This window comes from Rhodococcus sp. Leaf233, from assembly GCF_001426165.1.
Classification (GTDB): Bacteria; Actinomycetota; Actinomycetes; order Mycobacteriales; family Mycobacteriaceae; genus Rhodococcoides; species Rhodococcoides fascians.
The window spans coordinates 1-113,670 of record NZ_LMRO01000010.1; the positions used below are offsets into that span (position 1 = coordinate 1).

Consider the following 113,670-nt stretch of genomic DNA (forward strand, 5'->3'; position numbering starts at 1 on the left):
GGGACCAGCTGTTTGCTCACTCCCATCGTGATCGGATGAAGCCGTGAGCCCGTGCCGCCCGCCAGAATGATTCCCCGCATGAGCCCGAAGTCTTCCAGACCCTCCGATCACCCGCTCGGTCGTGCACCTTCGTTTCCGGCGCGCGAGGTGGCAACTGCCCATAGACTCCGGCCAGCCCTGCCCCGTTCCGACGGAACCGCCCGTCGACCGAACAAAGGACAAGTCACGTGACGACGAGTAGCCAGATCGCCACCGGTGCCACTCAGATCACCGAATTGATGGCCGGAATGACCGACGCCGAACGCGCGTCGGCCACGCCCTGCACGGAGTGGACAGTCGCTGACCTGACGGACCACCTGGTGCACACCGCGGCCAACCTGGTGACGATGGCGCGAGGTGGGGAGATCGACTGGTCGGCCGCACCCGAGCCCTTCTCGGATCCGGTTCCGCTGTGGACCGCCCGGACCCGCGAACTGCTGACCGAGCTCGACGCAGGTTCACCGCTGCCGGCCGGCATGGTCGCTGCTGAACTTTCGGTGCACGCGTGGGACCTTGCGACCGCGCTCGGGCGCGGTACCGACGACTTCGACCAGACCGTGGCGGAGGAGGGGATGGTGTTCATGTCGGCCAATATGACCGATGAGCGCAGGGGTGGTGCCTTCGATCCCGAGCAGCCTGCACCCGACGGAGCAAACGCGTACGAGCGCATCGCGGCTTTTGCCGGGCGCACTGTTCGACGGTCCTGACACGTCCAGCGGCACTCACTCCCACGGGATTCGATAGGGCTGAGACAGGGCGTCGGTCGTCGATGTCGGCCATTCCGACGGCCACACGATCAGCGGATCGGCTGTGAGCTCGTCCACCTCCGGAGGCAGCGGATTCGCGTCCACCTGGATTCGTTCCCAACAGCATTCACCCGACGCGACGCGGCGTGCGTAGTGGATCAGGTCGGCCGACGCTCGCGGTGAGGACGCCACGCGGGCCAGTAGTTCCGTTGTGACGGTCCGGGTTTTCAGGTCTGCGTTCGAAGCGCGTGTACGCGTGGCTTCGAGCTCTCCGCAGGATGCCATCAGTCGGTCGTAGGCAGCGCGGGCGTGCGGAGGCAGGGACTCGATCATGCGTCTTGCCATGGTTCGTCGCCGGTGCCGACGGAGAAGTCCTCGTCCGGTGTGTCGAGTACCGGTCGGATATCCGCGGTCTTGCCCGCTTCGACGGCTTGCTTGCCGTAGTCGAGGAGGTCGTTCAGCGGTCGCAGTCTGTCGTCGATCTTCTGGCCCACCTGGCCTTCGGGGTCGCCGAGCGCATCGAGGAACCCGCCGAAGTCGTCGACCACCTGCTCGATCTTCACAATGAGATCCTTGGTCAGATCCATTGCCGTCAAGCATATTTCGACGATGCTCTCCACCTGCCATGCAGTGCCGACCACCGGCACTTTCTTGAGCACGACCTTCAGCGCACCGCGGGCGTTGTCGACGGCCACTTCGGACTCGAGCAATTCGACGATCTTGCGGACCACTGCCAGCGCTGCGCCACGAAGTTGCTCGGCAATGGCTGTACAGATTGCGGCGATCGTTCGGCCGGCATGCCCTTCCCATCGCATTGCGGCGAGTTGTCGGTCGGCATAGTCGGTGAATGCCTGTGCGGCTGCACCGTTCCAGTGACCGTCGACGCGGCGTACTCCTGCAGCCAACGACTCTGCTGCGGCTTCCATGGCGTCGCCCGCAATCTGGTACGCCTGACCGATTCGACGGATTTCGTTCCAGTTGCCGGTGACAGGAATGGTCGCTTCGCGTAGCGGACTCCACCCGGAGAGTTCGAAGATCGTTCGGTCGATCTCGCCGAGCCACTCGGAGGCATCGGCGAGCACGTCGCGGATGTCGTCGATGACGGGATTGGTTGGAGGATAATCGATTCCGTGAGGCTGACCGTAGTCAGCGGCACCGTCGAATTCGTCTATATGCCCGGCCGCGGCGTGATCCGAACTCCCGAGGTCGCTGCCGGGTAGCGGTGGCACAGATGTGTGGGCGTTGAGCAGGTCGTAATTCTTTCGATCTTGATCGGCATACAACCAGGCAGCTTTGTTCAGCTCGGCCCCCATCTCGCCGCAGTTGGCCGACAGGTGAACGTGTCGGGTGCGGGTCATCTCTTGGAAGCGCGCGATATACGGACGGAGCTTCTTCAGAATTTCTCCGACCACGTTCTCGCCGAGGCCCGCATTTTCGAGCAAGTAGTGGTGACTGGCCAGGGTATCGGCACCGATGCGATCGAAAAGATTACCGAGGCCGGCGATGTTTGTTGCGTCCGCCGAAAGGAGTTCTTTGGTCATCGCGTCACACCGTCAAGATCGCTACGGCGGAGTGTGGAAATGATGTCTTCGACGACCGAATGATCCACTGCCCCGTCGACAGCGAGGTCCCGCTTCACGAAGAACACGGCGACCGTCGCCGTCGCGAACCCGGGCACGGCAACGACATCGAACGTCCCCTCCGTGGGGTCACAGTCGGCTCGCTTGTGCACGCTCGATGCCGTGACGGTGTATCGCACAGCAGGCCCGCCTGCGACCTCGATGTCGCTCGGCTGCGAGTACTCGATTCGAGGCGGTGCGGCGGAGTCGTCGCCGAAGATGATCTCCGCGCCTCGTGCTGCGTCGAGCGCTGCGGTGTGCAGATCCATCCCGCGGCGTCCGGTCATGCCGGACATGGCAAGCGTCGACCCGTCGGATTCCGGGCAGTAATTGCTCCCGAAATCTCCGATCGAGCCGTAGACGACCGATCGACCGGCATTCGACCAACCCGCGATTCCGGTCGAAAAGTTTCGCCACTCTGCTGGTATCTCGTAAGTCCAGCCGAATTTGGTGGCGATGGGCTGCGGCTGCCCGTCGGGCACCTCGATTTGCGGTGGCGGGCGTTCCATCGACGGAAAACCCGGCGGCAGGGGCGGCGGCACTGTCGTCGAGCCCGTGGGTTTCGGCGACACCGGTGGCAGAGTGCGTACACCCTCGTACGGTTCCGGCACTTGCGGAGCCAGCTGCGGAATTGCCCACATGAGCCCGAACAGCAGCGTTATCAGTGCCGCGAGACGGACAAGAATTTTTCCCAGACCCATTGACGTACTCCCCCCGAAGTCGAACAGAAGCTAGCACGCGCGCCCGACAAGAACGGCCCGCACAACCCTCCACCGGTAAAGTGCCTGTTCATGAGAATTCTCGTCACGGGTGGGGCCGGGTTCATCGGCGCGAACTTCGTACATCAGACCCTCGCGCAGCGCCCCGACTCCCAGGTCACCGTGCTCGACAAGCTCACCTACGCCGGCAACAAGGCCTCTCTGGACCCCGTCGCCGATCGCATCGACTTCGTGCACGGCGACATCGCCGACGCCGATCTCGTCGACCGCCTCGTCCGCGAGACCGATCTCGTCGTCCACTTCGCCGCCGAATCCCACAACGACAACTCGTTGACCGACCCGTGGCCGTTCGTCCACACCAACGTCATCGGNCTCGTCCGCGAGACCGATCTCGTCGTCCACTTCGCCGCCGAATCCCACAACGACAACTCGTTGACCGACCCGTGGCCGTTCGTCCACACCAACGTCATCGGMACCACCACSYTGCTCAACGCGGTCCGCGARCACGACGTCCGCTACCACCACATCTCCACCGACGAGGTCTACGGCGACCTCGAACTCGACGATCCGGCGAGATTCACCGAATCGACCCCGTACAACCCGTCGAGCCCGTACTCCTCGACCAANTCTCCACCGACGAGGTCTACGGCGACCTCGAACTCGACGATCCGGCGAGATTCACCGAATCGACCCCGTACAACCCGTCGAGCCCGTACTCCTCGACCAAGGCGTCGAGCGATCTGCTGGTGCGCGCCTGGACCCGATCGTTCGGGGTCCGCTCCACCATCTCGAACTGCTCCAACAACTACGGCCCGTATCAGCACGTGGAGAAGTTCATCCCGCGTCAGATCACCAACATCCTCAGCGGCTCACGCCCCAAGCTCTACGGCGCCGGGCAGAACGTGCGCGACTGGATCCACGTCGACGACCACAACAGCGCCGTCTGGGCCATCATCGACGGCGGCCGCATCGGCGAGACCTACCTCATCGGAGCCGACGGCGAAGCCAACAACCGCACCGTCCTCGAAGCGATCCTCGAAGAAACCGGCNGGCCGAGCGCTTCGGCAGATCACCAACATCCTCAGCGGATCACGCCCCAAGCTCTACGGTGCCGGSCAGAACGTGCGCGACTGGATCCACGTCGACGACCACAACAGCGCCGTCTGGGCCATCATCGACGGCGGCCGCATCGGCGAGACCTACCTCATCGGAGCCGACGGCGAAGCCAACAACCGCACCGTCCTCGAAGCGATCCTCGAAGAAACCGGCCACGAGCCCGACGCATTCGACTTCGTCACCGACCGCCCCGGCCACGACCTGCGCTACGCCATCGACTCGACCAAGCTGCGCACCGAATTAGGTTGGACACCAACGTATGTCGACTTCCGCGCCGGGTTGAAGGCAACCGTCGATTGGTACCGCGACAATGAGCAGTGGTGGCGACCGCAGAAAGACGCCACCGAAGCGGTCTATGCGGCGAAGGAGTCCGTACTGCCTTAGCTGCTGCGCGACATCCTATGTCGCAGCAGCAGGTACACGGCTCGCCGCATGAACGAGGTCATGAGTGCCTTGGCGTTGCCGATGCGAACGTCACTGTCGGACAACAACGTCGGGTCGCTCGCCTGGAGGGAGCGGTGGAAGTCGGCGGCCTGACGGGCCTGCTGGGTGGCGAGCTCGACGCTCCACTGTCCCGAGTTGATGCGAAACGACGCCAGCGGCTGGGGAATGGCAACGATGTCGCCGCGCAGCGCTACGGCGATGAAGGTGGCCTGGTCGATCAGGTACGGATGACTGTTGTCCCACAGTCCGACTGCGCGCAGTTCCGAGAGCTTCATCATGACGCCGCCGGGTTCACCGAAGATGTTGGCTCCGGCCCGAACTGCTGTTCTCGCGGCCACTCGACCCGACGTCTTTCCCTGTAGTCCGCCGAGTCCGCGCGCGGCGATGACGGTTTTGCTGTTGGCGTCGATCAACGTGCGCTGCGCGGCGACGAGTACCGCGGTCGGATGGGCGTCGAAGGCCTGTACCTGGGCGGCGAGAGCGGTGCGGTGGATGGTGTCGTCACCGCACACGAGTTTGATCAGCTCGCCCGATGCTTCCTCGGTGACGCGATTCCAGTTGGCCTGTGCCCCGCCGCCCGCGGGTGTGGTGAGGAGGCGAATGCGTGGATCGTCGTACTTCTCGGCAACGGCCAGGGTGCCGTCGGTCGACGAGTGATCGGCAATGACCAGCTCGAAGTCCGTGAACGTCTGGGCGAGAATCGAATCGATGGTCTCGGCCAGGTATTCGGCGTTGTTGTACGCCGGGACGACGACGGAAACTCGGGGTGTCATGGTGTGGGGTCCTGGCTCTTTCTGCGAAACGAGAAGTCGCGGTAGCCGAAGAAGCTGACGACTGCCATCACTGCTGTGACGACCAATTGGGAAGGGATGGGCGGGAAGTGGAACACCGAGACGGCGAGGGTCATCAGTGAGATGTTGGCGAGGAACGCTCCGAAGTTGACCACGAAGAACCGGAGCAGATCTCTGAAGAAGTGCCCGCGAACGCGAAACACGAGGTAGCGATACATCGCGAACGCGCACAGTACGTTGCAGAGATACCCGAGCACGATGGCGGCGTGGTAGCCGTATCGCTCGCCGATCAGCAACTGCCACACGATGAACCATGCGGTGCCCAGTGCGGTGTTGACGCCGCCGACGAGCAGAAATGCGATTTTCTGATTCTTGACGATGCGCATCAGTGGTCCCGGTGCACCGTTCATGCCGGCCGGAGGCGCGGGAGTCTGCGGTTCGGTCATCGGCCCACCGCCAGTGCCTGACGCGTCGCGAACAGGGTCGAGGCGATACCCGCAGGCAGTGTGCGGTGGGTGCGTCGATCGATCTGCGGCCAGACCGTCGACCGCAGGCGTAGGTCGCGTCCTTGGAACGCCGCGAGGGGAGAGGCCGCCAGCACTACGTTGGGCCGTCGACGAAAGACCGTTCGGCAGGCACCGAGAATGGAACCGATGGTGACGGCCTCACCCGAGGCGAAGATCTTGACGGTCGGAGCGATACGTCGTTCGGCGGAGACGGCGAGGGCGTCGGCCACCATTTCGGCGGCGTCGCTGACGTAGAGGTAATCGCGCAGGGTGTCCATGGGGACGTAGATCGACACCGGTGAGGCCATCAGGTATCCGCGGCACAGGTGTGAGATCAACCCCTGAGGTTTCGCGAGATTCTGTCCCGGGCCGTAGAGGTTGGCGAATCGGCCGACGACAACGTTGACCCCGGTGCGGACGCCGAATTCGGTCGCGACCGACTCGGACTGCAGTTTCGCGAAACCGTAGTCACCCAACGGGATCGGCGGTGTTTCTTCGTCGTGTGGGGCTCCCGGTGCGCCGGCGTAGACGCCTCCGGCAGACGACGCGAGAAACACCGTTCCGGTGTCCGTGCGGTCCGCAGCGACGGACTCGACCCGGGCCAGTACGGTCCGGATCAGATCGTTCTCTTCGGCGAATTGTGCTGCGCTGGTGCCGTTCACGCCGGCTCCGGCGGCCCAGACGACGTTCCACGCGCCGGTCCGGAAGGAGTCGAAGAAAGCCGAACAGCGTTGCAGCAGGGTTTCTTCGGCCAGTGACCTGTCGGACCACGGGATTGCACTGGTGTGCACGTGATGTCCGCGTCGTCGAGCTTCCCGCGTCACCGATGCGCCGAGCAGTCCGCCGCTGCCGACGACCCAGGTGTGCGTCGCGCTCACGCCGGCGGTGCGGGATCGGTCGACGGTCCGGTGCGTCCGAGGGGCCCGTTTCCAGGGTCGGTCACGATCAGGTAGGGCGGCTTGCCCATGGCGGTCTTGACGTTGACGCCGACGTACTCGGCCACCACTCCGAGCGAGAACAGGGTGGCTCCGAAGCCGAACAGCAGGATCACCATCGTCGATGCCCAGCCTCGCACTTCGGCACCGGAATCGAAGACGAAGTACGACACCAGCACGTAGGCGACGAGAACGAGGCCGAGTAGCGCGAACGCGATGCCGATGAAGGACACCAGTCGCAGACCTTTGGTGCCGCTGGAGAGCACCATTCGCCAGAAGTGCGACAGAAGCGTCCGCAGTCGGTATCCCGATCGACGGTCCACTTCTTCTCGCAGGGCCACCGGGCTCGTCGTGACGTCGCCTGCAATCCACCCGAGTGCGATGTCGAGGTATGCCTCGGAGCCGGCGTAGGCGGCAACGGATCGACCGACTTCGCCGAGGACCAAGCGGTAGCTCTGGTAGTCGACGGTGTTGTCCCCGGCCAGAGCCTTGGCGATGAGCCACTTCGCTCCGCGTGAGGCGGCGTTGCGCCAGAGTCCGTGCGGTGCGACGTTCGTCGGCTTGGCATAGACGACGGTGGATTGCCGATCGAGGGCGGTGTCGAGCATGCCGCCGATCGCGGCCGGGTCGTGTTGGCCGTCCTCGTCCATCGTGACGATCCACTCGCCGCCGCTCGAAGCCATGCCGGCGAGGGTGGCGGGGTGTTGGCCGAAATTGCGACTGAGCCACACGCCACGAACGAACGAATGCGCCTCGGTCAGCTGCCGGATCACGGCTGCGGAGTTGTCGGGTCCGTGATCGAACACGAGGAGAACTTCTTCGACGATCATCGGCCGCCCGAGGGGCGTGTGGGTGACCTGCGTCAACGGGATGATCTCGTCCATCAGCGCGCTGAGCGTCCGTTCGCCCTGGTAGACCGGAACCACGATGGAGATGCGGTGCGGAGCAGCAGCGTCGGACGTCACGAGGTCTGACCCTATCTGCTGGACGTCGTACTGCCGAACTCCGGCGCGGAGGGGCGTCGACGTCGTCGAACATCGAGTACGACCAGGCCGATCAGCACCATCACCCCACCGGCCATGGCAGCGAGTCCGAGTCGTTCACCGGGCGGCCGGAAGGTGAGTTCGAGGTCCGCTGCGTCGGTGCCGGGCGGCAGGTCGACGTACAGGAAGATATCGGCCAGGCCTTTCGTTTGCAGCGGCTCACCGTTCAGAGTGGCGGTGTAGCCGGGCCAGGCCAACCGCGAGAAGACGACGCTGCCGCCGGCGGGGGCGGAGACGGTGACGTGCTCGGAGTCCGCGTCGGACGAGATCGGGTCGGCGGAGGCGTTCACCGTCGCTACGACGCGTCCCGACGCGTCAGGAATCAATCCATCGACGCGTTCGAGGACGTAGACCTGCCGAGCGGAGTCGGGGGTGGGCGCGGTGACCCACTGCCAGCCTGCGGGCGCGGCCTCCCTCTCGGCCAGCGGATACTGCAGTTTCTGCAGTACGACGCGGTCGAGCTGCATCAGATCGGCATAGGTCTTGCCGGTGTACGGCTCGATCTCGAAGAGCCGATCGAAGGCGTCGGTGCAGGTCGAACCCTCGTGCTCGAAGCACAGCAGGTTTGCGAAATCGAGGTAGCCGACGGGGGTGTAGGCGTTGACGTAATCCAGGCCCATCACCTTGGCGGAGTTGCCGTAGACCTGCGAGTGCCACGGCAGTTGCGGGTCGTCGGGCCCGTCGGCTTCGGTCTCGGTCAGCGCACGACTGCCGAGCTGCAGCGTCGAGCCCTGCCACTGCGGGAACTGCGCCTTGGCCTCGGACTGCGAGGTGGGGAGCCACCATTTGGCGAACGGTGGTTGATATCCGGCCACCTGGTACATCGCGATCGGCGCGATCGTGACCAGGATCAGCGCGGCGGTGGCCCGGGTGGAGAAGCGGTGAGCGAGCAGCAGGGCGAGTGCGCCGACCAGCAGGATCGCGAGCGCAGCAACGATGTGGCGGCCGAAGAACTCCGGACCCGACGAGCCTGCACGCAGCAGCAACACCAGCGTGAGCAGGCCGGCGGCGAGCAGTCGGGGCCGCAGCTTGTCCAGAGTTCCGTATCGGCTGATCAGGGTGACGACGAGGATCAACGCGACGATGGCGACGAAGGGGAGGATGCGCGCGGGCCAGCGGATGGGGCCGATGTCGCTGGGGCCCGCGGTGAAGACCAGCGCGAACGCCAACAGAATCAGTGGTGCGGCCAGCTCACGCAAGGCCGCGGGCACCCGACGCCACGCGATGAACGCGAGCGCAGGGACGAGGAACCAGGCGATGTAGGTGACCGGGGATTCGGTGGTCTCGCCTGCCCACGATTCGATGCTGGTCACGGCCGTAGGGATGCTGGCGGTCAACGATTCCGACCACGGTGCCGTCAGGAAGTTGTCGTTGAACGTTCCCTCGTCACCGCTGCGCCAGGTGACCGCGGAGGTCAGTACTCCCGGCAGGAAGGTGACGGCCCCGCAGGCGGCCGCGGCGATGCCGACGCTGCACACCTTCAGCGCCGGACGCCACAGGCGCTGGAACAACCGTTCACCGATGGCGACCGAGCCGATCATGACGCCGGCCATGACCGCGGCGTGGACGTATCCCACGCTGATGGCCAGGTAGAGGAACACGAACGGCACGACGGGGCCGCTGTGGCCGCGGGCGTACTTCACCGAGCTCGCCCATGCGTTGGTGATGTACGCGGTGCCGATGAGGGCCGTCACCCACGAGGTGTTCTCGAAGAACAGGGTGAATCCGACGAACGGCGCGCTCGCGCCTGCGACAGCGGCCCAGTTGGCGCGTGCCCCGTAGACGAGCGCGACGCGGTACACACCCCAGGCCAGCAGGATCGAGAAGCCGAGTTTGACGACCGTCGCGAGCAGGACCAGGTTGTCGATCGAGGGCGAGACGTAGTTGATCGCCATCTGCACCGGGTTCCACAGTCCACCCTGGCCTTCGACGGGATAGTTGCCCGCCATCCACTGATCGAGCACGAGGGACGGGAAGTGACCGTCGCGCATGATGCGCCCGAGTTGAAGCCAGTTGGGGATGGCACCGGATTCGGTGTCGTCGATGTAGAAGAAGCGAGGGTCGACGCTGAGCACCAAGAGATAGCCCAACACGACGACGGCCGCAATCGCCGCTCCCCATACGAGGCGCTCTCGTCTGCTGTCGGGCAGGGAGCTGCTCGCGATCTGGGTATCCGTGGTGGGCAAGGGTCAACTCCGTGAGTTCGGGCAAAGACACCCGACTGTAGCTGTCGTCTTGCTCCCGAGCCGAAACGCCGACGCATGCATCACGCAGATGTCCGCAGGAAAGCGGCTATTGCGAGTGACCACTCTCTAAGTTACTGTTTCGTCATTCTATGACGGAGGTCACATGAACCCGAACATTCCTTTCGATGTCGTAATCGCCGGCGGAACCGTGTACGACGGATCCGGCGGCCCGGGAGTTCGGGCGGATGTGGGCATCGTCGACGGCGTCGTGCGGGCCGTGTCGTCCACTCCCCTCGAGGCGGGCGCGACGACCGAGGTCGTCGACGCCACCGGCAAGTGGGTCACGCCGGGCTTCGTGGACGTACACACCCATTACGACGCAGAGGTGTTGGTCGGGCCGGGTCTCGAAGAATCCGTCCGGCACGGGGTCACGACGGTTCTCCTGGGCAACTGTTCGTTGTCGACGCTCTATTCCACTCCGGTCGACATCGCGGACCTGTTCAGTCGGGTCGAGGCACTGCCGCGAGATCATGTCCTCAAAGCCGTCGATGCGCACAAAAATTGGAACAGTCCCGACGAGTACATCGCAGCCCTCGAGCGCCTGCCTCTCGGGCCCAATATTGCTGCGTTGGTGGGTCATTCGGATCTCCGTGCGCACGTCATGGGTCTCGACCGCTCGACCGATCGCAGTCAGAAGCCCACCCGCGAGGAATGGCGTGCCATGTCCGACGCGCTCGAGAAGGCGCTCGACGCCGGGCTGCTCGGAATGTCGACCATGACGAACCCGTGGGACAAGTTGGACGGCGATCGATACCGGTCTCGTTCGTTACCGTCCTCGTATGCGCGGTGGAGCGAATTCCGTTCTCTGCACAAGATTCTGCGTCGACGCGGTCGGTTGTTGCAGAGCATTCCGAACCTGAACACCAAGTACGACATGTTGTTCTTCCTCGCCTCGGCCACCGGGGTCGGCCGCACTCCGCTCAAGATCTCGTTGCTGGCGGCGGCCGATGCCAAGGCGTCGCCGTGGATCCATCGCGTCTTCGGCCCGCTCGCCCGGATGGTCAACGGCCCGGGCAAGGGCCAGTTCCGCTGGCAGCACCTCCCCACCACGTTCGACGTGTATTCCGACGGCATCGATCTCGTGGTGTTCGAGGAGTTCGGCTCCGGCCGCGCCGCACTGCATCTGCGAGAAGAGTTGGGACGCAACGAGTTGCTGTCCGACGAGGCCTACCGCCGCTGGTTCCGTGCCGACTTCGAGAAGAAGTTCAGCTCGCGCGTCTGGCATCGTGACTTCGCCGACGCCGAGATCACCGAATGCCCCGACGCCTCGGTCGTCGGAAAGAACATCGCGGAGGTCGCGGCCGAACGTGGTGTGCACGTGGTGGACGCGTTCCTCGATCTGGTGGTCGAGCACGGCCGAAAGTTGCGCTGGCACACGACGGTTGCCAATCACCGCAAGCGGCAGATGGACAAGCTGATCAATCAGCCCGGGGTGACCGTGGGTTTCTCCGATGCCGGTGCTCATCTGCGCAACATGGCGTTCTACAACTTCGGCATTCGGTTGCTGCACCGCGTGCACGACGCGCGAAACGATCGCCGGCCGTTCATGACCGTGGAGAAGGCAGTGCACAAGCTCAGCGGTGAACTGGCCGACTTCTACGGTGTCGACGCCGGGCACCTGCGGGTGGGGGACCGTGCCGATATCGTCGTGATCGACCCGAAGGGCCTGAACGAGGATGTCCTGGCCTATCGCGAGGAGACCATGCCGGAATTCGGTGGCCTGAGCCGCATGGTCAATCGCAACGACCGAGCAGTCACCGCCACTCTGGTCGCGGGCCGAGTCGTGTTTTCCGGCGGCACCTTTGCGCCCTGGTTCGGTGTGTCGGAGCGGGCCGGTAGCTTCCTGCGGGCAGGCACTCCCACGGCCCCTCGACGCCGGGAGCGTGTGTGAGTGGCGAGTCAACACCAGCGCCGAACCGAGACCATCGGAAAACTGCTCGACGCGACTATCGCGTCGTTGTGCGAGAAGGGCTACGCCGCAACCAGTGTCAGTGGAATAGTCAGCCGTGCCGGGGTGTCGTCCGGGGCCATGTTTCGGCATTTCGACACCAGGCTCGACCTGATCGTCGCTGCAGCCGACGAGGTTCGTCGACGTCAGTTCGAGGAGTTTCGCCGCGGCCTGTCCGGTTTCGGCAGTGCGTCCATCGAGCACTGTCTCGAACTGCTCAGAGCAGCGTGCCGCGCCCCGATCAACGGGGCCTGGTACGAGTTGTTGACCGCCGCCCGCAGCGACGACGAGCTGCGAGAGAGACTGCAGCCGTTCACCGTTCGATATCACGAGCAGATCGCCGAACTTGCTCGTGCGCTTCCCGTTGCCGGCGTGATCGATCCGCAGCATCTGGAAACGGTGGTCTTCAGTGTCGTCCACCTGCTCGACGGCGAGGCGTTGGCAGCCGTGGTTCATCCGCAGCCCGAGCAGGAAGCCATGCGGCTGAGGATGATTGCCCACCTGTTGCGCGGCGGCGCACTGCATGCCCTGACCGACGCGGGATGACTCACTGGACGGTACGCATCGCCGGTGCCGAGCTTCCCGTTTTCGAGTACGGGATCCCGACAGCCCGCTCGACGGTGTTGCTGGTGCACGGCTATCCCGATAACCATCACGTGTTCGATCCGCTGATCACCGCGCTCGGTGACACGGTCCGGGTGATCGCCTACGACACACGAGGCAGCGGAGCGTCCGTGCTGGAGCCTGCGGCGGACGTTGCCATCGAGCAGCTGGCGCGGGATGCCTTCGCGGTGGTCGAGTCGATTCCGGGCCTCACCGGCAAGGTCCATGTGTTCGCCCACGACTGGGGGTCGGTCCAGATGTGGGAGGCGATGGCCTCGCCTCGGGCGAGCACCGCATTCGCGTCGTACACGTCGGTGTCCGGGCCCAGTCTGGATCATCTGCGGCAGGTGGCGCGGGCGCGGTCGGTCCGGCCGCATCGGTGGCCGTCACTGGTGGGACAGTTGGCCAGGTCCTGGTACGTCTTCGGGTTTCACGTGCCCGTCCTGCGATCGCGAGTACCGGCTCTGCTGGCCCGACTGCAGGCGGCGGGCGAGCCGACCCCGACGGCGGCCGACCAACAGCGCGGCATCGCGCTGTACCGGGCCAACGTGCTGCGGCGTGTGCTCCGTGGGCCCGATCCGCGATGCGTCGTCCCGACCACCGTGGTGGTCCCGACACACGACCCGATGCTGTCGACGAACCTCACCGACGGTCTCGGTCGGTGGATCCCCGACCTGCGCGTCGTTCACGTCGAGGCGGGCCACTGGTGGCCGTACACGCACCCGGCCGATGCCGCTCGCGTGCTGATGGAAAGGGTTCGCGAAGGGGAGTAGGTGGCGGGCAGTGCGGCGAGCGTCGGACGGATCGGCCGTGGGCTGTGCAACCATGGTCAGTGGTCTTCTTCTCGGTACGGCCACACCTGTGATCGCTCGAACTGTCACTACTCGAACTGGATGGGGTATTTCTCGGTATGGACGGCACTGCTCTCGATCGTCTCGGTTCCTCGGACGTGCCGGCTGCCGCCGGCGGTGACGACACGGCCGAACTGACAGTTCAGAGGCTCCTGTTCGACGGCCCGTCGCCCCTGGTCAGCGCAGACATGTACAGCGAGGTCCGCAAGGGCAACGCCGAGCGCACCCGCACCGGTGTCCGGATCGCCAAGCGCAGCGTCGTACATACCAACAGCTACTTCGGACGGTTCCCGGCCAGCTACTGGCAGCGGTGGACCACCGTCACCGAGGTGGTGTTCCAGGCCACCGTCGCAGGTGCCGGCCGCGTGGATCTGGTGGCCACCGACTACAAGGGCCACCAGCGCACGATGGCCAGCACCACCGTCGATTCCGCGAACGCGTCGACACGATTGTCCGTCCCCGTCGCAACGACGCAGTTCCTCGACGGCGGCGCACTGTTCGTTCGCTTCACCACGACGTCCAGCGAGCTGTCTGTGCAGGACGCGGAATGGACCGTCGCCGCTCCCGAGAAGCTGCGTCCCACCTCGGTGGTGATCTGCACGTTCAACCGTGCCGACGACTGCGCCAACACCGTCGCAGCAATGGCCGACGACCCGATCGCTTTGCTCGGTGTCGACAACGTCTACGTCGTCGATCAGGGCACCGATCAGGTGCAGACGCGGGAGAAGTTCCAGCGTGTGGCGGCCGAGCTTGGCGACAAGCTCGTCTACATCACCCAGCCCAATCTCGGCGGCGCGGGCGGATTCACCCGTGGCCTGTACGAGGTGCAGGGCAAGGGCGGCGATCCGGCCAACGTGATCTTCATGGACGACGACGTGCTGTGCGAGCCCGAGGCGATCGTGCGCATGAACTCGTTCGCCAACATGACCGTCGAGCCGGCGATCATCGGCGCGCAGATGCTGTACCTGCTGCACCCCGACCGCGTGCACGTCGGTGCCGAGGTGGCCAACCTGCAGAAGCTCGAGGCCGGAGTCCACGTCAAGAACGCGGTATCGGACAAGAGCGCATTCAAGCGCAAGCGTCAGCAGGACGTCCGCGTCGATGCCGGATACAACGGCTGGTGGTCGTGCCTCATCCCGTCGGAGATCGTCGGGCAGGTCGGCTACCCGTTGCCGCTGTTCTTCCAGTGGGACGATATCGAGTACGGATACCGTTCGCGCGCAAACGGATTCGCCACCGTCACGCTGCCGGGCGCAGCGGTGTGGCATGCCGACTTCGCGTGGAAGGACTGGGACGAGTGGCACCGCTACTTCAACCTGCGCAACGGCATGATCACCGCCGCCCTGCATATCGAACTCGACGGTAAGGCGCTCGCGAAGCAGCTCTTCACCGATCTGCTCCGCTACCTGGTGTCGATGCAGTACGGCATGGCGTACACGCTGATCAAGTCCGTCGAGGACTTCCTGGCCGGTCCGGAACATCTGCTCGACGGCGGTATGGACGCGGCCGGTTCCATCCGGCGTGAGCGCGCAGCGTACGGAGAAACCAAGCGGCACAACGCCAACGACGTTCCGGGTGTGCGTCCGGCCGATATGTTCATCACCCCGGCCGGCCCACACCCGAAGAAGAGCATGGAATTCGCCGTGCTCGCCAAACGCGTCCTCAACCAGTGGCGCGGCACGGTCGATCCAGGCCCCGTTTCCATCTCGGCCGACGACGCGCACTGGTGGCACGTCTCGCTGTTCTCCCACGCGATCGTCACCGACCGTTCGCAGGAGGGCGTCCGAGTTCGCAAGCGCAACAAGGCACATGCCGTCGAGCTGCTCAAGCGCGGGGTGACGGCACTCAAGCGTCTGCGCACAGAGACACCCGCCGTGGCAGCGTCGTACCGCGCCGCCGTCCCGCAGCTGACGAGTCGCGAGAACTGGGCTCGCCTCTACGGACAGTAACTAGTTCGACCGGACCTTGGGTGCCGTGCGAATTCGTACGACGACCTGTTCGTTGTCGGCGGTGTACCCGAGGTAGTCGAATTCGGTGCCGGTGCGTGCGACGAATTCCGTCCACGCCCGGTACTCGTGGTTGCGCCAGCCGGGGAAGTTGAAGTACTCGTCGAACACGATGACGGTGCCCACTGCGAGTCGATCGGCCACGAGGTCCAGCACGGTGACCGTCGACGAGTACAGGTCTGCGTCGAGGTGCAGGAAGGCCAACTTCTCGTGGTGGCCCTTCAGGAAGCCCGGCAGCGAATCTTCGAACAATCCAGGGACGATCTGTGCGCCCGGCACTTCGGGGATGGTGTCCTGCTCGAACAGTCCCTTCGGGAAGCCCGTACGCCAGGTCTCGGGTAGGCCGGAGAACACGTCGAATCCGGCGACGACGGTGATGTCCTTACGCGACGCCAATTCCTCGGCGATGATCTCGAGAGTCGTCCCGCTGGCCACTCCGAACTCGAGCGCCATGCCGCGAATGGAGACCTCACCGAGTGCGAATCGCAGGGTTGCGTGCGGCCGCAGGAAGGTCGGTGCCTCCGGCATCATCTCTTCGGCGAACTCTGCGCTCTGGGCGGCGGCTTCGACGTCGGAAGCGTACGGAATGTCGCGACGCATCCGCATCTCGAGACCGCGAATGAAGGCGTGGAGGTCGTCGATCTCACGTCGCTGACGTTCGAGGACGTCGAGCAATGTCGCTTGCTGATCGCTCGTCTGCTCGGCCAGCTGCGCGGTCTGCTGCGCCAGAACCTCACCGATTGCTCGTTGAAGTTTTTCTCGAGCCGACGACTTGATGCGATCCGCGAGCTTCCGAGGTTCCGTCATGGGCACACGGTAGCCGGTGAGGGCGCGTTCGCAAACACGTCAGGGCTTACGAAAGTGCTCTCGACGGCCGAGTCCGCGCAGCCGGAACCACTCGGCCAGACCGCGAGGATTCCTGGTGGTGATCAGGAAGAACCAGGTGAAGCGAATCCACTCCTGCGGCAACAGCTTTCGCATACCAGGCTGCGACATCAAGTAACCGCGGTTGCGGTAGGTGAAGTACCGCTTGGTCGCATCCTCCGGGTACTGCGTGTGCATCCGGCCACCGAGGATCGGCTTGAACTCCTCGGCCCCGTTCGGGTGCACGTACGCGGCCGTGAGGCACGTTCCGAACTTCAGGCCCGAGCGCTGCAATCGGCGGTGTACTTCCACCTCGTCGCCGCGCACGAACAGCCGCAGATCGGGCACGCCCACCGCATCGATCGTCGAGGCCTTGAACAGGGCACCGTTGAACAACGATGCGATGCCTTCGAGCAGATCGTCGTCAGGATTCTCGGGGTCGATCAACTCCGAGCGAAGACGACGCCACTCGACGCCGCGTCGCAGCGGGAACGCCAGCCGGTCCGGATCCTCGATGTCGCAGACGACGGGGGAGACCTCGTCCAGTCCGTGCGCGAGCGCACAGTCGTAGAGGGTCTCGAGCACCTTCGGGCCCTCGGGGCGGCCGTCGTCGTCGGCGAGAAACACCCAATCCGCACCGAGCGAGAGGGCGTACAGAATGCCGAGGGCAAACCCGCCCGCGCCACCCAGATTGTGCTGCGAGCCGAGGTACGTCGTCGGCAGGGCCGTCGACTCCACCAACTCACGCACAGCCGGCTCGTTCGCATTGTCGACGACGACCAGATGATCGAGCGGACGCGTCTGGGCACCGATGACGTCCAACGACAGAGCCAACAACTCCCGCCGCTTGTGCGTGACGATGACTCCGACAATCTTGTCAGGCACCGGTTTGCCCATCAGGTCCGTCTTCCCGCTCGATCTCTTTCAGGATCTGCGCGACGTGGTCTCCGGCGTCGTCGCCGTCGTATGCCCGCACCACGTCCTCGATGCCGCCCTGCTGGCGAATCTGGCCGTGATCGATCCACATCGCGGTGTCGCACAGCTGAGCCAGGAATTCGTTGGAGTGGCTGGCGAACACCAGGATTCCCGAGCGCTTCACCAACTGCTGCAGTCGGTGCCGGGCCTTCTTCATGAACTCCGCGTCGACGGCACCGATGCCCTCGTCGAGCAGCAGGATCTCCGGGTCGATGCTGGTGACGACGCCCATCGCGACGCGCACCCGCATACCTGTGGAGTAGGTGCGCAGCGGCATGTCGAGGTAGTCGCCGAGTTCGGTGAAGTCGGCGATCTCGTCCATCTTCGCGAGCATCTGCTTGCGCGTCTGGCCGAGGAACAGGCCGCGGATGATGATGTTCTCGTAACCGGAGATCTCCGGGTCCATACCGACGCCCAGATCGAACACCGGCGCGACGCGGCCGCGGATGGTGGCGCTGCCTCGCGTCGGCTCGTAGATGCCCGAGAGCAGCCGCAGCAGCGTCGACTTTCCGGCACCGTTGTGACCCACCAGTCCGACGCGATCGCCGTCCTTCAGGTTCATCGTGATGTTCTTGAGGGCTTCGACGACGACGACGTCGGAGGAGTTCCGGTCGATGGCACCACCGGCTTTGCCGAGAAATGCCTTCTTCAAGGACCGCGTCTTGGCGTCGAAGATCGGGAAGTCGACGCACGCGTCATGGGTATCGATGCTGATGGACAACTGCTGACCCCTAAACCCAGTAGGGCACGCGGGCCCGGTACTTCTTGAGAGCGAGAATGGCCAGCGCCCATCCGACGACGGTGAAGCCGAGCACGATGTACCAGTGGTACGCCTGCTGGTCTTCGCCGATCAGAGGTGCGCGGATGATGTCCAGGTAGTGGAAGAGCGGGTTGATCTCGACGAGCTTGGCGCGATTCGCGGCCTCGCCGCCCATCTGCACGAGTCCCGATGTGGTCCACACGATCGGCGTCATGAAGAACATCAGCGTGACGAAGCTGCCGAGGATCGGGGCGATGTCGCGGTAGCGGGTGGCGATGATGCCGAAGAGGATCGACACCCACACTGCGTTGAGCAGAATCAGGACCAGCGCCGGAATCGCGAAGATCACCGTCCAGTGCAGTCCGCCGGGCGGCCAGAAGATCGCGATGATGATCACGTAGATCAGTAGGTTGTGGCCCAGGAGTAGCAGCTGGCGCCACACCAGGCGATACACGTGCACGCTGAGCGCGCTGGGCAGCTGCTTGATGAGACCCTCGTTGGCGACGAAGACGTCTCCGCCCTCGAGAATCGCGGCACTGATGAGGTTCCAGATGATCAGGCCGACCGTGACATGCGGCAGGAACGAGCGCAGATCGATGTCGAGAAGCACCGAATACAGCAGGCCCATGGCGATGGCCTGAACGCCGGTGGCGATGGTGATCCAGAACGGGCCGATCACCGACCGCCGATAGCGCTGCTTGATGTCCTGCCAGCCGAGATGCAGCCACAATTCACGCTGGTTGAAACCGGTCCGCAGATCGCCGAACGCGCGCCGATAAGTCTGTGAGTCCGAAACCGGAGCAGGCATCTGTTCTCCTGCCTCGCTCTCGGGATCCTTCGCTGGTGCCGACACGACGGTCGACACTACCCGTCTTCGACCGAGGGACTCATGTCGAGCTTGCTACAGATACTGGCCGGTACCGCTCCCGCCGTGGCCGCCGCTCGGTGTGGGCATGACACCGGGAGGCAATGCGCCCTGACGCATTTGCTCGAGCTGGGCCCGTGCGGCCATCTGCTGAGCGAACAGTGCCGTCTGGATGCCGTGGAACAGTCCTTCGAGCCATCCGACGAGCTGAGCCTGGGCGATCCGCAATTCGGCATCGGTGGGGACGACGTCGTCGCCGAACGGCAGCACCAGACGCTCGAGCTCGTCGCGTAGCTCCGGGGCCAAGCCCTGCTCCAGCTCCTGGATGGACGATTTGTGGATTTCCTTGAGCCGATTGCGGCTGGCGTCGTCGAGAGGTGCCGCGCGCACTTCTTCGAGCAGTTGCTTGATCATCGTGCCGATGCGCATCACCTTGGCGGGCTGTTCCACCATCTCCGAGAGGTCCGATCCGTCGGACGACTCCTCGTTGGCCGCCGAGCCGGAAGCGCGGGCTGCAGCAGCGGTGGCTTCTTCGCGGCTCAGTGCGAGTGGCTCTCCGTTGGGGCCGATCACGACGACGTGATCGCCGGGTGCATTGTTCGACTCGGATTGCGTCATGCATCCATCTTTACGCGTCGCCTGCCGTTGCGCGATCGACAGGGGCGATTATCCTGGTTCGGTCGTTCGCAACCGGGGTGTCAGGAGGATCGAAGCGTGCGTTGTCGGCTGCCGTTTCCTGGGGAAACGGGACGTGAAACACACCTCCGGCGGGTCGGCGCTTAGAGTGTCCGGCATGGGGTACGACGTCGCACGGGTCAGAGGGTCCATTCCCTCCCTCGGCGACGGGTGGATTCATTTGGACCCTCAGCTGGGAATGCTGATTCCGGATCGCGTGTCGACGGCCGTGTCCACGGCGTTCCGGCACAGTGCGTCCAATCATTCGGCCGGCAACATCGCCGCCAAGCGGAGTGCTGCTCTGCTCGAATCCGCCCGCGTCGCAATCGCAGATCTGGTCGGTGCCTATCCGTCAGGCGTGGTCATCGGACCGGATCGGGCGACGCTGCTGTCGTGGCTCGCCGATTCTCTGAGCTCTCGGCTCGGGCTGGGAACCGGCTTGGTGCTCACTCGTCTGGACGAGGAAGCCAACGTCGCACCGTGGCTGCGGGTCGCCAGCCGAACCGGCGCACACGTGCGCTGGGCCGAGGTCGAGATCGATACGTGCGAGCTGCCCACGTGGCAGTTCGAGGAACTCATCACCTCCACCACCCGGCTCGTCGCGGTCACGGCGGCGTCGCCGATCGTGGGTAGCGCTCCCGACGTTCGCGTCGCAGCCGATCTGGTCCACGAGGTCGGTGGACTCATCGTCGTCGATGCCGCCGGAGCAGCCCCCTACGCACACGTCGACATCAAGGAACTCGGAGCCGACGTCGTCGCGATCGATGCGGCTGCGTGGGGTGGGCCGTCGGTGGGTGCGCTGATCTTCCGGGATCCGACACTGCTCGACCAGTTGCCGTCGATGTCGCTGAACCCGTCGGCGAAGGGACCCGAGCGGCTCGAGGTCAGTGGTCATCAGTACGCGCTGCTGGCCGGTGTCGTGTCGTCCATCGACTACCTGGCCAACCTCGACGACGCAGCAACGGGCACCCGACGTGAGCGGCTGGAGCTGTCCATCGGGTCGCTGCAGCACTATCAGGATCGGCTCTTCGAGCATCTGATGGCTGCGCTCGCCACCCTCGATCACGTCATGGTGCTCGGCACTGCGCCCACGCGTATCCCGACCGTCAGCTTCACCGTCGACGGTATGCCCGCGGTGAAGGTGTCCGAGCAACTCGCGCAGGCTCGAATCGGCAGCGTCAGCGGGGTCCACGGTGGCAGTCGTCTGCTCGACGCCCTGGGCGTCAACGACGAAGGTGGTGCCGTCACCATCGGACTCGCTCCCTACACCACCCGGTACGAGATCGATCAGCTCGTTAAAGCTCTCGCTGCGCTCGCTCTATGAGAGCGGCTGCGCCGCACGTGCGCGAGGTGCCTCCGGGTCGTTCCGCAGGCTCCACTCCGGCCTCGTAGCCCACTACGAAGTTCCACTCACGACCCTTGGACGCACATCACTGCACGCGCAGGATGACTTTCCCGATCGTCTCGGCGTCGTCGAGCATTCGATGTCCTTGTGCTGCTTCGGTTATCGGGATTTCGGCATGGACGACGGCGGTGACCCGGCCCTCGGAGATCATCGGCCACAGGTGTGCGGTCATGTCGGCGACGATGTCGGCTTTGCTCGACGGTCCGGTCTCGGGGCGTCCCCGCAATCCGGCCGCGTGTACCGAGCCACGCTTGGCGATGAGCTTGCCAAAGTTCAGCTCCCCCTTTACTCCTCCCTGCATTCCGATGGTGACGACCGTGCCGTCCACGGCGAGGGCATCGAGGTTCCGGTCGAGGTACTTCGCGCCCATGTTGTCCAGGATCAGGTCGGCACCGTGATCGTTTGTCTGTGAACGGATTTCGGTGACAAAGTCTTGGTTCTTGTAGTCGATGAGGATGTCGGCACCGAGGTCCGCGCACATGTCCAGCTTGTACTTGGATCCGGCGGTCACGGCGACGGTGACGCCCATCTGTTTCGCGACCTGGATTGCGTGCGTGCCGATTCCGCTACCGCCGCCGTGAATCAGCAGCACCTGCCCCGAACGCATGTGCGCATCCATCACCAAGTTGGACCACACCGTGGACGCAACCTCCGGAAGTGCTGCTGCCACATGGAGATCGAGGCCCGCAGGGATCGGGAACAGCTGGGTGGCAGGCACGGCGACCTGCTCGGCGTACCCGCCACCGGCCAGAAGCGCGCAGACCCTGTCGCCGACGTTCCAGCCGCTGACGCCGTCACCGAGCTCGGAAATGATTCCCGAGCACTCGAGACCGAGGATCTCGCTGGCACCCGGGGGCGGCGGGTAGTTGCCTTGACGCTGCATCAGATCGGCACGGTTGACGGCGGTAGCCGAAACGTCGACGATCACCTGTCCGCGGGCCGGTCGTGGATCGGGAACCTCGGTCCACTCCATGACGTCGGGTTCGCCGAATTCTTTCAGTGTGATTGCACGCATGTATCCATGATGCGCCACCACTGTCGCAGGCGCTTTACAGGTCCCAGAGGTTGATGCCGAAGTCGCCGGCGTGACTGTCGATCTGTTCGAGTTCGGCGTCGGAGAAGTCCAGATTGTCCAGCGCCGCGACGTTGTTCTCGAGCTGCTCGACGCTCGATGCGCCGATCAGTACCGACGTCACTCGCCGGTCGCGCAGCGCCCAACTCAGCGCGAGCTGAGCCAGTGACTGACCGCGGGCCGACGCGATGTCATTCAGCGCGCGAAGGTGCCCGATATGGTCGTCGGTGAGCCAGTCCGGGTTCAGCGACTTGCCCTGTGCTGCGCGCGAATCCGTGGGAATGCCGTCGAGGTACTTGTCGGTGAGCATGCCTTGGGCGAGGGGAGAGAATGCGATGACGCCTGCACCGATCGCGTCGAGTGTGCCCAACAATTCGGGTTCGATCCACCGGTTGACCATCGAGTAGCTGGGCTGATGGATCAGCAACGGAACACCGGCGTCGGCGAGCAGATCCGCCATCTTCTGCGTGCCCTCGGGCTTGTACGAGCTGATACCCGCGTACAGGGCCTTCCCCTGCTGGACAGCGCTGATCAGCGCGCCGGCTGTCTCTTCGATGGGGGTGTCGTGGTCGGGGCGGTGGCTGTAAAAGATGTCGACGTGGTCGAGTCTCATGCGCGTCAACGATTGGTCGAGTGAGGACAAAAGGTACTTGCGGGAGCCGCCGAAGCCGTACGGGCCGGGCCACATGTCCCATCCCGCTTTGCTGGAGATGATCAGTTCGTCGCGGTACCCGGCGAAGTCCTCGGAGAAGATGCGGCCGAAGTTCTTCTCGGCGCTTCCGTACGGCGGACCGTAGTTGTTCGCCAAGTCGAAGTGGTTGATTCCCAGATCGAAGGCGCGACGGAGAATCGCGCGCTGCTTCATCAGTGGAACGTCGTCGCCGAAGTTGTGCCACAGGCCCAGCGACACAGCCGGCAGTACCGGCCCACGCGATCCCACTCGGCGATACGACATGGATTCGTAGCGATCGGCGGCGGCAACGTACGGAGGGTCGATGTAGGGATCTGTCATAACTCGACCCTAGGTCTCATCGGCGAATCGGACCCCGAACCACGGCAAGCTACTCGTGAGTAGATTTCCTGCCTAAGATGACTCGCGTGACGGCCGAATTAGCCATTGGTCCCGGGGGGGACCCGCAGTGGCTCGACACTGCGGAAATGAGAGCTTGGCGTGCCTATGTCGACGGCGGTCAACGATTGATGGAGGTATTGAACAGGGATCTACAGGACAGACACGACCTGTCGATGGCGGAGTACCGCATCCTGGTGATGCTGTCCGAGGCGGACGACGGCTCCATCCGCATGAGCGAGTTGGCCGACGGGGTTCTGTCCTCCCGAAGTCGCCTCACTCACCAGATCAGGCGAATGGAAGTCCAGGACATGGTGCGCCGCAGTACCTGCGCGCACGACGGCCGTGGCGTCCTCGCCGTCATCACCGAGGAAGGTCGACGACGACTGACGGAGGCAGCACCCACGCACGTCCGCAGCGTCCGGCAACATCTGGTCGATCTCCTCACCCCGACCGAACTCGAGGTCCTGGGCGACATCTTCCAGAAGGTGGACGCCGCAATGGACGCATCGGCAACCCGACCTCGACGCTGACAGACCGGCAACGAGGGGCGATTGGGCCGGTGCCGCCCTGGCCGTTAAGATCGCACACGGAAGCGTGGCAGAGCGGCCCAATGCACTCGCCTTGAAAGCGAGAGGCGTGTAAAAGCGTCCGGGGGTTCAAATCCCTCCGCTTCCGCCACATGTTCGTTGTTCGAACCCGGTCCACCCCGAGGGTGGACCGGGTTTGTTCGTTTCCGAAGCAGCGAATTCTCGGCGTGGCATCAATACCGGTTCAGTGGGTACTACCTGCCAATGAGCGAAGAAGCGCGGCGCAACGACGGCGACAACGAGGGGCCTCTGGAAGAGGAGCTCGAGGAGAGTTTCGACGCTGTCGTCACCGAAGGTGGCGAGCGATTGCACCGCACCGTACGCACCGTGCTGATCACCGGACTCTTCGGCGGACTCGAGGTCGCTCTGGGGGTGATGGCGTACCTGGCGGTGCTGGACGAGACCGGCAGTCACCTGCTGGCAGGCCTGGCGTTCGGAATCGGCCTCGTGGCCATCTATCTCGCGCACGGTGAGCTGTTCACCGAGGATTTCCTGATGCCGATCGCAGCGATTGTGGCACGCAACGGCACGCCTGCGCAGCTCGCGAAGTTGTGGGTCGGGACGCTGCTCGCGAATCTGCTCGGCGGTTGGTTCGTGATGTGGTTGATCGCGCACGCGTTTCCGCAGTGGCTCGAAGTGTTGTCCGAGTCGGCGCATCATTTCGTCTACGCACCCTTGGATCTTCAGTCGATCTGCCTCGCTGTTCTCGGTGGCAGCACGATGACACTGCTGACACGCATGCAGCAGGGAACCGAATCCGACGTGGCGCGGATCATCGCTGCCATGGCGGCGGGTTTTCTGTTGGCCGGATTGCAGTTGTTCCACTCGGTCCTCGATTCCCTGCTGATCTTCGGGGCCATCCACGCAGGAGCGGACGTGAGCTACCGCGAGTGGATCGAATGGTTCGGATACACAGTGCTGTTCAACATCATCGGCGGCGTCGTGTTGGTCACGGCGCTGCGCTTGGTGCGCACGAAGGAACTCGTGAAGTCCGAGCGTGACCAGAATTCTGAATAGCCAGCGGAGCCCGGGGTCACGGACCTCTGTTCTACACCCAACGCTCCAGGCTTCGCTGAGTCTCGAAGCGTCGTACAGCTTTCGAGATCGGGTCGATGAATTCGATTGCACTGGCCAGTAATTGGAGTGGAGCCGTGAAATCGTCGACGGCTCGCCCGGATGCCGTCGGGTACAGATCGTCACCCAGGATGGGAATGCCCAACGAGTTCATGTGCAGACGTAGCTGGTGGGTTCGTCCCGTCGACGGTGTCAGTCGGTACCGTCCGATACCCTCGCGGTGTTCCAGAAGTTCGACGACGGTGTGCGCGTTGGGTTCTCCGGCCACCTCGCATGCAGTGAACTGGCCCTTGTCCGAGACGATTCGACTGCGTACCTCGGTAGGCAGAGCGAGGGACGGTTCGTAAGCCGCGATGGCCTCGTACTCCTTGCGGACCTTTCGATCCTGAAACAACGTCTGATACGCCCCGCGGAGGGCAGGGTCGACGACGAACAGCACCAGGCCAGCGGTGACGCGGTCGAGTCGATGAGCGGGCACCAGTTGCGGCAGATCGAGTTCGAGGCGCAGTCGCACCAGCGCGGTCTGCAGAATGTGGCCGCCGCGCGGGATCGTCGGCAGAAAGTGCGGTTTGTCGATCACCAGTACGGCGTCGTCCCGGTGCACGATCGAGATGTCGAAGGGCACAACGGTTTCCGTCGGCAGGTCGCGGTGGAACCAGACAGCGTCGCCGGGGACGTACGGCGCATCAGCGGATACAGGCCCGCCCATGTCGACGACCTCACCCGCAGCGAGCATCTCGTCGATGCGTTCCGGCGAGATCCGTTGCTCGGTCGCCGTCAAGAACTCGCGGACGGTGGGCCATGAGCCGTCCTCGGGCATTCGGACGCGTGCGGGGTCGAGGCCGTAGCGCTTCGCCAGGGGCGGTTGCTGGCGTCGTCTCACCGACCGAGCGTATCCGTCCGCCGAGATCGCACTTGTGCAGACAATCGACAGCGATTCACCTACACAAGTGCGAACTCGCTACTCGCAGCCGATGCCGTCGTTGTCGCGGTCGAGGTGGGGGCCGTAGCCGTACTCGTCGCGATAGACCGGTGCAGCTCCGGCGTCGCGGGCGGCGTCGCAGTTCTGGTACTGGAACCCACCGTTGGGCCGAGGTGCGGGAGCGGGCGCACCCTGAGGTGCGGGCGGGGGAGCGAAAGCAGGCGGCGGCGGAAGGATGCAGAACTGAGCCGAGCCGGCACCGCACAGGAAATCGGTGATCGGATCCGCCGAAGCGAGGGCGGGGGTGGTGACCATGGCTGCCGCAGCGATCGCGCTTCCGATGCCGATTCTGACCAGCAGGTTCTTCGTCTTCATGTTGCTCCAATTCGAGGGGGTGCGATGGAGCTTCCTCGCCGGATCCTTGAACTGTCAACGAAGTCATTCGCGCGACCGACAGCCGTGCTGAGCAGGGCGGCGCCGTAATGCGCAGGGTCGACGCGTTTGGAAACCGTCACGAGGGCGTATTTACGAACGTATGAGCGAAAACGAGCAGGTCAACCAGAACCCCGAGAAGGATCCCGACGACTGGGTCACCGGCGACGAGCCGATGACCGGTCCGCAGAAGAGCTACCTGAGCACCCTCGCGCAGGAAGCAGGGGAGGAAGTTCCCGACGACCTGAACAAGGCGCAGGCGTCGGAAATGATCGACAAGTTGCAGGGCGAAACCGGCCGCGGTTGAGCGCGCTCCGTCAGAAGTCCACTCGATGTGACATCGACCCCCGAAAAGTCCACCGAATGTCACATTGAGTGCCTTCTGAAGGACCTCCCGACGGCAGCATCCGACCAGGTAGACCGTTATTTCTTCGGTACATGTAACAAAGGATTACGCAGACTTTTGTACCCGGGATTTCGCGGCTACTGTGAGCGGACCCACAGCCCTCGGCGTGTCTGCGTTGCGGTGGGTACGTTGTGGAACGGATGTTGTTTGTGTTGCGCCCGCGAGGGTGCGCCTGGGGAGGATGGCAGATCAGATGCACCGTCGTGTGTTGGCAGTAGCGGGGGCTGCGCTGGCTGTGTCCTTGCTGTCGTCGGGTATCGCCGGAGCGCAGCCGCTTCCGGGTACCGGCAGCGCCGATGGGGGCGGGGCGGCACCCGGCATACAGGCGCAGTCGTCGCCGACGGCAGCGGCTCGTATCGACCGCGTCGACATGTTGACTCCGCGTCGTGCGGCCGTGTGGGTCGATTCGCCGGCCATGGGTCGGGCGATCCAGGTGCAGGTTCTTCTTCCGGCCGCGCAGGCCGTGTCCCGTCCGACGCTCTACATGCTCGACGGCGTCAGTGCCGGCAAGGAATCCGATTACAAGGAAAGCACCTGGACGCAGAAGACCGACATCGTCGATTTCTTCGCGGACAAGCCGGTCAATGTGGTGTTGCCGGTCGGTGGATCGAGTAGCTACTACACCGACTGGAATGTTCCCGACCCCGTCCTGGGCGTCAACAACTGGGAGACGTTCCTGACGGCGGAGTTGCCACCGCTGATCGACGCGCGGTTCTCCGGTAACGGCACCAATGCCATCGGCGGTGTGTCGATGGGTGCCCAGGCCGCGATGGATCTCATCACGCGCCACCCCGATCTCTACACCGGAGTAGCCGGTTTGAGCGGGTGCTACGACAACTCGCAGAACAACCTCAAGGACGCCGTGCGCGCCACGGTCGCCACCAACGGCGGCAATGCCACCAACATGTGGGGCGAGAACGCCGACGCGAAATGGATCGAACACGATCCGTCACGCAACGCAGAAGCATTGCGCGGCAAGGACGTCTACGTGTCCGTCGGGACCGGCCTACCCGGCCCGCACGAGCTGGGCCCCGGCGGCGGTGGAGTGCAGGAGGCTGCGATGGGCGGACCGCTCGAAGCTGCAGCGCTGTACTGCACCACGCTCTTCGACACACGCCTGCGCTCGCTCCACATACCGGCCACCTTCACCTACCGCCCGTACGGCATTCATCAGTGGCCGTACTGGCAGGACGATCTTCGTGAATCCTGGCCGACGCTCGAGCGCGCGCTAGGACTGTAGAGCGAACTTCAGAAACGCGTCGTTCTCGTGCGGGTCGCCGATGGTGACCCGCACTCCGTCGTTTCCGTAGGAACGCAACAGCACGCCCTGTTCGGCTGCGCCCGAGGCGAATTCACCCGAACGCTCGCCCAGCGGCAGCCAGATGAAGTTGGACTGGGATACGCCCACGTCGTAGCCACCCGAGACCAGGGCGTCGCGCACTCGATCACGTTCGGCGATCAGCGCATCGGTCCGGGCCAGTAATTCGGCCGAGGCTTCGAGCGACGCCAGAGCCGCCTGCTGAGCAATGGTGCTGACGGCGAACGCAATTCGAACCTTCGACAGTGCCGTGATCACCTCGGGATCGGCCACCGCGTAGCCCACTCGCAGACCCGCGAGGCCGTACGCCTTCGAGAACGTCCGCAGCACGATCACGTTGCGCCGACCGCGAGCGATCTCCACCCCATCGGTGTGATTGCCTGCCGCGTCGGGCCGGGTGTACTCGAAGTAGGCCTCGTCGAGGACGACGAGGACATTGGGCGGCACCGCGTCGAGAAAGGCCACGAGCTTGTCGCGCTGAACGACGGTTCCGCTCGGGTTGTTCGGGTTGCAGACGAAGATGAGTCGGGTGCGCTCGGTGATGGCGTCGAGCATCGCGTCGAGATCGTGCACGTGGTCCGAGGTCAGCGGCACCTGAACGGGCGTCGCTCCCGTCACCCGGACGATGATCGGATAGGCCTCGAACGAGCGCCACGCGAAGATCACCTCGTCACCGGGGCCACAGGTGATCTGGACGACCTCCTGGCACAACGCGACCGAGCCGTTTCCGGCGGCCACGTTCTCCGGGGCAACTCCGTGCTTCTTCGCCAACGACTCGACGAGCGCCGTCGCGCGGATGTCGGGGTAGCGATTGACGCCGCCGGCCGCTTCCGCGATGGCCTCACGGACACTCGGCAGAGGGCCCTGTGTCGTTTCGTTACTCGCCAGCTTGATCGCACCGGGAAAGCTGCGGCCGGGTACGTAAGCGGGGATGGCGTCGAGGTCGGGGCGGATGTGCACGGTCACGTCAGTCATTATGCGCCGACCCTGTCGGTAAGCGACTTCTGCCTGTCCGCGTCAAAGCTGTGCAGGACGGCCGGAATCGTCCTATCTTCGTACAGTATGTCGGGAATTTTCAGCGACTTCGCAGTCCTTCGGTCCGCCCCCGCGCCCACAGTCGGCGCGGACGACGAGGTGGATACGGCCGCATCGAAACCCGTCTCGCAGGAGAAAGTGCCGCTGACGGCCGTCGAGCCCGATGGGTCGCCGCGCGGCGGGATCGTCGTGTTGCACGAGGCCAGGGAGATTCCCGAGTCGCTGAAAGATCTCCTGCGCGCCCTCGCGTTGGAAGGGTGGCTGGCGGTAGCGCCGGACCTGTTCCATCGAGGGCACGGCGACGACAAGGAAGTGTTCGGCGACGACCTCTTCGCCGATTTCGACGCCACCTCCGACTGGCTCGTCCAGCGCGGGGTGTACTCCGATTGCATCGGCGTCATCGGATTCGACGATGCCGGAACGGCCGCGTTGATCGTGGCTACCAGCCGTCCGGTCGGAGCGGCGGTCAGTGTCGCCGCAGCAGGGATCGTGGAGCCGCTCAATTCGGACGCCATCGCATTGGTCGACGCCGCGCCCAAGCTGCAGGCGCCGTGGCTCGGCCTCTACGGCGAGAACGACCCCCACACCCCACCCGAACACATCGAAGCCCTTCGCGATGCCGCCACGCGCGCCTCAGTGGCCACGAACGTCGTCAGCTACTCCGGTGTGGAGCATCGCGCCGATCATCCTCGGGAACAGCCGGGCAGCAGCGACGACACCGACCCCGCCGAGGCCGCTCTCGTCGATGCGCAGACGCGCATCTTCGACTGGTTCGACAGCTTCATGCGTTGACGAGCAACAAGCATCTTTTACGCGAACGCCGCGCGAACCTGGGGCGTCGACCAGCCGTTTTGCCTTCTGGCCTCAGCCGTGTGTAATCTCTTTCCTCGGCGGTCCGAGAGGGCCGGCAGCCTAGGAGGCGTGCCAGAGCGGCCGAATGGGAGTCACTGCTAATGACTTGACCCTTCACCGGGTCCGGAGGTTCAAATCCTCTCGCCTCCGCCACGCTGATCCGCAAGGATCGGCACGTCGGTTCTTCGGAACCGACACAACTGAACATGCGCCCGTAGCTCAACGGATAGAGCACTTGACTACGGATCAAGAGGTTAGGGGTTCGAATCCCTTCGGGCGCACAGGAAAAAAGCCCCTGATCTGCGAACATTCGCAGGTCAGGGGCTTTTTGTATGTGCTGGATGTGCCTGCAACTCAACACGAACGACCTGCACTGCGTCGAAAGTATCGAGTGATGTGGACTCGTGTGAACGTTGGTGGCCGATCGATGGATTGCTCCGTGTGGGTGCGCTTTGCCTCGGCACGAGATTTTAAAGCCCAGAGGCGTTCATACGTTCCCGGCGAACTCTGAGCGGACACATGACATCGGAACAAAAGTTTTGACGACGAAGTACTGCTCGACCGGCAGCGTCGAAGCGCGATCGAAAACTTGGTCCAGATGTTGCTGCCATAAGTTGCTTTCAGCGTCGCAGCCCGATTGACCGATGGTCGACCACGATTGCTGTGCCTGCCGTGATGAGACACGTCGCCGCGGCGTACCACGCGAAGACTGTGTAGTTCGATGAGAACGTCTCGCGCAGGCTCGGTGCCGTCCCACCGATCAATGCAACGGCAATGGCATAGGGCAGGCCGTTGCCCACCCCGCGCGCCGATCGCGGAAATAGCGCGCTGATAACCGCGGGCAATGCCGCACACAGTCCCGCCAAGGCCACCGTCGCCAGCGACGTGCCTACCAAGTACGTCGCCAGTGTCGCCGACGGCCGGGTCAGATACAGCACGGGCAGAGCGAACACGGCATTAATGACCGCGGAGGCGGCGTACAGCTCGGTGCGGGGTCGGTGCCGCATCAGCACTCCGGCGCAAATAACCAGTCCAGCGAAACCAACCGTCTGCCCGAGAGATATTGCGACCATGGTCGATTCGCGAACGCCCAGATGCGTGACCGCATAGGGAACGGTGCCGGCGACCCAAATGTTGTAAGACAGCGTGGTTCCCACGGTGAGCGCACAGACTGCCGCCATCCGAGCCAGTATCGCCGAACCCCGGAGGTTCGGCGCAGTGCTCACCTCTTCAGATCGTGATCGAGCGGCGTCTGTGCCATGGGTTGCGGCTATTGCCAGCAGCGCACCTGCCACCGCCCCGGCCACATAGGGAATTCGCCAGCCCCACACGGACATCTGCTCATGACCGAGCAAGGCAATCGTCAGCAGGGTGACCGTCAGCGACACCACTTTTCCACACGCGGCCATCGTGTAGATCAACGCCGACGGGTCCAGTCTCCCTCCGACAGAATGCATCTCGTACATGTGTGCATTGACCACCGCGGCCTGTCCGCCGTGTGCGGCACCCAGAATCACACGGAAGATCAACAACAACACCGGAGCTGCCCAGGCCACTCCGTCTATCGCGGGCGTGAAGGCCATTCCGGTAGTCGCGCCGACCCCGATCCACAAAGAGGCTACGAATGCCGTTGTGCGGCTACGCCGGTCGGCGATACTCCCGACAATGTAAGCCCCCATGGGACGAGAGACGAACCCGGCGGCAAAGATTGCGAGGCCTACAGTCATCCCGGTTTCGTCGTCACCGAACAGCTCGCGGGTCATATAGGGGAGCAGCGTAAGGAACGTCACCCAGTCGTAGCCCTCCACGGCCATCCCCGCCGCGACAACGGCAACCGGTCGTCGGTTCGGAGTCATCGGACCACTATGCGGGCCGAGTATGGAATCGACACGCCAGCAACACATGATGTGCGCCACTGCGAAGGCGTGTGCAACAAGTCACTCGTCAACAAGTGGTGTGACTTCACGCGCACTCGGTTCTCGGGCGCGACGGAACTCGTTGCGCGCGCTAAACTACTGCCAGTCCGAACAGAGTCGCTTGAGAGCCCCTTGCTTACAAGCCCGAGACCTGCCGGATCGCTTGAGACAAATCGCAGACGTGATCGGTGCCCGTGCGGTGCCCAGCAATACCTCGCGTCTGTGTTTCCGTCCGAACCTTCAGCAAGGGGCTCACCGTGACATCTACTCTTTACCCCCCACTTTCACATTCGACTCTGGTCCCGCGCGAACACGTGCACCGCGACGCATTGTCGGAGGTCTATCTCACCGACATCATCTGCGATCGGTACCCCAACTTTCGCGTCGGTATTCATCTTCCGAAGTCGCACAGCTACTACAGCGATCACGTAGGGCCCGCCGCCGGCCGATTCGACCCGTTGCTCGTCCTGGAGTGCTTTCGGCAGGCGTCGATCTTGATCGCCCATCGCCACGTGGGAGTCGAGTTCGACCAGTCCTTCATTTTCAATGCCGGTTCCTTCACCGTTGTTTCGGATGATGCGATGACGGTGACGCCCGCCCCTGGCAACGGTGAGCTGAGTGCGGTGATCGTCGGCGAGAAGGTCCGCGACACCACGATCATCGGCATCACACTCGACATGACGGTCACACTTGCCGGGACGACCGCGGTCACCATGACCATGTCGATTCAGTGGATGCCGAAATCTGTCTGGTCTCGGGTCCGAGCATCGGGACGGGCAAAGCTGGGACTGGCCGAATATCGCAGCGGCATAAGCCCTTTGCCCGGGCGTCACCCCCACCCGCTGGTCGGTGCGCATGAGCCGGAAGCCCTCGGCCGTAGCTTGGGTCGCAATGTTGTCGTCGGTGCTGCACGCCACGTATCGGGCGGCGTCGACATCGATGTACTCGTCGACCAGCATCACCCGAGTCTGTTCGACCACCCGCTCGATCACATCCCCGGAGCGGTCCTCTTCGAAGCGGTACGCCAGGCTGGGATCATCGGTGCCGACGAGTACTTCGGACTCAGTGCACGACGGCTCCGAATACGTTCTCTGTCAGCGACATTCATCCGATTCGGCGAGCTCGACCTCCCGACCGATGCGCTTGTCCGGCCGCAGACCGACACCTGCGACCAGAGTGTCGGTTTCGACATCGACATCACGCAGGAAGGCGTAGTCATCGCCTCCTGTGAAGTGCTCTTCGATCGGTCGCACGCATCCAGCCATGTGGCGGTCGCACGATGACCGCCTCAGCGCACGTCGGGACCGTCCCGCCGGTATCCGCCGCGTCGCGATACACGACGGTTTTCCTGGACTTCGGTGGCGTGCTCTCGCCCCCCATCGAAGACCTGTTCGTCGATTACGAACGCAAGACAGGTATCAGCCCAGCCGATCTCAAAGCAGCGATGGCGGGCGTCGCCGACGGTCTCGGCGTCGAGGTGCTCGCCCCCGTCGAACTCGGCCTGCTGACCGAGGCCGAGTGGGTGAGTCGCATGCACCGATGGCTCACATCCCGAGGGATCGACGTCTCGCGGGCGGAGAACGACTTCGGTCGACAGTGGTTCGCAGGCCACCAGGTCAACACGACGATGCGCGACCTGGTCTACGAGCTGAAGGCGCAGGGCTACCGAGTCGGGATTCTCACCAACAACGTCCGCGAGTGGGAGGCCCACTGGCGCCCGATGGTCGGACTCGACGACGACGTCGACGCGATCGTCGACTCCTACGACGTCGGGTGTCGCAAACCGGAGCCGGAGATCTTCGCGATCTCCGAGGCCCGGATCGGGGCAGCCCCTGGAACCGCCATTCTCATCGACGATCTCGAATCGAACTGTGCCTCCGCACGCAGATCCGGTTGGGGAGCAGTCCGCTTCGTCGACAACGACCAAACCCTCGCCGACCTCGCTGCGCTCCTACGCGAAGACCTCGGTGATATCGAAGACAAGGAGACCAGCGCATGATCGCACCCGCATCGTCCTCGACAGTCACATCGTCGGCCAAACCCAACCTTCTCCTGGCGGCCATCCTGCTCGGCGTCGTCGTCGTACCCACCGGTGTGTCCGGAACCGGTGTGGCGTTACCGCACATCGCGGCCGATCTCGGCTCCGATCCGGCACTGCTGCAGTGGGTCGTCAACGGTTTCAATCTCACTTTCGCAGTGTTCAGCTTGGTCGCTGGATCCATCGCCGATCATCTCGGCCGCCGCCGCGGCCTGGTCCTGGGCGGCGCGCTGTTCGCCGGTGCGGCGGTCCTCAGCGCTGTTGCACCGTCGTTACTGCTGCTCGATGTCGGTCGAGCGCTCGCCGGCATCGGGGCCGCGATCATCTTTGCCTGCTCAGGAGCACTGTTGGCCATCACCTTCGACGGTGCTGCTGCGGCGCGCGCGTTCGCGCTGTTCGGCACCGCCGCAGGAGTGGGACTCGGTCTCGGGCCGACGATCTCCTCGACCGCCATCGCCGTGGTGGGGTGGTCAGGCATTTTTTGGTTCAACGCCGTCGTCATCGCTGTATCGACAGCCTTGGTCATCGCGTCGAAGGTGCACGACACGCCTGCCCAGTCCACCGGCAGGCTGGACTACCCCGGCGCGGTCGCCTTCGCCGCGTCACTCACGTTGGTGATTGCAGCTGTGGTGCAGTCGGATTCGTGGGGATGGCACTCGCCTGCGACACTCGGCACCTTGATCGCCGGGGTGGCACTGTTCGCGGCGTTCATCCGGATCGAACTCACCACCGCTCACCCGTTGCTCGACCTGACGCTGCTGCGATCATCCCGGCTCGTCGGTCTGCTCGCCGTCCCCGTCGCCGGCGCAGTCGGCTTCGTCACGCTGCTCACCTATTACCCGACGTTCCTGTCCACGGTATGGCAGCTGGGCACTGGGGCCGTAGGTCTGGTGATGCTGATCATGACCGTGCCGGTCATCGTCGGCCCGCTCATCGCCGGTGCCATGCACACCCGTGGCATACCGGTGTGGATCATCCTCGGCGGCAGCGTCTTGTTGTTCGTCGCAGGTGCGGCCGTACTCACTCTGGTCGGTACCGAGCAGAACATCGGCACCATCATCGTCCCGTTCCTGTTGCTCGGCCTGGGGTTCGGGTTGGGCGTCGGGCTGGTGGACGGTCAGGCGATCGGATCGGTGCCTGCCGACAAGTCGGGCATGGTGTCAGGTCTGGTGTCCACGGTGCGGCTGGGTAGTGAGGCCGTCGTCGTGGCGGTGTTTGCAAGCGCGCTGACTGCGGGCGTCGGTGGTCAGGTCCGCGACCGCCTGCCGGCCGCCCTGGGATCCGGCGAGCGGGAGAGCATCGTCGACAAGGTCGTCACCGGGGAGATCGGAGGTATCGACAGCTCCGTGGACACCGGTCTGCTGCGAGCCGCGTTCGCCGACGGGTTCACTCCGTTGCTCTGGGTGCTCGCCGCCTTGTCTCTTGTCCTCGCCGTGACCGTCACACTCCTGCTGCGCCGCCCCGTCGATGCTCCGACGACACCTACCGCGGCAGATCCGGTCCTCGATGCCGATACCGCTCTCGATCGCGAGGAGATCCAGCAATGACCCAGACCATCCATCGCCCCGACGGCACATCGACAAACCCTCTGGTGACCGACATTCCGAATCTCGACACCCCGCCGCCGTACGTCCGGGAACTCGCCAGTGACGATGGGCACCAGAGAATAGAGCTACCCAGTGGACACAGTGCGATCTGCCTGACGTCCTACGAGGACGTCAGGACGTTGATGCTCGACCGGACCGCCAGCCGCACGCTCTGCAACGTCGATGGCGGTCCGTCGTTCATGCCCACCAACTGGGCACCCGAGGTTCTCATCAATCTCGACGCCCCGGTGCACGGTGTGGTGAGGGAGTTCGTGTCTCACGAGTTCAGTGCCCGCGCCATCGCGGGACTCGAACCCACCATCCTCGCCCTCACCGATGCTGCGTTGGACACGCTCGACGCGATGGCCGATCCCGACGTCATAGCTCAGGTCTTCCGTGTCGTGCCGGCGCAGATGGTGTGCACTCTGCTCGGCATCTCGCTCGACCATGCGCCGTGGATGAACGAGCTCGGTCGACGAATTCAGCTCGCTCGTCGCGACGAGATACCTCTCATCGTCGACTCGTGGGTCGAGCTGTACGGCTGGGTCCAGAAACTCGTTGCCGACGACACCGAACACGACGACACCGGACTGCTCGCCACCTACAAGCGGCGGGCCCGGCAACCGGAATTCGCCGCCATCGACGACACCCTCATCAGCGGGACCGTGATGGGAATCGTCCTCGGAGGGGACAACAACGTCGCGACGATGCTCGCGAAAACGCTGTATGCCGCACTGGCGCATCGGGATCTGTATTCACAAGTTGTCGACGATCCTTCCCTCGTATCTGACTTGGTGGAAGAGATCATGCGGCTCATGCCGCTCGGAACGCCGGGGTCGTTCCCGCGTGAATTGACCCGTTCTCTCCAAACCACGGCCGGTCGGCTTCCGATCGGGGCGATCGTCTACCCACACATCAACGCGGCCAATCGCGATCCGGCGGTGTTCGATGCACCGTTGGAGATCCGGCTGGATCGCCCGCGTGGTCGGCATCTGCAATACGGGTATGGCATGCATCGGTGCATGGGGTCGGCGCTGGCGCAGACCGAGTTGATCGCGATACTCACCCGGGTCGTCACGCGCTACCCGGACCTGTCCCTGCGTGTGGATCCGTCGAATGTGGAATGGGATCTAGGAACCGGACTGCGGCGACCTGCCGTCCTGCCGGTGGATCTCGGTGCGAGAGGAATTGTGTAGATGTACGACGTGATCGTGGTCGGCGGCGGGCCGGTGGGGATGCTCATTGCCAACGAGCTGGCGCTGCACGACATTTCGGCGGTGGTATTGGAGAGTCGCGATGCCGTGAACGAGTACCCCAAGGCCGGGACTTATCACGCGCGCGCTATCGCGACCCTTGCGCGCAGACAGGTCGTCGCCGTCCCACGCCGGACCAACGATCACACGACCATCTCTTCGGAGCTGTTCCAGTTCGCTGGATACCCGTGGCTGACGCTGCGGTCGCGAACCATCGACGGGCCGGTCATGATGGGCATTGCTCAGGCCGAACTCGAGCGCGCGATCGCAGCGAAGGCCGAAACGCATGGCGCACAGGTGATCCGAGGCATCACGGTCACCTCCGTGCAACAGTCCGCCGACCAGGCACTCGTCATTGCACATGACGCTGATGGCACCGAGCAGCGGTACGCAGCGCGCTACGTGGTCGGTGCCGACGGCGGCCGCAGCACGGTACTGCGTTCGGGTGAGTTCACGACAACCGAATACGCGCCGACGATGCGCGCGATCCTGGGCCTCGCGCAGTTGCCGCACCCCGAGCATCTCCGTGGAGGATGGAACCGCACCGACGCCGGATGGACGCTGCTCAACCTGAACCGCTACGGACACAGCCGGATCATTGTGTTCGAGTTCGACGGTCCAGCCGCCGACCGGCATGCACCGGTCACACCGGAGGAGTTCGGAGCCGCCATCGACCGCGTGGTCGGGTCGCACGTCGAGCTCGAATCGCCGCACTACCTCAACAGGTTCAGTGACTTCAGCCGGATCGTGCACAACTACCGAGACGGTCGACTGTTCCTGGTCGGAGACGCTGCCCATATCCATTACCCACTCGGTGGGCAGGGCCTCAACACCGGAATCTCCGACGCGGTCAACCTCGGATGGAAGCTTGCCGCTGTGGTGACCGGTGCCGCAGACGACGCCCTGCTCGACAGCTACTCCACCGAACGTCAACCTGTCGGGCAGTGGGTCATCGACAACACTCGTCTTCAGTCGGCGATCATGAATCCAGATCCTGCACAGGACCCACTGCGTCGAATGGTCTCGCAGATGTTGTGCCACAAAGATACTCACGATTGGTTGGGCGACAAGATCAACGGTCACTCCCTGCGCCACGATATCCCTGGACTGTCGGAAAACGAGCTCGACGGGTCGTTCCTGCCCGACCACGAAATCGACGTCGACGGCACACGGACGACCGTGTCGGAGCTTCTCGCCCGCGGCCGAATCGTGATACTTGTCGGTGCGCAAGCACGTTCGGCTCTCGAGGAGACGGCAGCCCTCCCGTTCGCCGACGCAGTCGTCGCCCAGGGATTGCCCGAGCTCTACCCAGAGATCGTCGTCGTCCGACCGGACGGATACGTCGCGTGGGCCGGCGATAGTTCGCAGATCACACTGATGCGCAAGGTTCTGGAGGGCCATTTCGCGCTGCGCTGGATGCAGGAGCACTGATATCGTTGCCGCCCATTGCCGATTTCGTCGACTCGGCTGGAGACTGAGGGTGTCGTGGACAAGGGCTGGTTTCTGGTCGAGACCTCGGGATCGACCCCCGCCGTGGTCATGGTCGGTGCGCGCTCCAAGCAATGGCGACCGGTCTCCAACATGTTCCGCGGCTCGGTCTATACAACGGTGCTGCAACTACTCGATACCGTCCTCAACAACCTGAAACAATCGCAGGTACTCCTCGACGTCGGCGGGCCGCGGTTGGCGCTGGCACAGCCCGTCCTCGGGCCGTCTCGACAAGTACACGCGATATTGATGTGGATCGGCGACGCCACCGAGACGCCACCACCCGAGCCCCCGGTGTGGGCATTCGCATGGGAACTGGCCGACCCGATCTCGCCGAGCTTCGTCGACGACCCGACGACCCGCACGATGACCGACTGGCTCTCCGGATGCGCTCGCCTGTCCGATATCCGTCGCACCGCCGCAGACGTCCACGCTGCCACTGTCGGCGACCGCTTCGCCGGAGACTGGATCCGCACCGACGGGACAGTCGAGCGATACACGATGCGGGTCGTGGCGACCTTCGATGGACCGGCCATCCTCGGAGTCTGTGTACGCCTCCCTGAGCCGACCGCCGCCGTAGAAGACGAGCTACTTCCACGCGCCGCACTTCAGGCAACCGCTACCTACGCTGGAACATCTACGGCGGTGCTGCACGCCGCGAGCGGGCGTGTGATCGCGTGGCTCACAGACGGGCGCCCTGACTTCCCTCCCGAAGTCGTCTCCGGGCTGATCGCAGCGCCCACACCATCAGCGACAATTCCGATCGACGAGACCGGACAACTGGCACTGGGAATCTTCGACCTCGAGCGACCCGAACCGTATCCCGGGTGACCGATGGCGGAGCGCCGCCTCGAACGGTTCTGCCGCTGCAACTCCGGATGATCTGAGGTGCGGGCAGCTGATATTGCGATCGCCCGGATCGATTGAATATGAAACACAAATCCCTCTGGTGGGGCTCGTTCGGCGGATCGGAACCCCGTAGAAGAGCGAAGGAGCGGTGGTTCGAGATGCAGAAGCTGGAGCCACCGCTACTGCAGGTGATCCTGGCAACCCATTACCGTAGGGCCCAGCGGGCATGGCCGACTTTCGTGTGTCGCGCAAGCATGCCGACTTTTCGCCGAATGTGGTTACCGCACTCCGTCCACGTCGCGGCACCGATCACGATCGCAAGTGCCACCAGAGCCGCGCTGGTCCACAGTGGTGCGCGATAGCCCATTCCGATACCGATGGCCACACCGCCGAGGGCCGGCCCCAATGCGGCTCCGACATTGAAGGCAGCCGTAGCGAAGGATCCCCCCAAAGTCGGAGCACCGTCGGCGACGTAGAGCACTCGCGAGATCAACGTCGACCCCACAGCGAACGACAGCGTTCCTTGCACGAACAGCATCGCTAGGGTCATTACCGGGTGAGAGGCAGTGATAGCGAACACGATCCACCCGACCAGAAGGGCTGCCGAGCCCGCCACCAGCAATTGAAACGGACGGGTGTCAGCGAGCCGGCCACCGACACTGACGCCGATGAACGACCCCAGTCCGAACAGTCCGAGAAGCAAAGGGATCCAACGAGAGTCGAATCCGGCGACGTCGGTGAGTGTCGGAGCCAGGTAGGTGAAGGAACAGAAGGTGGCACCGTTGATAAGAGCGCCCAGCACCAAGATCAGTTGAAGTTTGCGTTGACGCAGCGAGGACAGTTCGCGGATCGCGTTCGGAACAGAATCTGTAGGGGAATCAGCAGGGGTCGATGCCATGATCGCTGCCACTGCAGGTGCGGAAATCAGCACTACCGCCCAGAACGAGGCGCGCCATCCCCACAGTTCGCCCAAAAGCGCTCCGCCCGGGACTCCAACCACGCAGGCGATGGTCACTCCGCCCAGTAGAACTGAGGTCGCTCGTCCCTTCATGTCGGCAGGAACCATCGACATGGCTGCGCCCAGCGCTACAGCCAGGAAACCGGCGTTGGCCACTGCTCCTACGATCCGGGTGACCAGCAAGACGCCGAAACTGTCGGTGAGTGCGCCGATGACATGCACAACCATAAAAGTGATGAGGAAGGTCAAGAGCGCTCGTCGACGTTGCCACCGCATACTGACAATTGCCATCAACGGGGCACCGATGATCATGCCGATTGCGAATGCCGAAGTGAGGAGTCCTGCGGTAGGGACTGAAACCTGTAGATCCTGAGCCATGTCCGGTATGAGTCCGGACAGCATGAATTCGGATGTTCCTTGGGCGAATACAGCAATACCCAGGACGTAGATGGCGAATGGCACTGTGTCTCCGTGTATCTGAGAGAGGTCAAGGAGGCTCCGAGAGCGTTCATCGTCGGATCCGACACGAGCGAACGATCTGGAGCAGGTGACCTGACAGCGCCACATTGAGTGATGTGAGCCGCCAAGGCCAGACTTAAGCTTTGGAGGGCAGAGGGTGCCACGAATCGCGCACTGCAAATACAGCCGTAGCCAGAACGGCGACGAGCGCGTGGAGTGTGGCCACCGGACTACTGCCGGTGGCTAGAGTCTGGACGCCTCGGGGCTGGACATGTCATCGAAGCTAGCGATGTCGGATGTGATTGTCCACCCGATTCGGTGGTCGCGCATCCCACACGACATGACGCGACGTTCATACAGTCGGCCCGAACACTGCCCGATACGGTCGAACAGAATTGCGCAGCAATGGATATCATGCGCTGAGTTCGTGGGCTCCACCCTCTGATTATGAGGACCCCGGATCGCTCGATCGGTCACACCGTCCCGTGGTAAGCGCGAGGGATGCACAGCTCGTCAGCGACAGCTCTGGTCTCGTGCGGTAGACCTCTTCAACCCGGTCCTACCTCCCGCACGACGGTCCGGAACTGTAGAGCCCGCCTCGCATCATCTCTGAGAGCGAAGAATTGGCCGCCGCACGAAAATTGTTTCCACTTCTCGTGTCGTATTGCGCAGTCTGCGTATCGGCAGGTGCTGTCGGTCGCATCGATCAGCAATCGCTCACGGGGCGCGCCGAGTGTCCAACACAGTGTTGATATCGACGATAGTTCCGTTCTGCGACAGACCATTACGGTATTCGGCACGGTGCACGTCGGAAGGAGCGAAGTCGGCCGGCGCGCAGCCGAAGATGTCGCACAATGCAATCAACGTTGTCAGGGACACCAGCATCGGACGCCGCGCAACGAGTCTGCGAACCCGTGACTCGGTCAAGAGCACACCGCGGTCGGCCAGATGTGGAAGCAAATCGATACTGTCTCGCATTCCGCGAGCATCCATGAGCTCGGCCAAGCACGGGTTCTGTGGGCCTGTCGGTGTCATCGGTTGCCTTCCCATGCCTGATGTTGTCGGTCGCGCCTCGTAGTGACACTGCTTCGAGTTCGAGAAGAAGGGACTGCACGATGATCAGGCCCGGGGAAGGGAAACGATCATCGTGCAGCCCGATCTCTCGGATTGCATACGGTCAGAACAAGAGACCCTTGATCGCGTAGGGGATGACACCGATCACGAGGGCTCCGAGGCCGCCGGCGAGAGTCAGGGTGGTGATGATGGGATCGAACATGTTCTTCTCCTTGTGAAGTCGCCCATCGTGATTCGATGGGACGTGTTGGTGCCCGGGTCCGGACGTCTGGTTCAGAGTCCCAACCGTCGGGTGAGCGACGTGGTGAACAGATTGTGTGGGTCGAGAGCAGCCAACGTATTTGCCGCGATCGACCACTGCGGATACACGTCGGGAATTTCGTGGCTGAGCGCGTGGGGGTCGGTCCATGCACCACCGTCTCCGTGACCCCAGCGCTTCGCCCACTCGGGTCGAACGATTCCGAGTTCGGCTGGGAAGGGCCGAAAGAAGCGCTGCTCGAGGTCCGCGTAGAAGTCCGCGTGCCCAGGGGTGCCCGGCAAAGTCAGCGTGTCGAGCCACACCGCTGTATCGAAGTCGGCGCGTCCGGGTACCGGCGTAGCGGGGGAGAGGGCGGGAGCTCTGTCGACCGGGTATCGAGAATCCACCCCGGTCACCCTGATTTCCACACAGCTGTTGATGGGGTACTCGCCGCGTGTGGCGTACTCGTCGAGCATCGTGCTGATTACTTCGGTGAACTCGTGAACCACATGCTGAACATTGTCTCGACGGGTGATCACCGCATGGCTGGCCGCTGTGACGCGTAGCGTTGTGGGTCTGACGAAGTGAATGAAATCTTTGGCCGGACCCCACATGTCGCGAGCACCCGTCAGGGTGAGACCTGCATCGGTGGCAGCGATGACGGCGTCCCCGAATGCCGGCGCGAGTTCGGTATGCCCCTCGATGATCCGGCCGAGCATCTGCGGTATCGGATCGGGAAGGTTGTCCGCGAACGGAAAGTTGAATGGGCCCGTGGTCGGGCGTGATTCGGCCGGGCGAGTGGGCGAGACGGACCATTGTTGAATCCACGGTCGATCGGTGAAGGTGTACCAGATGACTCCGACTCGACCCGCGTCGTCGAGCATTGCGGTCAGGGACCGCGGGCCTGCTGCATTGGGTGCTGCGAACAGTTCCTCGATCGGGATGTCTGTGAAGGTCCGACACCGCAGGTTGTGCGTCGGCACCGTCGACAGACGAATGCGCGTGACCAAAGTACGCCCCAAATGCACGAGTAAAGAGGAACATTCGGGTTCGGAACGGGTGAACGTCCTCTCGATATAGGTACCGGTGCGGCTGTCGAACACAACGGCCGAGATGGTTTCGACGAGGTCGCTCACCGAACCGAACGGCAACGACCGGTTGCCCTGTTCGGCGGTCGAAGCGACGGCACTGCCGTGCCCACCCACTGCGAGTACTCCTCCGACGGTGACGTCTCCCGGAGCCGGCGCGGAAAGCACTGCGCGACCGTGAGTGTGGAGGTAGTCGAGTAGGTCTTGCATAGAGGCACCGGCCCCGACTTCGACGGCGGTGTCGTCGACCATCGCCATCGAGTTCAAGGTGGTCATGTCGAGAAGAAGCACTCGCGCCGACGAGGGCGTGCCGGAATCGACGACGAGCGGTGACCAATTGTGTCGAAATCCATGGGGGCGCAACGTATACGAGTTGATTCTAGCCCACTCGGCAACCCTTACCGCATCGTCGGCAGAGCCGATGGCTACTGTCCACAGATCCTCCGTGACAATTGCCTCGTCCCAGTTGCGGAATTGTGCCTTACGCAGGGACAGCCCTTCGGGGAAGGCCGGCAGCACGGTCTCTGCCCGCACCGGTGCAGAGAACCCGGCGAAGAGTAGACCCGTCACGGCAGCGGTACCCGTGAGAAAAGACCGACGGCCCAACACGCTATCGCCCGCTCGGCGCGAGTGCTTCGGACTCATTTCCGGGTGGAGGCGCAGAAAGTGAGAATGTCCTTCACCGTCGCGGGATCGTGAAAGACAACATCGTTGACCGCATAGACGGGTACCTGGAGAACGTCGACGAACAACCCCTCGAGAACCTGGTATGGGGAAGCGGAGAACGTGAGAATGGACGTGACGAGAGCCGTGTTCCGCTTGATCGCAGCTTTCACGTCGTTCCCATGGTCTGCGAAATTCGCGTTCAGCCAACTGAACGTTGCGGTCGGTCCACTGCACACCGGAATCAGTGCCAGAGCTTCGTCATGGCTCGGTGCCCAGACGCCGTCTCCTGTCGGTGCAGCTTGCGTGGTGGGGCCTGTCGTTGTCGCAGGTGCTGCGGAAGCGACCGGCGACGCAATAGTTGCCGCTGAGATGGCCACAGCAGTGGCACCGATAACGGTCTTGATCGAACGTTTCATGGGAGCTCCTGAGTCGAAGATTGAGACCAGCTCGGAGAAACCGGCGTGGCCCCTGTATTCAGACACACGAGCTAATTTTGAGCAACCTCTACAGGATTACGGCTGGCACATCGATCCGTTAAAGTGCCCGCCGTATTCGATGCAAAAGGATGCATAGCGGCCGCTTACGGCTCGATTCCGCAAGGAATGCAGCCCGGAAGCTCGGTACAGCAGTGTCGTAGGTCTCATAAATACTAGGTGCTGGAAGTTAACTATCGGTCGCTGAGCCAAGGGCTTCTGTGTGTTGATTCAGTTCGCGCAGCTGTGGTCTGTCACACATCTCGCGGCCGCCAGAGGGGGTGATGCGTGTGAAACACTTGCTATTGGAAATGAAATTGAGCAGTACGGGTGCGTCAATCGAGCCTCGGGCGGCAGGCTTGCCGTGCTTCTTGATTCGAAGCGTGGAAGGCGTGCGCCGCGTGTAGTGGACGTACTGCACGTTACCGAATCATGTTGCAGCGTAAGGCTGCTGATTCGGATTCGGCTCGCAAGAACGACATAGGAAGTGCCGGTGTTGGACATCACAGCATCGACGAGTAACGCGATTTACAAGAGCAGCGACACATTTTGTATTGCCGGATGTCCTATCCCGGTCGGTACCACCATCAAGAAGGCGGAGGGGCAATGCGCTGCGTGAAAAAGATCGGCACGTGGTCCACGTCTGGGTGGGATCGGTGCCTGCCATGACCTCGATGGGGCGCAAGGTGGGCCTGGCGATCTGTTGTGCGGCCCTCTCCTCGGGTGTCTTCGCCATAGCTGTGGCAGGCCAGACCTCGGCGGCCAGCACCATCGAAATATGCATCGGGCGGCCCGGAAAGTGTGGGGAATCGACACCCACGACGAGCAACGGTCCGACCACGACCACTGTCGAGCCGACTACGACGAGCAACGATCCGACCGCGACCACTGTCGAGCCGACTACGACGAGCAACGCCCCGACCGCGACGAACAGCGACCCGACCACGACGAGCAACACCCCGACCGCGACTTCCGCTGACACGCAGAAGACTGCAACAGCCGAGCCGAAAAGCAGTGCCGATGCCGGCCCACCGATCGCCGATGGCGAGCTGCATTCCGACACCCGCTACTCGGAACCCTCGACTGTCGGGAAAACGGTGCACCCGCTCGAACCGCGGGATGCCGAGTCGCCGGCGTCGGATGCTGCAAACTCGCCCGAGTCTTCCGCTGACCAGTCTCCCGCCGACGAGTCTCCTGGCGACGAGGCACCGACGGCTTCCTATTCGCAGACCGAAACCACGAGTACTACCGATCCGTCACCGACGCCGGCGGCGAACGTCGATGGCGTGATCGAAGAGGAGGATCCCGATACCGAATTGTCCTCGGCAACAAGCGGTCTCCATGACGTGGCTCCTCTTCCGGTTGTCGGTGGCGTCGCGGGCCTGGCGCTGGCGGGGTTCGGAGCGGGTGTCATCACCTTTCGCGGTGCGCGCGCTACCGAGGCGCGACGGTCTGCCGCGCGCGCGGAGTTGTTCCCATGATCCGTTCGCACCGCCGCGTGTCTGCCGCAGTTGACGTCGTATTCGACATTGCCTCGGACACAACAGAATTCGATCTCGATGACATAGTCTCCGCAGTCGCCAGAGAGCGGGGCAGGTCGATCGAGGTAGAGATGGCCGAGCTGCCGCCCGGCGTGTGCGGACAACGACGTGCTTTCCCCAACCATGACGTCATCGTTCTGGCCCCGGATCTACCGAACTACGAACGGACGCTGGCGCACGAGCTGGGTCACATCGTGTTTCGGCACGAAGGCACACCGGTAGAGAAATCGTTGCACGTAGTCAGTGACGAGTTGATCGCGTTCATGCTCAGTGAGCGCAGCTTGATGTCCACAGTTCTCGATGGGTCGGACGCCCTGGCAGAGTGGGAGGCGGAAACGTTCGCCGGCCAATTGCTACAGCGGCTGCGGCGGATGAACACCCGAGGCGCTCCATTGTCGGTGTTGCGTTTCGATCAGGCTCTGGGATGACATGGACTGGCTAGCGGCGCTGTTGGTGTGGCTCGCAGTCGGTGCTCGCGTCGGCCGCGTGGTGGTGCGGAGCGCGAATACCGTGCGAGTGTCCATTGTGCTCGCCGTTGGCTTCCTCGCTGTGGGGCAAACATTGCTGGTCGACGATGTCGCGCGACTCCTGACACCGTATGTCGACGTGCCGACCGTCATCGGAATGTGTTGGATCGGAGTTGCCGCAACTTCCGCTGTCATCACTCTGACTGCGCGACCGATGCTCGGCGCGGCGCGAGAGCGTCGATCGATCGCAGCAGTGGTCTTCTTCGCTGTGGCTTCTGGAATTGCCTCCGCTGTGTGGCCTACTGCTGCGTGGGTTTTCGTTCTTCTCATGTTTCCGCTACTCATTGTCACAGGTCTCGGAATGGTCGATCGAACGCCGTTGGGCCGCGCGGTAGCTCTGTTCTGTGTCGGAACGTGTGCACCGGCTTTCGTGGCGGTATCGGTTGTCTTCGGGTCTGCACCCCGACACTCGGTACTCACGGCCGGCGCGCTGCTGATGGCCGCTGCCGCAGTGTGGGTTCTGGTGACGAGCTGGGTTCGTGCGCGGATCCTGTTGTGGCGCATCAGGAACCTTCATCGCACTCTCACTCGCAGATTTCCCGAGGTGGTGGACGACAAACGGTCGGGCGCTCCGACGGTGTTGCGTGCATCGGACCACGTCTCCGAAATCATGGACGCGTTGTACCTTCAGGTCGGTGCCGGGCAATTCGACGACGGAGCGCCTGTGCCTGTGGAATCCGGTGCCCGAGCCGTTCGCGTGGCCCGCACGGTTCGGGATCCGCTTGCCGACCCAGTTATGGGTGGACATTGGATTGCTGTGCCGAGAGATGTGTCGCTGGCCAGGTGGGTGACGACGATCGCTTCGGAATTCGGGCGCTGACGCGATCCGCGACAGCGGAAGGAGTCAGTCCGATCCATCCGGGGGAACTGCGGGCAGCCCCTCGCTGGTTCGCAGCTTCTCCGCCATTGCGGTCAACAGGTTCTGCGATTCCTCGGATAGGTCGAATGCTCGCGTGGACAGTCGTCGCAGGCCATAGCCTTGGAGTTGCGACAATACCTCCAGGTCGCGGTCCACCGACGCCTCGTACACAGGATCGAAGAAGTAGTCGGGCTTGACCTTGAAGAAGCGGGCCAGCGCGGCAACTGTCTCGTTGGAGGGGTTGGTTCGATGACCGGATCTCAACTGCGAAATGTATGGCTTCGAGATCGGGTGACCAGCCGCTGCCAGGGCTTCGGCAACATCGGCATTCGTGTACGGCTTCCGTCCCGAAGGATGAATCGATTCGAACAACTTGTTCAATCGCTCCGCGAAAGACCCTTGCGTCGGCACTGCCCAAGCCCTCCTCGGTGGTGGTGATGAGCGTCGGGATAACCGCCCGATAGCTCCGGGTCGTGATGTTACCTTTTCGAGACCCCGACTTCTCCACCCGCGAGGTAAATGCTGTCGTTTCGACCAGTGGCCGGGTGGAGCGCCGCTAGTGCTGCCCGGTTCGTTTCGACTGCGGGCCGTCAGTGCGGACCGAACGCACAAGACGTCGTCGTTCTTCAGGAGAGAGGATCGAACTGTCGGTCAGTGTGAGCGCCAGGCGCAGCCGCCGCCGGTACTCATCCATTGAGATTCCGAATGTCTCCTCGATGGTCTTCTCGTCTGCCCCACCGAGTCGAGCCCAGCGTATTGCGAAGTTGACGAATGTCTCGGAGCGAATCTTCACCACCTCGATCGATGTGTCGTTCTCGCTCTCGGCACTCAGATGGCAATCGGCGGATCGGCGTCGCAACTGTTGCCACCGCTGGTGCCGTCGCAATGGTTTCGGCGAAAACGCTTGTTGCAGTACAGCTCCGAGTCGGCGATCGATATCAGAATTCCGTACGGGTCCGTTTCGGGCTCGGCAATGGCCACTCCGTAGGACACTTCGACTACATGGCCATCGACCAGCGAGGATGCCAGAGCCTCTGCTTCGGATCGACTGCAACCGGTTGTGAGAACTGCAAATTCGTCACCCCCCAAGCGAACCAACACGTCGGACGGGGCAAGCGACGTCATCCACGACCGCGCCAACTCGACGAGGATGCGGTCGCCTTCTGCATGCCCGTGGCAATCGTTGACGGCTTTGAAATCGTCGACATCGAGCACGATGACGACCAAGTTCTCGCCGCGTTTCCTGGTGCGCGCCAGGAGGTGGCTTGCCGCGTGCGCCGCACCTGCTCGATTGAGTGCACCGGTCAAGGGGTCACGCAAGGCACCATCTATCAGCGTCGCCCCCATCGCACCGAATACTTCGGCCGCCACGGATACGCTCACGAGATAGAAACCGATCCATACCAGAGGTGATGGCGTGGGGGACAGTACTGCCGATATTACGGCTGTCGCCGCCAGTGCACAGACGAGTAAGCGGGCAGTTCGAGCCGGGTAGAAGACTCGAATATATATGGCCAGGAACAGAATCGACACCAGGCCCCACATCTGGAGCATCGCGAGTCCTTGGGTGACCAGGGTGCAGGGCGGCAACGTGGCGGCACACGACAGCGCGATCGAATGGCGGGCATTTCCGGCGTTCGGCGTAGCCAGCGATGCGAGCCCGAGGATAGCGACAACGAGGGCCGCGAAAAACCACCATGAGGTGTACTCCGTGGCCTGCCTGTCGTTGGTAGCAGACCTCGCCAACGTGAGTCCGGCCCCGTTTGCGACAGCCAGCAGGGCGAGCACGGACAGTAGTATCCAGCGGCCACCCTCCCGGAAGTGGATGGTGGGTCGTAGCGTGGTCCGCACTGATTTCACTCCCTGCATATCGACGCAGCTATCGATCCGTTACCGAACATGCATGAACATCTGTCGATGTCGAGCGCCACTGTGCGAAGTAGTTTGTCTGCGAATGCACATCGTTCATGTGTCAATGTCGCACCATGGTGTCCACATGGCAACCTACCAGCTATTTACACGTCTCAGGCTGATCGCGTGGGTGAGAGAAGGGGCCGTTGGGAAGCCTGTGACATGGAACGCCGACTGCTTGCTGTTTGCTTGCCTGGCTGACGGTGGCCAGTGTGAGGTGTGGAGCAGCCTGTCGATGAGTGTGGTCGTCGTCCGTACGTCGAGAGCGTATGCGTTCTCGACAATGGTTCAGTATGAACATCATTCGACTGGCCGGCCGAGTGCGTATCGATCACGGGCGCCAGGGCGCTTGCGAATGCAAACGAGTGTCGACAGTCGGCTGGCTGATAGCCTAGAGTTAGCTGGAGCAATTTGATTCTTCTGGAGCAAAGGTTTACCCGATGATGCCACGACAAACCGAGGATGCCGTTGTCCTGGACTTCGCCAGAAGGTGGGAGCCTTACGGCGGTGCGGACGCCTCGGAGATTCTGCTGTGCTTCGGCCTGTCTGTCGACGAGTTCCGAGCTCGGCTGCACCGCATCTTGACTCGTACCACGGCGTATGACCTGGACCCCGGCGTTTATCGGCGACTTCTGCGGTACGCGGCGACCAGGTGAGCGCTGCGCGAGGACTGTGATCCGTCCCGTGGCACCATGTAGGTGTCGCTGACTGTTAGCCCGGACCGTGGCCTCGTTGTTCAGGGCTTGGGGTGGTCTGTGCTTCGGTTGTCACACGACGAAGAGTCGGTTCTTCCGAACACAACTCTGTCACTCCGACGATCCGGGTATATCGTTTTCGGTCAGTTTATTTCGGCTACTTGCGCACCGGGTGCGAGTATCGAGACCCCGGGGGAAGGCTCCCCGCGCCCGGTGCGGCCGACGTCGTCTGCGTGTTCGACGCCGACACACATACGTTAGCGGAAAAGTAGCTGTCCGCAAACCGGGTAAGTGCGGCAAGCTGCGGTGACCTTCTTCGGACAACGTGGAAAGACAGCGGACCGAGCGCCGACTCGTCGACCGAAGGCACGTAGAAGCGCGAGAATCTGTGGTCTCCAAATAGGTTTGTACTGAACAGGACTCGCATGCCTCTGCCGGATCGGCTAGCGGCTGGCAACGGACGCAAAGGTCGCGTCGAGTCCGTCCGGGTGTGAGATAGTCCTTCGTTTTTCACGTCCAATCGCGTTGTGTGGGAGGGCATCATGGTTGTCGTGAGGAAATTGTGGGTGTCGTGGCCGCCTGCGGGCCGCCGAGCCGCACGGGTTCGAATTGCAGAGTGGGTGGCACGAGCGCGAATCGCGTCGATCGAACACCAGAAAATCGAGCGGAACGCGCGCACCACCGGCCGTACCGATGACTACAGCGCTGAGCCGACATCATTCAGCCCGGGTTGCGACCCGTCGATCATCTCAGCCCCCGGAACACTGTGACCGACCATTTCAATGCCATCCGTGACGGCGACGACGCCCCGATTGCGATGTCGGCCTTCCAGGCCGAAAGAGTGGCGGTCCAGCTCCGGGGGATTTCCGATGGCACGGTCGATCGCGGTGATGCCGAGCTCGCTGCTCGGTTTCTGTACTCGCTGGCTCTCGACGCCCGGCCGCACTTACGAGAGGATTTCGCATACAACCGTGCGCTCGATTCGTACAAGACCTGGGAAGCGGTCGCCTTCCTTCCTCTGCCCCCTCCGTATGGCGACCCCGATTTCACTTCGAGAACGCTGGTCTATGTGGTGACCGGTCGGCCGCGGTTCCGCTCGCGGGATTTTCATGTCCTGATCTGCACGGCGATCAACGCCGCGATGTGGCCACCGACATCGACTCCCGGCGTCCACGTCGCCTTCCGCCTGTCCGATCATGACCAGCCGATCGCACCAGGCTCTGTTGTCTCCATTCCTGGGCGCACCGTGACGAGCACGATCACCCTCTATGCCGGGTCCGGGCGGGTTGGCGACAACGCTGCTCGGGAGGTCGACGTGCTTCACAACCTCGAACGGAGCGTGCGCATCCTCGAATCGAGCGGCGATTGCTGAACAGTGTCCGATCGCAACTGGCTAGGGATCGACGGGTGTCCCCCCATTCCGGGGGCTGTACTGCTGAGGCCCAGGAATGTGCGCGCGACGACTCAGGCGAGTGCACGGGCCAGTAATCGATCGGTGACAGTGGCGGGCGTGAGGGCCATTGCGTGGATCTGTATACGGCTGGCAAGGTCGCATCGATAGCGGCGTCGGGGTCGTTTGTCGGTCAGTGCTCGCAGTGTTGCGTCGGCGACGCGTTCGGGGGCAACGGCACTTCGTTGCAGCAGGGGGATGAGTCGACGCATCTTGTCGGTGGCGGGCCGGTACAGGTCCTTGTCGCGGTCGGACCACTGTGCGACGGTGGCATCGAAGTCGTTCGACATGCCGGTCCAAATGTCGGTTCGTGTGGTCCCGGGCTCGATCAAGCTCACTCCGATGCTCCACCGTCGTAGTTCCATACGCAGGGTGTCGGCGAGCCCCTCGACCGCGTACTTCGATGCGGTATACGCACCATTGCCCGGTATCGCGAACAATCCACTCAGTGATGAGATGAAGACAATCCGGCCTGCATTCTCGTTTTCGTTTGCGCGTAGGTTGGGAAGCATGGCTCGGGTCACTCTGTGGTGACCGACCACATTTGTGGCCAACTGACTCATCAGCTGGTCGGCCGATACCGTTTCGAGTGGTCCCGTCAGCGCGTATCCGGCATTGTTGATCAGCGCGTCGATTCGCGCAGGAACATTTTCTGTGAGTACCTCGCCTGCATCGTCGTCCGTGATGTCGACTCGGATCGGAACAACCCGATCCAGTTGGGACAGTTCCTGCATGTGTGCATCCGAACGAACCGTCGCATACACCGTCCATCCCTCGCCACACAATCGGTCGGTGATGGCCCTCCCGATTCCGCGTCCTGCTCCTGTCACTACGGCTGTTCCGGTCATTGCGTTCGCTCCTGTCTCATCTATCCAATCGGGCTTCTACCAAAGGTTTTGGTGGGTGTGGGGCTGTGCAGCTGCTTTCATCGGGTCGTCGAGATCCCCAGGTTCGGTGGATCAGGGCTACGGTCGGGGTTCGCGTGTGTTGGTTCAATATTGCGCTCTAGGCGGAGGCGAAGACGTGCCGTCTCGGTTACGCGCTCGAGCACAATCCTGGGCAACTTACGGCGGTACTCCTCGCTGTCGGCCAACGACAGTACTTCTTCGTAGAACGCGGTCACCGTCAGCGCGTGGACAGCGTCGATGTCGCGGGCTGTTCCGCCGCCGAACGGTGCCCACTCGATAGCTGAGACCATCCGATTGTCGAAATGGGATACGGCAGTGATGGGTTCGTGCTCGGCGCGAATCGGTGAGGACTCGATACTTCGATGTGGACTCGAGTGTCTACGGCGGCGTCCGCCTGCAGAATCAGGGGTGCCCCTGCACGCGAGTACGAGTTGCTGATCGAGAGCGCAATGCATATTTTTCTCCTCGCATTCGAGACGGTGAGGGCTGGTATCGGATGCCGGGTAGATGGGGCCGGTTGCATGGCATCACTGGTGACTGGGATGTGTTCGGATGTGCCGGTTCTGCACTGCTGGTGCCGAGGGCCACCAGATTCGGTTGCCGAGCAGGTGCAGTGCTGCGGGGACGATGACGGTGCGCACCACGGCTATGTCGATCAACAGTCCGACACCGATGGTGAAGCCGGTCTGCAGCAGTAGCACCACAGAACCTGACATCAGGGCGAACATGGTGACTGCGAATACCACTCCCGCAGTGGTGATCACGCTGCCGGTGGTTCCGAAAGTTCGCAGGATTCCGCTGGTGGTGCCGCCGGCGCTGGCCTCGCGGACTCTCGATGCGAACAGCATGCTGTAGTCCGCTCCGACGGCAACCAGGCACATGAACGAGACCGGTAGAACCGACCAGTGCAGGCCGATTCCGATGAGGTGCTGCCACAGTAGGACGCTGATGCCGGCAGCTGTGGCGAACGACAGCAACACGGTAGTTACGAGTAGCGCTGGTGCGACAAGACTCCTGAGCAGGCCTGCCAGGATGACGAAGACGGCGACCGCGGCGACGATTGCGATCAGCAGGAAATCGCGTTCTGCTTGATCGATTATGTCGGCGGTGATCGAGGTGAGGCCGGTGGAGCCGACCTCGGAGTCCGCGAGAGTGCTGCCCTGCAACGAGTTTCGTGCGGCCTGGGAAATGTCACCGACAGTGGCAATGTTGTCGGCGCTGTAGGGGTTTCCCTCCTGCATCACCAACATACGTGCGACGTGACCGTCCGGCGACATCAGCAACTTCGCTCCGGTGACGAATCGCTGGTCCTGCAGGGCGCTCGGAGGTAGATAGAATCCCGATCCGGGTCCGGTGGAGGTATCTCGGCTCATGGATGACAGATAGTTCGCGGCGTCGCCGAGGCCGTCGGACAGTTGTCCGGTCAGCGCCACTGTCGTGTCGGTGCCGTCCTTGGCCTGAGAGAGGCCACCGGCTATCTGGTCCATTCCCGTTGCCAGTGCCGACATCCCGTCCTGAAGTCGCTCGAGGTCGGACCGGATCGATTGCGGTGTGCGACCACCGAGAGATGCGACGAGCGAATCGATCTCGCCCAGTCCGTTGCGAAGTGTCGGCAGGACGCTGTCGATGGTGTCGATAGTGTCGGGTGGCAGCGCGGTGACGGCGTCGGATGCGGACAGGGCTGCGGTCAGTGCGCCCGAGGTTGCGGCGTCGAGCTGGTCGAACAGTGCGCGCCCGGCCGAACAGCCTGGATTCACGGCGCACTGCGGCGAGGGGCCGGGAGAAGCGAACGGGGCCAGCGCATTCTGGAAGTCGTTCACCGCACCCTGGTTCGCCTGGATGGCCGAGACCAGGGTTCCGAGCGTGCCGGTCAGCGACTGCACTTGGCCGAGTACTTGATCGAGGGTTCGGCCGTCGGCAGTGGTGGCAGTGGTCAGGGCCGTGACGGTAGGCAACAGATCGATCACCGAATTCGAGAGCGCAACAACTTGATTGGTTCCATCGACCAACTGGGGTAGCTGTTTCTGTGCATCGAGCGCTCCGTCTCGCAGTTCGGTGATGCCGGATGCCAATCGCTCGAGGTCGGGTTGTGCGTTGGCGATCTGGCCCTGCGCTGCGCCGAGACTGCTGCCGATCAGGCCGGTTTGGTAACCGGTTGCGGACTCGGGGAGCGGTTCGCCGTTCGGCCGGGTCAACGACCGCACGTACGCAACGTTCGGCAGGTCCGCCACTGCGGCGGCGGCACGGTCCAATGCTGCGAGATCGGTCGTGTTCCGTAGGTCGTGGTCGGCGCGAACGACCAAGTATTCAGGAACGATCTCGTTGGCCGGAAAGTGTTGGTACACCGCGTCGTATCCCGCCGTGGAGTCGGCGTCGCCCATGATCATGGCGCTGTCGTCCCCGTTGGGGACCATGCCGAGCGCTGGTGCGGCCAACGCTACGAGGGCGAGAACCGACACTGCGGTGAGCGCGCCTGCGCGGCGCAGGATTCGGGTACCGCGCTTGCGCCATTGCCGCTCGTGAGAGACTCGCGGCTCTATCCATCCGCGGCGTCCGAAAATCGCGATCAACGCGGGAGTGAAGGTCACAGACACGGCGAGGGTGACCATCAAACCGATGGCGATCGCCGGCCCGGAGGTGGTGAACATTCCGTTCTTGGCGAAGACCATCGACGTTGCGGCGGCGGCGACGGTCAATGCCGATGCCGTCAGAACGGCTCCCACGTTCGAGCCCGCAGCGACGACCGAACGCAGCGGAGTCCCACCGCGACGACGCGCGTCGTGATACGCCGCCGTTTGGAAGATGGCGTAGTCCGTACCGGACGCGAGGACGAGCGCTGTCATCAATGTGACCGTCAGAGTCGAGACCGGAAGAACCGCATTCCATCCCAGTGCAGACACCACTGCCCGTGATGCCGCCAACGCGATACCGATGGTCAGAAGGGGAATCAGCGCAGCCACTACCGACCGGAACGCGATGACCAGCATCAACGTGATCAGCAGTACCGACACCGCCGTGATCAGGACCATCGAAGTATCGACCGCAATGAATTCGTCGACCACCGTCGGTGCCGGACCGGAGAAGTGCACATCCAACCCCTCGGGTGCCGCGACATCTGTAATCGTCGAACGGATGGCCTCGGTGGATCGATGCGCGTCGGCGGTACCGATATCGCCCTGCTCACCGACCGTCACGGTGACGGCCTTGCCGTCGGGGCTGACCGCGAAGTCTCGGGTAGCGGGATCGCCGTACATATCGAGAACGAAAGCCACATGGTCGCGGTCCGCCAACAGGCGGGCGATCAGTTCGGAGTAGTACTTCTGCTCTTGCTCACCGAACCCGTTGTCGCTGGCAAGGACGACAGCACCGACGGCCGTCGATGCCGGTGTGTCGAAGTCGTCCGCCATTCGAACCAGGGCCTGGGTCGAGGGCATATCGGAGGGAACGATCGCTGCAGACTTCTCGGTCGCCGTCTGTTCGAGCTGTGGCGCAACGACATTGAGAGCGGCGACCGCGATCAGCCAGATGCCGACGACCCACCAGGAATGCCTCGCGGCGACCGCGGTGATCGCACCGAAACCAAATTTCCCCACTGCGCGACGAACCATCTGACACCCTCCGTAGTGAGACAGTCATACGTAGTCTGTCTCAGTGTCGGTGACGCTAGCATCGAAGAACGACAGGCACAAGAAGGGCTGCCGAGGCGGTTATGTCGTCTGCTCGGCCATGTTGTCGATGGCGCAGGCCACGCCCAAGGGTTGGGTCATCGATGCGAAAAACGTGTTCAAGGCACTACTGCAGCGGGCAGGTCTATGCCTGCTCGAAGTTCGTAGACGGGCGGAACAGGGGCAGTAGATACCGCTGAACGTAGGCACGGGACGCGTCGGGTGCGGTGAAGTCGACGACGGTTTGTGGGTTGGCGATCAACGACAACGTCAGCCGGGTGGTGATCTCACTGACTGTCCGAAGATGCGTCATGACAGATTCGTCGACCGGTGCCTCGCCGTGGAGCTGGGTCTTCCACAGCTGTGCAGAGAATTCACGTCCCATTGCGATCAGGTCGTCGTCGAACAGGGCCTCCAGGAGCATTTCGCGGTCGGTTTCGCGAAGCCTGTTCAGCATGCGGTTGTCACGGACGAATTCGAGTGTAATCGCCAGTGACGAGGTCAGCGCATCCTCCACGGAAGCTGTGCTGGCCCTCGCTCGAGTAGAGGCGTCCATGAAGCGGTTGACTTCCCGCAGGAAGATGGCATCGCGCAGTTCGTCTTTGGAGGCGAAGTAGCGGTACAGCGTCGCGCGTCCGATACGGCCGCGTTTGGCCACATCGCTCATCGTCATACGACGCCAACCGAGAACCGCGATCGCCTCGATCGCCTCGTCGACGATTCGCGCGGCAGCCGGATCGCTCAACGAACGCTGAGCAGTCGGATCAGCACCCAGTAGCGACCGAAACACGCACTGCACCTGCTTCACGAACATTCCTGCCCTGTCGGTTCTTCACGACCCAGACCGCGAAGACTACCCGAGCGCCCGCATCACAACAGTCGCGGCGAGATCAGCGGCGGTGCACTACTCACCGACTCTGGGCTCGGATTCCGCAGGCTCGAGGGCGTACCGGATGAGTCGCCCGTGCACATCGAGGGGGACCAGCGCCCGATCGGGCCTGCACAATCGACTGAACAAACGACGCCGATACTCATCGATGTCGATCCCGAACTCGACAAAGACATCAGCAGGCGACGCGCCCCCGAACGGCTCCCACTGCAGAGCGAACGCGACCAGCGCATCGCCTAGTTCGAGACCCCCGCCCGTCATGTCGCCCCCGGCTTTCCGTCAGCAGCGACTCGATCGTGTCGCGACTGAGCTTTTATGTCGACAGAACCGTGAATGTAAGTGTTACTTCGCGTTGCAGACATATCGAAATCAAAGCAGACACCGAACCGTTTCGCTACGCGAACGGCCCAGCTGGACGGTCCGACCGCATAGGAACCCGTTCGTCTTTTCCTGCCTGTTCACCGGATCGTGGTGTGCGTTCTGTAGCGCGTAGGCAATAGTCGACCAGTCGGCCTCGGCGTTCGGGATCGATCGGTGCGACGTGGTCGGGTTTGCTCAGTAGCACGAACAGTCGTCGCTTGAAGTCGCCCGCGCCCAAACCGAATTCGATGAAGATTTCGGAGTCCGGAGCTCCGCCGTATGGTTCCCATTTCAGCGCGAAGTCCATCAGGAGAGCCTCCGACTCATTCGCGGACATCGGTGTCACCTTCCTGGGACGGGGTTGCCTCGAGGAGGTCGCTATCGTCGACGAAGACGAGCAGTCCTGAATCGAGGGCGACGGCCCACCGGCGTGGTTGCGCCCACTCTCGCCCGAGTCGATCAGCGGAGATCAGTGAGTCTGCGAAGTCTTCGACGAATGTTCCTGCGCTGAGGCCGGTCTCGCGGCGACTTTCGACTCTGTCACCCACCGTGCGGCCGATTTGTGTGTTACTCGGTGTCGCAGTCAGGGCGGGTATCGAATCAGAAACCCCCTTTCCCGCGCGTGCATGGAACTCGGCGGTCGATCAGGGTGTGACCCGTCCGTGCCCGCCCAGCGGGGCGGGGTGCAGGCCGCGCGATCGGGTCGATGTAACGGGCGCTGCCGAGTACGTCGAGCGCGTTACGGTGTTGGGTATGCCCCACCTGGCAGGCTCTTTCGATCGCGACCTTCCCGGGCTCCCGCGTGGCCGCGGTTCCCTCGCCGCGGACGAAGTCCTCGACGCGCAACGCAAACGCATCCTGCGCGCCGCGATCTCGTCGACGGCGGACAAGGGAATCGCGGCGACCACAGTCGCCGATATCGTCGGCCGCGCACGGGTGTCCCGGCAGGCGTTCTACAAGCAATTCGAGAGCAAGGACGCATGCCTGATCGCCGCGATCGATGCGGGCATCGAGTCGATCCTCTCCGCGATCACTACCACGCAAGACTCCTCGGCCGACCTCTCGCTGCGCGAACAACTGTCCGCCGTCATCGGGAGGTACCTCGAAAAATGTTCGGCCGAGCCCGAATTCGTGCGAGCGTGGGTGCTCGACCTTCCCGTCGCCGGAGCGGCCGGGATCGCCAAGCGCAACGAGTACGTCGAACTGCTCGCCGACACACTGCGTAGCGGCTTTCGGCACGCCCCGCAGGCCCCGAATCGGGAGATGTTCATCGCAGCGATCGGTGGATGCTACGAGCTGTTCTACCGCCATGTTTCCTCCGGTGCGCCGGAGCCGTACACAAGCCTGCACGCCCCGATCCTGTTGTTCCTCGAGCGGATTCTCGATCCGACGACCGACCAGTCGTAGGTCTTGTGTTTGACAAGACCCAGGCCTACCCGCATGCTCACCCATAAGAACGTTACCGTACGTATGAATGTGGAGTGAACCATGGGAGTGCTGAACGCGCTGGTCAAAAGCAGGAACGTGCCTCCCGGGCGGGTTGTCATCCGGCCGCGGCGGGTCGGTTTCGACTGGGCTCAGGCACCGATGGTCTGGTTGCCGAACGAGCCGATCGCCTCGTACCTGCTCAACTCGTTGAATCTGGTCATTCCCGAGGGGGAGCGAATGATGATCCAGGCGTTCGAGCAGGCTCTACCCGACGTTCACGACGAGAAGCTCCGTGAGGACATGCTCGGCTTCATGGGGCAGGAATTGCTTCACGCGCAGGCCCACGAAGACGTCATGAACCAGGTCTTCACTCGGCACGGTGTCGACCCCACACCGTTCAGCGACCAGATGCAGTACTTCTTCCGACGGACTCTGGGCGTGGGCGCGAGCACCGATTCACGTTCGATCAGGCAGCGTCTGATCGAACGACTCGGGATTTCCGCTTCCGCGGAGCACATGTTTGCGTTCATGGGCCATTGGGCGATGAACGCGGACCTGGAGTCGTTCGGGGCGGACCCACAGATGCTCGATCTGTACCGGTGGCACGGTGCCGAGGAGGTCGAGCATCGCGCCGTCGCCCACGAGGTCGCCGCCTACTTCGGAGTCGGTTATGTCCGCCGATCGGTGTCCATGATCATCACCTGGCCGATCTTCATCGCCTGGTTGATCCGGGCTGCGATGTATTTGAGTCGTAACGACCCCAACACACCGACCATCGGGTATCCGCGGTTGCTAATCGGCATCGCCAGTGCGTCACGGCGCGGCCTGCTCCCTGGCCTTTCGCAATGGTTGTGGAGCGGTATGTCGACGTTCGTTCCCGGGTTCCACCCCGACAGTGTGGGATCGACCGCCCAGGCTCTGGCCTACCTGGCGCAATCGCCGGCAGCCAAGGCGGTGCACGCGTGAGCACGACTACGCCAGCCGACCCGAGATGGCCTGCACCTCAGGATGTTCCGGTCGGTCTGCGCGGCGGCACGGGCCCCGACTCGATACTGCGCCTGTTGGAAGCGGCGATCTCGGCGCGGGTGAGGTGGCTGGTCGCACTGCACGGCGACGGTCGGCAACAGAACCCGATCGACGAGTACAAGACCCGCTTGGTGGTGACGGCGCGGACGGCGGTGGCCAGCGGCAGCGACGTGGTCAGTCTCGAGCTTCGGGCACCGGACTGGAGCGACCTGGCCCCGTGGTACCCCGGGGCTCACATCGACCTGTACCTGCCTTCGGGCCGGATACGTCAATACTCGTTATGGGGTGACCCCGCGGATCGACGCTGCTACCGGATTGCGGTGCGACGAATCGCAGACGGCACCGGGGGCTCGAACGAGGTGCACGACGAACTACCGGTAGGGGCCTTGGTCGGTGTTCGCGGTCCCCGTAACGCATTCGGGTTCGTCGAACCCGGCCGGAGCACTCGCGCCGAGCGTGTTCATTTCGTCGCAGGCGGCATCGGCATCACCCCGATACTGCCGATGGTGCGCGAAGCCGAACGCACAGGGCTGAACTGGACGTTGGTGTACGTCGGGCGTGAACGCCGAACGCTCCCGTTCCTCGACGAACTGACCCGGCTCGGTGACCGGGTCACCATCCGCACCGACGACGAATACGGTGCCTTACCCACCGCCGATGATCTCCTCCCCCCGAACGTCCGCAGCGGCGATGCGATCTACTGCTGCGGCCCGGTCCCGATGATGGACCTGATCGCCGCACGAGTCCGCAACGAACCAGGTGTGGAACTGCACGCCGAACGGTTCTCCGCCGCACCGGTTGTCGACGGCCAGCCCTTCCGCATCCGGCTGGCCCGCACCGGCCAGATCATCGACGTCGCCGCCGACCAAACCGCACTCGACGCCGTACTGCGCGCGGAACCAGGAACCCCCTACTCGTGCCGCCAGGGATTCTGCGGAACCTGCACAGCCCACGTCAGCGACGGCGACATCGACCATCGCGACAACCTCCTGACCCAGGACGAACGCGACGCCGGCACGATGCTGCTGTGCGTCTCACGCGCCCACAGCCCCTACCTGACGGTCACCACATGACCGACCCCCGACCACCGAAACACCTGCTTCGACCGACACTCCAAACAAGGGTCGAGGATCTGCTCGAGGCCCTGCAGGACATGGACGCCGACACCGTACGAGCACTGGTCGGCCCCGACATCGAATGGCGCAACACCGGCCTACCCACAGTCCGCGGCAGCCGGAGAGTCGAACGAGTCCTCACCGCCGTATCCCACTTCGTCACCAGCTACGAAGTCACCGAAATACTCACCATGACCACCACCGGCGACACAGTGTCCTCTCGACGCACCGAAACCATCCGCATCGGATGGCTCTCCCTGCACCTCGACGTGGACGGCCACTACACATTCGAGCGCGATCGACTGAAGATCTGGGACGACCGATTCAGCTACCGACAGCTACTGCGCGGGCTGAGATTCGCCAGACCGCTCCGCTCCGCCGATCCGCTCCCTGCAACCCGGCAACGCCGGCGATGAGAACCATCGACTGCATCGGTTGCGGCCGTAGAACCGACGGCGATGCCCAACTCGGGGCCTGCACCGCCACCGGGACACCGACAGGATGGTCACTGGAACCGGACGAAAATTACTGTCCCGACTGCGCCGATACTCGATTCCAGACCTGGGGATATCTGCCGACGAGCACTTCACCGCTCGGCACCGATCGGGTGCCATCCGGTCCGGAATCGAGTTCGGAAGCAATACCGAACATCGTTGTAACACAGGGTGAATCGGACCCGACTCCGATCCTGGACAGCAGCGACTCCACCTCGTGGACAGCTCAATACCGCGATCCGAAGCCGAGCACGAGGTATTCCCGGTGACCGTCGCAGGCCCCTCGACCGAGTCGAAGTCGACCAGTGTGCGCCGGGAAACCCCCGTAACGCTGGCCGACGTGATCGTCCACATTCTCGATATCCGCACCACAGGTGAGGTGTCCGCGTTCGCACGGTGGGTGCACGGCGACGAGGCGAGTGAAGCCACGGTCGCCGCAGACCCGATGAAGGCAGTGTGGGCGCTCACCCATGCATCGGGGGAAGTCATCGACGACTCCACACGCTCGGACATCCGTCGACCGGTTCCGCTGCTGGCACGACTGTGTTTCCCCCTCGACCTCGATATCTGGAACCGGAGCGGAGACAACTGGTTCATCGTCGACGCGGCAGCAGTCGAAGGCGGCTACACCGTCGAACTCAAACACCGCACAAGTGGTGCCCGCTCGGAACTGTTCTACGACAGCGATTACCGCCTGCTGACCCGATGGACTGGGTTCGGAGGGGGCCGGCTCTCGGTCCTGTGGGAGCTGTCCCTGACCGCTGTCGTACGCCCGCCCCCTGCGCGGAGCGGCCTGTCCGTCGATCTACCGGTGTGACATAGTCCCGTCTTCCGGCCCTCCAATTGCGTTGCGAGAGAGGGCAGCATAGGTGATGTGATGAAGTTACTGATGTCGTGGTTACCTGCACGCCGCAGGGCCGCGCGGGTAGAGATCGCAACCGTGGTGGAAGGGGCGCGAAAGGCGTTGATAGAGCATCAGAAAATGCTGCGGACTGCGCAGATCACTGGCAGTGCCGACGATCAGTGGGCTGCGGACGACGCGCGAAGGCGATGCCAGCGGGAGTGGTTCGCGATCGGCGACGCAATGCGGGCTCTACCCAAGCGTGAGCGTGAGCTGGTCGAGGTATGGGACCGGGCAGCCGCCATGGCGTGGTGGCACCGCACCAGTGACCGTCAGGGATGGGCATGTTTCGAAGCTGCAGCGGCACGGGTGATCGCAGCTCTACCGGGCGGCGTGGATTCCGATGCCGTTGCGGCTGTGATCGAGGCGAGTGCACGTCGTTGCGAGATGGAGTTGCAGCGGTGGACCGATGTGTATCCCGATCCGTCGGTATCGGATGGGTCGGAGCCGATCGACCAGGAAAAGCTGGTGCGGCTGCTGCGCGAGAATTTGCTGGAGGTACTCACCGACGGGTCCGAATCGGTGCGGGCAGACACGGCACTGCGGCACTTCGAGCCCTGGCTCTGCGAGTCCATAGTGGAACTGTCGAAGCCGCGATCGCAGGACCGCCTGCACGAGATCGCCGATCGGTGGCGCGCACTCCACGCACAGTTCACTCCGCATTGGATCGGTCCGACCGATCCCACACCGGCACGAGGCGAGTGAGCGCACGTCTGTTGATCGTTGCTTGACTGCGCTATCGGGAAGGGTATCCGAAACGAACGAATCACCCCAGCGGCGTTGCCTTTCAGCGCATCCTCGAACCGACCGAACGTCACCAACTTACCCTCGCCGCCCCGCTCATCGCCCGCCATCACCGCATTCCCCGCGCCATCTTGCGCACCCCGCGATACCCGGTGAAGTACCCACCGCCACTGCGTGGTGATTCGGTCACGACATAGCCGTCACCGGAAGACGCCGGATCGGTCCACTCCACCCCGAACGCGGCAGGAATGACAGCGCGCAGATAGTGGACGGTTGCTGCGAACTCGGCGACCTCACTATTGGTCAACGACCCCACACCGTGGGGGTTGTTTACTTCCGCCTCACGAAGTGGGTTCCTGGTCATCGCTGCTCCTGAGTGGGTGTTCGGCAAGGTGCTGGTCGACGTCTTCAGCGAACAACTCAGGTGATGACCGGCAGGTGGACCATGGAAAATGGCCCGACTGCCGACCGGGCGCTTCCAATAGTATTGTTGCTCAACATTTCTGGGGTCGGCGGCACTGACGGGCATCGCAACATCGGAAGCCGCGACTTCGGGGTGATCGCACTCGAGAGCGCGCCCGGCTCAGTCCTCGATGCGGGCAACCACAAGTCGGGTGCACGCCCGGTCGGATCGGAGCAGTCGACGAGGTCTCAGGTTCTGTAGAAAGCGTCGAGGTCGAATTCGCGGAGATGGTGCTTCGTGCGGTCGATGTCTCCGGTGGTGGCCCAATCGAAGAACAACTGCGTCGCATCGTCAGCGGTGAACACCTCTTCGGGGTACACGGTCAGGGAGCGTTTGCCGCTGAAGAAGGGGATTCCGACGGTGGGTTCGCCATGACGAGGGCCGGGTCGGCCGACGACGAACAGGCGATGAACACCGTCGATGGGAAACCGCATCTCGACCGACATCGCCTGCGCCGACCCAGCGGCTTGGATGTAGCTTTCGCTCATCGCGGTTTTCTCGTCGTCGCTGAGATCCTCGTAGTACCGGCCCTCCGGAACCTTCGAGACCGTCAACGCAGACCGCTGCAGACCGTCGAACCGCGAGAGCAGCTGCCCGAACTGCCATGGAAAATCGATTCGATGTGCAATGGATTGCTGTTTGCCGCCGTTGGACACGAACAGAAACATTGAGCTCCTTGGATGCTGAGTGCCGTCTGAAAAGTGAGCGATCATCCCGCTAGGTCTTGGACTTCGACTATTTTGATCGTCTTGCCGTTCAGTGTGGCGGTTGCGGGGTTCTCCGGGGAGACGAGGTCGTCGAACGCGCGCTGGCCAGCCGTCTTACGAGCAGTTCCGCTCTTGACTTCGTACGTTGTACGTCCTGTCGGGGTTCTCGGCGAGCTCGTCGTCAAGACGAGGCCGCGTTGCGGCGAATGGTCGACGATTTGAGCCGTCAGGAAAAGCTGCTGGTGATCGTCGACCGACCACGCAACATCGGCGCACTCCCGGTTGTGGTTGCTTGCGATTGCGGAATCGATGTCGCCTACCTACCCGGACAGCGTATGCGTCGCTTTACCGACCTGTATCCCGGCAACGGAAAGACCGACGCCAACGATGCGTTCATCGCTGACGCGGCGCGCACACTCCCGATGTTCTCACCGTTGGGCCCCTGCCGCCGGTGGGGATGGAGATGCCGGTCTGACCGGTCCATCGATACGGGTCGAGAAGGTCAGGACCGCAACGGTTTCGGCCATGCCGTCGCATCCTTGGCAGTCACTTTCGGATGCGCGACGATCACCGCGATGAACGCCGCAACCGACATACCCAAACCATGCGACAACGCAGCCCCACTCCGCCCCCCTTCGAGCCATGCACTCGGCTCCTCGTCGAGGAAATAGCGAAAATCCGTATCGTACGGCGGATTCAACGAATGCCTCACCACACCGGGGCCGGTCGTGCCGTTCCACATCCACTCCACGTACCCCACAGTGGGGGGCCACGGTGCGGCATCCGATATGAACCGATCACCCCAGCTGCGTAGCGTTTCACCGCATCCTCGAACCGACCGAACGTCACCGCCGCACCCTCACTGTTGCGCTCGGATGCCGACATCGAAACGTACCCGCGCGCAGTCTTGCGCACCCCGCGATACCCGTCGAAGTACCCACCACCACTGCGTGGGAATTCGGTCACGACGTATCCGTCACCGGAAAACACCGGATCGGTCCACTCCACCCCGAACGCGGCAAGAATCACCGACCGCAAATACTCCACCATCGCCGTGAACTGAGCCACTTCGTCATCGGTCAACGACCCCACACCAAGGAAATTGTCCTCCTCCGCGCCACGAAGAGGGTTCCTAGTCATGTTCGCTCCTGACTGGATTTGCTTGTCACGATGCCGAACCAGCCATACCGGTCAAAGAGTCAGGGACGCGCCGGTTTCGGCCACGCTGTCGCATCCTCGGCAGTCACCTTCGGATGCGCGACGATCACCGCGATGAACGCCGCAATCGACATACCCAAACCATGCGACAACGTCGCAACCACCCTGTCACCCTCGAGCCATGCACTCGGATCATCTTCGAGGAAATAACGAAACTGAGTATTCGACCGACCCAACAGGTGCGCAACGACACCGGGCCCGATCGTGCCGTTCCACATCCACGCCACGCTGCCCAGGTAACGGCCGCTGCGCCACGTCCGAAACGAATCGAGCACCCCCGCTGCGTAGCCTTTCACCGCATCCTCGAACCGGCCGAACGTCACCGACCCACCCTCGAGGTTGCGCTCGTCGCCCGACATCACCGCATACCCGCGCGCAGTCTTGCGCACCCCGTCATACCCGGCGAAGTACCCACGACTGCGTGGAATTTCGGTCACGACATACCCGTCACCGGAAAACACCGGATCGGTCCACTCCACCCCGAACGCAGCAACAATCACCGACCGCAAATACTCCACCGCCGCCGTGAACTGAGCCACCTCGCCATCGGTCAACGACCCCACCCCATCGGGATTGTTCTCCTCCGCCTCACGAAGAGGGTTCCTGGTCATACTCGCTCCTGACTGGATGTGCTTCTCACGTTACTGTCTGCCGACCCTGTCCCGGATGCGGGCGAGGCTTCCTGATCACGGTGGAGACGGTGGGTAGATCTGCTTGATGATGTCCGCATTGATCATTTCCTGAATGGTCAGTAGGGAAAAGTCTTTGATATTGGTGTGATCGTCACCGCGCCGCAGGATCGGCAGCCCAGTCACATCGTCGATGCGGGTCACCACGAATTGGGTGCCACCCCCGTCCGCGGCGAAGGCTTTCGCGATCTCACCGGTGAGCACCGCGAGGTTGTCCGGTAGCGGTTGATCGACGATGTACCGGTAATACGGTTCGGCGGCGCTCTCTGGTGGAAGACTCCGTGCAGGAAACGGGTCCCCGTCCGTCCCGAGAAACCTACCGCGTGGCTCCCCGAAGCGGTCGAATGTCGCCCCCGGTGGGAACTGCGGAAGCCGTTCGTAGACCGGAAGACTGGTAACGGGGTCGACAACGAACCCCAGATGATCCGGGTATCCGAACCCCGCCGCCTGCCACGTTTCCGGTGTCCCTCCGGGACCGTACGGGGTTGCGTCCGGTGGGAACAGGCGGACCGCTTCGGGGTCGATCCCGGCCGGATCGGGGTATGCCCCGATACCGGTGGCGGGTTTCGGTGTCGGTGTCGGGTTCGATGCCGGAGCGGCTGTCTCCGGTGTCACTGTCGCACGGGTGGCACCGGAGTCCGCACCCCCACGCCCGAGGCCCTCGGCCACCTCATCGGCAGCAGTGCGGGCGATACCCGGTTCGAGCCGTCCAGCAACAGAGGCCGCCCGCGACGCTGCTCCAGCTTCGGCGAACGGACCGGTGAGCACAGCGACCCCGGCATCGAGCCGCATCTGCTCCGCCCAGTACCCCGGACCCTCGTTCTCCAACGCATCGAGCCGCAGAGCACTACCGAGCACTTCACCGGTGGTACCGGTGGGGTCCCGGTTGTACTCCACAGCAGCCTGCGCGACGGACTTCCCCAACCCCAGCAGATCCGACCCCGCCTCGGCGAATCCGTCGATGCCGTTGGCCCCGCGCACATTCTGAGAGAACCGGAACAACGACGTCAGCGCGGCTCCTTGCTCGCTGAACCAATCATCGCGCCCACGCTCTGCAGCAGATTCGCGCAGCGCCTCGGCGCGATCGACCTCGGCCCGCGCCGCAGCATCGTCAGCGGCCTGCTCGGCGGCGGCCTGGTCTTCGGCCATCTGCTGATAGGTGTCGGTGCTGGCTTCGGTGGTGTACGGCAGACCGGCATCGGTGCCGGTGCCGGTGCCGGTGCCGGTGTAGCGGTTGGTGGTGCCGCCGCCTTGGTCGACGGTGAGGTCGGTACCGTCCTTGACGGTGTCGGTGGTGGGTTGATAGGGGCTGTATCCGGGGTCGGGAGCACCGACGACGGCGATACCGCCGGGTTGACCACTGATCGCATCCTGCCCGTTGTACAGCGGTGTCGCCGTGATCGATCTCCCGGTGGCGGCGTTCTCACCGCCGGACAAGGGGTCGGCCAGGATCGGATACAGAATGTTCTCGATGCCCACGGTATCGACGACCTGGACGAGGTGTCCGTCGCGGATCTCGTAGTGCGTGGGAATCGGTGTGCCGTCGGCGTCGTACGCCCACGGCGCGGCGACCGTCGAGACGGGGTTTCCGTCGGCGTCGACAACGGTCACCGAACCGTCCGGACCGACCGACATGCGTCCCCCGGGCGGCACGTCGACAGGAATCACCGATTCGTGCGAGGACGACGGGTCGTGGATGAGGAAGAACGTGCGGCGACCCCCACCCGGATCGGGGACGGTGATCTTCGACTGCCCACCAGGGGCATACGCGATCAACGGCGAAGCAACAGTGCCGACCGCTTGGGAGAGAATCGATTCCGGAGTCCGAGGGCTGAACGGTCCGGGCCGCCCACGCACTCCGATCCCGGCTGCGGTGAACGCGGCGGCACCGACCAACACGAGTTCGAGATACCTGTCACGATCTGCACCCTCCCCGGCTACCGAGGATCCAGATTCCGAAACCGGTTGCGCTGGTGCGGTATTGGTAGGTATCGGCCCGGGGCCACGATCGGGTACCGCGGTGGGTGCAGTCGATCCAGCAGGCTGCGACGATGTCGGCGCACCACCACTGGTCGCCGTCGCAGCCGGGACGCCTGCAGGACTCTCGACACCTGGGGCTGCTGGTGCGCCGGGTGTTGCGGTCTGCGCCACCCCGGGCACAGGCACGATGGGGGTGCCGTTGTAGGTGGGAAAGTTCGTCGGTGCGTTCGCCCCGACGTTCGGGCCACCGCCGGGTGCTTGCGCGCCCGGTAATCCCGCGGTGCTCGTCGGCGGAGTAGTCGTGGTCGTGGGCGGTGCGGTCAGGCACGGGTTGATGTACTCGGGCGGGATCGGAGAGCCCGGCGGTAAGGAGGCAATCAGGTTCAGGTAGATCTGATGATCCCGTGCCCGCACCGCCGCACAATCTTCTTCCGGTGTCGCATACGCCGGCCCTGCTGTGAGCACGATCGCGGCACCGATCACTGAGGCGGTCCCGGTCAACAATGCTCCGGCAGCGAGGACTCCCGCCACCGACCTACGTAGCGCCGGCTTCCTCGTTGCCGCAGGCGGTTTCGATATAGGTTCCGGTGTCATCGGTGGTCCTGGGCCGCCGTCTTCCGGACCGCGGCAACCACTCTGTCTGCGCCCCACCAGAACACCCGTCCGGCGATCGACATCCACAGAAAGAACGTCAGATACACCAGGATCGTCCCGTGATCGGCAGCCCACCCGGCGAGGTGTCCGATCACCGCGAACGCCACAATCAGCAACCCGAGCCCGAACAGTGTCGCGATCACCGCCGTCGACATCTGGTTCCGTGCTGCGCCGACGCGGCGGGTCGGTGGGGTCATCGGGTCGGCCGGTGAAGTGGTCATCGAAAGTGAATGCCTTTCTCTACCAGACAGAAACGCGGGACTCGAGATATCCGCAACCGGCTGGGTCGGAGAGCGGGAGGAGATGTATCTGGACAGGAAGGAGGTGTTCTCTACCGGGGGCAGTTGATGTACGAGGTGGCTGCGGCTGCCCACTTCCCGCTCGGCGGAAGGTAGAACTGATAGGAAGCGCAACCGTTGGGGTACTGCGCAGCTCGAGCGGTCGCGATTGCCAGAACGTTCGCCGAGGAGTCGATCACCCTCTCCCACCCCTGTACCGGAATCGTGATATTCGCGTTGGCCAGAGCGGCCGGGATACCACTGTCACGGGCTGCAACAGCGACAGTGTGATCGATGGGTATCTGCACAACGGGGGCACCGAGTTCAGCAAGGGTGGGTGCTGCCGATGCTGCCGGTGCGAAGGCGAGCAGAACGCCACCGGCCACAGTCGTCGCTGCTGCGGCCACAGCCGCGGCTTTGTTCATACGTGCGTCGAACATGGAGTACTCCCTGTGAATGATCAGGTTCGATGGGCTCGAACACGGTTGGGTAACAGCCTCAGTGCTGCTTCGATGAAATCGAGACGTCGGTCAGAGCCAAGTGGGGTCGGAGTACACGAACACACTGTTGTCCGAGGTCGCTGTCGACACCGCGAACTGCGCGTAGGAGCGGATCGTGACCGGTCCCAGGCAGGCATCGACCTTCACATGCACGTTCTCCGCCGTGATCGAGGCCTTGGAGGTTTCGAGATTTTTCATGCCGAGCGGAATCGTGGTGATCGTTCCTGGAGCGATGGTGGCCTGGATGTTCGGGTTCACCGAAGCATTGACACCGATATTTGCCGACGGAACCCCAGAGATGGACACACCCACCGACGGACCGAACGAAAAGCCAAGTCCCAAGCCGAGACCGGACGAGACATCGATCTGACACCCGATCTGCAACCCCTGCTCGATGTACCCCGTTTTCACCGCGCTATCACCGGCACCGGCGACGGTGCCGGTCACCTTTGCCGACACGAACCCCTCGCGCGTGAACGCCGTAGTCGCCAGGTTCGGAACTGGGTTCGCCGATAGTTTGCTCGCGGTGAGATCGAGGATCCATCCGTCATCGGTGACCGTGCTCGAAAACTTGTCGGCCAATGGCGTCGGGGTTGCTGCTGCACTGCCTGCGAACGCAAGCGAACCCGCGGCCAATAACGTCGAAAGAACCGCTGGAATAGCGATTCTCTTCACCGTGCGGCGGCTCCGCGCCGTCCTCGATGTGGACGTTCTGCTTGTCGTTGTTCCCATTTTGTTGTCTCCCTCGGCGGACCGGAAAGGCCAGGACTATCGATGTTGCTGAAAGTTTGCTGATCATTTTGGATGGCACGCTACAACACCACACCGGCACTCGACCGGTTCACGAGGCTCGAATGGCCCACGAATAGCCGTACTTGGAGTTACAAGAACATTTCGGCAAGTCGTGGACCAGGCGGTTTGCTTACCGGACGATGGTGGCAGGGCTCACAATTGTCAGTCCTGAACACGGCCGAATCGCATTCACCGTGCCCGTGAGGGTGGGCTGTATCCGACGCGACCAAGATCGGTCTCAATGGCAAGCGAGGATGGGGAACGTGCGGTCACTCGCCTCGCGCCGGTGTGGGATCGCTCGGACCACCAATCCGGGGCGGGGAGAACTGCGCGCGCAGTGCGCGCCACCGATCGAGGATTTCGCGCAGACGATGCTGCGACTGTGGCTTCGCCAGCTCTACAACTGACTCACACAGCCAAGGCTCGAGATGCCGCAACGCCATGTCCGCCCGCGCCGAGCCGGACTCGTCTGCGAGTACCTCCAGCAGATTTTCGCGCAGCAGCCGCACCAGCTTTTCCTGGTCGATCAGCTCGGGCCCACTCGGTGTCGACGGGCCGGGATTCACATCGCTCCGCCGCTGCAGCTCAACGTCGAAACGACGTGCACTCGCCTCGATCACAGCCGCAACGGCATCGGAGTCCACGCCGCCCGGTAGAGCTGCGATCACCTGTGCCGCTGCAGCTTCGAAGCATGCCCATCCCTGACGGTCGCTGGTGCGGTGCCACCACGCCATGGCGGCTGCTCGGTCCCATACCTCGACCAGCTCACGCTCACGCTTGGGTAAAGCCCGCATTGCGTCGCCGATCGCGAACCATTGATGCTGACACCGTCTGCGCGCTTCGTCCGCAGCCCACTGATCGTCGGCGCTGCCAGTGATCTGCGCAGTCCGCGCCAATTTTTGATGCTCTATCAACGCCTTTCGCGCCTCTTCCGCCACGGCTGCGATCTCTACCCGCGCGGCCCTGCGGCGCGCAGATAGCCACCACATCAGTACCTTCATCACACCACCAATGCTGCCCTCTCTTGCAACACAATTGGAGGGCCGGAAGACGGGACTATCTCACACCGACAAGCCGACGGGCAGCCCGCTCCGCGTAGGGGGCGGGCGTTCGACAGCGGTCAGGGACAGCTGTCACAAGACCGGAATCCGGCCTCTCCGAACCGAGTCCACCGAGTCGGCAGGCGATAGATTCTGTCGTAGAACAATCCGAGCGGCTGTTGCTCTCGCCGTGTACGAGCTCGAGTGTTGCCGCATTCGGGGACGGCTATCGCGTCCACAGTGAAGCAGTCGTTGCCGCCGGCTCACTCGTGGTCATCGATGTCACTGTGCCCTGACGGCGTCACCCGCGACGACATCACTGTCGTCCGCGAATACGAGCACACCCGTATCGAGTGCAACGGCCCACCGGTGTGGCTGTGCCCACTCTCGCCCGAGCTGCTCAGCGGGAATCAGCGAGTCTGCGAAATCTTCGACAAGGGTCCCTTTGCTGATACCTCCTTCGCGTCGAATTTGGACTTTGTCACCAACCTTGTGGCCAATTTGTGTGTTACTCCGCGTCGCAGTCATGACGATATTGAATCAGACAACACCCTCATGCGCCTGCGTGGAACGCCGCGATCGGACGCTGTGTGACGTATTCGTGCCCGTTTGGGCGGCTTGGTGCGCAGGTTTTCAATCAGCTGGACGCCTTGCGATATGAAGTCGAACACCGATCGCCAAAACCCCTGCGGCGGTGGTCCGCTCCTGTTCGGCACCGCTGAAGCGCCAGCCGAGTGAAGCCGGAAACATCGACGCAGTGCCACGAGGCGTCTCGTGGCGCGGGTGGCCCCGAGTGCACGTGCCGCATTGCGCCAGCGCACCCGGCTCCTCGCAGTCGATACGACCTCGTCAATGTGTCCGATCACGCAGACACCTGGGCGGGCAAACGTGGTTGGACTGAGCTAGACCTTCGAGGTCGCTCGAACCCACAACCCGCTCGGTTCGAATTCCTTCGCGCGCACAGAAGAAGATGCCCCGAACTGCAGCGATGCGGTTCGGGGCTTTTTCGTCGAGCATCCGACCTGCGGCCGGCTCGGCGTCTGGCCTGTCTAGAACTCGATCCCGAATTCTCGGATTTTTCGGTAGATCGTGGCCCGTGACATTCCGAGGGCATCCGCGGCGGCCTGTTTGTTCCCACCGTTTTCCTCGAGGCTGCGCACTATTGCGTCTCGGTTCATTGCCTCTATCGGGGTGAGGGTTCTGCGGCTCACCGCCCGGACGGACGGTGGCAGCTTGTCTGCCTCGACGACCCCTGAACGTTGACTCTGCACGACCTCCTGGAGCACGTCGCGGAGCTGTCCGACATTGCCGGGCCAACTGTATTTGGTCAGCTGACGGACCGCAGCCGCCGACAGTGACAGCTCCTGACCGCGACTGACTTGGCGCAGTAGGTAGGGAATCAACTTGTGGAGGTCTTCGATGCGGTGTCGAAGGGCGGGTACGTGCACGGTGTGGCCGAAGAAGGGGAGTATCAGTGCCTCGCTTCCGGCGCTCTGCGTACCGGTTCCGATGGTGGCCCCCATCCATCCGGCGTGTTCGCGCCCTTGAATCAGGCTCGCGATCTCTTGCTGGACAGAGTTCGGAACCAGGTCGAGGTCGCGAATGATGACGCTGAATTCGTCCTGTTCGATCTCGGTTTCGAGCGCCCGCATCCCTGCGTCCCCGTCGGCGAGTTCGGCTGCGGTGACGAAGTGTGTGCGACTGGAAATATGCTGTTGTGCCGCAGCTTTGAGGACTGCAAATCGGCCCGAGCCGGATTCGCCTGCCACCACGGCCCATTCGTGCCTGCGGACGCACTGCGACACGTCTCGGGTCGCGCGCCTCCACGATGCGCTGTCTCCCACGATGCCGGGCAGCGACCTGATGCCCTCGATGGCTATCGCCGCCGGACCGGCTGTGTCGTTGAGGTAGGCGTGGTACACCGCCACGCCGTGTCGAGGCGCTAGGGCGTCGTCGTGGAACGGCGACAACCTGACGGTCTGCCCACCGGGCAGGGTCAGCAGATACTTGCTGTTGTCGGTGTGGACGCTCAGATCGACTGCGTGCTCGAGCAACGCGGCTTGGTCTTGCGGGGTAAGGGCATTGCGTAGCTTGCGATTGAGCAGGACGATGTCGTCGCCGAGTGCCAGAACTCCGACCTGTTGGGATCGCCTGCACGCTTTGAGATAGGTGTTGAGCAGAGCGGTCTGCTCCTGACTCGATTGGGACAGCAGTCGACCTTCGATCTGTGCCGTCGCCGATTGCGCGAGTGTCACCAGGAGTGGAGCTCCGTCGTCGATCCACCCGGTCACGTCGAGAACGCCGACGACGAGTCCGGTTATGGGATGAACGATGGGGACGCCGGCGCACACCAACCCGCCCAAGCTCTCGACGTAGTGTTCGGCTCCGTAGACCAGAGTCGGTTGGCGAGTCTCGAGCGCTGTGCCGATGCCGTTGGTTCCGGCATATTCTTCCGAGTAGCTGAAGCCCGGTGCGAGATTGACGTTGTCCAAATTATCCAGCAGTGGCTTGCTACCGGCCACGCGGTCCAACACCACACCGTCGGCCGAGGTGAGGATCACCGAAATCGGCTCGTCCACCAAACCTGTTGCGAGCTGGCGAAGTACGGGCGCTGCGGCGACGACGAGAGGGCTGTCCAAGTCGGGTTCGCGAACGAAGGGCAGGTGCAGAATGTCGGGTTGGATGTTCAGTGCGCGCGATCGTTCCCACGAGAACGAGATCTGGTCTCGGACCGCGTCGTCGAACTCGTTCTCTACGAAGAACTTGTCACGCGCTTTCAAGAGATCGCGTGCGCCCTGTCTTGCCAAAGCCGCCACCTACCCACAACAATCGAGGAAACTCAATTACCGCCTGCGCGTGAATGATTCGGCGTAGGTGTTCTGCGGGGGTCGAGTCTACCCGTCGGAAAGCGTGGCGTCTGCGGTTTTTGGGACTCGGCTGCGACAGGTACCTCGGGACCGATATGAATGCCGGTCAGAACTCGCAGCACGACTCGAAGGTCGTGATCGGTCAGCTCGCGTCGCGGCTTCGATGAGGACATCGTGGTTGGCTCCTTGGTGCGGCTCGGGGATCGGCGTCCTCACTGCGATGCCGACCCCCGAGTAGCGCGAAACTCGTTGGGTTTCAGTAGATGTTCGAGGGGCGGACCATTCCTTCGGCGAGATCGCCGAATCCGGGGGCCACGATCGCGCCCGGGTTGCCGAATACCTCTTCCACCACTGCGGTTTCGGTGGTGATCAGCAGCGCTGCAATGGAAGCTGCACTTTCGAGCGCCGCACGCGTCACTTTGAAGGGATCGATCACTCCGTCGTCGAACATGTCTCCGTATTCGCCGGTGAGCGCATTGAAGCCATGGCCCAGTGGCAGTCCGGACACGATCTCCACGACGTCGTCGCCTTCGTAGCCGGCGTTGATGGCGATCCATCGAAGTGGTTCGGTGAGCGCTTTGCGGACCACTTCGGCACCGATCGCCTGGTCTCCGGTCAGCTCCAACTCGCCGAGGGCGCGATGGGACTGCGCCAACGCGGTACCCCCGCCGGAGACGATCCCGGATTCCAGAGCTGCTCGAGACGCCGCCAGGGCGTCCTCGACACGCAGCATGCGTTCCTTGAGCTCGACACTGGTGGCCCCGCCTACCTTGACCACGGCCACCCGGCCGGTCAGTCGTGCGATCCTCTGCTCGAGGCTGTCCCGGTCACCGTCGATCTTGGAGCGCTCGAATTGCGACTCGAGCTGAGCCACGCGTGCGTCGAGCAGCTTGGGATCGCCCCGGCCACCGACAATGGTGGTCGAGTGCTCGGTGACGGTGATGCGGTCGCACGAGCCCAGTTGGTCGAGCGAGACCTCGAACAGCTCGAGTCCGGTGTCCTTGGCGATGACCTGACCCCCGAGTGACACGGCCAAATCTTGGAGTTCTGCGACGCGGCGATGTCCGAAGCCCGGTGCTCGCACCACGACGGACTGCATCGTGTTGTGCATGTTCCCACCGACCAACAGCTGCAGCGCCGGTCCATCGACGTCCTCGGCGATGACGACCAGGGGACGATCTGCGCGCTTCGCAGCTTCGATGCTCGGCATGATGTCCTGGACCTGGTTGATCTTCTTGTTGGTCAACAGAATGACCGGATTTTCGTGGACGGCTTCTGCACGCTCGTGATCGGTGATCATGTAGCCGGAAATGAACCCGTGATCGAACTCGATGCCGTCGACCACGTCGACCGACATCCCGAGAGTGTCGCTTTCCTCGGTGGTGACGATGCCCGACTTGCCCACGTACTCCACGGCTTTGGCCACGCACTGGCCGATGGCGTCGTCGTCGCTGGCCGCCAGTGTCGCGATGCGCTCGAGGTCTGCATTGCCGACCACCTCGACGGCTTGAACGCGCAAGGAATCGACGACGGCCGAGACGGCGGTCTCGATGCCTCGGCGCAGACGCATCGGGTTGGCACCGGCGTCCACTGCTCGCAGCCCCTCCCGCACCATCGCTTGGGCAAGCACGGTGGCAGTGGTGGTTCCGTCGCCGACCACTCCGTTCGTCTTCATCGCCACCTCTTTGACCAGCTGCGCACCCATGTTCGCAAACGGGTTGCTGAGCTGAATCTCTTTCGCGATCGTGACGCCGTCGTTGGTGATAGTCGGTGGGCCCGTGAGCTTCTCGAGCACGGCGTTGCGCCCCTTCGGACCCAAAGTCACCTTGACCGCGTCGGCGAGTGCGTTGACGCCTTGCTCCAGTAAAGCGCGCGCCTCGGTGTTGAACCGCAGTTCTTTGGCCATGACGTATTCCCTTCGAGTGGTGTGATGTGCGGTCGATTCGGTTCACGGGGTCGAGAGCGTGGACTGTCCGGACGAATGTCGAGGCCCTCTTCGTTCGTCCGGCATCATGGGTTTGCCGCTCTCGTCCACGAAGACGCGACTGTTGGGACAGATGCTCAGCCCGAGTGCGCTCCGCCGTCGCAACAACGCTGTGGTGTGTGTTTCGCCTCTGATATCGCGGAGTGTCAGGGAACGAACACGATCGGTACCTTCTCGGGTGCGAGCCAGATGCTCAGCGATCGAACGATCCAGAACCGCGAAGTATGCTTCGAGACAGGCAGTCTCGTGTTGGTCGACGTCGGTTTCGTACATCTTCGAATCTCCCACTCGTGTCGGTTCGGGGCTGGGCATCGATGGCCGGCGCTCGATCGGCCGAAGCGAGGTCAGGGGCGTTCGGCGAGATCGAACCCGATGTACTTGGCGGCGTCCTCGGGGCTGGCGAAGAGCATCGTCTTGTCGTCGAGGTGCACCATGCGGCCGTAATGCGTCGAGCTGATCTCCTCGAAGACCGACCCGTCGAATTCCTGGCCGAGTGCATCGGTCAGCTCGTCGTAGTCGAACGAGAGGAGTTTGGTGCCGTCGACGCGGATCATCGAGGGATACTCGGTGAGCTCGACGCCGTCCTTGTCACCCATCACCTCGGCAACCACACGTCCGACCGGCGTGTTCATCAGCGTCACGCCGCACTTGTTGGAGAACTCCGTGTCCGATCCGAAATGCATGGTCATAGTGCCAACTCCTGCGGGATGTCGAGGCCGAGTGATTCGAGCAGAACGGTGAATTTGGCGATCGCCGCGTCCAAGCTGGTCGCGAACGTCACGGCCTTGTCCGCGGGCTGCGACCAGATGGGTTGCAATGCGCGTGCGGCGGCGAGGCATCTCGGTACCCACAGCGCCATCCATTCGCCGAACAGTGCGCGATTGGCTTCGCCGTGTTCTGGATCGTGTGTGAGCAGCTGGAACAGCGTCCGGGTGTAGTTGAGGTCGCGGTCGTAGTCGTGCTCGCCGGTACCGACGATGGTCGGGGTGATGTAGTCGCCGTTGCGGGCGGAAATCTGCATCACCAGTTCGGTGCGGAACAGGGAGCCGACGAGCTGCTCGAAGACGATGTTGGTTGCGAAGAGCAATTCGCACCAATCCGGTACAGCCGTCAGCTGTTCCACGACCTCACGTGTTGGTTGCCACTCGGGTGCGCTCTTCCATACCTCCATGTGGGCCGAACCGTCGAAGGAGACATCGGCTTCGGACAGATCGAGATTGAACAATGCGAGATCCTGTGCGAACCGCATCTTGTGGGCGGCGTTCACCGCAACGGCCGTGTTGATCATGTTCGTCGGCCCCGAACGCTGAATGGACGTGAACACATGCAGTGCCAGTCCATTTTCCGCGTGCATCCACGCACCGACGTTCCGCTCGATGAACTTCAGCCACGGGGTGTTCCAGCCGGCGTAGGCACGGGCCCGCTTGGCGTTGCTCAGACACAGCTCGACTTGATGCACGACAGCGGAGTTGTTGCGGAAGATCGTCTGGTCCCATTCTTCGTTGGGATCCAGAAATTGGTGCCAGTTCGAGGATTTCGCGACCGTCCACTCCTGTGGGTAACCGCCCGGGCCGTCGCCGAAGCCGTAGATCCACCCTTGCGTGAGGTGCCGATCCGGGTCCGGCTGAACGTCGACGGTCACGTCCTCGTACATCGTGGCCCGACGTTTGGCCGGTGTGTAGTAGCTGTACGTACGGCTTCTCGAACTGGGGAACTCCTTGGCTCCGGCCTCGGAATCGGTGAATTCGATTGTGGGGAAGCTGCGTTGCTTCGGCTCCGTCGTGGCAGTCGAGTCTGTGGTGGCAGTCATGTCTGGCCTCTCGGTTGAGGTAGGGGCTGGTGTTCGTGGTGCGCGTGCCCGGTCTCGGCGGTGAACTAGTCGAAGGCAGGGCTGGTGAACTTGTCGAAGAAGATCTGGTCCGTCGGCGTTCCGCACACGTCGAGGAGGTCCAACGCAGCGTCGACCATCGGGGGAGGTCCGCACAGGTAGACCTCGGCTTTGGCGATGTCGGGTTCGAGACGACGTACGACGTCGGTGACGTTTCCCTCTTCGATCGACAAGGATCCCGAGGATGCGACTCCCGCTGCGTCGGATACGCACGCCACGAAGGTGAAGTCGACCAAACCTGCACTGAGGGAGATGATCTCGTCGACGTAGAACAGGTCGGCCGGGGTTCTCGCGCCGTAGTAGAAGTGCACGGGACGGGTGTTGCCGGACTCGCTCATGTGCCGGACCAGCGACAGGACGGGTGCCATGCCGGCACCACCGCCGATGCAGACCACGGGCAGGACGTGACCGTCCTTGAGGGTCGAGGAGCCGTACGGTCCGGTCAGGGAAATGCTGTCGCCGACCGAAATTCCGTCGTCCAGCAAGGCTGCGAATACGCCGCCCGGATATTTCTTGATGAGGAATTCGACCTGGTTCGGCGTCGACGGTGTCGACGCCATGGAGAAGGATCTGAACTCGTCGGTGCCGGGGATCTGCAGATCGGCGTACTGGCCCGGTTTGAACTCGAACACCTCGGGCTCGATCGGTTCGAGGCGTAGGGCCACGATGTCGGCGGTGACCGACTCGACCGAGACGACGCGGGTGGTGACGTTCTGAATCGGAATTCCGCCGAGTAGTTCGTCTTCGTCGAAATTGAGCAGCTCGATGGTGCAATCACTGTAAGCCTTTGTACGACAGAGTAGTACGAATCCCTCGTCCTGTTCTGCTTCGTTGCACGCGAAAGTGGAGTGGCCCTCCATCTGAATGTCTCCGTCGAGAACGAACGACTTGCACGCCGAGCAACGTCCTTCGCGACAGCCGTGCATCAGGTGGATTCCTTGTCGGAAGGCCGCGTCGAGAATGTGTTCGTCCTCTCGGACTTCCATCTCGATGTCGACCGGGTCGAACGTGATTCGGTGTGTGTCGGCCACGAGGGGTTCTCCTGAATCGAAAGAAAGTGATCGTGCTGGATGCGGTGGGCAGCGCCCGTGATCGGCCGCTGCCCACCGAGTCTGTGATCAGGCAGGCATGGTCGCGCCGGCTCGGTACGCGGCGATGTGCGCGTTCCGCTCCGATTCGGTCATCTGGTTCAGCAACACGTTCGGGCTCTGGAAGGTGTTCCCGCGGACATCGTCGAGTGTCCACATCTTCTTCGGATCCAGATCGAGGTGTGGCTGACCGACGAGGGTCTTGCCGTCGTCGCGGACGTAGCCGAGATCGGAGACGATGTCGGCGAGATCCTTGCCGTGGTGCAGTGTCTCCCATTCACGGAAACCGGTGAGACGACCCATGTTCGGCGTCTCCTTACCCTCGTACTCGCCGCGGAAGGCAACTGCGTCGGTCCAGTAGCACGTCTCCGAACAGTAAGTGCGCCAGTGGTTGTCGACCTTCTCGACCACCATGTCCTCGCGGATGAGGGCCGGCACCATGCACGTCCAGCAGCGGTGCGGGTACTGGTAGCCGACGTCCTCGAATGCGATCGGCTTGTTGATCCCCGGGTACGCGAGCCGGTTGTACTCCTCCCACCACTTGCCGTACTTGCTGTACCAGCCGGGGTACTTGTGCTCGAACCACTCGAAGTCCGTGTCGGTCATGGTGTCGATGCGCCAGTAGTTGACCGGCCAACCGGTGGCGAAGAATCGCGCGACCTCGTGCACGTAGCCCTTGTTCGTGATCCGGTTCCACGCTTCTTCGACCAAGTCGTGGGGGATCGTCAGGCCGTACTTCTCGAGCGGGATCAGGTAGCTGCGGTAGTAGTCGTCGTAGATCCACCGCTGCCACATCTCGGCGTAGCTTTCGCGGTCCTTGCGTCGATCCTTGGTGCCGTACTCGATGAACGTGCCGATGGCCGCGTCGACGACGCAGTGGTTGTTCCACCAGGCGTAACGCAGATCGCGTTCCAGGAGAGGACGATTTCGCTCGTCGGCGAGGGCCATGAGCAGAATCGAGTACCCGTTCGAGATGTGCCGTGATTCGTCGGACTGCACCGAGTGGAACACCGTCGGCAACAGGTAGTCGCCGTTGGCGGCGGCCTCGTCCGGCATGGCCACGAACAAGGTGTTGGTGAACGCCGTCTCCGCCACCACCGTCAGATAGATGTTTGCCGCCGTGATGGCATCACCGGTGATGAAGCCCTCGCCGAACTGCCTGCCGATGGTGCCCGCGTAGTTGTTCGCGAACGCTTTCTCGGTCATATCGAAGCCGGCCGGGTCGATGTAGTTGTTCATGTACAGCTTCTTGAGATTCATCTGAATCGTCGAGTGACGCACCTCGTCGATCATCTGAACGGCAAGGCCGTTGTGGATCTCGGGGTTCGGCACGGCGTCGATCGCCATCGGCATCGCACGGGCCGCCGAAATCTCGGGGAACGGAATGATCGAGAGGAACAACTTCTGCCACTCGAGCCAGCGTTGCTGGACCTGGCGGAACATGTTGCCGCGAATGGCACCGTCCATCGCGCCGTACACGCGGTTGTCCTTCTCCTCCTCCATGGGGAAGTAGGACCGCATGATCTGCTTGAGTGGGTCCTTCTTGGGTGCTTTCTCGAACGTGTAGTCCGTGCCGAAGCGAGTAGCAGGGGTAGCGAACGTGGGTTCCCACGTCAGCTCCGAAATCTTCGCGTGTGCCTTGGTAAGGCTTTGCCTACTCAATGTGCGCCTCCTGGATGCGAGGTCGGCAGGGGTTGTCGACCTTCTCGGGAAGATGTGCACATGATTGAACACCGTGATCTACGTCTCATCCGTCTCAGTTTGAGATTTGTGGCACTCAATGTGCGGCCTGGTAGACGGCGTGCAGATTGGTCGAAAGCACACCCGTTGAAAAGAAACCGGACGTAAGGTGTGCTTGTCTCGCCTAGGAGGGCACGCGAGCGATTTGCGATCTGCGGTCACGGTTGCTGGTGGCAATCGGTGTTGTCGCCGTCGCTGCGAGTCTGGTGTCCAACCTCTACAACGTCGAGAATCTCGTGCCGCGGGAGTGGGCACTCGACCCCCGCTTCGGTCTGTGGCCGAACATCGTGCTGACCGCAGCGGTGTTCGCGGTCGGAGCAGTGGGGTCGGGGTTTGCCGAACGGTCCCGGCGGTAAAGCCTGCGACGCAGCGCGACCCGGACGATGGGGGTCGTCGCCGGCGGTGGACACTGGCAGGATGGCCAGCCCAGGTGACCCGAAGTCGGTGTGGACGACAGTCTCGGTGATCGTCGGCACCGTGGCAGCAGGCGTCGTAGTCGCCGGTCTTCTCCACGATCCGCAACCCGACGCCGTGTCGATACCCGGCTGTGCGGAGGTCGTCCAACCCGAGGACATGCAGAGAATCAACTACGCCATTGTCGGACCGGATTCCGCCCCGGCGGGGTTCGACGCTTCGGCCCAGTCGGCCGCTTTGGCGCGAGCCCTTCCCGCCGGGACCACGGTAGAACCCGATGCCATGTTCCCACCGCTGACATTCGACTTCAGCGCCTCTGCGTATGGGCGTATCTCGCTGGGCGGAGCCGTGGGTGACCTGAACGTGAGGCTGTCGACATCCGACCAATCTGCCGGTCCATGTTTTGCCGGACAGGTCGATGAGCGTCGGACACTGAGTGACGGTACAGTCGTCGATCTGAGATCATCCGAGAGAGGCAGTCGCGTAGAGGTATACGGGACCGACGGCAGCATCGTCGATGTATCCGCCGACCCTGTGTTGACGGTCCAGCAAGTGACCGACATCGCGATGACCCCCAGTCTTCGCTGGAATTCCTAGGCCCCCTTGACCGCCGAACCTTGCACGCCGAAGTCTGCACTGCCCCAACAAGTCCGACCCCGCCGCAATGGCTGCGACGGGGTAGGGCACATTCGCGTGTTTCTACGCGCGGGCGACCAGCTTTCCTGCGATTCCCGACAAGATTTCGGTCGGCCTCTGCTGCTCACCCTGCTGAGCACCCAGCACCACGAGAGTTCCGGTCAGGACCGGCAATGCCCACTGGAGGTACTTCAATTGCTTCTGTGCCGCGGCGGCCTCGCGTGGGGTACCTGCTGACGGCTCGGTTGCCGAATCGATCGAATGACCCTGAGCCTTGGTCGTCTTCGCGCCGAGGACACCGCTGTATGCAGTGGCGGCGAGGGCGGCACCGGTAACGGCGATTTTCAAGTTGGTATTGGCGGTGACACCCTGCTGATGACGAGCCCGGCCGCGGTTGGCCATGAGTATGCCTGCGCCGCCGATGAGATGTGCACCGATGGCCGCGGCGTTGACCGGAGCCCATTTCGCCCACCCTGCCGCGGCAACCTGTGCGCGGTCTCGCGGATCCTGAACCGCAGTGGCAGCACCGTTCACGCCGACGGCACCCATGAGCGAACCGCCGAACCAGGCAGCAGCACCGAGATCGTGTAGCGAACGGATGAGGGTATTTCTGTTGGACATTTGAGGATCCTTCGGTTGTGTGCGCTGCTCCGATCGCGAAACGCGCGATATAACAGAGGTTTTGGCGGCCGCGTGAACTGCTCCTTGTCCATCGGTTACCCGCGTGAGCGGTTTCCACACCTGGGCCCCACGCCGACTCGAACCGGAACGCCACGGATGCGCCCTCGCTCCTCGAACCCCGTCAGGCGTTCAGAGCAGTGAGCCGACCAGTCCGCCGTCCAGGACGAGGCTGCTCCCCGTGCACCAGGACGACTGTTGCGATGCGAAGAACGCGACAGCTGCTGCTACTTCCTCCGGTGTGCCGTAGCGCCCTTGTTTGTCGGCGATGAGGGTGTCGAACCCTCCTTCCGGTAGCCCCAGAGCTGCCTCGAATTCGGGGGCTGCCTTGGTGACCAGAGCGGTATCGATGAACCCTGGCAGCACAGCGTTGACTCGAACACCCTGCGCTCTGAACTCCGTTGCGGCGGTTTCGGTCAGATTTCTCACCGCGGCCTTGCTGGCGGCGTAGGGCGCGAGCAGCGCCGAACCTGCCGTCGCGGTGATCGAGCTGATGGTGACGATGGAGCCGCCGCCGGATGCTGCGATCGCGGGTGCGGCATATCGGATGGTCAGGAACACGCCATCGAGGTTGACTGCGGTGGTACGCCGCCAATCGGCGTACGACATCTGTGCGATCGCTCTGACCTCGCCGACACCGGCATTCGGAATTGCTATGTGCAGGTTGCCGAAGTGTTCGACGGTCTGCTCGACGAGAGATCGAACCTGATCCTCGTCGGTGACGTCTGTCGCGACAGCGATCGCACCGTCGATCGAAGACGCCACCTGGCGAGCGGCGTCGAGATCGATGTCGGAGACGACCACCTGTGCGCCGTCGGAGGCCAGTCGCCGCGCTATGGCGGCGCCGAGGCCTGCCCCGGCACCGGTGACGAGTGCGACCTTGCCGTGGAGAGATTCGTCGATTGGCATTGTGTTCGGTCCTTCCGTGGGAAAGCAGAGGTAGTGCCTTCTCGCTGACGACAGAGAAGGCGAAAGGTATTGCTGTGTCGCTGTTTCAGCGCTTCAGCAGGTCATCCAGAGCTCGTCGCGCTGCATTCAGTCCCGCCATGCCGTGTGCACCGGGTCCGGGGGGAGTTGCCGCAGAGCACAGATAGAACCCCGGCGTTCCCGTGCGGTACGGGTCTCGGCCGGGCCGTGGTCCGAGGAGCAATTGTGTCGGCGACGACGTACCGCACAGAATGTCGCCGCCGACGAAATTCGCGTTTCCTTCGGCGAAGCTCTGCGGAGACGTGGTGACTGTCTCCACAATTCGCGAACGCAGGCCCGGTGCGAACTGTTCGATGCGGTCGATCACGACGTCGGTGACATCGTGGTCGAGGCCGGCGGGAACATGGGCGTATGCGTACAGCGGTACGACGTCTCCGTCCGCGCGCTGAGGATCTGCGACGAACTGCTGCCCGACGAGGACGAACGGCCGATCGGGCATTCGTCCTGCAGCGACGGCCGCCTCGGCTGCGACGGTGTCCTCGGCGCTACCTCCCACGTGCACAGTGCCGGCCTGTGCGACCCTGGGGTCGGTCCACGGGACTCCACCGCGCACCGCGAGGTCGACCTTGAACGCAGCTGGTCCGTGCCGAAACCTGTTGTAGGAGCGACGTGTACGCGTCGTGAGTTCCTGGCCGAGTACGTCGGCCACCACGGACGGCGTCGTGTCGAAGATCGTGATGTCCGACGACGGCAGATCGGCTCGTGAGGCAACCCGCGTCGAGGTCTGCACGGTTGCTCCCAGTTCGATGAGCGCGGAGTGCATCGCCCGTGTGATCGCCGCGGTTCCGCCCTCCGCCACCGGCCATCCGTTGTGGTGTCCGGCGGTCAGGATTCCCACCCCGATGGCGGAGGAGAACACTTCGGTCAACGGCCGCATCGCGTGTGCCGCTGCTCCGACGAACAGTGCCCGCGCCTGCGGCGTGGCGAACACCCGTGACAACACCGCAGCGGGCAGAGCAGTCGGCGCACCGAATCTCGCCAGCAGCAGTGGATGTCGGGGCAGGTGCACGACCGGTCCGAGTAGGTCTGCGGACAGTCTGTCGTACGACGACGACGGTTGCCCGAACAGTGCCTTCCATCGTTTGCCGTCCGCACCCAGGCCCACAGCAGTCTCGTTTATCGATCGATGGAGCAGTGCTGCCGCGTCGTCGAGAAGCGGATGAGCACAATCGATCTCGGGCCACCGCCACGTCAGTCCGTGTTGCTCGAGACCGGCCAGGGCGGGTGAACCCACCGCCATCGGATGGAAACCGGCACAGTGATCGACGAGCAGATCGACGGTGGTGAAAGGCCGGTGGCTACGGGTGCCGCCGCCGATCTCGCTCTCTGCCTCCAGCACGGTGACGTGTATGCCGTCGCGTGCCAGAGCAAGTGCAGCGGCAAGCCCGTTCGGGCCGCTGCCCACTATCGTCGCGGATCGCGTCATGATGTCGATTCTCCAGCACCGGCCGTCGCTGACGACGCCTCCGGTGCCGAGTGTCGAGCGGTTGTCGAGTCTGCGCGACGCCGCCACGTCACCGACATGGGGATGGGGCCGTCGGGTAGCCACGGCTGGGCGGACACCGCGTCGTCGACGTTCCACGTGCCGGTTTCGATCACGCCGAGGGCGGCATCGATGAGCTTGTAGGACTGCGTCTTTCGATGGATGGGTTGCGATTCGACCCAGGCCACCACGAACTCGCCCGGCTCGAAGTTGCAGCGTCGCTGAATCGCTGCGATGAGGGAGGCGTCGTGCAGGTGGCCGTCGCCGAAGTTGAAACCGAGAATCGAGTTGCAGGCGAATTCGCCTTCACGCACCGTCCATCGATCGATGTCGGGAACGTTGCGGATCAGAAGCGAGAACAATCCGCGGCCCTGACTGTGCATAGAGCGCCATGCGATGGTCTGTTGCATCGTGATCTCGGCGACGGCAGGCGGGTAACCCATGGCTTCGAGCTGTCGTACCTGATTGCGGGTGGGGCGCACGATCTGATCGAGCTTGTCCTCGGCACCCGGTGCGAACGCCCACAGACCGGAGGCCCAGTTGCCCGCGTACTGGCGCATCGAGGGCGTGAAGGCCACGAGGTCCGGTCGGAGGTTGCCCAGAACCGGGAAGAAGAACAAGCACACCAGCGCTGTCGCCACGAACCACGGGGAGGCGTCGAAGATCGAGAATCCGTGTCCTGCAGGGTGTCCGACGAAGAGAAAGACTGCTGCGTAGGCGAACAACAGATTCCACTCCAGTGGGACCGCCAGCGGGAACGTCGAAATGATGAACAGGTGGAATGCCACCATGAGAAGTGCTCCGACGAGTGCGACGGTCGTGTTGGTGGTGAGCAGCAACACGACCGGTACCGCGATCTCGACGGTGGTGCCCAATACGTGCGCGATCAATTTGGCCGTTGCCGAGGGACGAATGTCGTCCGGGAAATTCCGGTAGTGCTTGCGCCTGGCCCAGCGCGTGGGAATGCAGGGGCTGTTCGAGACCATGGGCGGAACGACGTTGGCGAAATGTGCACCGAATTTCGAGATGCCGGCCCCGACCCACACCGAGAAGATGAGCAGCTTCAGTCCGACGACGAGGTCCACGATGGCGTTGTCACCGAGAATTCCCACGAGACCGAACAGGACTATCGCAGGACCGTACTGCTCGGCGCGGGCAGCGATGAAGATCGTCTTGTCGCGAAGGCCCACAACGATGGTGAGCAAGACCGGCGCGATCGCCCAGCGTGGATCGACGAGGTTGCCGATGCCCTCGGGCAGGATCGAGGCAAATGCACCGGGCGGTGTTCCGGGCGCGATGACGGGGACGAACAGACTCACCAGGAGAGCGAGATACAGCACGACGTCCAGCGGCGTCCTGGTGTCACCCGAGGTGAACGGCACCTTGCCCGGCCACGGAGGCATCCGAACGGTCCCCGGTTTCGCCCAGAACAGGATTCCGCCTGTCATCGGCTTGAACTTGCCGGCGATCGGTCCCCATGACCCCGCGAGTCCGACGGTTTCGAGCAGCATCGTCCAGTAGACCAACTTCTGGTAGACGATCATGTCGTCCCACCACGAGCCGACGTCCCACGGCATCCCGACGCCGGAACTCAGTGTCGCCAGAGTCAGGCCGATCCCGATGTAGAGCACCAGGAGCTTGACGACGTAGGTGGTGGGGATGACCTTCGGCGAGCCGAAGCCGTAGTCGACCCAATGCAGTGCAAGGGTTTTCACTCGTTCCAGCAGGGGCCGGTCGAGGAAGGTTTCGAGGTCGACAGGTGGAAACTGTCCGTTCTTGAATCCCATGAGTGAGCTTTCTGTAGCGAGCGCTGAGGATGAAGGAGCAGGAGTCAGCCCTTTCGCCCGAGGCTCGGGTCGCGGTGACGCAACCATCGGACTGTGTCCTGCACCACAGAAAGCTACGGGGTTCCTATCGGCGGTCCCAATGGTTCGCCGACCCGAGGCTCACCTTCGTTTTTGTGACGCCGACACAAAGTGCACCCTCAGGAGAGGATCCGAGCCCCGAGCCACTGACATGCGGTGAGGGCAACCTCGACGGCGAGTCGGTCGTCGGACAGTGGCCGGGGGAGCAGCTTCTCGGCATTGTCGACGCGGTAGCGAATCGAGTTCTTGTGCATCGTCATCACCGCAGCCGCCGCGGAGAGGCTCCGTTCGCACGCAAGGTAGATCCGCAACGTGGTGCGCAATCGTTCGGCATGTGTGGTGTCGGCAGCCAACTGCGGTCCCAGCACGCTCAGGACCCAGGCCTGCAATGCCGACGGGTCGCGAGCGCACAGGTCCACCACGGCCAACCCGGGGTCGTCGTAGCGTTCGATCGTTCGGCCTCGGCCACCCAGAACGGCCACGTGATGGGCGCGCTGAGCCTGTCGGTAGGACGTGACGAACCCGGCCGCGTCGAGTCCGATGGCCCCGGCCGCCAACAGGGGTGCGTCCTCGGTCCGCGGTCGAGTGTTGATGCGATCGAGAACGACGGCGAGATCCGTGTCGTTCGATGGAACCTGAATCCATCCCCACGCGGTAGCGCCGTCGCGTCCGACCACCAGGGGAGGGGCCGGACTGTCCAAGTCCGCCGCCAGAGCGCGGATGGTGGTGGTGAACCTGCGCATCCGGTCGCCGCGAACGGCGGACTCGCTGACCCAGGCCACGACGGCCAGGTGGCGTCCGCGCAGTCGATACCCGGTCACTCGCTCGACGACGTCCACCGACCCCTTGCCGTTCAGGAGATCGAGTACCGCATCGAGTCGAGCATTCTCGCGATCCGCCAGCCAGGACTCCCGCTCGGTCTCGTACACCGCGGCCACCCGTTGCGAGATCCAGTCGATGTAGTCGAACACCGAATCGACGATCACGCGGTGCGCTTCCATTCGGACCGGGTCCGGCGCGGCCAGCGACATCGAGGTCTCGAACGCTCGATCGAGCAGAAATTGCTGTCCGAGTCGATAGGCGCGAACCAAGGCATTGACCGGCACGCCCCACTGAGCCAGGCGGCGCGCATATTCGATGGCCGCCGCCGGCGGCTCGAATCCGGCACCGCCGATGTCGTGCTGCAGAGCGTGCAGGATCGTGTCGACGTTGCCCTCGATACTCGATCCCAGCAGCTCGATCAGCGATGGTTCGTTGTTCAGTTCCGTGATGCGCGACGCGAGTGTCGTGCGCATCTGCGCCACGACATCTGCCAGCCGGGCATTGAGGTGCGCGGCAACCGCGGCCACGTGAGTGCGCACCGCCTCGGCGGAGGCGGGCGAGATGTCGGCAGGTGTCGGCACGGGTGTTCCTTTTCGTTTCGGGCTACAAATAATCCGCGGTTTTTGTGCTGCTGGACCGAAGTCTTTCAAATGGGCAATCCGTAACCTACGTCACATGCTGCCAATTCTCGACGCCTCCTCGCCGGTTCTGCAGGCCATGTACCGCCGGATCGACAACGACCCGGACGGCGCGTGTCTGTCCGACGACTCCACCTGGTTGAGCAATGCCGAGTTCGGGCTCGAAGTCGACTCGGTTGCCGCCGAACTCGTCGACGCGGGGGTGGGAGCGGGTGATGTGGTTGCAGTCTTGCTTCCGAATCGCATCGACATCATCACCACGATGTTCGCGGCATGGGTGCTGGGAGCAACGTTGACTCCCGTCAATCCCGCACTCACCGACGACGAGGTGCGCTATCAACTCGAGGACTCGACCGCCCGCGTGCTCGTCGGTAGCGGGCAAGCCTGCACTCTCGGCCGCGCGCAGGGTATTTCGTTCATCGACGTGGACTCCCGCGATCGTCGTCCCCGCACGCCGCAGTTGGACGGCACGCATCGTGGATCGGGGCCTGCCGACAGCTCGGCACCGGCCTTGATCGTCTACACCTCGGGAACGACGGGGCGGCCGAAAGGCTGTGTGCTGACTCATCGCAACGTCGACCGAATGAGCGCCGCGATCGTGACGGCCTGCGAATTGACCGATGTCGATACGAGCCTGCTGGTGCTTCCACTCTTCCACTGCAACGGACTCGTCGTCGGCTCGGTCGCTCCGCTGCGAGCCGGTGGACGTGTGCACATCGCCCCACGTTTCTCGCCGGACACGTTCTGGGACAACGTGGAGACCGTCCGGCCCACCTACTTCTCCGCAGTGCCCACCATGTACTCACTGCTTGCGGACCGTGGATCGACCGACCGCGACATCTCGTCGCTTCGATTCGTCATCTGTGGAGCAGCGCCCATGCCTGCCGGCCTGATCGCGTCATTCGAATCGATCTTCGGCGTGCCGGTCGTCGAAGGGTACGGCCTGTCGGAATGCACTGTGGCGGCAACGATCAACCCGCCGAACGGGATTCGAAAGCCGGGCACGGTCGGCATCGCGCTACCCGGTATCGACATTGCGATCGATACACCCGACGGTCCGAGCTCCCTTCCTGGCCGGACCGGTGAAGTGTTGGTGAGCGGCGAGACGGTCATGCAGGGATACCTGGGCCTGCCGGACGTGACCGCAAAGACCATTCGAGAGGGGTGGTTGCACACCGGCGACATCGGAGTCCTCGACGAGGACGGCTATCTCGTCTTGGTGGATCGACTCAAGGACATGATCATTCGCGGCGGCGAGAACATCGCGCCGAGCGAAATCGAACATGTCCTGCAATCCCATCCCGACGTCCTGGAAGTGGCCGTCGTCGGCGAGGCGCATCCGGTCTACGGGGAGGTGCCCGTCGCACACGTCGTGGCACGAGCCGGTCGCAGTATCTCGGTCGACGAGCTGGACGCGCACTGCGCGCGGAGCCTGGCCAAGTTCAAGCGACCGAGTCGGACAGTCGTCCACGACGCTCTACCGAAGAACTCCGTCGGAAAGATCGCGAAAAAGGAGCTCGGCGCGTAGTCCGACCCGGCCCGCCGCTACCGGGCGGGACGGTCGCGGTCACATGGACGAGGCCGCGAAGGTCAGGAACACGACGAACAATCCGATGCCACCGAGCGCCGCACCGATCACGGCGTCGCGACCGTTGGACGCGTCGCCCTCGACTGCGCGGCCGAGACCGATCCAGCCACTGACCACCGCGATCACTCCGGCCGGGATGGTCACGAAGTCTCCGACGAACGGCACGAACGCGCAGACGACTGCGACGATGCCCGCAATCAACGCCAGGTTTCCGGCTCCGTCACGGAACATCGACTGGGAAGCGGACTTACGTTTCACCGAGTCTCCAATCGAGTGCAGCGCGAACGCGGCGATCGAACCTGTCAGCGCGGGTAGACGATGATGCCGACTCCATAGTAGATACCCAACGGATCTTGGCGTCGGCAACTTGTCACCTGCTGTTTCGGTCCCTACGTGCGAAGACCGGGTCGGCTTGGGAACGGCGGGAGGTGATCCAAGACGGGTCGAGCACGTTTTCGATAGTGGTGCAGAGGGATTCGTCGAACACGACTACTCGATCGGCTATTCGCCACTCGTTGTCCCGTCTTTCGAGGCGGTCCACGTATCGGCATTTCACGGTCGTCAAGACCTGCGTCGACGATCCGATCTCGGGTTCTTGCCGCAAGTAGCACAGGCAGTAGGACTCGACGTCGGCCACCTGTTCGCAAGGTTTCAGATCGATGATGACGTTGGTTATGAAGTGCATCGAGCTGTCGATGGTTCGATGACGAAGCTCGATGTCCTCGATCAGACCGTCGATCGTGCCGATATAGCCCCCGTGGTGGTCGACGGCGTCAGGGAAATAGCACCTTCTCAGGCTCTCGAAGTCCTTGCGGTCTACAGCCCGGGCGTATCGATACAGCACCTCGGTGATCGCCACTCGGTCTTCACTCGACATCAGCAACCAGCTTTCAACTCGTTGGTAATGCGGTGGTAGATCCCGCCGGAGGTCAGGCCACCGTCGACGACAATTTCTGTGCCGGTAATGTATTGCGATGAATCCGACAGCAGGAACGCGACCGATTCTGCGATTTCTTCGGCGTCGGCGACGCGCCCCGCGGGTACCGATTGCAGGCTTGTCTCTACGAAAGCCGTTGAGCCGGAATGCAGTAATGGTGTGTCGACCAGGCCGGGGTGGATCGAGTTAACTCGAACTCCGTATTCGGCGAACTCGAGTGCTCCTACCTTCGACAGGCCACGCACCCCCCATTTGCTCGCGCCGTATCCCGCTGCGAAATAGCCGAGCATCCCGGCGATCGAGGACACGTTGACGATAGAGCCACCGCCACCCTGTTTCAGAAGTGGCGCACAGGCTTTCATTCCATAGAATACCGAGCTCAGATTTATGTTCATGACGCGGCGCCAGTCGTCGACGGTCGTCTCCTCGATCCCAGCTCGGTGACTGACACCGGCGTTGTTGACCAGTCCGTCGAGGGCACCATCGGATGTCTCGATCGATTTCGCCAGTTCGGTCCACGAGTGCGGTTCGGTAACGTCGAGCTGATAGAACTCCGCTCGGCCACCGGCATCGATGATGCCCTTCACGACGGCGTCACCTGTGGCCGTGGAGATGTCGGTGACCCAGACCTTTGCTCCCCGGGCTGCGAGCATCTCCGATTCGACGCGGCCCATGCCGCTCCCTGCACCGGTGACGACGATCGTCTTGTTCTCGAAGTTCATACGAGGGGGCCTCTCACTCGGTTTTCAGTTCGGTCCCCTTCGTCTCGGTCACGAAGAAGACCGTGGCGAAGGTGACGACGGCGCAGAACACGAAGTAGCCGGCGGGTGCGAGCGGGTTTCCGGTGAGCGAGATCAGGTACGTCGCGATGAAAGGCGCTGTGCCACCGAGCAACATGTTGGTGGTGTTGTTGCCCAATGCCAGACCGGTGTACCTCACCGAGGTCTTGAGCATTTCCACGTACGTCACGTACGAGGCACCGTTGACGACGGATACCGCGATGAACAACACCGACTGTCCGACGACGGCCTGCCACAGTGTGCCGCCGGCCATCATCATGAACATGGGGACACCGAGAACGATGGCTGCGAAGCTACCCGCGAACAGAACGGGCTTCCGGCCGTACCTGTCGGCCATGTAGCCCGAGATGGGCAGGGTGATCACTCCGAGAACCAAGGCGAGCGAGGTCGACAGAAACGCTGCCTGCGAGGTCTGGCCGCCCTCGGTCCTGAGGTACGTAGCAGCATAGACCGAGGCGATGTAGTAGCCACCCGTGATGAGCGCGCCGAGCAGGATGATCTTCACGACGCTGCCGCCGGAGGTGCTCAGTAGCTCCGAGATAGGAAGCTTCTTCGTCTCTCCCTTGTCCTCGAGTTCCTTGAATTCCGGAGTGTCGTCGAGACGGTTCCTGATCCAGATGCCGACGCCGCCGATCACGAGGCTGAGAAGGAACGGGATTCGCCATGCCCAGGACAGGATCTGTTCGTCGGTGAACACCGAGTTCAGTGCCAGCGCGCAGAGTGAGGCAAGCAGGGACCCGATATATGTTCCGGTGTTGACCATCGACGTCTGGGTCGCTCGCCACCGTGTCGGCGCGGACTCGGACACGAATGCGTTCGCGCCTCCGAGTTCACCACCGGCAGCGAATCCCTGAAGGCATCTGCACAGGACGAGAACCGAGGTGGCCCAAACTCCCAGCGTGACGTACGTGGGGAGCAGTCCGATTCCGGCGGTTGCGATCACCATCAGCAGGATGGTCCAGGACAACGCATTCTTGCGGCCGTACTTGTCGCCTATGTGTCCGAAGAAGATTCCGCCTGGAACTCGCAGGAAGAAGGCGACGGCGAACGCCGCGAAGGTACCGAGAAGTGCGGCCGTCGGATCGTCGGAGACGAAGAACAGCGCGGCGATGGTGGTGGCCATGTAGCCGTAGATGCCGAAGTCGTAGTACTCGACGACGGTTCCGACGACGGCGGCTCGGATGACGGTCAAGGGAGATTGTGGCGGGTTCGTCCCGGGGGTTCGTGCGTCCGACTCGGGCTGCGCGGCGCGATCGTTCGTAGTCATCGGTGTCCTCGAGGTCAGGGGGTCAGGCCGTCAGCGGCTGAGCGTCGACGGTGTGAAGGGCAGCGTTTCGACCGGCAATCCGGCCCATGGTCAAGGCATTCGCCACAGCGTTGCCGCCACCGACGTACCGCTGCCCGAGAACTCCGGCTCCAGCCTCGCCTGCGGCGAACAGGCCGGGCACGCGGGTGCCACGTGTTGTCAACACAGCGGAATCGGAATCGATCTCCAAACCTGCATGTGTGCAGACCAATTCGGCGGGAAGGATGCGTGCGGCATAGAAGGGGGCGGTCCCGATGGGTTCGGGATTCGATGTGCTGCCCTTGTTCTTCAATGTCCGATGGCGAAGAAAGTCAGGATCCTCGCCATGGGGCAGATGAGCATTCCATCGCTCGATCGTGAAATCGAGAGCTCTGGCAGGCACGGCCATGAGCTCGGCCAGCTCCGTGAGGGTGGCTGCGCGAAGCGTTCGGCCGGAGTCTGCCTCGTCCTGGATGCGATCGGGTGCCCAATCAGCATATCCTGCAGGAAGATTTTGCCGTGCGTGATCGTCGAAGACCATCCACGCCGAGCCGCCCTGGGCCTCGATGATTCCAGTCGAGACCGCATACGAGGCGTCTTCGTCCATGAATCGACGTCCCGCGGCGTTGACGTGGATGCGTGATTTCGGGGGAAACCCGGACTGCCAGTGGTGGTAGCGCTGAAAGTAGACGGTGGGCAGCATGAGTCCCCATCCGTCACCGGTTACCGACGCGTCCACCGATTGCGCGTAGCGAAGATGGTCACCGCGACTGCCCTCGGCTGCAACGACGAAAAGTGAGGAACCCGCGCGGTTGGCAGCCGGGTAGTGAATATCGACAAGCGCTGGGTCTCGGGCAAAGCCTCCCGAGGCCACGACCACTGCCGCAGAACGGAGTTCGACGTCATCGGCAACGACTCCCACGACCCGCTCTTGCTCGATCAGTAGCGCTTGGACACGGGTGTCGAGAACAACCTCGATTCCGTGCCTGCGCCGCGCGGCGTCCAGAACCTGAACGAGGCCGAAGCCCTGGTCTTTCGGAACATGGCCTCGCCAGATGTCCTCGACGCCTGCTTGGCTCAAACCTGGTTGGTGTGCGTTGCCGGATATCCGGGCGGGAATGTCCAATCCGAGTTCGAGCAGCCACTCCAGTGTCGGTCCTGCCTGCTCGCAGAAGGTCCGGATCAGACCGGGTTTGAGCATCCACTGATTGAGATCCATGTAGTGCTGGAAGTACTTCTCGGCGCTGTCGTCGATCCCGAGTGCGCGCTGAACGCTGGTCGCTGCCGCAGTGAACAATCCGGCCGACAGGGCCGTCGATCCGCCCAGTTCCTTGCGAGCCTCGAAAAGAATGACGGATGCGCCGTTCTCGGCCGCTGTCACAGCGGCTGCGAGCCCCGCGCCGCCGCCACCGATGACGATGACGTCGTAGTCGGTGTCAGACATGACGTGATCCGCCGTCGACCGCAATGCTGTGTCCGGTCACGTAGCGAGCACTGTCCGACAGGAGGAACAGAAGCGGCCCGAAGACTTCCTCCGGTGCTCCCAGTCTGTGCAAGGGAACCGAATCGAGTGCTGTGGCGAGCGCTGCCGGATCTTCCTGCACCCACCGAGTCATTTCGGTGTCGATGTAGCCGGGTGCGATGGAGTTGACGCGAATGCCGAGGTCACCGAACTCGACGGCGAGGGACTCCGTGAGGTGAGCAACTGCTGCTTTGGACGTGCAGTAGGCGCCGCGGCCCTTGCGGACACGAAGTGCGGACACCGAGGACATGTTGACAATTGCGCCGCCCCCGCGCATGTGGCGAGCCGCTGCCTGCGAACCGAACAGCACACCTTCGACATTCACGCTGAGCGTGGCACTCATCTGCTCCGGGGTGATGTCCGCTGCGTACGCGAACGGGAAGATCCCCGCGTTGTTGATCCAGAAGTCGATCCGTCCGAATTCGGCAAGGGCAGTTCGGGCGAGGGTTTCGTGATCGTCGGAGACGGTGACGTCGGCTCGAGCGCCGATGATCGTGCCGGGCTGCTCGACCAGCGAGTCGGTGACCAGCTCCGTAGTGAGTTGCTCGGCTGTCTCCTTCATCCGAGCGTCGTTGATGTCGGCACCGACGACGTGTACACCGCGCGCCGCAAGTCCCTTGGCGAACACCGATCCCATTCCCTGGGCGGCCCCGGTGACGACAGCCACCTTGCCCGACAGTTCGGGGTAGACCGCAGTCATCGTGCGATCGACGACGCGTCCTGGATTGGGGTTGTTCATGGTGTTCTCCTCATGCAAAAGATCTCGATCGGGTTTACGAAGCGGTGTGTGGGGACACCTTGCGGCGGCCGGAATCACTGTGCGATAATCGCACGCAGTGTGCGATTCATATCGAACTGTAGGTGGTCCACCTCACACTCGTCAATAGGGGGCGACTCATGACCAATGCCGATTCAGGTCGCAGGGACGGCACGGACGCCGTGTCCATCGATTCAGGTATGTCGAAAACGCTGCACCACGGCCTCGCCGTGCTCGAGCTCCTGGCCGAACATCCGAACGGCTTGTCCATCACGGAGATCGCCGACGGAATCGGTGTGCACCGCACCGTCGCTCACCGTCTGGTCCGCACCCTCGAGGCTCATCGTCTGTGCCGGCGAGACGATTTCAAGCGAATTGCTCTCGGGGCCGGGCTCGTGGCACTCGCGGAACCTGTCGAGCAAGATCTGCGGACCGTGGCGCGCCCCGTTCTCGAAGAACTGGCAGACCAGTTGGGAGCGACTGTCCATCTCGTGGTTCGCGAAAATGCAACGGAAGTACGGGCTTTGATGGTCGTAGAGCCCCGGGGCGCGAAAGTGCACGTGGCATTTCGTGGGGGGCAGGTCGATCCGATCGACCGGGGATCCGCCGGCCTGGCAATGCTCGCGTCATTGCCTGCGGCGGATGGGGAACGCGCAGAAGTGACGAAGGCACGACGCGTCGGATATGCGGTCACCCACGGCGAAGTGATTCCCTCGGTCGGCGGGGTATCCGCCGTGGTGCCGGGTCACCGCGGGGACGCCGTGGCGAGCGTGGGTGCGTCGGTGTTCGAGATCGACGACGAAGAGCAACTCGGTGCGGCCGTCGTCGCTGCGGCGGCGCGGTTGGGGCGTCTGCTTCGTTAGCCGGTGGTTGGGAGTCGTGTCAGGCGTCGTCGCGAGACACAGTCCTGTATTGGATGCGCCACCGATCGTCCACTCTTACAACACGATCCCGGACCGACGTGAATCGGAGGAGCCGGGTCTCGCCACCACGCGGTGTTGCCATAATCTGGAGGTAGCAGTCGACTGTCAGTTCGTCGACGCTCACGAGATCGACGGCAATGTTCGTGATGACGTGCCGATGCCTCTCGTTCGCCTCGGCCGCGCTGTCGAAGAAGCGTTGGGCGAAGGCGGTCAGCTGGTCGCTACCGACCTGGGGCTCGGGGTAACTGGGCGAATCGAAGACGCCGTCTGCGGTGAATGTCTCCGCCCATTCCGTCGCACGTCCGGAATCGATTGCGTGGCTCTGCCTGCCGTACAGGAGTTGAACATCGGCAACGGTTGTCGAGTCGGGATCGGGCATCGACGGCTCCTTCGGTGCGCTATTCGCACGGATGGTGCGTATAGGTGCGACGTTACGTTTCGGTCCGTTCGGCCGTCGAGTCAGGGGTGCCCTCACGCGGTGGCGACCTCGTTCGTGGCCGCCGTGGATACCACCCGTACCGCCGTGCTCGCGACCTCGAAACATATACCGGCTCCAACGAATTCGACGTCGAAGACCCAGGTGAGTGAGGTTGCCCCGGCACTCGTGAGCGCATCGGCGGTGGTGCGGGCGTGGGTGATGGAGGCGCTGCGGGTCGACACGTCAGGTTCGGTCTTTAACGGCCTGGTCACGGAGGATATCGATCTGAAGGTCGGCGAACGGGTGGTGCGGCTTCATCGAAACACGCTGAGAATGCCGAACATTAATGCCGTTCATGCCCTGAGTGGGCCAACATTCGATACTGCGAGGCTACTGAACGCGCATGGGGCAGTAGTCGATTTAACAAGGTGATGCGATTCGGCAAGGGCCCGAGGTCTTGCCCGGGGAAGTCGTTCGCGTTGTCGATGATCGCCGTTTTCGTCGCCGCGTTCCTGCGTGCGTACCCGGACGCTCACCTCGACCCGACGCAGTACGACAACCGCTACCCGATCCATACGTCCTCCGAACACGGCCTGTAAGTCGAACTTCGCACATGACCCGAATGGTCAGGGGTTGGGCGTGCTCTTGCGAACGCGGTAGTTGTGCCATGCCTGTGCCGCCAGGGGTGCCCCGATCAAGACGCAGGCGATGATCGGCAATGAAATCGGCCACGGAATCGACAGGTTGTTCGCCGCCAACAGGGCACCGGACAGCGCCATCGACGCGCCGACAGTCTCCAGCAAGTTGACCTTGCGCGGCCGGACCGGCGGGAGTCCCATCCACGGGATGCGTCGACCGGCGTTCTCTCGCGACACCCGTCGCGCCGCCGCGACGGAGAGTGCGGCTCCGACGACAAAAAGGCAGACTCCGGCGACGACGGCCCAGTCGTGACCTCCGTCGATCCACATCGACGCCAGGTACAGCGCCGGGCCGCTGATATAGGCACCCCACACCTTCCATCGAGGTGCAGCCTCGCGCTCGTCCCGTTGCACGTCGACCGGCCGCATTGGCTGCAGGGGCTCCATGTCTCGACCCTCCCATACCGCGGCTCTTGACCGGTCCCTGCGACTCACCGTACCCTGACCGACAGTTGATATATCAGAATCGCAGCGGCCCGCCGAACCGAGGAATCGAAAGTATGACCACAGCGCTCAAGATCGACGGAACCGCGGTCAGCGCGATCGTCAAGGACGATCTGCGATACCGCGTCGAACGGCTCGCCCAGCAGGGGATTCGGCCCGGTCTGGGCACGATTCTGGTGGGCGACGATCCGGGTAGCCGTTCCTATGTCGCGGCGAAGCATCGCGACTGCGCCGAGGTGGGACTGCATTCGATTCAGGTCCGGTTGCCTGCAACCGCGAGTCAGCAGGAGATCGAAGATGCCGTGCACGCTCTCAACGAGGATCCCGAGTGCACCGGGTTCATCGTTCAGTTGCCGCTGCCCTCGCACATCGACACCCATCGGGTGATCGAGCTGATCGATCCTCGCAAGGATGCCGACGGGCTGCATCCGACCAATTTGGGTCGGCTCGTACTCGGCATGGACGGGCCGCTGCCCTGCACCCCACGCGGGATATTGGAACTGCTTCGGCACCACGATGTTCCGATCACCGGTGCTCGCTTCTGCATCATCGGATGTGGAATCACGGTGGGTCGTCCGCTCGGCTTGATGCTGACGCGTCGCAGCGAACACGCCACCGTGACGATGTGTCACGAGGCGACGGTGGACACCGCCGCGCACACTCGGGCCGCCGACGTGGTCATCGCGGCAGCGGGTGTTGCGCATCTGGTGCAACCGGACTGGATCAGTGCCGGAGCCACGGTGTTGTCGGTGGGAATCACCCGTACCGTCGAGGGCATCCTCGGCGATGTGCACCCCGGCGTCGAGCACATTGCGGGGCGGCTCAGTGGAGCCACCGGCGGGGTCGGGCCGATGACCAGGGCGATGCTGTTGACGAACGTGGTGGAGTGCGCGGAGGCCGCTCAGGCCGAGGGGATGAAGGACTCCCGATAGCCCATTTTTTCGCTGATCTCGGCGGCGGCGGCCAGCACGTCTGGGACGATGGCCCGCATTCTGGTCTCGTCGAAGCGGTAGACCGGTCCCGAGATGCTCAGCGCGGCGGTCGTCTTGCCGGTGTAGTCGAGAATCGGGGCTGCGATGGCGTTGAGTCCGGTCTCGAACTCTTCGACGACGACGGCGTATCCGAGGGATACCGCAGCATCGAGTTCGGCAGTGAGACCGGCTTTGGTGGTGAGCGTGTGCTCGGTGTACCGGTGGAGGTCGAGTCCGTCCACGACGTCCTGACGCGTATCGGAGTCGAGGGCAGCCAGCAACACCTTGCCGCTCGCGGTGGCGTGCAGCGGTGTCTGCTCCCCGATCCAGTTGTGGGTTCCCACCGAACTCGGCCCGCGGGCCTGGTCCAGGTGGACCGCTGTATTGGACCGCAGCACAGCGATATTGACCGTTTCGCCGAGCTTGCCGGCGAGGCGTTCACAGACCGCGTGGCCGTATTCGGTGATCTCCAGACGCTCGGGCACGGCCGCCGCGAGCCGCAGGACTCCGAGGCTGAGCCGATACTTGCCGCGATTGTGCGTCTGCATCACCATGTCGTGTTCTTCGAGCGACGCCAGCAGCCTCGACACCGTGGATTTGTGCACACCGATCTCGGTGGCGATGGCGCTCACGCCGGCCTCTCCGAGCCGTGCCACGACCTCGAGCACCCGAAATGCGCGGTCGACGGACTGGACGCCACCCTCGGGGGCACGTGTCGAATCGTCGCTGGCCACCCCCGCGACTATACGTAACAGGCACTTGGCCGTGGTGTTGCCCCTCGGAGCGTGGCCCGAGTCGGCGATCTAGATGACGGCGCGCACCGCGTCGTCGAACTCGGTCACGTGTGCTCGGGCGATGGTCGCGGCCTTCTCGGCATCGCCGGCCGCGATGGCGCGCAGCAGCTCGGTGTGCGTTCCCACATGGTCGGCCAGCGGAGGCAGACGATCCATGAACAACCAGAAGATTCGCGTCGCGAGATTGTTGTAGCGAATCAATGCGTCTTCGAGAACCGGGTTCGCCGCCAGCCGGTAGACGGTGCGATGCACTTCGGCGTCCCAGTTGATCAGGTCGTGTTGGCTCGGCGGCGTCGCTTCGAACTTCTCGGTGCGATCGGCCATGCCCAGCAGAACTTGGCGTTGGGTTGCGGTGGCCGCGGTGGCGGCCTTGGCGGCGGCCAGGGGCTCGAGCCGCTGGCGGATTTCGGAGATGTCACCCAGATCGGCGACGTCGATGGCCGTGGCGAAAGTGCCGCGGCGGGCGTGCGAGATGACGAGGCGCTCGTACTCGAGCCGCTTGAGAGCTTCCCGTACCGGCGTGCGTCCGACCCCCAGCTCGGTGGACAACGCCGATTCGACGACGGCCTCACCCGGCTTGATGGTCAGCATGATCAGTTTGTCGCGGATAGCCGAGTAAGCGACGTCGGCCATCGTCGCTCCGGGTTCGCCCGGCACCCCCGACGATCCGGGGGCGCCCGGCGATGCGACCTCGACACTCATGGTTACCGATCCTATCGGCACCGAGTGCGGGGCAGCGTGCGGTCAGGCCTCGATGCGGTTCTTCAGCCAATCGTGGAAGATGCCGATGTGGTGTTCGCTGCCCACCAGCACTCCGCCGTCGCGGTACTTCCGTGAGCTCATGGCGGGCTGGCAGCGTTCGCACGCCTCGAAGTCCTGCAGATTGACGCGGTGGAACAACTCCACCGATTTCTGCAGATCCCGTCCCGATGCGACGACTCCGGGCAGGTACAGCCAATCGCATTCCACCAGAGTGCGATCGGCGGCAAGTGGATACATCCGATGGATGATCACGTGATCCGGGACGAGGTTGACGAACACCTGTGGCCGGACGGTGATGGCGTAGTAGCGCCGGTCCTGTTCGGGTGCGATTCCGGGAATGGAGTCGTGTCCCTCGGAACCGTCGAGCGTGAATCCCTTGACGGATTCCCCGAATTCGGCTCCGTGGCCCACGTAGTACTGGGCGGCGTAACCGTCGGCGAATTCGGGAAGTACCTCGGTCAGCTCGGGGTGGATTGTGGCGCAGTGGTAGCACTCCATGAAGTTCTCGATGATGAGCTTCCAGTTGGCCTTGACGTCGTAGCTCACGCGGCGGCCGAGACCGAGGTCTTCGATCTTGTAGCGGTCGATCGACTCGACGTCGCCGAGTCGATCACGGATGTCCTGCACGACAGTGGTGTCGAAGGAGGCCGGATCGTCGCTCAGATTGACCCAGACGTACCCGAGCCATTCCTCGACCGACACCGACGCCAGGCCGTAGCGAACCCGATCGATATCGGGCATCTTGGTGAGATTCGGTGCTGCGATGAGCTTTCCGTCGAGATCGTAGGTCCAGGCGTGGTACGGACACTGGAACGATCGTTTGACTTCGCCCTTGTCCTCCATGCAGATTCGAGCACCGCGGTGCGCGCACACGTTCAGGTAGGCCTTGATCGCCCCGGTTCGGGTGCGCGTCACGATGACACTTTCGCGGCCGATCTGCACGGTGCGGAAGGCGCCGGGCTTGTCCAGATCGGCGGCACGGACCGCGCAGATCCACAGTTCCTCGAAGATCTTCTCCTGCTCGAGCTCGAAGATGGCCGGATCGGTGTAGTAGCGACCGGGAAGGGTGGAGATGAGGCTTTCGGGCAGGGGAAGGGAGGTTGCGGGCGGCGTGGTGTCGGGAATGGTGGTCAAGGGGTCCTCCGTACGTGGCCGATCTTGTGGATCGGTGACGAGACGTCAACTGGGGTAATGGAATACGACGGGTGGAGCAGCGGCCTGGGTGATTTCAGACCGCGCGAGCGGGAGCCGAGAGCTGTCGGCGCCAGCGGGTGAACAATCGAACTTGATTGACACCGAGTACACCGACCGGAAGTCCGTCGGATCGATACACGGCGAGGAAACTCCCGAGTTCGGGCGAACCCTCTTCGATGGTGCATTCACTGTCCGGTCCGGCGGTGCCGGCGAACTGAATACGTGACCCGTACTGGTCGGACCAGAAATACGGAGGTTTGACGTGTTGGCCGCCGTAACTGCCCGAGAGCAGAGTGGCCACTGCGACGGTGGGTCGTTCGGACGCCCCGGCCCAATGCTCGACGCGTCGGTGGACGCCGGTCGAATCCAGCCATGCGGCGCAGTCGCCGACTGCGACCACTCCGGGTACGGCGGTCGCGCCGCCGCCGTCGCACAGGATTCCGTTGCCCAGCGCGAGTCCGCTGGTGCCGAGCCAGTCGATGTTCGGAATGCCGCCGATGCCGACAACCACGACGTCGGCGTCGAGGAGTCGGCCGTCCGCGAGGCGAACGCCCGTCACTCGGTCGGTGCCGGTCAGGCCGTCGACGGCGATTCCGCAGATCAACGTGGTGCCGTTGTCGCGGTGCAGATTTCCCACCGCGCTACCCAATCGTGCACCGAGTGGCCCGGCGAGCGGTGACGGGGCGGCTTCGACGACGGTGACCTCGAGGCTCAACTTCCTTGCGGTGGAAGCTACTTCGGCTCCGATGAAGCCTGCGCCGATGACGACGAGACGTGCGCCGGGCGTGAGATCTGCACGCAGCCGGTCGGCGTCGTCGATCGTACGCAATACGTGCACACCGGTGAGGTGATCGGTACCGGGAAGCGATCGCGCGCGTGAGCCGGTGGCGAGGACGACGCCGTCGGAGGTCAGCTCGGCACCGTCGTCGAGAGTGACGGTGCGACGCGATGGATCGAGGGCGGTGGCCGTGCGGCCCAGAATCCAGGTGGCGTCGAGGTTTTCGTCGTCGGGTTCGAGGGCGAGAGTGCTCACGTCCACGTCGCCGGCGAGGTATTCCTTCGACAGGGGAGGGCGGTCGTAGGGTCGATGGCTCTCGGCACCGACGATGGTGACGGAGCCGTCGAACCCGGCCGCCCGCAGTGCACGCGCGGAGCACAGGCCTGCCAGGGAGGCTCCGACGATGGTGACGCTTTTCATGAATGTCCCTCGGCGGCCAACCGGCTGCGAACGTCGGGCGGAAGATTGGGGGCCGCGGTGCTGAGCTCGACGTAGACGACGCCGTCCTCGACGACGACGGTGTGCGTGCGGACAGGCAACTTGGCGGGCGGAGCGTCGACAGCACCGGTACGCAGGTCGAAGGTGGACGCGTGGAGTGGGCATTCGACCGCGCACCCTTCGAGCCAGCCGTCGGCGAGCGACGCGTCCTGATGCGTACAGGTGTCATCGATCGCGAACAGCTCACCGTCCTCGGTGTGGAACACCGCCACCGGAGGGGTGGTGTCGACGCGCAGAGCTTCGCCGCCGGGGAGATCGGCCAAGGAACACACCTTGAGCATTCGGATCCTTTCTGTATCGCTATGCGGAACACGTCTTACTTCCCGCAACAACAGTGTGAACATCGCCACAAGAGTGTGTCAATAGGTGACGGCACTTTTCATACACGCGAAACACGACGTAACCGGAACCGGACAAACCACGCGTTGTACCAGCTGAGCAGGTGGTTAGCCCGTGCAATGACACGCGTGGCCGGTGTCGCGTCCGCCCGACTCGATGATGCCCCCGACGTCGGAATACGTTGAGGGCATCATGAAACAAAACGCTACCGACGGGTAAAGAGGCCCACTTTGATATATCAGAGGTGTCGAGCCGCAGCGCACGGGCTCGAGTTACCGGAAGCGGCCACCTTCTCGACCCGGAACTGCCCGCTCACAGGACCACCACCGAACGCAGCACCGTGCCCTGATGCATCTTCTCGAACGCCGCCTCGATATCACCGACGATATCACCGAGACCGATCCGTTCGGTCACGAACTTCTCGAGCGGCAACCGRCCCTGCTCGTACAGATCGACCAACATCGGAAAATCCCGCTCSGGCAGRCAATCGCCGTACCACGACGACTTCAACGACCCACCCCGGGAAAAGAAATCGATCAACGGCATCTCCACCGTCATCTCCGGCGTCGGCACCCCCACCAACACCACCGTCCCGGCGAGATCGCGGGCGTAGAACGCCTGCTTCCACGTCTCCGGGCGACCGACGGCATCGATGACCACATCCGCCCCGAACCCACCCGTCAACTCCTGGATGGCCTCGACGGCATCGACCTGCGAGGCATCGACCGTGTGCGTGGCCCCCAGATCGAGAGCCCAGTCGAGTTTTTTCTTGTCGCGGTCGACGGCAATGATCGTCGACGCCCCCGCCAACCGGGCACCGGCGATCGCAGCATCACCGACACCGCCGCACCCGATGACCGCCACCGAATCCCCGCGGGAAACGTTCCCGGTGTTCATCGCCGCCCCCAACCCGGCCATCACCCCGCACCCGAGCAAACCGACGACCGCCGGATCGGAGTCGGGGTCGACCTTGGTGCACTGGCCTTCGTGGACGAGGGTCTTGTCGGCGAACGCCCCGATCCCCAACGCCGGGGAGAGTTCGGTGCCGTCGGCGAGAGTCATCTTCTGCGACGCATTGTGGGTGTCGAAGCAGTACCAGGGGGTGCCTTTCTTGCAGGCTCGGCATTCCCCGCACACCGCACGCCAGTTCAACACCACGAAATCTCCGACCTCGACATGAGTGACAGCGTCACCGATGGTTTCGACGGTGCCTGCGGCTTCGTGGCCGAGCAGGAACGGGAACTCGTCGTTGATGCCGCCCTCGCGGTAATGCAGATCGGTATGACACACCCCGCACGCGGCGATGGTGACCACGACATCGTTCGGGCCGGGATCGGGAATGGTGATCGTCTCGNCCGCCCTCGCGGTAATGCAGATCGGTATGACACACCCCGCACGCGGCGATGGTGACCACGACATCGTTCGGGCCGGGATCGGGAATGGTGATCGTCTCGATCGAGACGGGCTCGCCTTTGCTCTTGGCGACGACGGCGCGGACCTGCTGCGGCATGTATTCCTCCACTGAAAATCGTGTGTTGCGTGCTCGGTTCAGCCTCGCACAACGCATCGTCACGTGGCGACATCTGCATTCGTTCGGTGGGACGAGCCGCGGAATTCACACGCTCGTGACCGAGCGGGCACACAGTCTTCTCGTGCGAGCGGTACCTATGAACGATGTCTGCACCCATGGAATACGACCTGGTGGTCATCGGCTCGGGCCCCGGCGGCCAGAAGGCCGCGATCGCGGCCGCGAAACTCGGCAAGCGAGTGGCGATCGTGGAGAAGGGCCACATGCTCGGCGGCGTGTGCGTCAACACCGGAACCATTCCGTCCAAGACACTCCGAGAAGCCGTTCTCTATCTGACGGGGATGAATCAGCGAGAGCTGTACGGCGCGAGCTACCGCGTCAAGGCAGACATCACTCCCGCCGACTTGCTGGCCCGAACCCAGCATGTGATCGGTAAGGAAATCGAGGTGGTGCGCTCGCAACTGCTCCGTAACCGCATCGAGCTGATCACCGGGGTCGGCAAGTTTCTGGATGCACACACCATCGTCGTCGAGGACGAGGCCCGGGGCGAGCGCATCACGGTCTCGGCCGCCAACGTGGTGATCGCCACCGGCACCGCCCCCGCGCGACCCGCCGACGTCGCATTCGACGACTATCGGGTGTTGGACTCCGACGGCATTCTGAACTTGGAGTTCATCCCGGCGTCGATGGTCGTCGTGGGTGCCGGCGTGATCGGCATCGAGTACGCCTCGATGTTCGCCGCTTTGGGCACCAAGGTGACCGTCGTCGAGAAACGCGATTCGATGCTCGACTTCTGCGATCGCGAGATCATCGAATCCCTGCAGTTCCACCTCCGCGATCTCGCGGTGACGTTCCGCTTCGGTGAAGCAGTCACGGCGGTGGACGTCGGGCCGAACGGCACGGTGACGACCCTTGCCAGCGGCAAACGCATCCCGGCGGAGACGGTGATGTACTCGGCGGGTCGCCAGGGGTTGACCACGGCCCTCGAACTCGAGAACGCGGGCCTCGAAGCCGACGCCCGTGGGCGCATCTTCGTCGACGAGCATTTCCAGACCAAGGTGGACCACATCTATGCCGTCGGCGACGTCATCGGGTTTCCGGCGTTGGCAGCGACGTCGATGGATCAGGGCAGGTTGGCGGCGTATCACGCGTTCGGGGAACCGAGCGCGCAGCTCACCGACGTCCAACCGATCGGCATCTACTCCATCCCCGAGGTCTCGTACGTCGGCGCGACGGAGGTCGACCTGACGAAGGGATCCATTCCTTACGAGGTCGGTGTGTCGCGATACCGCGAACTCGCCCGTGGCCAGATCGCCGGGGACTCGTACGGGATGCTCAAGTTGCTCGTCTCCACCGAGGACCGTTCGATTCTCGGCGTGCACATCTTCGGTTCGGGAGCCACGGATCTGGTGCACATCGGTCAGGCCGTCATGGGGTGCGGCGGCACCGTCGACTACCTGGTCGATGCGGTCTTCAACTATCCGACGTTGTCCGAGGCGTACAAGGTCGCCGCACTGGACGTCACCAACAAGATCCGAGCCCTGGCAAATTTCGACCGTTGATGCGTCGACTCGAGGACCGAATCGCCGACCGGGAATGAACGACGGTTCCGCGTTTGTTCTGTCGGGTAGTGATTCACCACGATCGACGTCGGCGTGTATGCGGCTCGAGCAGACGGTCCGCGTATTCTGACCCGATGCTCGCGTCGAGGCATCGACGAGTCGATCCGAAAGGGGCCCGGCCATGACCGAACAGTCGAAGATGTACGAGCTGGAATTTCCGGCACCTCAGATTTTCTCCAACGACGGAGTCGGGCCCGTGCTGGTGCACGGGCTGGAAGGTTTCTCCGACGCCGGCCATGCCGTGAAGCTTGCGACGACCCATCTGCGGGAGAGTCTCGAAACCGAGCTGGTGGCCTCCTTCGATGTCGACGAGTTGATCGATTACCGGTCCCGTCGGCCGACCATGACGTTCAAGTCCGATCATTTCTCGGATTACGACGCTCCCGAGCTCAACTTGTATGCCGTCAAGGACAACGTGGGGACCCCCTTCCTTCTTCTGGCAGGCATGGAGCCCGATCTGCGATGGGAGAAGTTCACGACGGCAGTGCGACTGCTTGCCGAGCAGCTCGGAGTGCGGCGCACGATCGGTCTCGGCTCCATTCCGATGGCCATTCCGCACACCCGCCCGCTGGGAGTCACCGCGCACGCGAGCGACAGGGCGTTGGTCAAGGAAGGCAACAGCTGGGCGGGCGAGCTGCAGGTGCCCGGTAGTGCGTCGTCCTTGCTCGAACTACGGATGGCACAGCACGGCCACGAGTCGATGGGCTTCTCGGTACACGTCCCACATTATCTCGCGCAGACGGACTACCCGGGGGCTGCGGAAACGTTGCTCGAGAACGTCGGTGAAGCTGCCGAGCTCGATCTACCATTGGCAGCGTTGGGCGAGGCCGCGGCTCGCGTCCGGGAGCAGGTCAACGAGCACATCACCGGAAACGAGGAAGTGCAGTCGGTCGTACAGGCGCTCGAGCGCCAGTACGACACGTATGTCGCCGCGCAGGAACAACAGTCCACGCTGTTGGCCAGTGACGAGCCGCTCCCCAGCGGCGACGAGCTGGGTGCCGAGTTCGAGCGGTTCCTGGCCGAGCAGGCCGGCCTCGACGACGGAGACGGGCAAGCACCCCGGTAGTTGTGGAGCTGGTCACAGCGAAAGCAGTGGGATCCAGTCATATGCGACAGCCCCGGCGGATCGCAACATACCTGTAACCCGCAATACGCCCGATGCTCTGCCCCGAGCGCGATCTCGTGCGAGAGTCGTAGCAACACACAACCGTCGTCTGTGTTGCTGCGCTCTCGTGAGCAGCGACGCCGTACTGCGCCGTACGTCGGCGCACCAGGGAATCAGGAGGCGCGAATGTCCACTACTCCGCGCAGTCGTAAGCTCCGGCCGGTTCCCGACGAGGAACCGCGGCTGATCTTTCGGACCATTCACGGCTATCGGCGGGCCTTTCGTATGGCCGGTGAGGGCCCTGTGCTGCTGCTGATCCACGGGATCGGTGACAATTCAGAGACGTGGAACGAGGTCATCCCGCACCTCGCCAAGAGCTACACGGTGATCGCACCCGATCTCCTCGGCCACGGCCGCTCCGACAAACCGCGGGCCGACTATTCCGTTGCCGCGTACGCCAACGGTATGCGCGATCTGTTGTCCGTCCTGGGCATCGAGCACGTCACCGTGGTAGGCCACTCGCTCGGCGGCGGGGTGGCGATGCAGTTCGCCTATCAGTTCCCGCACATGGTCGATCGCCTCGCGTTGGTGTCCTCGGGCGGAGTGACCAAGGACGTGCACCCCCTTCTGCGACTGGCGTCGATGCCGTTCCTGTCCGAGGCGGTGAAGCTGCTGCGCTTGCCGGGCGCGATACCGGCGGTCAAGCTGGCCGGCGGCCTGTTGAGCAAACTGCACAGCTCCCCACTGCGACCGGGGTCGATGCTGCACGACACCCCCGATCTGATCCGAGTGCTGAGCGAACTGCCTGCACCGACGACGTACGAGGCCTACCTACGGACGTTGCGTGCCGTGGTGGACTGGCGTGGCCAGGTGGTCACGATGCTGGACCGCTGCTATCTCACCGAGAACCTGCCGGTGCTGCTGGTCTGGGGTGAACAGGACTCGGTGATCCCGGTGGCGCACGCCCGGCTGGCTCATTCCGCCATGCCCGGTTCGAAGCTGGAAGTGTTCGACAATTCCGGACACTTCCCGTTTCGCGACGATCCGATGCGCTTCCTTCAGGTCCTCGAGGACTTCATCGACTCGACTCCCTCGCTCAGTTTCGACGAGGTGCGCTGGCGCAACCTGCTCATCACCGGCGTCGGCGAGGACATGATCAGCGGCAGCTCGAGCACCAGGATGGCCGTGCTCGGGGCCATGGGGTCCGACGAGCGAAGCGCGACCTGACGCTCCGGTCGCAGGCGTTCGGTGTCGATTCGGAACCGCCGTCACCGACACATAGCCTGTAGAGGTGCTCCTCACCGAACTGATACCCGACGTTTCCGCCGCCACCTCCGACGGCGTGGACCCGGACGTCCTGTTCGACACGTTCACCACCTGGGCTTCGGACCGGGGCCTGACGCTGTATCCCGCGCAGGAAGAGGCGCTGATCGAGCTGGTGTCGGGATCCAACGTCATCCTGGCCACGCCGACCGGTTCCGGAAAGTCCATGGTCGCCATCGGTGCCCACTTCGCGGCCATGGCCGCAGGCATTCGCAGTTTCTACACCGCGCCGATCAAGGCGCTCGTCAGCGAGAAGTTCTTCGCCCTGTGCGAGATCTTCGGAGCGCAGAACGTCGGCATGATGACCGGCGACGCGTCGGTCAATTCCGGTGCGCCGATCATCTGCGCCACTGCCGAGATCGTCGCGAACCTGGCACTGCGGCAGGGCGCCGACTCCGACATCGGCCAAGTGATCATGGACGAGTTCCACTACTACTCGGAACCGGACCGGGGGTGGGCCTGGCAGGTACCTCTGATCGAACTGCCGAACGCCCAGTTCCTGCTCATGTCGGCGACGTTGGGCGACGTCTCGTTCTTCCGCGACGATTTGACCCGACGCACCGGCCGCACGACCACCGTCGTCTCCGGTACCGAACGGCCTGTCCCGTTGATGTTCTCGTACGTCACCACCCCGATCGGCGAAACGATCGAGGAGCTGGTGCAGACGCACCTGGCGCCGGTGTACGTCGTGCACTTCACCCAGGCAGCGGCACTCGAACGCGCTCAGGCCCTGACGAGCATCAATGTCGCGTCCAAGCAAGAGAAGGCCGCGATAGCCGAGGCCATCGGCAACTTCCGCTTTACCACCGGCTTCGGGTCGACGCTGTCCAGACTCGTTCGTCACGGTATCGGGGTGCATCACGCCGGCATGCTTCCCAAGTACCGCAGGCTGGTGGAGAAACTGGCGCAGGACGGTCTGTTGAAGGTGATCTGCGGTACCGACACGTTGGGCGTGGGCATCAACGTTCCCATCCGGACCGTGCTGTTCACCGGACTCACCAAATACGACGGCATCAGAACACGCAAGCTTCGAGCGCGCGAGTTCCATCAGATCGCGGGACGCGCGGGCCGCGCGGGGTACGACACCCTCGGCACCGTCGTGGTCGAGGCACCCGAGCACGACATCGAGAATGCGCGGCTCGTGGCCAAAGCCGGTGACGACCCGAAAAAGCTCAAGCGGGTACAGCGCAAGAAGGCACCCGACGGCTTCGTATCCTGGGGCGAGCCGACGTTCGAGCGCATCATCGCGGCGAGCCCGGAGCCGTTGACGTCCCGGTTCTCGGTCAGCAATGCGATGTTGCTCAATGTCATTGCGCGGCCGGGCAATTGCTTCCACGCGATGCGTCATCTGCTCGAGGACAACCACGAGACCCGGCCGGCTCAGCGCAAGCACATCCTGCGTGCGCTGTCGCTGTACCGCGGCCTGGTGGAGGCCGGAATCGTCGAACAGTTGGCCGAGCCGGACGCGGACGGTCGCCATGCCAGGCTGACGGTGGACCTGCAGCCGGACTTCGCGCTCAATCAGCCGTTGTCGACGTTCGCGGTGGCCTCGTTCGAGTTGCTCGACGTCGACTCCCCCACCCACGCGCTCGACGTGGTGTCGATCATCGAGTCGACGCTCGACGATCCCCGCCAGGTGTTGATGGCGCAGCAACATGCCGCACGCGGCGAAGCGGTGGCCCAGATGAAGGCCGACGGCATCGAGTACGACGAGCGGATGGAACTCCTCGAAGAGGTCACCTGGCCGAAACCCCTTGCCGAGCTGCTCGTTCCGGCCTTCGAGATCTACCGCGGGTCTCACCCGTGGCTCTCCGAGGTGGGCCTGTCGCCCAAGTCCGTCGTCCGTGACATGGTCGAGCGCGCGATGACCTTCGCGGAGCTGATCAGTCACTACGGCCTCATGCGCTCGGAGGGCCTGGTACTGCGCTACCTCGCCGACGCGTACCGCACTCTGCGCCAGACGGTTCCGCCGGAATCGCGCACCGAGGAGGTCCAAGACATCACCGAGTGGCTGGGCGAGCTCGTTCGGCAAGTCGATTCCAGCCTGCTCGACGAGTGGGAGAACCTGACCGATCCCGGTGCTGAACCGGAAGCCCTGGTCGAGGCGTACGGGTCCGATGCACCGCGTCCGATCTCGGCGAATCCACGGGCTTTCCGAATCCTGGCCCGTAACGCGATCTTTCGAAGGGTCGATCTGGCGGCGCGTCGTCAGTGGAACGCGCTCGACGACCTGGACGACGGGCCGGATTGGGAGGAGGAATTGGAGCCGTTCTTCGCCGAGTACGGGTTCATCGGCACCGGCCCCTCGGCTCGCGGGCCGGCGCTGTTCACCCTGAACGTCGGTGCGGAATCCACCACCGTCCGCCAAGTACTCGAAGATCCGGACGGCGACCACGGCTGGTCCCTCGATGCTGTCATCGACCTCGCCGAATCCGACGCGGCCGGAGAAATCGTGTTCGACGAGATCGTCGTCACGCCCGGCTGATGCATGCGCCTCGTGCGCGAGAAGGCCTGCGAGCGTGGCGAAGTCGGCTATGGCCGACCCGTTCCGTGCTCTCGACCCGAATTGCGTTGCGCGGCAAAGGTCGGGGGGCGTCCGCCGAGTACACGACCGGGCAGTACGACGGAGACGAAATGCTCCGTACATTCGGCAGGTTGGACAGGTACCGAGTATTCGACGACTCGAAACGGGGTCGACTTCAATTGCGTTGTCGCCGTTACGAAGTGGCGGTAATGAACGGAGCGCGCACAAGACTGCGTCGGTCGACAGCGTCGATCGGGCACGCCTGTCGGTCCAGTGCCACTCATCACGTTTACCTTTCGGCCCATTTTTGGCACACTCGTCCAGGTCGGTCGAGCTCGTGCGGCTGCACAATCGCCACCGAGCCGAACCGCTTCCCGACGGAACCGACGCGATCATTTCGACACGAGGAGACCACATGGCACTGTTGACAATCGGCGACCAGTTCCCCGCATACAATCTCACCGCCGTCATCGGCGGCGACCTGTCCAAGGTGAACGCGCAGCAGCCCGACGACTACTTCACCACCGTCACCAGCGACGACCACGCCGGAAAGTGGCGCATCGTCTTCTTCTGGCCCAAGGACTTCACGTTCGTGTGCCCCACCGAGATCGCAGCATTCGGCAAGCTCAACGACGAGTTCGAAGATCGCGACGCGCAGGTCCTCGGCGCCTCCGTCGACAACGAATTCGTGCACTTCCAGTGGCGCGCGCAGCACGACGAGCTCAAGACGCTCCCCTTCCCGATGCTCTCGGATCTCAAGCGCGAATTGGCCGCTGCCACCGGTGTTCTCAATGCCGACGGCGTCGCCGACCGGGCCACTTTCATCGTGGACCCGAACAACGAGATCCAGTTCGTCTCGGTCACCGCCGGATCGGTCGGTCGAAATGTGGACGAGGTTCTTCGAGTACTGGACGCACTGCAGTCTGATGAGCTGTGCGCCTGCAACTGGAAGAAGGGCGATCCCACCATCGACGCCGGCGAACTACTGACTGCGAGCGTCTGACATGTCGATCGACAATTTGAAGAACGCCGTCCCCGAATACGCGAAGGACCTCAAGCTCAACCTCGGTTCGATCGTGCGGTCCACCGTGCTCAGCGAGCAACAGCTCTGGGGCACATTGCTTTCGGTGGCCGCCGCGTCGAAGTCCTCGACCACGTTGAAGGAGATCGCCGAGGACGCCGCCGACTCGTTGTCGGCCGAGGCGTACAACGCCGCTCTGGGTGCCGCGTCGATCATGGGTATGAACAACGTCTTCTACCGCACCAAGGGCTACCTGGACGGAAAGTACGACGATCTACGCGCCGGCTTGCGTATGAACATCATCGGCAACCCTGGCGTCGAGAAGGCCGATTTCGAGCTGTGGTCGCTCGCGGTCTCGGCCGTCAACGGATGCAACCACTGCCTCAAGGCGCACGAGAAGACTCTGCGCGCCGAGGGCGTCGACCGCGAGAAGATCTTCGAGGCGATTCGCGCCGCATCGATCGTCGCGGGTGTCGCGCAGGCCGTCGAGGCCGGCCGCGTACTCGACGGTGCCTCCGTCTGAGGTTCCGCTGAACAGGTCGAAACGGGGATCCGCTGCGGCGGGTCCCCGTTCGTCGTCGATCGAGACGCGTCGACGACGTATTGGTAACGTCCCCGCATGGCTATCGAAGTGTCCGTCGTCCGAGTGTTCACCGATGCCGACGGCAGGTTCGGTAATCCACTGGGCATCGTCGACGCACAGGCTGTAGGCGAGAGCGACAGGCAGGATGTTGCTAGGCAGTTGGGTTTCAGCGAGACGGTGTTCGTCGATCGCTCGTCACCTGGTACCGCGTCGGCAACGATCTACACCCCGGCGACTCAGCTCCCGTTCGCCGGACATCCGACGGTCGGACTGTCATGGTGGCTTCGCAACAACGAACACTCGGTGCAGACACTCACCGTCCCCGCTGCCACGCTCGACATCCGCTACGACGGCGAGCTCACCTGGGTGCGTGCACGCGCCGAGTGGACTCCGCAATTCACGTTTCACCAGGTCCACGACGCAGCCGAGGTGGCGGCGGCAGATCCGAACACCTACGACAGTGGCCACCACTACATCTGGGCCTGGACCGACGAGCAGCGCGCCGAACTGCGCTCGCGCATGTTCGCCCCGATGATGGGAATCGCCGAGGACGAGGCAACAGGAGCTGCCGCCGTCCGGCTCACTGCCGAGCTCGGTCGGGGCCTGAACATCGTCCAGGGTGCGGGGTCTGAGCTGTGGACCACCGTCGACGAGGACGGGTGGGTGGAGCTCGGGGGCCGAAGCGTCGACGACGACTCGATCACGGTGTGACGGGCACGTCCACTTCGATTTCCTCACCCAGACGCACCCCTTCCGCCAGTGGCAGACGGTCGCCGCTCCAGAACTTTCCTGGATCGAACCAGTTGGCTTTCTTGTTTCCCGTCAACAGACCCATCGAGTCGTAGGTCATTGCAACAACTTCGGCGCAGTACGCGGTTTCGAGCGCAGCGCTCTCCTGCGCGTTCTTTCGGAGCGCCGGCACGCGTCCACGAAACCACCGACCGGCGAGCGCCGCGGTGGTCGGAAAAGCCGTTCCGTCCATCCGCGCGATGGTGCGAAGCAGCGCGTCTTCCTGCTCCTTCGTCACGGCCGGAGTGGAGCCAGGGGAACGACCGGCGTATCCGTCCAATTGCCGCAGCCAACAACGCTGTTGATACCGCTGGGCCCAGTGCGTGACGGCAGCGCGTAGGTCGTGCAGCTGCACTCCACGCTGGAAGTTTCCGGTCCACATGTCCTGCAACGACTTTCCGAGCTCTGCATGCCACATCAGCGGCGGGAGGTCGTCCAGGACGACGGCCATACCGACGTGGTTGACCGGGCTGTTCGTCAAAGCCTGGATTGCGCGGTCCGCCGACGAGTGGCCGCGGAAGATCCAGATGT

111 protein-coding genes, 3 tRNA genes and 4 pseudogenes (1 of these 118 only partly in view) are annotated in these 113,670 nt (G+C 63.3%); 51 read left to right on the forward strand and 67 right to left on the reverse strand.

Annotation, left to right across the window (positions count from 1 at the left end):
• A partial coding sequence (locus ASH04_RS26575; RefSeq protein ID WP_143546339.1) for a sugar phosphate nucleotidyltransferase occupies positions 1-80 on the reverse strand: 80 nt, incomplete at its 3' end.
• Positions 81-227: 147 nt separating this feature from the next.
• Between ASH04_RS26575 and ASH04_RS15565 the strand changes: the two genes are divergently transcribed.
• Complete coding sequence (locus ASH04_RS15565) at positions 228-746, forward strand: maleylpyruvate isomerase family mycothiol-dependent enzyme (RefSeq protein ID WP_052053688.1); 519 nt, start codon at positions 228-230, stop codon at positions 744-746.
• Positions 747-761: 15 nt separating this feature from the next.
• Here ASH04_RS15565 and ASH04_RS15570 read toward each other — a convergent pair whose 3' ends face one another.
• The 3 genes from ASH04_RS15570 to ASH04_RS27235 are packed head-to-tail and all read right to left on the reverse strand — an operon-like array spanning position 762 to position 3,105.
• Positions 762-1,118 carry a hypothetical protein gene (locus ASH04_RS15570; protein WP_057473994.1) on the reverse strand — a complete coding sequence of 119 codons (357 nt, stop codon included), beginning with the start codon at positions 1,116-1,118 and terminating at the stop codon, positions 762-764.
• Positions 1,115-2,326, reverse strand: a complete 1,212-nt coding sequence (locus ASH04_RS15575) for a WXG100 family type VII secretion target (RefSeq protein ID WP_057473995.1) — start codon at positions 2,324-2,326, stop codon at positions 1,115-1,117. Before ASH04_RS15575 ends, ASH04_RS15570 begins: the two co-directional genes overlap by 4 nt.
• On the reverse strand, positions 2,323-3,105 hold the full coding sequence (locus ASH04_RS27235; RefSeq protein ID WP_235580025.1) for a hypothetical protein: 783 nt from the start codon (positions 3,103-3,105) through the stop codon (positions 2,323-2,325). Before ASH04_RS27235 ends, ASH04_RS15575 begins: the two co-directional genes overlap by 4 nt.
• A 90-nt stretch (positions 3,106-3,195) precedes the next feature.
• Between ASH04_RS27235 and ASH04_RS27240 the strand changes: the two genes are divergently transcribed.
• The 4 genes and pseudogenes from ASH04_RS27240 to ASH04_RS26200 all read left to right on the forward strand — a co-directional run.
• Positions 3,196-3,494, forward strand: a 299-nt coding sequence (locus ASH04_RS27240; RefSeq protein WP_235580026.1) for an NAD-dependent epimerase/dehydratase family protein, incomplete at its 3' end; no start/stop codon positions are given.
• A 1-nt stretch (position 3,495) separates the two neighbouring features.
• Positions 3,496-3,749: pseudogene (locus tag ASH04_RS27245) on the forward strand (GDP-mannose 4,6-dehydratase); the annotation flags it as partial.
• A 1-nt stretch (position 3,750) separates the two neighbouring features.
• Positions 3,751-4,172 (forward strand): annotated as a pseudogene (locus ASH04_RS27250) (GDP-mannose 4,6-dehydratase); the annotation flags it as partial.
• 28 nt (positions 4,173-4,200) lie between these two features.
• A complete protein-coding gene (locus ASH04_RS26200; protein ID WP_235580034.1) occupies positions 4,201-4,623 on the forward strand; it encodes a GDP-mannose 4,6-dehydratase in 423 nt (140 codons plus the stop codon).
• On the opposite strand, the gene ASH04_RS15590 is transcribed toward ASH04_RS26200, so the two are convergent.
• From ASH04_RS15590 to ASH04_RS15610, 5 genes are read right to left on the reverse strand one after another with little or no spacing between them, the layout of a single operon-like run.
• On the reverse strand, positions 4,620-5,456 hold the full coding sequence (locus ASH04_RS15590; protein WP_057473997.1) for a glycosyltransferase family 2 protein: 837 nt from the start codon (positions 5,454-5,456) through the stop codon (positions 4,620-4,622). The genes ASH04_RS26200 and ASH04_RS15590 overlap by 4 nt on opposite strands.
• Positions 5,453-5,920, reverse strand: coding sequence for a GtrA family protein (locus tag ASH04_RS15595; RefSeq protein WP_032374162.1), 468 nt, complete (start codon positions 5,918-5,920; stop codon positions 5,453-5,455). Before ASH04_RS15595 ends, ASH04_RS15590 begins: the two co-directional genes overlap by 4 nt.
• The gene (locus tag ASH04_RS15600; protein ID WP_057473998.1) at positions 5,917-6,858 is read right to left on the reverse strand and encodes an NAD-dependent epimerase/dehydratase family protein; all 942 of its coding nucleotides are present in this window, start codon (positions 6,856-6,858) and stop codon (positions 5,917-5,919) included. Before ASH04_RS15600 ends, ASH04_RS15595 begins: the two co-directional genes overlap by 4 nt.
• Positions 6,855-7,850, reverse strand: a complete 996-nt coding sequence (locus ASH04_RS15605) for a glycosyltransferase (RefSeq protein WP_057474153.1) — start codon at positions 7,848-7,850, stop codon at positions 6,855-6,857. The genes ASH04_RS15600 and ASH04_RS15605 overlap by 4 nt, the downstream gene beginning before the upstream one ends.
• Before the next feature lie 41 nt (positions 7,851-7,891).
• Positions 7,892-10,144 carry a hypothetical protein gene (locus ASH04_RS15610; RefSeq protein WP_156394566.1) on the reverse strand — a complete coding sequence of 751 codons (2,253 nt, stop codon included), beginning with the start codon at positions 10,142-10,144 and terminating at the stop codon, positions 7,892-7,894.
• A 163-nt stretch (positions 10,145-10,307) separates the two neighbouring features.
• On the opposite strand from ASH04_RS15610, the gene ASH04_RS15615 reads away from it, so the two are divergent.
• The 4 genes from ASH04_RS15615 to ASH04_RS15630 all read left to right on the forward strand — a co-directional run bounded on the left by ASH04_RS15615 (position 10,308) and on the right by ASH04_RS15630 (position 15,555).
• Positions 10,308-12,095 carry an N-acyl-D-amino-acid deacylase family protein gene (locus ASH04_RS15615; protein ID WP_032371680.1) on the forward strand — a complete coding sequence of 596 codons (1,788 nt, stop codon included), beginning with the start codon at positions 10,308-10,310 and terminating at the stop codon, positions 12,093-12,095.
• The gene (locus ASH04_RS15620; protein ID WP_057473999.1) at positions 12,096-12,698 is read left to right on the forward strand and encodes a TetR/AcrR family transcriptional regulator; all 603 of its coding nucleotides are present in this window, start codon (positions 12,096-12,098) and stop codon (positions 12,696-12,698) included.
• Positions 12,695-13,528, forward strand: a complete 834-nt coding sequence (locus tag ASH04_RS15625) for an alpha/beta fold hydrolase (RefSeq protein WP_032366777.1) — start codon at positions 12,695-12,697, stop codon at positions 13,526-13,528. Before ASH04_RS15620 ends, ASH04_RS15625 begins: the two co-directional genes overlap by 4 nt.
• A 137-nt stretch (positions 13,529-13,665) precedes the next feature.
• Positions 13,666-15,555, forward strand: a complete 1,890-nt coding sequence (locus ASH04_RS15630; protein ID WP_057474000.1) for a glycosyltransferase — start codon at positions 13,666-13,668, stop codon at positions 15,553-15,555.
• Here ASH04_RS15630 and ASH04_RS15635 read toward each other — a convergent pair whose 3' ends face one another.
• From ASH04_RS15635 to ASH04_RS15655, 5 genes are all read right to left on the reverse strand, one after another.
• Complete coding sequence (locus ASH04_RS15635; RefSeq protein ID WP_057474001.1) at positions 15,556-16,419, reverse strand: TylF/MycF/NovP-related O-methyltransferase; 864 nt, start codon at positions 16,417-16,419, stop codon at positions 15,556-15,558.
• A 39-nt stretch (positions 16,420-16,458) separates the two neighbouring features.
• The gene (gene glfT1 / locus ASH04_RS15640; RefSeq protein WP_057474002.1) at positions 16,459-17,373 is read right to left on the reverse strand and encodes a galactofuranosyltransferase GlfT1; all 915 of its coding nucleotides are present in this window, start codon (positions 17,371-17,373) and stop codon (positions 16,459-16,461) included.
• The gene (gene wzt / locus ASH04_RS15645; RefSeq protein ID WP_200937339.1) at positions 17,354-18,166 is read right to left on the reverse strand and encodes a galactan export ABC transporter ATP-binding subunit Wzt/RfbE; all 813 of its coding nucleotides are present in this window, start codon (positions 18,164-18,166) and stop codon (positions 17,354-17,356) included. The genes glfT1 and wzt overlap by 20 nt, the downstream gene beginning before the upstream one ends.
• 16 nt (positions 18,167-18,182) lie before the next feature.
• Entirely contained in the window at positions 18,183-19,019 is an 837-nt protein-coding gene (gene wzm / locus ASH04_RS15650) for a galactan export ABC transporter permease subunit Wzm/RfbD (RefSeq protein WP_167735454.1), read from the reverse strand.
• Positions 19,020-19,112: 93 nt separating this feature from the next.
• Complete coding sequence (locus ASH04_RS15655) at positions 19,113-19,694, reverse strand: bacterial proteasome activator family protein (protein WP_057474004.1); 582 nt, start codon at positions 19,692-19,694, stop codon at positions 19,113-19,115.
• Between the two features lie 175 nt (positions 19,695-19,869).
• On the opposite strand from ASH04_RS15655, the gene ASH04_RS15660 reads away from it, so the two are divergent.
• A complete protein-coding gene (locus tag ASH04_RS15660) occupies positions 19,870-21,075 on the forward strand; it encodes a cysteine desulfurase-like protein (protein ID WP_057474005.1) in 1,206 nt (401 codons plus the stop codon).
• 106 nt (positions 21,076-21,181) lie between these two features.
• Here ASH04_RS15660 and ASH04_RS15665 read toward each other — a convergent pair whose 3' ends face one another.
• On the reverse strand, positions 21,182-22,171 hold the full coding sequence (locus tag ASH04_RS15665) for an NAD(P)H-quinone oxidoreductase (RefSeq protein WP_057474156.1): 990 nt from the start codon (positions 22,169-22,171) through the stop codon (positions 21,182-21,184).
• A gap of 34 nt (positions 22,172-22,205) precedes the next feature.
• Complete coding sequence (gene mgrA, locus ASH04_RS15670; protein ID WP_057474006.1) at positions 22,206-23,240, reverse strand: L-glyceraldehyde 3-phosphate reductase; 1,035 nt, start codon at positions 23,238-23,240, stop codon at positions 22,206-22,208.
• A 77-nt stretch (positions 23,241-23,317) separates the two neighbouring features.
• Here mgrA and ASH04_RS15675 point away from each other — a divergent pair, with 77 nt between their 5' ends.
• The 3 genes from ASH04_RS15675 to ASH04_RS15685 all read left to right on the forward strand — a co-directional run bounded on the left by ASH04_RS15675 (position 23,318) and on the right by ASH04_RS15685 (position 24,904).
• Positions 23,318-23,830, forward strand: a complete 513-nt coding sequence (locus tag ASH04_RS15675) for a MarR family winged helix-turn-helix transcriptional regulator (RefSeq protein ID WP_048319194.1) — start codon at positions 23,318-23,320, stop codon at positions 23,828-23,830.
• Between the two features lie 58 nt (positions 23,831-23,888).
• Positions 23,889-23,978, forward strand: a tRNA-Ser gene (locus ASH04_RS15680).
• Positions 23,979-24,091: 113 nt separating this feature from the next.
• Positions 24,092-24,904, forward strand: a complete 813-nt coding sequence (locus ASH04_RS15685) for a formate/nitrite transporter family protein (protein WP_027494769.1) — start codon at positions 24,092-24,094, stop codon at positions 24,902-24,904.
• A 31-nt stretch (positions 24,905-24,935) separates the two neighbouring features.
• On the opposite strand, the gene ASH04_RS15690 is transcribed toward ASH04_RS15685, so the two are convergent.
• The gene (locus ASH04_RS15690; RefSeq protein ID WP_235580027.1) at positions 24,936-25,844 is read right to left on the reverse strand and encodes an RluA family pseudouridine synthase; all 909 of its coding nucleotides are present in this window, start codon (positions 25,842-25,844) and stop codon (positions 24,936-24,938) included.
• A gap of 78 nt (positions 25,845-25,922) precedes the next feature.
• The gene (locus ASH04_RS15695) at positions 25,923-26,258 is read right to left on the reverse strand and encodes an excalibur calcium-binding domain-containing protein (RefSeq protein WP_027494767.1); all 336 of its coding nucleotides are present in this window, start codon (positions 26,256-26,258) and stop codon (positions 25,923-25,925) included.
• Positions 26,259-26,418: 160 nt separating this feature from the next.
• On the opposite strand from ASH04_RS15695, the gene ASH04_RS15700 reads away from it, so the two are divergent.
• Both ASH04_RS15700 and ASH04_RS15705 read left to right on the forward strand, forming a co-directional pair.
• Positions 26,419-26,622, forward strand: a complete 204-nt coding sequence (locus ASH04_RS15700) for a DUF3072 domain-containing protein (RefSeq protein WP_027494766.1) — start codon at positions 26,419-26,421, stop codon at positions 26,620-26,622.
• 292 nt (positions 26,623-26,914) lie between these two features.
• Positions 26,915-27,961, forward strand: coding sequence for an alpha/beta hydrolase (locus tag ASH04_RS15705; protein ID WP_032366643.1), 1,047 nt, complete (start codon positions 26,915-26,917; stop codon positions 27,959-27,961).
• On the opposite strand, the gene hisC is transcribed toward ASH04_RS15705, so the two are convergent.
• Positions 27,950-29,005 (reverse strand): histidinol-phosphate transaminase, encoded by a 1,056-nt coding sequence (gene hisC, locus ASH04_RS15710; RefSeq protein ID WP_032366642.1) that lies wholly within the window; start codon positions 29,003-29,005, stop codon positions 27,950-27,952. The two genes, ASH04_RS15705 and hisC, sit on opposite strands and share 12 nt — an antisense overlap.
• A gap of 96 nt (positions 29,006-29,101) precedes the next feature.
• Here hisC and ASH04_RS15715 point away from each other — a divergent pair, with 96 nt between their 5' ends.
• From ASH04_RS15715 to ASH04_RS15725, 3 genes are all read left to right on the forward strand, one after another.
• Positions 29,102-29,866, forward strand: coding sequence for a dienelactone hydrolase family protein (locus tag ASH04_RS15715; protein ID WP_032366522.1), 765 nt, complete (start codon positions 29,102-29,104; stop codon positions 29,864-29,866).
• Positions 29,867-29,989: 123 nt separating this feature from the next.
• Positions 29,990-30,079: transfer RNA gene (locus ASH04_RS15720), tRNA-Ser, on the forward strand.
• Positions 30,080-30,134: 55 nt separating this feature from the next.
• Positions 30,135-30,207: transfer RNA gene (locus ASH04_RS15725), tRNA-Arg, on the forward strand.
• 339 nt (positions 30,208-30,546) lie between these two features.
• Here ASH04_RS15725 and ASH04_RS15730 read toward each other — a convergent pair.
• On the reverse strand, positions 30,547-31,782 hold the full coding sequence (locus tag ASH04_RS15730) for an MFS transporter (protein WP_057474008.1): 1,236 nt from the start codon (positions 31,780-31,782) through the stop codon (positions 30,547-30,549).
• A 317-nt stretch (positions 31,783-32,099) separates the two neighbouring features.
• Here ASH04_RS15730 and ASH04_RS26205 point away from each other — a divergent pair, with 317 nt between their 5' ends.
• From ASH04_RS26205 to ASH04_RS15760, 6 genes are read left to right on the forward strand one after another with little or no spacing between them, the layout of a single operon-like run.
• Positions 32,100-33,125: an AfsA-related hotdog domain-containing protein gene (locus ASH04_RS26205; protein WP_162247542.1), complete on the forward strand. Its 1,026-nt coding sequence runs from the start codon at positions 32,100-32,102 to the stop codon at positions 33,123-33,125.
• Positions 33,122-33,841 (forward strand): HAD-IA family hydrolase, encoded by a 720-nt coding sequence (locus ASH04_RS15740; RefSeq protein ID WP_057474009.1) that lies wholly within the window; start codon positions 33,122-33,124, stop codon positions 33,839-33,841. Before ASH04_RS26205 ends, ASH04_RS15740 begins: the two co-directional genes overlap by 4 nt.
• Positions 33,838-35,427 (forward strand): MFS transporter, encoded by a 1,590-nt coding sequence (locus ASH04_RS15745; RefSeq protein WP_156394567.1) that lies wholly within the window; start codon positions 33,838-33,840, stop codon positions 35,425-35,427. The genes ASH04_RS15740 and ASH04_RS15745 overlap by 4 nt, the downstream gene beginning before the upstream one ends.
• On the forward strand, positions 35,424-36,662 hold the full coding sequence (locus tag ASH04_RS15750; protein ID WP_057474010.1) for a cytochrome P450: 1,239 nt from the start codon (positions 35,424-35,426) through the stop codon (positions 36,660-36,662). The genes ASH04_RS15745 and ASH04_RS15750 overlap by 4 nt, the downstream gene beginning before the upstream one ends.
• Positions 36,663-38,150 (forward strand): FAD-dependent monooxygenase, encoded by a 1,488-nt coding sequence (locus ASH04_RS15755; protein WP_032366517.1) that lies wholly within the window; start codon positions 36,663-36,665, stop codon positions 38,148-38,150.
• A gap of 54 nt (positions 38,151-38,204) precedes the next feature.
• Positions 38,205-39,038, forward strand: coding sequence for a GAF domain-containing protein (locus ASH04_RS15760; RefSeq protein WP_032366516.1), 834 nt, complete (start codon positions 38,205-38,207; stop codon positions 39,036-39,038).
• 223 nt (positions 39,039-39,261) lie between these two features.
• Here the strand turns inward: ASH04_RS15760 and ASH04_RS15765 are convergent, their stop codons facing one another.
• From ASH04_RS15765 to ASH04_RS15780, 4 genes are all read right to left on the reverse strand, one after another.
• Positions 39,262-40,476 (reverse strand): Cmx/CmrA family chloramphenicol efflux MFS transporter, encoded by a 1,215-nt coding sequence (locus ASH04_RS15765; protein WP_082519294.1) that lies wholly within the window; start codon positions 40,474-40,476, stop codon positions 39,262-39,264.
• A gap of 714 nt (positions 40,477-41,190) precedes the next feature.
• Positions 41,191-41,508 carry a helix-turn-helix domain-containing protein gene (locus ASH04_RS15770; RefSeq protein ID WP_057474011.1) on the reverse strand — a complete coding sequence of 106 codons (318 nt, stop codon included), beginning with the start codon at positions 41,506-41,508 and terminating at the stop codon, positions 41,191-41,193.
• A 312-nt stretch (positions 41,509-41,820) separates the two neighbouring features.
• Complete coding sequence (locus ASH04_RS15775; RefSeq protein WP_162247543.1) at positions 41,821-43,443, reverse strand: cholesterol oxidase substrate-binding domain-containing protein; 1,623 nt, start codon at positions 43,441-43,443, stop codon at positions 41,821-41,823.
• A 71-nt stretch (positions 43,444-43,514) separates the two neighbouring features.
• Positions 43,515-43,955 (reverse strand): hypothetical protein, encoded by a 441-nt coding sequence (locus ASH04_RS15780; protein ID WP_057474013.1) that lies wholly within the window; start codon positions 43,953-43,955, stop codon positions 43,515-43,517.
• 713 nt (positions 43,956-44,668) lie between these two features.
• Between ASH04_RS15780 and ASH04_RS15785 the strand changes: the two genes are divergently transcribed.
• Genes ASH04_RS15785 through ASH04_RS15795 form a run of 3 tightly spaced genes read left to right on the forward strand, consistent with a single transcriptional unit; the run spans position 44,669 to position 46,900 of the window.
• Positions 44,669-45,493 (forward strand): hypothetical protein, encoded by an 825-nt coding sequence (locus ASH04_RS15785; RefSeq protein WP_156394568.1) that lies wholly within the window; start codon positions 44,669-44,671, stop codon positions 45,491-45,493.
• A complete protein-coding gene (locus tag ASH04_RS15790; protein ID WP_032366511.1) occupies positions 45,490-45,981 on the forward strand; it encodes an ImmA/IrrE family metallo-endopeptidase in 492 nt (163 codons plus the stop codon). Before ASH04_RS15785 ends, ASH04_RS15790 begins: the two co-directional genes overlap by 4 nt.
• A 1-nt stretch (position 45,982) precedes the next feature.
• Positions 45,983-46,900 carry a hypothetical protein gene (locus ASH04_RS15795; protein WP_057474015.1) on the forward strand — a complete coding sequence of 306 codons (918 nt, stop codon included), beginning with the start codon at positions 45,983-45,985 and terminating at the stop codon, positions 46,898-46,900.
• 24 nt (positions 46,901-46,924) lie between these two features.
• On the opposite strand, the gene ASH04_RS15800 is transcribed toward ASH04_RS15795, so the two are convergent.
• Complete coding sequence (locus ASH04_RS15800) at positions 46,925-47,350, reverse strand: helix-turn-helix domain-containing protein (protein WP_032366510.1); 426 nt, start codon at positions 47,348-47,350, stop codon at positions 46,925-46,927.
• Between the two features lie 417 nt (positions 47,351-47,767).
• Positions 47,768-48,790, reverse strand: coding sequence for a GGDEF domain-containing protein (locus ASH04_RS15810; protein WP_162247544.1), 1,023 nt, complete (start codon positions 48,788-48,790; stop codon positions 47,768-47,770).
• 500 nt (positions 48,791-49,290) lie between these two features.
• Between ASH04_RS15810 and ASH04_RS15815 the strand changes: the two genes are divergently transcribed.
• The gene (locus tag ASH04_RS15815; RefSeq protein ID WP_032366508.1) at positions 49,291-49,506 is read left to right on the forward strand and encodes a DUF3263 domain-containing protein; all 216 of its coding nucleotides are present in this window, start codon (positions 49,291-49,293) and stop codon (positions 49,504-49,506) included.
• An 805-nt stretch (positions 49,507-50,311) separates the two neighbouring features.
• Positions 50,312-50,917 carry a hypothetical protein gene (locus tag ASH04_RS15825; RefSeq protein ID WP_057474017.1) on the forward strand — a complete coding sequence of 202 codons (606 nt, stop codon included), beginning with the start codon at positions 50,312-50,314 and terminating at the stop codon, positions 50,915-50,917.
• A 92-nt stretch (positions 50,918-51,009) separates the two neighbouring features.
• Here ASH04_RS15825 and ASH04_RS15830 read toward each other — a convergent pair whose 3' ends face one another.
• The 6 genes from ASH04_RS15830 to ASH04_RS15860 form a co-directional block, all read right to left on the reverse strand.
• Positions 51,010-51,843 carry an SDR family NAD(P)-dependent oxidoreductase gene (locus ASH04_RS15830; RefSeq protein WP_057474018.1) on the reverse strand — a complete coding sequence of 278 codons (834 nt, stop codon included), beginning with the start codon at positions 51,841-51,843 and terminating at the stop codon, positions 51,010-51,012.
• A gap of 587 nt (positions 51,844-52,430) precedes the next feature.
• On the reverse strand, positions 52,431-55,511 hold the full coding sequence (locus tag ASH04_RS15840; RefSeq protein WP_057474019.1) for an MMPL family transporter: 3,081 nt from the start codon (positions 55,509-55,511) through the stop codon (positions 52,431-52,433).
• A gap of 202 nt (positions 55,512-55,713) precedes the next feature.
• The gene (locus ASH04_RS15845) at positions 55,714-56,376 is read right to left on the reverse strand and encodes a TetR/AcrR family transcriptional regulator (RefSeq protein ID WP_162247545.1); all 663 of its coding nucleotides are present in this window, start codon (positions 56,374-56,376) and stop codon (positions 55,714-55,716) included.
• 96 nt (positions 56,377-56,472) lie between these two features.
• Positions 56,473-56,718 (reverse strand): hypothetical protein, encoded by a 246-nt coding sequence (locus ASH04_RS15850; RefSeq protein WP_057474021.1) that lies wholly within the window; start codon positions 56,716-56,718, stop codon positions 56,473-56,475.
• Positions 56,719-56,851: 133 nt separating this feature from the next.
• A complete protein-coding gene (locus ASH04_RS15855) occupies positions 56,852-57,154 on the reverse strand; it encodes a hypothetical protein (RefSeq protein ID WP_057474022.1) in 303 nt (100 codons plus the stop codon).
• Positions 57,141-57,365, reverse strand: a complete 225-nt coding sequence (locus ASH04_RS15860; protein WP_230072779.1) for a hypothetical protein — start codon at positions 57,363-57,365, stop codon at positions 57,141-57,143. Before ASH04_RS15860 ends, ASH04_RS15855 begins: the two co-directional genes overlap by 14 nt.
• Before the next feature lie 205 nt (positions 57,366-57,570).
• Here ASH04_RS15860 and ASH04_RS15865 point away from each other — a divergent pair, with 205 nt between their 5' ends.
• The 6 genes from ASH04_RS15865 (at position 57,571) to ASH04_RS15890 (ending at position 62,486) form a co-directional block, all read left to right on the forward strand.
• A complete protein-coding gene (locus ASH04_RS15865; protein WP_057474024.1) occupies positions 57,571-58,224 on the forward strand; it encodes a TetR/AcrR family transcriptional regulator in 654 nt (217 codons plus the stop codon).
• A gap of 81 nt (positions 58,225-58,305) precedes the next feature.
• Positions 58,306-59,211, forward strand: a complete 906-nt coding sequence (locus ASH04_RS15870) for a metal-dependent hydrolase (protein WP_057474025.1) — start codon at positions 58,306-58,308, stop codon at positions 59,209-59,211.
• Positions 59,208-60,344 (forward strand): PDR/VanB family oxidoreductase, encoded by a 1,137-nt coding sequence (locus ASH04_RS15875; RefSeq protein WP_057474026.1) that lies wholly within the window; start codon positions 59,208-59,210, stop codon positions 60,342-60,344. Before ASH04_RS15870 ends, ASH04_RS15875 begins: the two co-directional genes overlap by 4 nt.
• The gene (locus tag ASH04_RS15880) at positions 60,341-60,802 is read left to right on the forward strand and encodes a limonene-1,2-epoxide hydrolase family protein (RefSeq protein ID WP_057474027.1); all 462 of its coding nucleotides are present in this window, start codon (positions 60,341-60,343) and stop codon (positions 60,800-60,802) included. Before ASH04_RS15875 ends, ASH04_RS15880 begins: the two co-directional genes overlap by 4 nt.
• Positions 60,803-61,145: 343 nt before the next feature.
• Positions 61,146-61,697, forward strand: coding sequence for a hypothetical protein (locus ASH04_RS15885; protein ID WP_156394571.1), 552 nt, complete (start codon positions 61,146-61,148; stop codon positions 61,695-61,697).
• 60 nt (positions 61,698-61,757) lie between these two features.
• Positions 61,758-62,486 (forward strand): hypothetical protein, encoded by a 729-nt coding sequence (locus ASH04_RS15890; protein ID WP_156394572.1) that lies wholly within the window; start codon positions 61,758-61,760, stop codon positions 62,484-62,486.
• Positions 62,487-62,634: 148 nt separating this feature from the next.
• Here ASH04_RS15890 and ASH04_RS15895 read toward each other — a convergent pair whose 3' ends face one another.
• Both ASH04_RS15895 and ASH04_RS15905 read right to left on the reverse strand, forming a co-directional pair.
• The gene (locus ASH04_RS15895; RefSeq protein WP_156394573.1) at positions 62,635-62,889 is read right to left on the reverse strand and encodes a hypothetical protein; all 255 of its coding nucleotides are present in this window, start codon (positions 62,887-62,889) and stop codon (positions 62,635-62,637) included.
• A 287-nt stretch (positions 62,890-63,176) separates the two neighbouring features.
• Positions 63,177-63,656 (reverse strand): hypothetical protein, encoded by a 480-nt coding sequence (locus tag ASH04_RS15905; protein ID WP_057474032.1) that lies wholly within the window; start codon positions 63,654-63,656, stop codon positions 63,177-63,179.
• Positions 63,657-63,883: 227 nt separating this feature from the next.
• On the opposite strand from ASH04_RS15905, the pseudogene ASH04_RS27255 reads away from it, so the two are divergent.
• Positions 63,884-64,117: pseudogene (locus ASH04_RS27255) on the forward strand (IS110 family transposase); the annotation flags it as partial.
• A gap of 286 nt (positions 64,118-64,403) precedes the next feature.
• Here ASH04_RS27255 and ASH04_RS15915 read toward each other — a convergent pair.
• The 7 genes from ASH04_RS15915 to ASH04_RS15945 form a co-directional block, all read right to left on the reverse strand.
• Positions 64,404-64,835: a hypothetical protein gene (locus ASH04_RS15915; RefSeq protein WP_156394574.1), complete on the reverse strand. Its 432-nt coding sequence runs from the start codon at positions 64,833-64,835 to the stop codon at positions 64,404-64,406.
• 59 nt (positions 64,836-64,894) lie between these two features.
• Positions 64,895-65,524 (reverse strand): hypothetical protein, encoded by a 630-nt coding sequence (locus ASH04_RS15920; RefSeq protein ID WP_156394575.1) that lies wholly within the window; start codon positions 65,522-65,524, stop codon positions 64,895-64,897.
• 75 nt (positions 65,525-65,599) lie between these two features.
• A complete protein-coding gene (locus ASH04_RS26210; RefSeq protein WP_156394576.1) occupies positions 65,600-68,176 on the reverse strand; it encodes a glycohydrolase toxin TNT-related protein in 2,577 nt (858 codons plus the stop codon).
• A complete protein-coding gene (locus tag ASH04_RS15930) occupies positions 68,173-68,457 on the reverse strand; it encodes a hypothetical protein (RefSeq protein ID WP_057474036.1) in 285 nt (94 codons plus the stop codon). The genes ASH04_RS26210 and ASH04_RS15930 overlap by 4 nt, the downstream gene beginning before the upstream one ends.
• A gap of 110 nt (positions 68,458-68,567) precedes the next feature.
• Positions 68,568-68,954, reverse strand: coding sequence for a hypothetical protein (locus tag ASH04_RS15935; RefSeq protein WP_057474037.1), 387 nt, complete (start codon positions 68,952-68,954; stop codon positions 68,568-68,570).
• Between the two features lie 90 nt (positions 68,955-69,044).
• Positions 69,045-69,689 (reverse strand): MspA family porin, encoded by a 645-nt coding sequence (locus ASH04_RS15940; protein WP_057474038.1) that lies wholly within the window; start codon positions 69,687-69,689, stop codon positions 69,045-69,047.
• A gap of 386 nt (positions 69,690-70,075) precedes the next feature.
• Positions 70,076-70,810, reverse strand: coding sequence for a hypothetical protein (locus ASH04_RS15945; protein WP_156394577.1), 735 nt, complete (start codon positions 70,808-70,810; stop codon positions 70,076-70,078).
• Positions 70,811-71,086: 276 nt separating this feature from the next.
• Between ASH04_RS15945 and ASH04_RS26790 the strand changes: the two genes are divergently transcribed.
• Positions 71,087-71,440, forward strand: a complete 354-nt coding sequence (locus tag ASH04_RS26790) for a hypothetical protein (RefSeq protein ID WP_162247547.1) — start codon at positions 71,087-71,089, stop codon at positions 71,438-71,440.
• A gap of 455 nt (positions 71,441-71,895) precedes the next feature.
• On the opposite strand, the gene ASH04_RS15955 is transcribed toward ASH04_RS26790, so the two are convergent.
• The 6 genes from ASH04_RS15955 to ASH04_RS15985 form a co-directional block, all read right to left on the reverse strand.
• Positions 71,896-73,662, reverse strand: coding sequence for a sigma-54-dependent Fis family transcriptional regulator (locus tag ASH04_RS15955; protein WP_057474041.1), 1,767 nt, complete (start codon positions 73,660-73,662; stop codon positions 71,896-71,898).
• A 307-nt stretch (positions 73,663-73,969) separates the two neighbouring features.
• A complete protein-coding gene (gene groL, locus ASH04_RS15960) occupies positions 73,970-75,619 on the reverse strand; it encodes a chaperonin GroEL (protein WP_032368907.1) in 1,650 nt (549 codons plus the stop codon).
• Positions 75,620-76,041: 422 nt separating this feature from the next.
• On the reverse strand, positions 76,042-76,386 hold the full coding sequence (mimD, locus tag ASH04_RS15970; protein ID WP_027494759.1) for a propane 2-monooxygenase effector subunit MimD: 345 nt from the start codon (positions 76,384-76,386) through the stop codon (positions 76,042-76,044).
• On the reverse strand, positions 76,383-77,507 hold the full coding sequence (locus ASH04_RS15975; protein ID WP_027494758.1) for an aromatic/alkene monooxygenase hydroxylase subunit beta: 1,125 nt from the start codon (positions 77,505-77,507) through the stop codon (positions 76,383-76,385). The genes mimD and ASH04_RS15975 overlap by 4 nt, the downstream gene beginning before the upstream one ends.
• Before the next feature lie 65 nt (positions 77,508-77,572).
• Entirely contained in the window at positions 77,573-78,616 is a 1,044-nt protein-coding gene (locus ASH04_RS15980; protein WP_057474043.1) for an FAD-binding oxidoreductase, read from the reverse strand.
• A gap of 87 nt (positions 78,617-78,703) precedes the next feature.
• Positions 78,704-80,335: a methane monooxygenase gene (locus ASH04_RS15985; protein WP_057474044.1), complete on the reverse strand. Its 1,632-nt coding sequence runs from the start codon at positions 80,333-80,335 to the stop codon at positions 78,704-78,706.
• A gap of 248 nt (positions 80,336-80,583) precedes the next feature.
• Here ASH04_RS15985 and ASH04_RS15990 point away from each other — a divergent pair, with 248 nt between their 5' ends.
• Positions 80,584-80,769 (forward strand): hypothetical protein, encoded by a 186-nt coding sequence (locus ASH04_RS15990; RefSeq protein ID WP_057474045.1) that lies wholly within the window; start codon positions 80,584-80,586, stop codon positions 80,767-80,769.
• Positions 80,770-80,830: 61 nt separating this feature from the next.
• Entirely contained in the window at positions 80,831-81,424 is a 594-nt protein-coding gene (locus tag ASH04_RS15995) for a hypothetical protein (RefSeq protein WP_057474046.1), read from the forward strand.
• A gap of 102 nt (positions 81,425-81,526) precedes the next feature.
• Here ASH04_RS15995 and ASH04_RS16000 read toward each other — a convergent pair whose 3' ends face one another.
• The 5 genes from ASH04_RS16000 to ASH04_RS16020 form a co-directional block, all read right to left on the reverse strand.
• A complete protein-coding gene (locus ASH04_RS16000) occupies positions 81,527-82,084 on the reverse strand; it encodes a hypothetical protein (RefSeq protein ID WP_032368903.1) in 558 nt (185 codons plus the stop codon).
• 189 nt (positions 82,085-82,273) lie between these two features.
• Positions 82,274-83,050, reverse strand: a complete 777-nt coding sequence (locus tag ASH04_RS16005) for a glucose 1-dehydrogenase (RefSeq protein ID WP_094621255.1) — start codon at positions 83,048-83,050, stop codon at positions 82,274-82,276.
• Positions 83,051-83,135: 85 nt separating this feature from the next.
• Positions 83,136-84,554 (reverse strand): phytoene desaturase family protein, encoded by a 1,419-nt coding sequence (locus ASH04_RS16010; protein ID WP_057474159.1) that lies wholly within the window; start codon positions 84,552-84,554, stop codon positions 83,136-83,138.
• Positions 84,551-86,398: a DUF3556 domain-containing protein gene (locus ASH04_RS16015; protein ID WP_057474047.1), complete on the reverse strand. Its 1,848-nt coding sequence runs from the start codon at positions 86,396-86,398 to the stop codon at positions 84,551-84,553. Before ASH04_RS16015 ends, ASH04_RS16010 begins: the two co-directional genes overlap by 4 nt.
• 197 nt (positions 86,399-86,595) lie before the next feature.
• Complete coding sequence (locus ASH04_RS16020) at positions 86,596-87,879, reverse strand: PucR family transcriptional regulator (protein ID WP_057474048.1); 1,284 nt, start codon at positions 87,877-87,879, stop codon at positions 86,596-86,598.
• Between the two features lie 94 nt (positions 87,880-87,973).
• Here ASH04_RS16020 and ASH04_RS16025 point away from each other — a divergent pair, with 94 nt between their 5' ends.
• Positions 87,974-89,464, forward strand: coding sequence for a class I adenylate-forming enzyme family protein (locus ASH04_RS16025; protein WP_082519299.1), 1,491 nt, complete (start codon positions 87,974-87,976; stop codon positions 89,462-89,464).
• A 39-nt stretch (positions 89,465-89,503) separates the two neighbouring features.
• Here ASH04_RS16025 and ASH04_RS16030 read toward each other — a convergent pair whose 3' ends face one another.
• The 6 genes from ASH04_RS16030 to ASH04_RS16055 form a co-directional block, all read right to left on the reverse strand.
• Entirely contained in the window at positions 89,504-89,782 is a 279-nt protein-coding gene (locus ASH04_RS16030; RefSeq protein ID WP_307718859.1) for a hypothetical protein, read from the reverse strand.
• Positions 89,783-89,894: 112 nt separating this feature from the next.
• Positions 89,895-90,401 carry a nuclear transport factor 2 family protein gene (locus ASH04_RS16035; RefSeq protein WP_032407843.1) on the reverse strand — a complete coding sequence of 169 codons (507 nt, stop codon included), beginning with the start codon at positions 90,399-90,401 and terminating at the stop codon, positions 89,895-89,897.
• Complete coding sequence (locus ASH04_RS16040; RefSeq protein WP_032407844.1) at positions 90,401-91,183, reverse strand: SDR family NAD(P)-dependent oxidoreductase; 783 nt, start codon at positions 91,181-91,183, stop codon at positions 90,401-90,403. Before ASH04_RS16040 ends, ASH04_RS16035 begins: the two co-directional genes overlap by 1 nt.
• Before the next feature lie 13 nt (positions 91,184-91,196).
• A complete protein-coding gene (locus ASH04_RS16045) occupies positions 91,197-92,528 on the reverse strand; it encodes an MFS transporter (RefSeq protein WP_032407845.1) in 1,332 nt (443 codons plus the stop codon).
• Between the two features lie 22 nt (positions 92,529-92,550).
• On the reverse strand, positions 92,551-93,990 hold the full coding sequence (locus ASH04_RS16050; protein ID WP_032407846.1) for an FAD-dependent oxidoreductase: 1,440 nt from the start codon (positions 93,988-93,990) through the stop codon (positions 92,551-92,553).
• Positions 93,983-94,807: an SDR family NAD(P)-dependent oxidoreductase gene (locus ASH04_RS16055; protein ID WP_032407847.1), complete on the reverse strand. Its 825-nt coding sequence runs from the start codon at positions 94,805-94,807 to the stop codon at positions 93,983-93,985. The genes ASH04_RS16050 and ASH04_RS16055 overlap by 8 nt, the downstream gene beginning before the upstream one ends.
• A 218-nt stretch (positions 94,808-95,025) precedes the next feature.
• On the opposite strand from ASH04_RS16055, the gene ASH04_RS16060 reads away from it, so the two are divergent.
• Positions 95,026-95,688, forward strand: a complete 663-nt coding sequence (locus ASH04_RS16060) for an IclR family transcriptional regulator (RefSeq protein WP_235580035.1) — start codon at positions 95,026-95,028, stop codon at positions 95,686-95,688.
• Positions 95,689-95,707: 19 nt separating this feature from the next.
• Here the strand turns inward: ASH04_RS16060 and ASH04_RS16065 are convergent, their stop codons facing one another.
• On the reverse strand, positions 95,708-96,127 hold the full coding sequence (locus ASH04_RS16065; RefSeq protein ID WP_032407849.1) for a nuclear transport factor 2 family protein: 420 nt from the start codon (positions 96,125-96,127) through the stop codon (positions 95,708-95,710).
• 99 nt (positions 96,128-96,226) lie between these two features.
• On the opposite strand from ASH04_RS16065, the gene ASH04_RS26595 reads away from it, so the two are divergent.
• Together ASH04_RS26595 and ASH04_RS27565 are read left to right on the forward strand one after the other, a co-directional pair.
• Positions 96,227-96,598 carry a hypothetical protein gene (locus ASH04_RS26595; RefSeq protein ID WP_156394579.1) on the forward strand — a complete coding sequence of 124 codons (372 nt, stop codon included), beginning with the start codon at positions 96,227-96,229 and terminating at the stop codon, positions 96,596-96,598.
• Positions 96,598-96,645, forward strand: a pseudogene (locus ASH04_RS27565) (hypothetical protein); the annotation flags it as partial. The gene ASH04_RS26595 and the pseudogene ASH04_RS27565, both read left to right, overlap by 1 nt.
• Before the next feature lie 147 nt (positions 96,646-96,792).
• On the opposite strand, the gene ASH04_RS16075 reads toward ASH04_RS27565, so the two are convergent.
• Positions 96,793-97,251, reverse strand: a complete 459-nt coding sequence (locus ASH04_RS16075; RefSeq protein WP_156394580.1) for a hypothetical protein — start codon at positions 97,249-97,251, stop codon at positions 96,793-96,795.
• A gap of 113 nt (positions 97,252-97,364) precedes the next feature.
• Here ASH04_RS16075 and ASH04_RS16080 point away from each other — a divergent pair, with 113 nt between their 5' ends.
• Positions 97,365-98,240, forward strand: coding sequence for a bifunctional methylenetetrahydrofolate dehydrogenase/methenyltetrahydrofolate cyclohydrolase (locus ASH04_RS16080; RefSeq protein ID WP_027494744.1), 876 nt, complete (start codon positions 97,365-97,367; stop codon positions 98,238-98,240).
• On the opposite strand, the gene ASH04_RS16085 is transcribed toward ASH04_RS16080, so the two are convergent.
• The 6 genes from ASH04_RS16085 to ASH04_RS16110 all read right to left on the reverse strand — a co-directional run.
• Positions 98,210-99,013 (reverse strand): IclR family transcriptional regulator, encoded by an 804-nt coding sequence (locus ASH04_RS16085; RefSeq protein ID WP_027494743.1) that lies wholly within the window; start codon positions 99,011-99,013, stop codon positions 98,210-98,212. The two genes, ASH04_RS16080 and ASH04_RS16085, sit on opposite strands and share 31 nt — an antisense overlap.
• Before the next feature lie 69 nt (positions 99,014-99,082).
• A complete protein-coding gene (locus ASH04_RS16090) occupies positions 99,083-99,775 on the reverse strand; it encodes a GntR family transcriptional regulator (RefSeq protein WP_200937330.1) in 693 nt (230 codons plus the stop codon).
• Between the two features lie 42 nt (positions 99,776-99,817).
• Positions 99,818-100,969 (reverse strand): aromatic ring-hydroxylating oxygenase subunit alpha, encoded by a 1,152-nt coding sequence (locus ASH04_RS16095; protein ID WP_200937331.1) that lies wholly within the window; start codon positions 100,967-100,969, stop codon positions 99,818-99,820.
• A 94-nt stretch (positions 100,970-101,063) separates the two neighbouring features.
• Complete coding sequence (locus ASH04_RS16100) at positions 101,064-102,227, reverse strand: NAD(P)/FAD-dependent oxidoreductase (protein WP_200937332.1); 1,164 nt, start codon at positions 102,225-102,227, stop codon at positions 101,064-101,066.
• Positions 102,224-102,586 (reverse strand): bifunctional 3-phenylpropionate/cinnamic acid dioxygenase ferredoxin subunit, encoded by a 363-nt coding sequence (locus tag ASH04_RS16105; RefSeq protein ID WP_027494739.1) that lies wholly within the window; start codon positions 102,584-102,586, stop codon positions 102,224-102,226. The genes ASH04_RS16100 and ASH04_RS16105 overlap by 4 nt, the downstream gene beginning before the upstream one ends.
• Positions 102,587-102,956: 370 nt before the next feature.
• On the reverse strand, positions 102,957-103,998 hold a 1,042-nt coding region (locus tag ASH04_RS16110; protein WP_235580028.1), incomplete at its 5' end, for an S-(hydroxymethyl)mycothiol dehydrogenase.
• Between the two features lie 320 nt (positions 103,999-104,318).
• Here ASH04_RS16110 and sthA point away from each other — a divergent pair.
• From sthA to ASH04_RS16145, 7 genes are all read left to right on the forward strand, one after another.
• Positions 104,319-105,734: a Si-specific NAD(P)(+) transhydrogenase gene (gene sthA, locus ASH04_RS16115; RefSeq protein WP_032366488.1), complete on the forward strand. Its 1,416-nt coding sequence runs from the start codon at positions 104,319-104,321 to the stop codon at positions 105,732-105,734.
• Positions 105,735-105,915: 181 nt separating this feature from the next.
• Complete coding sequence (locus ASH04_RS16120; protein ID WP_027496868.1) at positions 105,916-106,860, forward strand: proteasome assembly chaperone family protein; 945 nt, start codon at positions 105,916-105,918, stop codon at positions 106,858-106,860.
• A 225-nt stretch (positions 106,861-107,085) separates the two neighbouring features.
• Entirely contained in the window at positions 107,086-108,126 is a 1,041-nt protein-coding gene (locus ASH04_RS16125; RefSeq protein WP_027496867.1) for an alpha/beta fold hydrolase, read from the forward strand.
• Positions 108,127-108,190: 64 nt separating this feature from the next.
• Positions 108,191-110,707, forward strand: coding sequence for a DEAD/DEAH box helicase (locus ASH04_RS16130; RefSeq protein WP_027496866.1), 2,517 nt, complete (start codon positions 108,191-108,193; stop codon positions 110,705-110,707).
• Between the two features lie 454 nt (positions 110,708-111,161).
• A complete protein-coding gene (locus ASH04_RS16135) occupies positions 111,162-111,749 on the forward strand; it encodes a peroxiredoxin (protein ID WP_032366622.1) in 588 nt (195 codons plus the stop codon).
• Position 111,750: 1 nt separating this feature from the next.
• Positions 111,751-112,290 (forward strand): carboxymuconolactone decarboxylase family protein, encoded by a 540-nt coding sequence (locus ASH04_RS16140; RefSeq protein ID WP_057474051.1) that lies wholly within the window; start codon positions 111,751-111,753, stop codon positions 112,288-112,290.
• A 96-nt stretch (positions 112,291-112,386) separates the two neighbouring features.
• The gene (locus ASH04_RS16145) at positions 112,387-113,061 is read left to right on the forward strand and encodes a PhzF family phenazine biosynthesis protein (RefSeq protein ID WP_057474052.1); all 675 of its coding nucleotides are present in this window, start codon (positions 112,387-112,389) and stop codon (positions 113,059-113,061) included.
• Here the strand turns inward: ASH04_RS16145 and ASH04_RS16150 are convergent.
• Positions 113,051-113,670: the 3' portion of a hypothetical protein gene (locus ASH04_RS16150; protein WP_027496861.1), read on the reverse strand. Its footprint extends 55 nt past the window's final position; 620 of the gene's 675 nt are visible here — the last part of the coding sequence; its start codon lies beyond the right edge, outside the window; its stop codon occupies positions 113,051-113,053. The genes ASH04_RS16145 and ASH04_RS16150 overlap by 11 nt on opposite strands.

What these genes read in the sequence shown, in the direction of transcription:
- ASH04_RS15575 (WP_057473995.1), bottom strand. Translation starts at nt 2,326, where the DNA reads ATGACCAAAGAACTCCTTTCGGCGGACGCAACAAACATCGCCGGCCTC.
- ASH04_RS16075 (WP_156394580.1), bottom strand. Translation starts at nt 97,251, where the DNA reads ATGGAGCCCCTGCAGCCAATGCGGCCGGTCGACGTGCAACGGGACGAG.
- ASH04_RS27235 (WP_235580025.1), bottom strand. Translation starts at nt 3,105, where the DNA reads ATGGGTCTGGGAAAAATTCTTGTCCGTCTCGCGGCACTGATAACGCTG.
- ASH04_RS15730 (WP_057474008.1), bottom strand. Translation starts at nt 31,782, where the DNA reads ATGACTCCGAACCGACGACCGGTTGCCGTTGTCGCGGCGGGGATGGCC.
- ASH04_RS15595 (WP_032374162.1), bottom strand. Translation starts at nt 5,920, where the DNA reads ATGACCGAACCGCAGACTCCCGCGCCTCCGGCCGGCATGAACGGTGCA.
- ASH04_RS16080 (WP_027494744.1), top strand. Translation starts at nt 97,365, where the DNA reads ATGACCACAGCGCTCAAGATCGACGGAACCGCGGTCAGCGCGATCGTC.
- mgrA (WP_057474006.1), bottom strand. Translation starts at nt 23,240, where the DNA reads ATGACAGATCCCTACATCGACCCTCCGTACGTTGCCGCCGCCGATCGC.
- ASH04_RS15660 (WP_057474005.1), top strand. Translation starts at nt 19,870, where the DNA reads ATGGGGTACGACGTCGCACGGGTCAGAGGGTCCATTCCCTCCCTCGGC.
- ASH04_RS15700 (WP_027494766.1), top strand. Translation starts at nt 26,419, where the DNA reads ATGAGCGAAAACGAGCAGGTCAACCAGAACCCCGAGAAGGATCCCGAC.
- ASH04_RS15705 (WP_032366643.1), top strand. Translation starts at nt 26,915, where the DNA reads ATGCACCGTCGTGTGTTGGCAGTAGCGGGGGCTGCGCTGGCTGTGTCC.
- ASH04_RS15755 (WP_032366517.1), top strand. Translation starts at nt 36,663, where the DNA reads ATGTACGACGTGATCGTGGTCGGCGGCGGGCCGGTGGGGATGCTCATT.
- ASH04_RS15615 (WP_032371680.1), top strand. Translation starts at nt 10,308, where the DNA reads ATGAACCCGAACATTCCTTTCGATGTCGTAATCGCCGGCGGAACCGTG.
- ASH04_RS15590 (WP_057473997.1), bottom strand. Translation starts at nt 5,456, where the DNA reads ATGACACCCCGAGTTTCCGTCGTCGTCCCGGCGTACAACAACGCCGAA.
- ASH04_RS15915 (WP_156394574.1), bottom strand. Translation starts at nt 64,835, where the DNA reads ATGACTAGGAACCCTCTTCGTGGCGCGGAGGAGGACAATTTCCTTGGT.
- ASH04_RS15880 (WP_057474027.1), top strand. Translation starts at nt 60,341, where the DNA reads ATGACCGACCCCCGACCACCGAAACACCTGCTTCGACCGACACTCCAA.
- glfT1 (WP_057474002.1), bottom strand. Translation starts at nt 17,373, where the DNA reads ATGGGCAAACCGGTGCCTGACAAGATTGTCGGAGTCATCGTCACGCAC.
- ASH04_RS15770 (WP_057474011.1), bottom strand. Translation starts at nt 41,508, where the DNA reads ATGACACCGACAGGCCCACAGAACCCGTGCTTGGCCGAGCTCATGGAT.
- ASH04_RS15890 (WP_156394572.1), top strand. Translation starts at nt 61,758, where the DNA reads ATGAAGTTACTGATGTCGTGGTTACCTGCACGCCGCAGGGCCGCGCGG.
- ASH04_RS15665 (WP_057474156.1), bottom strand. Translation starts at nt 22,171, where the DNA reads ATGCGTGCAATCACACTGAAAGAATTCGGCGAACCCGACGTCATGGAG.
- ASH04_RS15870 (WP_057474025.1), top strand. Translation starts at nt 58,306, where the DNA reads ATGGGAGTGCTGAACGCGCTGGTCAAAAGCAGGAACGTGCCTCCCGGG.
- ASH04_RS16035 (WP_032407843.1), bottom strand. Translation starts at nt 90,401, where the DNA reads ATGTCGAGTGAAGACCGAGTGGCGATCACCGAGGTGCTGTATCGATAC.
- ASH04_RS16105 (WP_027494739.1), bottom strand. Translation starts at nt 102,586, where the DNA reads ATGCTCAAGGTGTGTTCCTTGGCCGATCTCCCCGGCGGCGAAGCTCTG.
- ASH04_RS26210 (WP_156394576.1), bottom strand. Translation starts at nt 68,176, where the DNA reads ATGACACCGGAACCTATATCGAAACCGCCTGCGGCAACGAGGAAGCCG.
- ASH04_RS15895 (WP_156394573.1), bottom strand. Translation starts at nt 62,889, where the DNA reads ATGACCAGGAACCCACTTCGTGAGGCGGAAGTAAACAACCCCCACGGT.
- ASH04_RS15715 (WP_032366522.1), top strand. Translation starts at nt 29,102, where the DNA reads ATGTCGGGAATTTTCAGCGACTTCGCAGTCCTTCGGTCCGCCCCCGCG.
- ASH04_RS16060 (WP_235580035.1), top strand. Translation starts at nt 95,026, where the DNA reads ATGTCGAAAACGCTGCACCACGGCCTCGCCGTGCTCGAGCTCCTGGCC.
- ASH04_RS15930 (WP_057474036.1), bottom strand. Translation starts at nt 68,457, where the DNA reads ATGACCACTTCACCGGCCGACCCGATGACCCCACCGACCCGCCGCGTC.
- groL (WP_032368907.1), bottom strand. Translation starts at nt 75,619, where the DNA reads ATGGCCAAAGAACTGCGGTTCAACACCGAGGCGCGCGCTTTACTGGAG.
- ASH04_RS15865 (WP_057474024.1), top strand. Translation starts at nt 57,571, where the DNA reads ATGCCCCACCTGGCAGGCTCTTTCGATCGCGACCTTCCCGGGCTCCCG.
- ASH04_RS15850 (WP_057474021.1), bottom strand. Translation starts at nt 56,718, where the DNA reads ATGACGGGCGGGGGTCTCGAACTAGGCGATGCGCTGGTCGCGTTCGCT.
- ASH04_RS15685 (WP_027494769.1), top strand. Translation starts at nt 24,092, where the DNA reads ATGAGCGAAGAAGCGCGGCGCAACGACGGCGACAACGAGGGGCCTCTG.
- ASH04_RS16065 (WP_032407849.1), bottom strand. Translation starts at nt 96,127, where the DNA reads ATGCCCGATCCCGACTCGACAACCGTTGCCGATGTTCAACTCCTGTAC.
- ASH04_RS15935 (WP_057474037.1), bottom strand. Translation starts at nt 68,954, where the DNA reads ATGTTCGACGCACGTATGAACAAAGCCGCGGCTGTGGCCGCAGCAGCG.
- ASH04_RS15840 (WP_057474019.1), bottom strand. Translation starts at nt 55,511, where the DNA reads ATGGTTCGTCGCGCAGTGGGGAAATTTGGTTTCGGTGCGATCACCGCG.
- mimD (WP_027494759.1), bottom strand. Translation starts at nt 76,386, where the DNA reads ATGACCATGCATTTCGGATCGGACACGGAGTTCTCCAACAAGTGCGGC.
- ASH04_RS16090 (WP_200937330.1), bottom strand. Translation starts at nt 99,775, where the DNA reads ATGAGTGTCGAGGTCGCATCGCCGGGCGCCCCCGGATCGTCGGGGGTG.
- ASH04_RS15655 (WP_057474004.1), bottom strand. Translation starts at nt 19,694, where the DNA reads ATGACGCAATCCGAGTCGAACAATGCACCCGGCGATCACGTCGTCGTG.
- ASH04_RS15995 (WP_057474046.1), top strand. Translation starts at nt 80,831, where the DNA reads ATGGCCAGCCCAGGTGACCCGAAGTCGGTGTGGACGACAGTCTCGGTG.
- ASH04_RS16045 (WP_032407845.1), bottom strand. Translation starts at nt 92,528, where the DNA reads ATGACTACGAACGATCGCGCCGCGCAGCCCGAGTCGGACGCACGAACC.
- wzm (WP_167735454.1), bottom strand. Translation starts at nt 19,019, where the DNA reads ATGCCTGCTCCGGTTTCGGACTCACAGACTTATCGGCGCGCGTTCGGC.
- ASH04_RS15855 (WP_057474022.1), bottom strand. Translation starts at nt 57,154, where the DNA reads ATGTCCGCGAATGAGTCGGAGGCTCTCCTGATGGACTTCGCGCTGAAA.
- ASH04_RS16135 (WP_032366622.1), top strand. Translation starts at nt 111,162, where the DNA reads ATGGCACTGTTGACAATCGGCGACCAGTTCCCCGCATACAATCTCACC.
- ASH04_RS16040 (WP_032407844.1), bottom strand. Translation starts at nt 91,183, where the DNA reads ATGAACTTCGAGAACAAGACGATCGTCGTCACCGGTGCAGGGAGCGGC.
- ASH04_RS16010 (WP_057474159.1), bottom strand. Translation starts at nt 84,554, where the DNA reads ATGACGCGATCCGCGACGATAGTGGGCAGCGGCCCGAACGGGCTTGCC.
- ASH04_RS16120 (WP_027496868.1), top strand. Translation starts at nt 105,916, where the DNA reads ATGACCGAACAGTCGAAGATGTACGAGCTGGAATTTCCGGCACCTCAG.
- ASH04_RS15740 (WP_057474009.1), top strand. Translation starts at nt 33,122, where the DNA reads ATGACCGCCTCAGCGCACGTCGGGACCGTCCCGCCGGTATCCGCCGCG.
- ASH04_RS16015 (WP_057474047.1), bottom strand. Translation starts at nt 86,398, where the DNA reads ATGGGATTCAAGAACGGACAGTTTCCACCTGTCGACCTCGAAACCTTC.
- ASH04_RS15695 (WP_027494767.1), bottom strand. Translation starts at nt 26,258, where the DNA reads ATGAAGACGAAGAACCTGCTGGTCAGAATCGGCATCGGAAGCGCGATC.
- ASH04_RS16055 (WP_032407847.1), bottom strand. Translation starts at nt 94,807, where the DNA reads ATGAACAACCCCAATCCAGGACGCGTCGTCGATCGCACGATGACTGCG.
- ASH04_RS15790 (WP_032366511.1), top strand. Translation starts at nt 45,490, where the DNA reads ATGATCCGTTCGCACCGCCGCGTGTCTGCCGCAGTTGACGTCGTATTC.
- ASH04_RS15625 (WP_032366777.1), top strand. Translation starts at nt 12,695, where the DNA reads ATGACTCACTGGACGGTACGCATCGCCGGTGCCGAGCTTCCCGTTTTC.
- ASH04_RS16100 (WP_200937332.1), bottom strand. Translation starts at nt 102,227, where the DNA reads ATGAAAAGCGTCACCATCGTCGGAGCCTCCCTGGCAGGCCTGTGCTCC.
- ASH04_RS16145 (WP_057474052.1), top strand. Translation starts at nt 112,387, where the DNA reads ATGGCTATCGAAGTGTCCGTCGTCCGAGTGTTCACCGATGCCGACGGC.
- ASH04_RS16050 (WP_032407846.1), bottom strand. Translation starts at nt 93,990, where the DNA reads ATGTCTGACACCGACTACGACGTCATCGTCATCGGTGGCGGCGGCGCG.
- ASH04_RS15975 (WP_027494758.1), bottom strand. Translation starts at nt 77,507, where the DNA reads ATGACTGCCACCACAGACTCGACTGCCACGACGGAGCCGAAGCAACGC.
- ASH04_RS15815 (WP_032366508.1), top strand. Translation starts at nt 49,291, where the DNA reads ATGATGCCACGACAAACCGAGGATGCCGTTGTCCTGGACTTCGCCAGA.
- ASH04_RS15830 (WP_057474018.1), bottom strand. Translation starts at nt 51,843, where the DNA reads ATGACCGGAACAGCCGTAGTGACAGGAGCAGGACGCGGAATCGGGAGG.
- ASH04_RS15570 (WP_057473994.1), bottom strand. Translation starts at nt 1,118, where the DNA reads ATGATCGAGTCCCTGCCTCCGCACGCCCGCGCTGCCTACGACCGACTG.
- ASH04_RS15905 (WP_057474032.1), bottom strand. Translation starts at nt 63,656, where the DNA reads ATGTTTCTGTTCGTGTCCAACGGCGGCAAACAGCAATCCATTGCACAT.
- ASH04_RS16125 (WP_027496867.1), top strand. Translation starts at nt 107,086, where the DNA reads ATGTCCACTACTCCGCGCAGTCGTAAGCTCCGGCCGGTTCCCGACGAG.
- ASH04_RS15675 (WP_048319194.1), top strand. Translation starts at nt 23,318, where the DNA reads ATGACTCGCGTGACGGCCGAATTAGCCATTGGTCCCGGGGGGGACCCG.
- ASH04_RS16005 (WP_094621255.1), bottom strand. Translation starts at nt 83,050, where the DNA reads ATGCCAATCGACGAATCTCTCCACGGCAAGGTCGCACTCGTCACCGGT.
- ASH04_RS15795 (WP_057474015.1), top strand. Translation starts at nt 45,983, where the DNA reads ATGGACTGGCTAGCGGCGCTGTTGGTGTGGCTCGCAGTCGGTGCTCGC.
- ASH04_RS15745 (WP_156394567.1), top strand. Translation starts at nt 33,838, where the DNA reads ATGATCGCACCCGCATCGTCCTCGACAGTCACATCGTCGGCCAAACCC.
- ASH04_RS15780 (WP_057474013.1), bottom strand. Translation starts at nt 43,955, where the DNA reads ATGAAACGTTCGATCAAGACCGTTATCGGTGCCACTGCTGTGGCCATC.
- ASH04_RS15920 (WP_156394575.1), bottom strand. Translation starts at nt 65,524, where the DNA reads ATGACCAGGAACCCTCTTCGTGAGGCGGAGGAGAACAATCCCGATGGG.
- ASH04_RS15750 (WP_057474010.1), top strand. Translation starts at nt 35,424, where the DNA reads ATGACCCAGACCATCCATCGCCCCGACGGCACATCGACAAACCCTCTG.
- ASH04_RS15635 (WP_057474001.1), bottom strand. Translation starts at nt 16,419, where the DNA reads ATGACGGAACCTCGGAAGCTCGCGGATCGCATCAAGTCGTCGGCTCGA.
- ASH04_RS15630 (WP_057474000.1), top strand. Translation starts at nt 13,666, where the DNA reads ATGGACGGCACTGCTCTCGATCGTCTCGGTTCCTCGGACGTGCCGGCT.
- ASH04_RS16000 (WP_032368903.1), bottom strand. Translation starts at nt 82,084, where the DNA reads ATGTCCAACAGAAATACCCTCATCCGTTCGCTACACGATCTCGGTGCT.
- ASH04_RS16140 (WP_057474051.1), top strand. Translation starts at nt 111,751, where the DNA reads ATGTCGATCGACAATTTGAAGAACGCCGTCCCCGAATACGCGAAGGAC.
- sthA (WP_032366488.1), top strand. Translation starts at nt 104,319, where the DNA reads ATGTCTGCACCCATGGAATACGACCTGGTGGTCATCGGCTCGGGCCCC.
- ASH04_RS16025 (WP_082519299.1), top strand. Translation starts at nt 87,974, where the DNA reads ATGCTGCCAATTCTCGACGCCTCCTCGCCGGTTCTGCAGGCCATGTAC.